The sequence below is a fragment of the Allocoprococcus similis genome (genome assembly GCF_054660775.1).
The window spans coordinates 1-115,343 of the sequence record NZ_BAAHSG010000006.1; the positions used below are offsets into that span (position 1 = coordinate 1).

At 43.1% G+C, this 115,343-nt stretch carries 98 protein-coding genes, 1 other RNA gene, 2 riboswitches and 1 other annotated feature (1 of these 102 running past the window's edge); of the genes, 80 read left to right on the forward strand and 19 right to left on the reverse strand.

The features are described from left to right. The first annotated feature begins 53 nt into the window (after window positions 1–53). The 9 genes from tnpA (at window position 54) to citG (ending at window position 9,822) form a co-directional block, all read left to right on the forward strand. A complete protein-coding gene (gene tnpA / locus ACYQ5K_RS02515) occupies window positions 54–464 on the forward strand; it encodes an IS200/IS605 family transposase (protein WP_459777248.1) in 411 nt (136 codons plus the stop codon). Between the two features lie 52 nt (window positions 465–516). Next, complete coding sequence (locus ACYQ5K_RS02520; protein ID WP_195231707.1) at window positions 517–1,773, forward strand: RNA-guided endonuclease InsQ/TnpB family protein; 1,257 nt, start codon at window positions 517–519, stop codon at window positions 1,771–1,773. Between the two features lie 278 nt (window positions 1,774–2,051). Next, entirely contained in the window at window positions 2,052–2,987 is a 936-nt protein-coding gene (locus ACYQ5K_RS02525) for a LysR family transcriptional regulator (RefSeq protein WP_173689563.1), read from the forward strand. A gap of 168 nt (window positions 2,988–3,155) precedes the next feature. Next, a complete protein-coding gene (locus ACYQ5K_RS02530; protein WP_195230557.1) occupies window positions 3,156–4,451 on the forward strand; it encodes an SLC13 family permease in 1,296 nt (431 codons plus the stop codon). Window positions 4,452–4,538: 87 nt separating this feature from the next. Continuing rightward, entirely contained in the window at window positions 4,539–5,978 is a 1,440-nt protein-coding gene (locus ACYQ5K_RS02535) for a serine hydrolase domain-containing protein (RefSeq protein WP_173689565.1), read from the forward strand. A 102-nt stretch (window positions 5,979–6,080) separates the two neighbouring features. Then, a complete protein-coding gene (gene citD / locus ACYQ5K_RS02540; RefSeq protein WP_173689566.1) occupies window positions 6,081–6,380 on the forward strand; it encodes a citrate lyase acyl carrier protein in 300 nt (99 codons plus the stop codon). Further along, window positions 6,380–7,279: an aldolase/citrate lyase family protein gene (locus ACYQ5K_RS02545; protein WP_173686733.1), complete on the forward strand. Its 900-nt coding sequence runs from the start codon at window positions 6,380–6,382 to the stop codon at window positions 7,277–7,279. The genes citD and ACYQ5K_RS02545 overlap by 1 nt, the downstream gene beginning before the upstream one ends. A gap of 1 nt (window position 7,280) precedes the next feature. After that, the gene (gene citF, locus ACYQ5K_RS02550; RefSeq protein WP_195230559.1) at window positions 7,281–8,840 is read left to right on the forward strand and encodes a citrate lyase subunit alpha; all 1,560 of its coding nucleotides are present in this window, start codon (window positions 7,281–7,283) and stop codon (window positions 8,838–8,840) included. A 55-nt stretch (window positions 8,841–8,895) separates the two neighbouring features. Then, window positions 8,896–9,822: a triphosphoribosyl-dephospho-CoA synthase CitG gene (citG, locus tag ACYQ5K_RS02555; protein WP_173689568.1), complete on the forward strand. Its 927-nt coding sequence runs from the start codon at window positions 8,896–8,898 to the stop codon at window positions 9,820–9,822. Between the two features lie 303 nt (window positions 9,823–10,125). Here citG and ACYQ5K_RS02560 read toward each other — a convergent pair whose 3' ends face one another. Then, on the reverse strand, window positions 10,126–10,812 hold the full coding sequence (locus tag ACYQ5K_RS02560) for a response regulator transcription factor (protein ID WP_173689569.1): 687 nt from the start codon (window positions 10,810–10,812) through the stop codon (window positions 10,126–10,128). A gap of 114 nt (window positions 10,813–10,926) precedes the next feature. Here ACYQ5K_RS02560 and ACYQ5K_RS02565 point away from each other — a divergent pair, with 114 nt between their 5' ends. The 3 genes from ACYQ5K_RS02565 to ACYQ5K_RS02575 all read left to right on the forward strand — a co-directional run bounded on the left by ACYQ5K_RS02565 (window position 10,927) and on the right by ACYQ5K_RS02575 (window position 15,980). Continuing rightward, entirely contained in the window at window positions 10,927–13,074 is a 2,148-nt protein-coding gene (locus ACYQ5K_RS02565; RefSeq protein WP_178025661.1) for a sensor histidine kinase, read from the forward strand. Between the two features lie 158 nt (window positions 13,075–13,232). Further along, a complete protein-coding gene (locus tag ACYQ5K_RS02570) occupies window positions 13,233–14,570 on the forward strand; it encodes a CitMHS family transporter (RefSeq protein WP_178025662.1) in 1,338 nt (445 codons plus the stop codon). Window positions 14,571–14,960: 390 nt separating this feature from the next. Then, a complete protein-coding gene (locus tag ACYQ5K_RS02575) occupies window positions 14,961–15,980 on the forward strand; it encodes an Rpn family recombination-promoting nuclease/putative transposase (RefSeq protein WP_178025663.1) in 1,020 nt (339 codons plus the stop codon). A 140-nt stretch (window positions 15,981–16,120) separates the two neighbouring features. On the opposite strand, the gene ACYQ5K_RS02580 is transcribed toward ACYQ5K_RS02575, so the two are convergent. Beyond that, window positions 16,121–16,888 (reverse strand): hypothetical protein, encoded by a 768-nt coding sequence (locus tag ACYQ5K_RS02580; RefSeq protein ID WP_178025664.1) that lies wholly within the window; start codon window positions 16,886–16,888, stop codon window positions 16,121–16,123. A 196-nt stretch (window positions 16,889–17,084) separates the two neighbouring features. Between ACYQ5K_RS02580 and ACYQ5K_RS02585 the strand changes: the two genes are divergently transcribed. Both ACYQ5K_RS02585 and ACYQ5K_RS02590 read left to right on the forward strand, forming a co-directional pair. Further along, the gene (locus ACYQ5K_RS02585; protein WP_178025665.1) at window positions 17,085–18,011 is read left to right on the forward strand and encodes an alpha/beta hydrolase; all 927 of its coding nucleotides are present in this window, start codon (window positions 17,085–17,087) and stop codon (window positions 18,009–18,011) included. 3 nt (window positions 18,012–18,014) lie between these two features. Continuing rightward, window positions 18,015–19,835, forward strand: coding sequence for a DUF6320 domain-containing protein (locus ACYQ5K_RS02590; RefSeq protein ID WP_178025666.1), 1,821 nt, complete (start codon window positions 18,015–18,017; stop codon window positions 19,833–19,835). 143 nt (window positions 19,836–19,978) lie between these two features. Here the strand turns inward: ACYQ5K_RS02590 and ACYQ5K_RS02595 are convergent, their stop codons facing one another. The 4 genes from ACYQ5K_RS02595 to ACYQ5K_RS02610 form a co-directional block, all read right to left on the reverse strand. Next, complete coding sequence (locus tag ACYQ5K_RS02595) at window positions 19,979–21,052, reverse strand: M24 family metallopeptidase (protein ID WP_178025667.1); 1,074 nt, start codon at window positions 21,050–21,052, stop codon at window positions 19,979–19,981. A 136-nt stretch (window positions 21,053–21,188) separates the two neighbouring features. Next, window positions 21,189–21,932, reverse strand: a complete 744-nt coding sequence (gene pflA, locus ACYQ5K_RS02600) for a pyruvate formate-lyase-activating protein (protein WP_178025668.1) — start codon at window positions 21,930–21,932, stop codon at window positions 21,189–21,191. Between the two features lie 181 nt (window positions 21,933–22,113). Further along, window positions 22,114–24,366 (reverse strand): formate C-acetyltransferase, encoded by a 2,253-nt coding sequence (gene pflB / locus ACYQ5K_RS02605; RefSeq protein ID WP_195230565.1) that lies wholly within the window; start codon window positions 24,364–24,366, stop codon window positions 22,114–22,116. 210 nt (window positions 24,367–24,576) lie between these two features. After that, a riboswitch (ZMP/ZTP riboswitch) is annotated at window positions 24,577–24,662 on the reverse strand. A gap of 72 nt (window positions 24,663–24,734) precedes the next feature. Then, entirely contained in the window at window positions 24,735–26,381 is a 1,647-nt protein-coding gene (locus ACYQ5K_RS02610; RefSeq protein ID WP_178025547.1) for a SulP family inorganic anion transporter, read from the reverse strand. A gap of 228 nt (window positions 26,382–26,609) precedes the next feature. Here ACYQ5K_RS02610 and ACYQ5K_RS02615 point away from each other — a divergent pair, with 228 nt between their 5' ends. Beyond that, complete coding sequence (locus tag ACYQ5K_RS02615) at window positions 26,610–27,791, forward strand: acetyl-CoA C-acetyltransferase (protein ID WP_173689593.1); 1,182 nt, start codon at window positions 26,610–26,612, stop codon at window positions 27,789–27,791. 355 nt (window positions 27,792–28,146) lie between these two features. Here the strand turns inward: ACYQ5K_RS02615 and buk are convergent, their stop codons facing one another. Then, on the reverse strand, window positions 28,147–29,217 hold the full coding sequence (buk, locus tag ACYQ5K_RS02620) for a butyrate kinase (protein WP_173688509.1): 1,071 nt from the start codon (window positions 29,215–29,217) through the stop codon (window positions 28,147–28,149). A gap of 13 nt (window positions 29,218–29,230) precedes the next feature. Further along, on the reverse strand, window positions 29,231–30,142 hold the full coding sequence (gene ptb, locus ACYQ5K_RS02625) for a phosphate butyryltransferase (protein ID WP_178025546.1): 912 nt from the start codon (window positions 30,140–30,142) through the stop codon (window positions 29,231–29,233). Window positions 30,143–30,484: 342 nt separating this feature from the next. Between ptb and ACYQ5K_RS02630 the strand changes: the two genes are divergently transcribed. The 19 genes from ACYQ5K_RS02630 (at window position 30,485) to ftsZ (ending at window position 50,815) form a co-directional block, all read left to right on the forward strand. Continuing rightward, complete coding sequence (locus ACYQ5K_RS02630; RefSeq protein ID WP_178025545.1) at window positions 30,485–31,666, forward strand: acetyl-CoA C-acetyltransferase; 1,182 nt, start codon at window positions 30,485–30,487, stop codon at window positions 31,664–31,666. A 28-nt stretch (window positions 31,667–31,694) separates the two neighbouring features. After that, the gene (locus ACYQ5K_RS02635; RefSeq protein WP_178025548.1) at window positions 31,695–32,471 is read left to right on the forward strand and encodes an enoyl-CoA hydratase-related protein; all 777 of its coding nucleotides are present in this window, start codon (window positions 31,695–31,697) and stop codon (window positions 32,469–32,471) included. 69 nt (window positions 32,472–32,540) lie between these two features. Beyond that, complete coding sequence (locus ACYQ5K_RS02640; protein WP_055246466.1) at window positions 32,541–33,413, forward strand: 3-hydroxyacyl-CoA dehydrogenase family protein; 873 nt, start codon at window positions 32,541–32,543, stop codon at window positions 33,411–33,413. Window positions 33,414–33,553: 140 nt separating this feature from the next. Further along, entirely contained in the window at window positions 33,554–34,705 is a 1,152-nt protein-coding gene (locus ACYQ5K_RS02645; protein WP_055157360.1) for an acyl-CoA dehydrogenase, read from the forward strand. 12 nt (window positions 34,706–34,717) lie between these two features. After that, complete coding sequence (locus ACYQ5K_RS02650; RefSeq protein ID WP_173688512.1) at window positions 34,718–35,500, forward strand: electron transfer flavoprotein subunit beta/FixA family protein; 783 nt, start codon at window positions 34,718–34,720, stop codon at window positions 35,498–35,500. 24 nt (window positions 35,501–35,524) lie between these two features. Further along, window positions 35,525–36,571 carry an electron transfer flavoprotein subunit alpha/FixB family protein gene (locus ACYQ5K_RS02655; RefSeq protein WP_008371912.1) on the forward strand — a complete coding sequence of 349 codons (1,047 nt, stop codon included), beginning with the start codon at window positions 35,525–35,527 and terminating at the stop codon, window positions 36,569–36,571. Between the two features lie 181 nt (window positions 36,572–36,752). Then, window positions 36,753–37,922, forward strand: a complete 1,170-nt coding sequence (locus tag ACYQ5K_RS02660) for an FtsW/RodA/SpoVE family cell cycle protein (protein WP_459777249.1) — start codon at window positions 36,753–36,755, stop codon at window positions 37,920–37,922. Window positions 37,923–38,022: 100 nt separating this feature from the next. After that, window positions 38,023–38,862 carry a DegV family protein gene (locus ACYQ5K_RS02665; protein WP_173688514.1) on the forward strand — a complete coding sequence of 280 codons (840 nt, stop codon included), beginning with the start codon at window positions 38,023–38,025 and terminating at the stop codon, window positions 38,860–38,862. Between the two features lie 67 nt (window positions 38,863–38,929). Beyond that, window positions 38,930–39,172 carry a hypothetical protein gene (locus ACYQ5K_RS02670; protein WP_173688515.1) on the forward strand — a complete coding sequence of 81 codons (243 nt, stop codon included), beginning with the start codon at window positions 38,930–38,932 and terminating at the stop codon, window positions 39,170–39,172. 286 nt (window positions 39,173–39,458) lie between these two features. Next, window positions 39,459–39,896, forward strand: coding sequence for a division/cell wall cluster transcriptional repressor MraZ (gene mraZ / locus ACYQ5K_RS02675; RefSeq protein ID WP_173688591.1), 438 nt, complete (start codon window positions 39,459–39,461; stop codon window positions 39,894–39,896). A gap of 26 nt (window positions 39,897–39,922) precedes the next feature. Further along, window positions 39,923–40,858, forward strand: coding sequence for a 16S rRNA (cytosine(1402)-N(4))-methyltransferase RsmH (rsmH, locus tag ACYQ5K_RS02680; protein ID WP_008371903.1), 936 nt, complete (start codon window positions 39,923–39,925; stop codon window positions 40,856–40,858). A 21-nt stretch (window positions 40,859–40,879) separates the two neighbouring features. After that, the gene (locus ACYQ5K_RS02685; RefSeq protein ID WP_173688516.1) at window positions 40,880–41,410 is read left to right on the forward strand and encodes a hypothetical protein; all 531 of its coding nucleotides are present in this window, start codon (window positions 40,880–40,882) and stop codon (window positions 41,408–41,410) included. 23 nt (window positions 41,411–41,433) lie between these two features. Beyond that, the gene (locus ACYQ5K_RS02690) at window positions 41,434–43,287 is read left to right on the forward strand and encodes a peptidoglycan D,D-transpeptidase FtsI family protein (protein WP_459777250.1); all 1,854 of its coding nucleotides are present in this window, start codon (window positions 41,434–41,436) and stop codon (window positions 43,285–43,287) included. Between the two features lie 64 nt (window positions 43,288–43,351). Further along, window positions 43,352–45,085, forward strand: a complete 1,734-nt coding sequence (locus ACYQ5K_RS02695) for a peptidoglycan D,D-transpeptidase FtsI family protein (protein ID WP_173688518.1) — start codon at window positions 43,352–43,354, stop codon at window positions 45,083–45,085. Between the two features lie 102 nt (window positions 45,086–45,187). Beyond that, window positions 45,188–46,144 (forward strand): phospho-N-acetylmuramoyl-pentapeptide-transferase, encoded by a 957-nt coding sequence (gene mraY / locus ACYQ5K_RS02700; protein WP_055157373.1) that lies wholly within the window; start codon window positions 45,188–45,190, stop codon window positions 46,142–46,144. A 13-nt stretch (window positions 46,145–46,157) separates the two neighbouring features. Then, window positions 46,158–47,519 (forward strand): UDP-N-acetylmuramoyl-L-alanine--D-glutamate ligase, encoded by a 1,362-nt coding sequence (gene murD / locus ACYQ5K_RS02705; RefSeq protein ID WP_173688519.1) that lies wholly within the window; start codon window positions 46,158–46,160, stop codon window positions 47,517–47,519. A gap of 76 nt (window positions 47,520–47,595) precedes the next feature. Next, window positions 47,596–48,654: an FtsW/RodA/SpoVE family cell cycle protein gene (locus ACYQ5K_RS02710; protein WP_179963130.1), complete on the forward strand. Its 1,059-nt coding sequence runs from the start codon at window positions 47,596–47,598 to the stop codon at window positions 48,652–48,654. A gap of 32 nt (window positions 48,655–48,686) precedes the next feature. Then, window positions 48,687–49,457 (forward strand): cell division protein FtsQ/DivIB, encoded by a 771-nt coding sequence (locus ACYQ5K_RS02715; RefSeq protein ID WP_459777251.1) that lies wholly within the window; start codon window positions 48,687–48,689, stop codon window positions 49,455–49,457. Between the two features lie 149 nt (window positions 49,458–49,606). Then, complete coding sequence (gene ftsZ / locus ACYQ5K_RS02720) at window positions 49,607–50,815, forward strand: cell division protein FtsZ (RefSeq protein WP_173688522.1); 1,209 nt, start codon at window positions 49,607–49,609, stop codon at window positions 50,813–50,815. A 54-nt stretch (window positions 50,816–50,869) separates the two neighbouring features. Here ftsZ and sigE read toward each other — a convergent pair whose 3' ends face one another. From sigE to ACYQ5K_RS02735, 3 genes are all read right to left on the reverse strand, one after another. Beyond that, entirely contained in the window at window positions 50,870–51,613 is a 744-nt protein-coding gene (gene sigE, locus ACYQ5K_RS02725) for an RNA polymerase sporulation sigma factor SigE (RefSeq protein ID WP_173688523.1), read from the reverse strand. A gap of 10 nt (window positions 51,614–51,623) precedes the next feature. Beyond that, window positions 51,624–52,415: a sigma-E processing peptidase SpoIIGA gene (locus tag ACYQ5K_RS02730; RefSeq protein ID WP_173688524.1), complete on the reverse strand. Its 792-nt coding sequence runs from the start codon at window positions 52,413–52,415 to the stop codon at window positions 51,624–51,626. A 222-nt stretch (window positions 52,416–52,637) separates the two neighbouring features. Then, the gene (locus ACYQ5K_RS02735; protein WP_173688525.1) at window positions 52,638–54,257 is read right to left on the reverse strand and encodes an MBL fold metallo-hydrolase RNA specificity domain-containing protein; all 1,620 of its coding nucleotides are present in this window, start codon (window positions 54,255–54,257) and stop codon (window positions 52,638–52,640) included. Between the two features lie 360 nt (window positions 54,258–54,617). On the opposite strand from ACYQ5K_RS02735, the gene sigG reads away from it, so the two are divergent. The 3 genes from sigG to ACYQ5K_RS02750 all read left to right on the forward strand — a co-directional run bounded on the left by sigG (window position 54,618) and on the right by ACYQ5K_RS02750 (window position 56,442). Continuing rightward, on the forward strand, window positions 54,618–55,400 hold the full coding sequence (gene sigG / locus ACYQ5K_RS02740) for an RNA polymerase sporulation sigma factor SigG (protein WP_195230574.1): 783 nt from the start codon (window positions 54,618–54,620) through the stop codon (window positions 55,398–55,400). Between the two features lie 78 nt (window positions 55,401–55,478). Next, the gene (locus ACYQ5K_RS02745) at window positions 55,479–56,129 is read left to right on the forward strand and encodes an HAD family hydrolase (protein ID WP_178025726.1); all 651 of its coding nucleotides are present in this window, start codon (window positions 55,479–55,481) and stop codon (window positions 56,127–56,129) included. 49 nt (window positions 56,130–56,178) lie between these two features. Then, entirely contained in the window at window positions 56,179–56,442 is a 264-nt protein-coding gene (locus ACYQ5K_RS02750; RefSeq protein ID WP_008371877.1) for a hypothetical protein, read from the forward strand. Between the two features lie 22 nt (window positions 56,443–56,464). Here ACYQ5K_RS02750 and ACYQ5K_RS02755 read toward each other — a convergent pair whose 3' ends face one another. After that, on the reverse strand, window positions 56,465–56,896 hold the full coding sequence (locus ACYQ5K_RS02755) for an FMN-binding protein (RefSeq protein WP_459777252.1): 432 nt from the start codon (window positions 56,894–56,896) through the stop codon (window positions 56,465–56,467). Window positions 56,897–57,047: 151 nt separating this feature from the next. Between ACYQ5K_RS02755 and pth the strand changes: the two genes are divergently transcribed. The 21 genes from pth (at window position 57,048) to ACYQ5K_RS02860 (ending at window position 83,243) form a co-directional block, all read left to right on the forward strand. Next, on the forward strand, window positions 57,048–57,623 hold the full coding sequence (pth, locus tag ACYQ5K_RS02760; RefSeq protein ID WP_178025728.1) for an aminoacyl-tRNA hydrolase: 576 nt from the start codon (window positions 57,048–57,050) through the stop codon (window positions 57,621–57,623). A 16-nt stretch (window positions 57,624–57,639) separates the two neighbouring features. Continuing rightward, the gene (mfd, locus tag ACYQ5K_RS02765) at window positions 57,640–60,996 is read left to right on the forward strand and encodes a transcription-repair coupling factor (RefSeq protein WP_178025729.1); all 3,357 of its coding nucleotides are present in this window, start codon (window positions 57,640–57,642) and stop codon (window positions 60,994–60,996) included. A 113-nt stretch (window positions 60,997–61,109) separates the two neighbouring features. Beyond that, window positions 61,110–62,153 (forward strand): peptidylprolyl isomerase, encoded by a 1,044-nt coding sequence (locus ACYQ5K_RS02770; RefSeq protein WP_173688554.1) that lies wholly within the window; start codon window positions 61,110–61,112, stop codon window positions 62,151–62,153. Between the two features lie 46 nt (window positions 62,154–62,199). Next, window positions 62,200–62,907 carry an ABC-2 transporter permease gene (locus ACYQ5K_RS02775; protein ID WP_173688555.1) on the forward strand — a complete coding sequence of 236 codons (708 nt, stop codon included), beginning with the start codon at window positions 62,200–62,202 and terminating at the stop codon, window positions 62,905–62,907. Between the two features lie 172 nt (window positions 62,908–63,079). Further along, entirely contained in the window at window positions 63,080–63,913 is an 834-nt protein-coding gene (locus tag ACYQ5K_RS02780) for a PHP domain-containing protein (protein WP_173688556.1), read from the forward strand. A 338-nt stretch (window positions 63,914–64,251) separates the two neighbouring features. Next, window positions 64,252–66,336, forward strand: a complete 2,085-nt coding sequence (glgX, locus tag ACYQ5K_RS02785; RefSeq protein ID WP_243259141.1) for a glycogen debranching protein GlgX — start codon at window positions 64,252–64,254, stop codon at window positions 66,334–66,336. Window positions 66,337–66,432: 96 nt separating this feature from the next. After that, window positions 66,433–68,751, forward strand: a complete 2,319-nt coding sequence (locus ACYQ5K_RS02790) for a VaFE repeat-containing surface-anchored protein (protein WP_459777253.1) — start codon at window positions 66,433–66,435, stop codon at window positions 68,749–68,751. A gap of 104 nt (window positions 68,752–68,855) precedes the next feature. After that, on the forward strand, window positions 68,856–70,346 hold the full coding sequence (gene thrC / locus ACYQ5K_RS02795; protein WP_173688559.1) for a threonine synthase: 1,491 nt from the start codon (window positions 68,856–68,858) through the stop codon (window positions 70,344–70,346). 18 nt (window positions 70,347–70,364) lie between these two features. Beyond that, window positions 70,365–70,709: a hypothetical protein gene (locus tag ACYQ5K_RS02800; RefSeq protein ID WP_173688560.1), complete on the forward strand. Its 345-nt coding sequence runs from the start codon at window positions 70,365–70,367 to the stop codon at window positions 70,707–70,709. 246 nt (window positions 70,710–70,955) lie between these two features. After that, complete coding sequence (locus tag ACYQ5K_RS02805) at window positions 70,956–71,987, forward strand: XdhC/CoxI family protein (RefSeq protein WP_178025732.1); 1,032 nt, start codon at window positions 70,956–70,958, stop codon at window positions 71,985–71,987. 18 nt (window positions 71,988–72,005) lie between these two features. Beyond that, window positions 72,006–72,980: a GTP 3',8-cyclase MoaA gene (gene moaA / locus ACYQ5K_RS02810; RefSeq protein WP_173688562.1), complete on the forward strand. Its 975-nt coding sequence runs from the start codon at window positions 72,006–72,008 to the stop codon at window positions 72,978–72,980. An 8-nt stretch (window positions 72,981–72,988) separates the two neighbouring features. Further along, window positions 72,989–73,924 (forward strand): MOSC domain-containing protein, encoded by a 936-nt coding sequence (locus tag ACYQ5K_RS02815; RefSeq protein WP_173688563.1) that lies wholly within the window; start codon window positions 72,989–72,991, stop codon window positions 73,922–73,924. 14 nt (window positions 73,925–73,938) lie between these two features. Next, window positions 73,939–74,412 carry a cyclic pyranopterin monophosphate synthase MoaC gene (gene moaC / locus ACYQ5K_RS02820; protein ID WP_243259142.1) on the forward strand — a complete coding sequence of 158 codons (474 nt, stop codon included), beginning with the start codon at window positions 73,939–73,941 and terminating at the stop codon, window positions 74,410–74,412. Between the two features lie 87 nt (window positions 74,413–74,499). Next, a non-coding RNA gene (gene ssrS / locus ACYQ5K_RS02825) (6S RNA) lies at window positions 74,500–74,680 on the forward strand. Between the two features lie 115 nt (window positions 74,681–74,795). Beyond that, window positions 74,796–75,629, forward strand: a complete 834-nt coding sequence (locus tag ACYQ5K_RS02830) for a YihY/virulence factor BrkB family protein (RefSeq protein ID WP_173688565.1) — start codon at window positions 74,796–74,798, stop codon at window positions 75,627–75,629. Window positions 75,630–75,754: 125 nt separating this feature from the next. Further along, window positions 75,755–75,976: a binding site (T-box leader), on the forward strand. A gap of 216 nt (window positions 75,977–76,192) precedes the next feature. After that, on the forward strand, window positions 76,193–77,212 hold the full coding sequence (pheS, locus tag ACYQ5K_RS02835; RefSeq protein WP_008371846.1) for a phenylalanine--tRNA ligase subunit alpha: 1,020 nt from the start codon (window positions 76,193–76,195) through the stop codon (window positions 77,210–77,212). Window positions 77,213–77,316: 104 nt separating this feature from the next. Continuing rightward, entirely contained in the window at window positions 77,317–79,737 is a 2,421-nt protein-coding gene (gene pheT, locus ACYQ5K_RS02840) for a phenylalanine--tRNA ligase subunit beta (RefSeq protein WP_173688566.1), read from the forward strand. A gap of 18 nt (window positions 79,738–79,755) precedes the next feature. Continuing rightward, window positions 79,756–80,781, forward strand: coding sequence for a tRNA preQ1(34) S-adenosylmethionine ribosyltransferase-isomerase QueA (queA, locus tag ACYQ5K_RS02845; RefSeq protein WP_173688567.1), 1,026 nt, complete (start codon window positions 79,756–79,758; stop codon window positions 80,779–80,781). A gap of 340 nt (window positions 80,782–81,121) precedes the next feature. Further along, the gene (locus ACYQ5K_RS02850; RefSeq protein ID WP_173688568.1) at window positions 81,122–81,541 is read left to right on the forward strand and encodes a PaaI family thioesterase; all 420 of its coding nucleotides are present in this window, start codon (window positions 81,122–81,124) and stop codon (window positions 81,539–81,541) included. An 88-nt stretch (window positions 81,542–81,629) separates the two neighbouring features. Beyond that, window positions 81,630–82,292, forward strand: a complete 663-nt coding sequence (locus ACYQ5K_RS02855) for a Crp/Fnr family transcriptional regulator (RefSeq protein ID WP_173688569.1) — start codon at window positions 81,630–81,632, stop codon at window positions 82,290–82,292. 114 nt (window positions 82,293–82,406) lie between these two features. Beyond that, window positions 82,407–83,243 (forward strand): Uma2 family endonuclease, encoded by an 837-nt coding sequence (locus tag ACYQ5K_RS02860; RefSeq protein WP_173688570.1) that lies wholly within the window; start codon window positions 82,407–82,409, stop codon window positions 83,241–83,243. 88 nt (window positions 83,244–83,331) lie between these two features. On the opposite strand, the gene ACYQ5K_RS02865 is transcribed toward ACYQ5K_RS02860, so the two are convergent. The 3 genes from ACYQ5K_RS02865 to ACYQ5K_RS02875 form a co-directional block, all read right to left on the reverse strand. Next, entirely contained in the window at window positions 83,332–84,678 is a 1,347-nt protein-coding gene (locus tag ACYQ5K_RS02865) for an MATE family efflux transporter (protein ID WP_173688571.1), read from the reverse strand. 176 nt (window positions 84,679–84,854) lie between these two features. Continuing rightward, the gene (locus ACYQ5K_RS02870) at window positions 84,855–85,388 is read right to left on the reverse strand and encodes a GNAT family acetyltransferase (protein ID WP_173688572.1); all 534 of its coding nucleotides are present in this window, start codon (window positions 85,386–85,388) and stop codon (window positions 84,855–84,857) included. Next, a complete protein-coding gene (locus ACYQ5K_RS02875) occupies window positions 85,385–86,503 on the reverse strand; it encodes an AAA family ATPase (RefSeq protein ID WP_173688573.1) in 1,119 nt (372 codons plus the stop codon). The genes ACYQ5K_RS02870 and ACYQ5K_RS02875 overlap by 4 nt, the downstream gene beginning before the upstream one ends. A 219-nt stretch (window positions 86,504–86,722) precedes the next feature. Between ACYQ5K_RS02875 and ACYQ5K_RS02880 the strand changes: the two genes are divergently transcribed. Both ACYQ5K_RS02880 and ACYQ5K_RS02885 read left to right on the forward strand, forming a co-directional pair. Next, complete coding sequence (locus ACYQ5K_RS02880; RefSeq protein ID WP_173688574.1) at window positions 86,723–86,974, forward strand: hypothetical protein; 252 nt, start codon at window positions 86,723–86,725, stop codon at window positions 86,972–86,974. Between the two features lie 24 nt (window positions 86,975–86,998). Beyond that, window positions 86,999–87,340 carry a hypothetical protein gene (locus ACYQ5K_RS02885; protein ID WP_173688575.1) on the forward strand — a complete coding sequence of 114 codons (342 nt, stop codon included), beginning with the start codon at window positions 86,999–87,001 and terminating at the stop codon, window positions 87,338–87,340. Between the two features lie 58 nt (window positions 87,341–87,398). Here the strand turns inward: ACYQ5K_RS02885 and ACYQ5K_RS02890 are convergent, their stop codons facing one another. From ACYQ5K_RS02890 to ACYQ5K_RS02900, 3 genes are read right to left on the reverse strand one after another with little or no spacing between them, the layout of a single operon-like run. Beyond that, the gene (locus ACYQ5K_RS02890) at window positions 87,399–88,184 is read right to left on the reverse strand and encodes an amino acid ABC transporter ATP-binding protein (protein WP_179963132.1); all 786 of its coding nucleotides are present in this window, start codon (window positions 88,182–88,184) and stop codon (window positions 87,399–87,401) included. Between the two features lie 15 nt (window positions 88,185–88,199). Next, window positions 88,200–88,886 (reverse strand): amino acid ABC transporter permease, encoded by a 687-nt coding sequence (locus tag ACYQ5K_RS02895; RefSeq protein WP_173688576.1) that lies wholly within the window; start codon window positions 88,884–88,886, stop codon window positions 88,200–88,202. A gap of 21 nt (window positions 88,887–88,907) precedes the next feature. Further along, the gene (locus tag ACYQ5K_RS02900) at window positions 88,908–89,729 is read right to left on the reverse strand and encodes a transporter substrate-binding domain-containing protein (protein WP_173688577.1); all 822 of its coding nucleotides are present in this window, start codon (window positions 89,727–89,729) and stop codon (window positions 88,908–88,910) included. 164 nt (window positions 89,730–89,893) lie between these two features. On the opposite strand from ACYQ5K_RS02900, the gene ACYQ5K_RS02905 reads away from it, so the two are divergent. The 7 genes from ACYQ5K_RS02905 (at window position 89,894) to ACYQ5K_RS02935 (ending at window position 98,403) form a co-directional block, all read left to right on the forward strand. Further along, window positions 89,894–92,131, forward strand: a complete 2,238-nt coding sequence (locus tag ACYQ5K_RS02905; protein ID WP_173688578.1) for an ATP-binding cassette domain-containing protein — start codon at window positions 89,894–89,896, stop codon at window positions 92,129–92,131. A 64-nt stretch (window positions 92,132–92,195) separates the two neighbouring features. After that, complete coding sequence (yfcE, locus tag ACYQ5K_RS02910) at window positions 92,196–92,741, forward strand: phosphodiesterase (protein WP_173688579.1); 546 nt, start codon at window positions 92,196–92,198, stop codon at window positions 92,739–92,741. A gap of 218 nt (window positions 92,742–92,959) precedes the next feature. Then, a complete protein-coding gene (pepT, locus tag ACYQ5K_RS02915) occupies window positions 92,960–94,177 on the forward strand; it encodes a peptidase T (protein ID WP_173688580.1) in 1,218 nt (405 codons plus the stop codon). Window positions 94,178–94,258: 81 nt separating this feature from the next. Beyond that, entirely contained in the window at window positions 94,259–94,540 is a 282-nt protein-coding gene (locus ACYQ5K_RS02920) for a hypothetical protein (protein ID WP_243259145.1), read from the forward strand. Between the two features lie 26 nt (window positions 94,541–94,566). Next, on the forward strand, window positions 94,567–95,883 hold the full coding sequence (locus ACYQ5K_RS02925) for a M18 family aminopeptidase (protein WP_173688581.1): 1,317 nt from the start codon (window positions 94,567–94,569) through the stop codon (window positions 95,881–95,883). A gap of 208 nt (window positions 95,884–96,091) precedes the next feature. Further along, window positions 96,092–96,781 (forward strand): GntR family transcriptional regulator, encoded by a 690-nt coding sequence (locus tag ACYQ5K_RS02930; protein ID WP_173688582.1) that lies wholly within the window; start codon window positions 96,092–96,094, stop codon window positions 96,779–96,781. 230 nt (window positions 96,782–97,011) lie between these two features. Beyond that, on the forward strand, window positions 97,012–98,403 hold the full coding sequence (locus tag ACYQ5K_RS02935) for a peptide MFS transporter (protein ID WP_459777254.1): 1,392 nt from the start codon (window positions 97,012–97,014) through the stop codon (window positions 98,401–98,403). Window positions 98,404–98,467: 64 nt separating this feature from the next. On the opposite strand, the gene ACYQ5K_RS02940 is transcribed toward ACYQ5K_RS02935, so the two are convergent. Then, complete coding sequence (locus ACYQ5K_RS02940; protein WP_173688584.1) at window positions 98,468–99,622, reverse strand: double-cubane-cluster-containing anaerobic reductase; 1,155 nt, start codon at window positions 99,620–99,622, stop codon at window positions 98,468–98,470. Window positions 99,623–99,840: 218 nt separating this feature from the next. Here ACYQ5K_RS02940 and ACYQ5K_RS02945 point away from each other — a divergent pair, with 218 nt between their 5' ends. The 13 genes from ACYQ5K_RS02945 to ACYQ5K_RS03005 form a co-directional block, all read left to right on the forward strand. Further along, window positions 99,841–100,527: an ABC transporter ATP-binding protein gene (locus ACYQ5K_RS02945; protein ID WP_274597651.1), complete on the forward strand. Its 687-nt coding sequence runs from the start codon at window positions 99,841–99,843 to the stop codon at window positions 100,525–100,527. 141 nt (window positions 100,528–100,668) lie between these two features. Continuing rightward, window positions 100,669–101,007: a cyclic-di-AMP receptor gene (locus tag ACYQ5K_RS02950; protein WP_173688585.1), complete on the forward strand. Its 339-nt coding sequence runs from the start codon at window positions 100,669–100,671 to the stop codon at window positions 101,005–101,007. Between the two features lie 5 nt (window positions 101,008–101,012). Beyond that, window positions 101,013–102,071, forward strand: a complete 1,059-nt coding sequence (locus ACYQ5K_RS02955) for a cobalt-precorrin 5A hydrolase (protein ID WP_173688586.1) — start codon at window positions 101,013–101,015, stop codon at window positions 102,069–102,071. After that, the gene (gene cobK / locus ACYQ5K_RS02960) at window positions 102,068–102,829 is read left to right on the forward strand and encodes a precorrin-6A reductase (protein WP_173688587.1); all 762 of its coding nucleotides are present in this window, start codon (window positions 102,068–102,070) and stop codon (window positions 102,827–102,829) included. The genes ACYQ5K_RS02955 and cobK overlap by 4 nt, the downstream gene beginning before the upstream one ends. Window positions 102,830–102,891: 62 nt before the next feature. Further along, window positions 102,892–103,815, forward strand: coding sequence for a LysR family transcriptional regulator (locus ACYQ5K_RS02965; RefSeq protein WP_173688588.1), 924 nt, complete (start codon window positions 102,892–102,894; stop codon window positions 103,813–103,815). A gap of 253 nt (window positions 103,816–104,068) precedes the next feature. Further along, entirely contained in the window at window positions 104,069–104,554 is a 486-nt protein-coding gene (locus tag ACYQ5K_RS02970; RefSeq protein WP_022220742.1) for a complex I 24 kDa subunit family protein, read from the forward strand. Next, complete coding sequence (locus tag ACYQ5K_RS02975) at window positions 104,544–106,412, forward strand: NADH-quinone oxidoreductase subunit NuoF (RefSeq protein ID WP_173688935.1); 1,869 nt, start codon at window positions 104,544–104,546, stop codon at window positions 106,410–106,412. Before ACYQ5K_RS02970 ends, ACYQ5K_RS02975 begins: the two co-directional genes overlap by 11 nt. A gap of 12 nt (window positions 106,413–106,424) precedes the next feature. After that, window positions 106,425–108,125 carry a [FeFe] hydrogenase, group A gene (locus tag ACYQ5K_RS02980; protein WP_173688936.1) on the forward strand — a complete coding sequence of 567 codons (1,701 nt, stop codon included), beginning with the start codon at window positions 106,425–106,427 and terminating at the stop codon, window positions 108,123–108,125. Window positions 108,126–108,424: 299 nt separating this feature from the next. Then, a riboswitch (cobalamin riboswitch) is annotated at window positions 108,425–108,619 on the forward strand. A gap of 277 nt (window positions 108,620–108,896) precedes the next feature. Then, window positions 108,897–111,764 carry a hypothetical protein gene (locus ACYQ5K_RS02985; protein WP_459777255.1) on the forward strand — a complete coding sequence of 956 codons (2,868 nt, stop codon included), beginning with the start codon at window positions 108,897–108,899 and terminating at the stop codon, window positions 111,762–111,764. An 85-nt stretch (window positions 111,765–111,849) separates the two neighbouring features. Then, window positions 111,850–113,055 carry an ABC transporter substrate-binding protein gene (locus tag ACYQ5K_RS02990; RefSeq protein WP_178025026.1) on the forward strand — a complete coding sequence of 402 codons (1,206 nt, stop codon included), beginning with the start codon at window positions 111,850–111,852 and terminating at the stop codon, window positions 113,053–113,055. Window positions 113,056–113,070: 15 nt separating this feature from the next. After that, window positions 113,071–114,108 (forward strand): FecCD family ABC transporter permease, encoded by a 1,038-nt coding sequence (locus ACYQ5K_RS02995; protein ID WP_178025029.1) that lies wholly within the window; start codon window positions 113,071–113,073, stop codon window positions 114,106–114,108. 2 nt (window positions 114,109–114,110) lie between these two features. Further along, window positions 114,111–115,217 (forward strand): ABC transporter ATP-binding protein, encoded by a 1,107-nt coding sequence (locus ACYQ5K_RS03000; RefSeq protein WP_173688940.1) that lies wholly within the window; start codon window positions 114,111–114,113, stop codon window positions 115,215–115,217. Next, window positions 115,207–115,343, forward strand: partial view of a cob(I)yrinic acid a,c-diamide adenosyltransferase gene (locus ACYQ5K_RS03005; RefSeq protein WP_173688941.1) — the start only. 391 nt of this gene lie beyond the right edge of the window; 137 of the gene's 528 nt are visible here — the first part of the coding sequence; the start codon lies at window positions 115,207–115,209; its stop codon lies off the right edge, out of view. The genes ACYQ5K_RS03000 and ACYQ5K_RS03005 overlap by 11 nt, the downstream gene beginning before the upstream one ends.

Sequence of the window (115,343 nt, forward strand, 5' to 3'; positions counted from 1 at the left end):
AATCTACAGCTGGAAATTAATTTTTCATTTAAGTCTCATGTTATACTATGTGTATGAAAGAAAAACTTATACATTATAGGACTTGCGTGTGTAATATCAATTACCATATGGTATGGTCGGTGAAATACCGGCGAAAGATATTAAAACCAGAAATCGAGGAATATCTTCAGGAACTGGTGCAGCAGATTGCTGCGGATAAGGGATTTACCGTCCATCTATTCGAATGTGGTGAAGGGGATCATGTCCACTGCTTTGTATCTGCTCCACCGAAGTTGTCCATAACAGCAATCGTTAAGTATCTGAAGGGAATCACTGGAAGAAAACTGTTCGAACGTTTTCCGGAAATAAGAAACCAGCTATGGAAAGGAGAGCTGTGGAATCATTCCTATTATGTGGAAACAATCGGATCTGTATCTGAAGAAAATATCCGCCATTATATTGAACATCAGAGCAAGTCGTATTAATTCAAGATGGAATGTAAATCTCCATCTACAAGAATGTCTAGGGGGAAGAAGAATGCTACTGTCGCACAGAACATCTATAAAAATTCGGCCGGAATATTCCAATATCATAGGACATATGTGTTATGCAGCTTCCAAACTCTGGAATATCTGCAACTATGAACGTCATCATTATAAAGAATTGGGACTGGAAAAGTATCCTGACTGGTACTATCAGAAAAAAGCACATAAAGGAAATCTGTGGTACAGACAACTTCCGTCACAGACAGCGCAGGAAACCTGTAAACAGCTGGACAAAGCATGGAAATCTTTTTATGTCCTGAAAAAGACCGGAGGAATCAAAGAACCAAATCCGCCCCGTTTTAAACAGGACAATATACCTGTTACATACATGCAGATGGGAATCCGGCATGAGAAAGGTTCAGACCAGCTGCGGCTGTCTCTGCCAAAGGATCTGAAAAGCTATATGGAAGAAACATATGGGATCCATGAAAAATTTCTATATCTTGAAAATAAGATTTTCAGGGACATGGATCATATAAAACAGCTGCGGATCTATCCACCGAAAAATGAAAAATGTGACCTTATCGTTATCTATGAGATTGAAGAACCAGAGCAGCTTTCCCAGAATGGACATTATTTATCTATTGATCTTGGTCTTCACAATTTGATGACCTGTTATGATTCAGGAAATGGAAGGACTTTTATTCTGGGAAGAAAATATCTTTCTCTGGAAAGATACTTTCATAAAGAGATAGCCAGAGTACAGTCTGTATGGTATGCGCAGCAATCGAAAAAAGGGATAAAATATCCAAAATCATCAAAACATATCCAGAGACTATATAGGAAAAAGCAGAATGCAGTAAAAGACTACTTTCACAAAGCGACCAGATGGATTGCAGAATATTGCAGAAAAGAAGATATCCACTGTGTGGTTGTGGGGGATATCCGAAATATTCGTAAAGAAAAAGATATGGGGCATAAGATCAACCAAAAGTTTCACGGACTGCCATATGACAGGCTGTACATCATGCTGGACTATAAACTGAAACTGTATGGAATACAATTGATAAAACAGGAAGAAAGTTATACAAGCCAGTGCAGCCCGTTATCACCAGAAGTATCAAAAAGATATGCAGAAGCGTCAAATCGAAAAGAGCGGGGCATGTATATAACCAATGGAGAAAGATTTAATGCAGATGCAGTAGGCGCCTTCAATATCCTGCGGAAATATCTTTCCGTATCCGGAAAGCAGAAGAAACTGTCCATAACTGGACTAAAAAATCCAGAAATAATAAAAGTAGCTGCATAGCCGAAAGGTAAGCAGTATTGGTGTCATGGACGCACCCTGAAAAAAGGCGGTATCCCGCCAGAATTCAGATGCTCTGGTAACTTAGTTGCCGAGTAGTTCACTGTAGCATATTTGAAACCGGGGTTCAAGAGAATTAAGAGCTTTTTAGTATAATCCGAATTCCAGTAGCCCATTTAGCATGCCCTGAAATCAAAGAAATTTCGATAAGTTGTACTAATCTTGCGCTTTTAAAATATAAAAGCTTACAATCTGTTTACTGAGATCACGGGAGGATAAAAATGGATGATTTAAAATCGTTTACCTATGTTTTAGCGGTTGCAGAATGCAAAAGTATTTCAAAAGCCGCTGAACTTTTATATATTTCACAACCATCACTCAGCAGATTTATATCCAGTCTGGAACAGGAACTTGGAATTTTACTTTTCGAGCGGAAATCGAATGGAATCAGTCTGACAGAGGCTGGCAAAATTTATGTTGAGTATGGAAAAGAAATCAAACGTTTAAACAGCACAATGGAACATAGACTAAAGGAACTTCAACTATCAGAAGAACAGGAAATACACATATGTATGTCTTTAAGTGCCAGCCTTTTGCTGGCAATGGAAGTTCAGGAGAAGATCAGTAAAAAATACATCGGGTGTAAAGCAACATTTTCAAATGTCATGGCTAAGGAAATCCTGACAGGCTTAAAAAACAGGACCTATGACTTGGCAATAGGGCCGGATCTGAGTGAAAAGGATTCTTCTATCGTATTTGATTTTATTGTAGAAGATTATATGTTACTTGCAGTTCCAAAGAAGTATATGATGCTTCAGAAAGCAGAAAAAAGAGAAGGTGAAAAATATCCATGGATGGATATTTCGATGATGCCGAATGAGTTTATTATCCAGGACAATTCCTGTTATGTCAGACAAGAGATCGATCAGATATTTGAAGAATATGGAAAAGAATTGAAGCCAAAGATGATCGTAAACAGTTCGATGCTTGCAATGCAGACCTTGGAGCGAGGAATGGGATTCTGTTTTATATCAGAAGTATTTCTTCCATACATAACAAATACAAAAGATATTGATTTTTTTTGCATTGGAAAAAACAAGGTAAAAAAGACGAAAACAGGTATTATTTATTTGAAAAATAAAATCCTTTCCAGACAGGAAAAGTACTGTATATCTGTTTTGAAAGAGAAAATAATAAATGGAGAAATAGGGGCATAGCATGAAACTATACCCCTATTTTCTTTTGGCATTGGTGAAAAAAGCAACAGACAATTATAATAAGATTAACGTGATGAGCCGGTAAACATCATATAAGAGAAGAATGAGAGTTTTTGGAAAAGCGCACTCCGAAAAGCTTATTGTATATGGATACGGAGGAAAAGAAAGATGAGTATGGCTACAATAGGAGCGATCCTGACATTAATAGTTTTCGTTGCAGTTCTTGCAACGCCCAAATTACCAAACTGGTTTTGTTTTTTGATCATGGCACCGATCGTTGTATTTACAGGAACAATGGATGCGGATGGTGTATATGCCGTGTTAAGCAGTTCAAGTTTTCATTTGATGGCAATTATATGTATGTTCTCAGGAATGATTGCTGCAACAGGGCTTGATATTGTAATGGGAAATGCTTTAGATAAATTAACTGGTAATGTAAGTGGAAAGAAAAAAGAAATGTTAATTTTTGCAATTCTATATCTGGCATCAGGACTGGTATCATTCGTTCTGCAGAACAGTTATGTTGCAATGGCATTTTTACCAGTGATTTTCAGTATTGCCAAGAAAAATAAGATCAGTCATTCCAAAATGATTTTATTCGTAATCTATGCAAGTACTTTAGGTGGAGCTTGTACACTGATTGGAACACCGACAAATATTTATGCAAATACGGCACTTGAAGAAGCCGGGCTTTCTCTTTTTGGCATGTTTGATTTTGCATGGGTAGGTATCCCGATTTTTATTCTGGGTGGAATCTATATGATCATGATGAACCGCTGGTGCCCGTCTTATGAGGAAACAGTGCCAAGTAATTCAGAGATAGAGGCAGCTACAGAAATTACACCTGAGATGAAAAAGAAACAGATGGTTGTAGGAATCAGTTTCCTTCTGTTTGTACTTGCTCTGATTTTGGATTCACTTACAGATATTACAGTGAATCCGAACTTTATTGGATATGCACTGATTGCGATTTCGGTTCTTACAACCGTTGTAAAACCAAAAGAAGTAATCACTTCATTTGGTGTAGATATGGTACTTTTCTGTGCAGGTATCAATTTGATCATTGCAGTTATGAAAAACAGTGGACTTGGAGAGGTGTTTGGATCCATTGTGCTGAGCATTCTTGGAGATACACATAATTTGTATCTGATTACAGCTGTACTGTTCCTTGGGTCAGCAATTGCAACACAGTTTATGAATAATATGGCAACAGCAGGAGTACTTGCCCCGATTGGAATCTCTATTGCAGAATCAATGGGAGCAAACCCACAGGCAATTGTTCTTGCAATTGCAATCGGAGCAGGATGTTCTTTCCTGACACCAATCGCATCAGGAACAAATCAGACATTAATGATTTTTACAAACTTAAAATTTACTGACTTTGCAAAATTTGGATGGCCATTGGTTATTATCAGCTTTATATGCTGTGTAGGAATTCTTCCATTGGTATTCCCGTTCTTTTAAAAGACAGAAAAGAGTTAGGTATAACAAAGGGGGACAAAATTCTGTCCCCCGTTTCCAGTTTAAAATAAAGATAGATGAGGTGACAGTATGAACACAGAATTAACCTATTCAACACCGGAAGATGAAGGTGTATCATCAGAGTATATTATTAATTTTCTGAATGAGATGGAAAAAAGAGAAGCAGAGATCCATGGAATTATGATCTTGAAAAACAATAAAGTAATATTTGAAGCATATAACGAACCGTATCGTAAAGAAATTCCGCATATTGTACATTCTTTTACAAAATGTTTTACAAATACAGCGGCAGGAATTGCTTATACAAAAGGACTTATAAAATTGGAGGATAAGGTACTTGATTATTTTCCGGAATATCGGGAGGGAGCAAATGAATATCTTCAGAAGCTTACAATACGGAATTTGCTTACGATGCGTAGTGGACAGGAAAGAAGTATAGGTGGAAATGAATGGAGACCATTAAAGACCAGCTGGCTGGATGCATATTTTAAAGTACCGTTTGTAAAGGAGCCAGGAAGTGAATTTATGTATTCAAGTGGGAATTCCTATATTACGTCAGCGATCGTACAGCGTGTTACAGGAAAAACATGCCATCAATTGATCGAAGAAGAACTGGCACCGTATATTGGTCTGGAGAAGTTTAGCTGGGGAGAAAGTCCGGAAGGAATCTGTTCAGGTGGAAATGGTGTGAGCATTACGGTAGAAGGAATTGCCCGGTTTGGGTTACTGTATCTGAGTCATGGGAAATGGGATGAAAAACAGTTGTTAAATCCTGAGTGGGTGGATCTCGCACTAGGCAAAAAAGATCCACAGCCAAGAAAAGAAGGAGAAAAAGAATATAATTTTCACTGGACGCATACAGGAGATATCTGGTGTGCAGATGGAATGTTTGGACAGACCTGTGCGATTGTTCCGGAACAAAATATGGTAATTGCTATCACTACGGCAGACAGTAATTACCTGGAGACGGAACTGATTCAAAAAGAAATTCTGAATCCGATGAAAGAAGAAAGAAATCTCTCTGAAAAGATGTGGAAAGTATTAAAAAATAAAGGACTCAGAATGTCTCTGGAAAACAAAAACAGATCCGTCAGTAACAGACTGATTTCAGGAAATCGGAAAATAGAAATGGAACCTTTTGAGAATGAAGATAAAATAGAAAAAACAGGTCTGGAATTTTCAGAAGATAAAGTAACATTCTGGATGAAAGATAACAGGGGAACACATTTTGTAGAAGCAGGACTTGACTGTTGGATCCATGGGAAAACCTCTATGACAGGTGGATATCTGCATCATCAGTATGAAATGGATGAAATGAAAATTGCCGCATGCGCTTACTGGAAATCAGAAAATGTGCTGATGATGGAATGGCGTTATCCGGAGATGGCTTTTTTTGATCATGTGTCTTTTGAATGGAAAGAAGACAGGATATATATGAAACGCTGGGTAAATATGAATTCACAGGCACTGGAAAGACCGGTTGTAACAGCAAAAATATGCGAATCTTAACAAATATTAAGAAAACTATTCACGTTCCTGTAAGGTAAGAGCCCTATGATAAACACAACGAAGCAAATACAAATGCAAAAGGATGTTAAGGAGGAAGCACGAATGGAAATCAAAAAACCTGCAATTGCAGGAACATTAGAATCCAGTGACTGCCAGGTAACAGTAGAAGCCGGAGAAGGAAAAGTTGATTTTTCACTGGAAAGCGCGGTAATCAATCAGTATGGAAATCAGATCAGAAAGGTCGCTTATGAGACACTTGATAATCTGGGAATCGATAATGTAAAGCTTACAATCGTAGATAAAGGAGCGCTTGACTGCACAATCAAGGCAAGAATCGAAGCAGCTGTTTATCGTTCAATCGGACAGATTGAAGACTTACCGTGGGGAGGTGCGATCAGATAATGAATCCGAATAAAAAAAGACTTAGAAGAACCATGATGTTTTTAAATGCACAGAAACCGGGACTGATCAAGGATCCTTATATTTACAAACCGGATTCTATCATGCTTGACCTGGAAGATGCTGTTGCAGAGAACCAGAAAGATGCAGCAAGATTTTCTCTTTATCATGCACTTAAGACCATTAACTATAGAGGATGCGAACGTGTTGTCAGAATCAACGGACTGGATACACCTTACTGGAAAGAAGATATCCGCTGTGCAGTCGCAGGTGGATGCGATGCAATCCGTATTCCAAAGACAGAGTCCGCACAGGATGTAAAAGTCGTAGAAGCTGAAGTTATCCAGGCTGAAAAAGATTTCGGACGTGAAGAAGGAAGTGTTCTGATCATGGCAGCGATCGAGTCTGCACGTGGTGTCATGCGCGCACTTGACATTTGCGAATCTTCCGAAAGACTTTTCGGTATTGCCCTTTCTGGTGGAGATTATACCAAAGACCTTCAGACACACATCACCGGAACCGGAATCGAGCTCATGGGAGCAAGACAGAACATGGTGATCGCAGCAAGAGCAGCTGGTGTACAGTGCTTTGATACCGTATACACAGACCTTGATGATATGGATGGTTTCCGTCAGGATGTTGAGAATATCCACCTGATGGGATTTGATGGAAAATCCATCATCAACCCAAGACAGATCAACATTGTACATGAGATCTTTACACCAAAACAGAAAGATATCATTTTTGCAGAAAAAGTTGTCCGCGAAATTGATACAAAGAAAGCACAGGGAATCGGTGTATTTACAGTAGATGGTAAGATGATCGATATCGCTTTCTATGACGGAGCAAAGAGAACAATCGAGCTTGCAAAAGCTTCAGGTGTGTATAAGGGGGATTTATAAGATGATTAACGCAGTAGGTAGAGATATCCCGGAAGAGATTTTAAAAGTAACAGGAAAAGAAGTATTTCAGGGTGTGCATCATTTTGACGGACATGTCTATAAAAAACACGGACCGGAAGTAGAATGTGTCATCAATTCCAACGGAAGCAAGATGGTAGACAGCATCCATGATGTCCTTGTAAAATGTGGAATCAAAGACGGTATGACAGTCAGCTTCCATCACCATTTCCGTGAAGGTGACTACGTTGTAAATATGGTAATGAAAGAAATCCATGATATGGGAATCAAAGACATTACCATTTGCGCAAGTTCCCTTGGAAAAGCACATGATCCTCTGGTAGAATATATTGAAGATGGAACGATCACCAACATCCAGTCATCCGGTGTACGTGGAAAGATCGGAGAAGCCATTTCCAATGGTAAATTAAAAGGTCTTGCGATCATGCGTTCACACGGTGGACGTGTACGTGCCCTGGTAACAGGTGAAACTCAGATCGATATCGCATTCATCGGAACTCCGACCTGTGATGAATACGGTAACTGCCGTGGTATCGGTGGAAAATCTGACTGTGGTGTACTTTCTTACGCAATGTCAGATGCATTCCATGCAAACAAAGTGGTAGCAATCACAGACTGCATGGTTCCGTTCCCGAACTTCCCGGCACATATTTCCATGACAAAAGTGGACTATGTTGTAGAAGTTGACCAGATCGGTGATCCGAAGAAGATCGCAACAGGTGCGGCAAAACCGACCACAGATATGAGAAAGCTGATGATGGCTGATTACTGTACACAGTTTGTTGTAAATACACCATATTTCAAAGACGGATTTTCTTACCAGACAGGTGTCGGCGGAGCTTCTATTGCATCCACCATTTCACTTGCAAAGGTAATGAAAGAAAGAAATATCCGTATGCGTTTTGGTGTAGGTGGTCTTACAAAGCCGATGTGTGACCTTCTGATCAATGGTCAGGTAGACGCACTTCTGGATACACAGGACTTCGACCTTGCAGCTGTAGAATCAGTAAAAGATCTGCATCACTTCCGTATCAGTGCAGGCGAGTATGCGAACCCGTTCAACAAGGGTGCAGTTGTAAATAAACTGGACTTCGTAATCCTTGCAGCTCTGGAAGTTGACGTACACTTCAACTGTAACGTTGTCGTAGATTCCAACGGTATGATCACAGGAGCACAGGGTGGACATCCGGATACAGCAGCCGGAGCAAAATGTGCCATCGTTATCGCACCACTTCTTCAGGGAAGAACACCGGCAATCTGTACAGATGTAACAACTGTTACAACACCTGGTGAAAGCGTAGATGTTGTTATCACAGATTACGGTATTGCGATCAACCCGAAGAGACAGGATCTGATCGAAGCAATGAAAGATGTCGATCTTCCGTTCAAGACTATTGAAGAGTTACGTGATATCGCTTACTCTATCGCAGGGGAACCACAGAAGGTACAGTTTGGAGACCGTGTTGTTGGTGTCATTGAAAGCCGTGACGGTACTATCATGGATGTTGTCCGTCAGATCAAGCCGTTTGAATTTGATGATTAAATTCTGATCGGAAAACTTACAGGTTATTGGTAATTGGATATAAAAGGAGAACCGTATGGGAAAGAATCAGGCAGTGGAGAGAGCAGAATACCTTGCAGAATCGATTGGCCGGATGGCGTATCAGGCACTGCTTGAGGAAGTCTATACGGTTCCAAAGCCCGGGCTTGTAGATCCATATTCCTGTGGTGCCCACACAGATATGGATGTGCAGACCTTTGAAAAAAGTGCAGAGGCATTGTATCCGTGGTTTGTGAGAATGGCATACCAGGGATACCAGCTGACCTGTACACCGGAAGATCTTTTCCGCGAAATCCGTAAGACCGGAATGCTTGCGGAGGAAGCCATGTACCGGGCAACCGGGCATGTGAATACACATAAAGGGATGATTTTTACCCTTGGAATATTCAGCGCGGCAGCGGGAAGATGTATCCGGGAAGACGGAACCGTTACTTTACAATCGATCCTTCGGATGGAGCAGAAGATGACTGCCCGGATCTTGAGAGCCGAAATCGAGATGCTGGGAAAGGAACCTGCAAAAAGTAACGGTGAAAAAAATCTCGTACAATACGGGACAACAGGGATTCGCGGGGAAGCACTTGCCGGATACCCATCTGTTTTTCATATTGCGCTTCCGGTACTGGAGGATGGACTTTTGCGGGGAATGGAGTGGAACCGGATCAAATTACAGATCCTTTTTGCACTAATGAGCCGGGTGCAGGATTCCAACATTTTATCGAGAAAGAATCCATCGGTCCTTTATCAGGTCCAGATGGAAGCGATGCAGTTTCTGGAGGAAGGCGGAGCCTACTCAGAAGATGCGTTAGACAAACTGATCCGCATGGATGCGGATTATATAAAGCGTGGTATCAGCGCGGGTGGGTGTGCCGATCTTCTTGCCACCTCACTGTTTCTTGCGATGCTGTGCAATAAAATTCCAAACGAGAACGGGACAGTCCTGAACCTCTTTCCGGTTGTAAAATAGAGCGTATAATAACTGAGAACGGGAATCAAATTTTCTGCCATGAATATGGACTGCACCAGACTGGTGAGGAATAAAAAAGATGACTTTTCACAAATGAGCGGGTGAAAAGTCATCTTTTTATTTCATAGGAAATTCCAAAGGAACTTCCTATGAAATAAAAGGCACTGCGTGCCGGAGATGCGCACTCGCACGAAGATGAAGAATGTCGCAAGCGACCGCGCTCGGCGCGAGAATGTGCCGAGGCACATTCTTTTTTATTAGGAGAAGGTTCCGAATGGAGCTTCCTCCTGATGAAAAGGTCGTTTACGGAACAAAACGGTATCCCAGTCCGCGAATCGTCAGGATATGCGCCGGATTCTGTCTGTCGTCCTCAATCTTACCACGAAGCCGGTTGATATAGACCATGATCGCATTGTCATCAACGGCAACCGTATTGCCCCAGACATGCTCATAGATCATGTCCTTGGTGAAAACCTGCTGCGGATGCTTCATAAAAAGCAGAAGAAGTGCAGACTCCTTGGAAGAAAGGATCAGCTCTTCGTCATTTTTGTAAAAACGCATGGTTGTGGTATCATAGCTGAATGGACCGCATTCCAGAGTATCGGAATTGTCGAGTACCAGATTCTTGTTGCGGCGGATCAGTGCTTTTACTTTGGCACCAAGTACAAGCGGCCGGAACGGCTTGGTGATATAATCATCCGCGCCAAGGGAAAGTCCGTACAGGGAATCATAGTCCTCGTTACGTCCGCTGACGATCATAACCGGGGTACTGATCCCCTGATTGCGAAGCCGTTTGATGACCTCAAATCCTTCCATATCTCCCAGCATAATATCCATAAGGATCAGGTCAAATGTATGATTTTTAAGGATGGACAGAGCATCCATGCCACAGTTTACTGTTGTTGTTTCCAACTCATTGCTGTGCATTACTTTTTCCAGCAGCTTACAGATTGCCGGATCATCGTCTACGATCAGTATTTTGTCAGCCATTGAGGCAACCTCCCAAAAGTAAAAATTTCAATAAAATTCTATACAACTTATAAAAAACATTATAATATTAGAAAGAGAACAAGTCAATCGATTACCAGGCAAGGATAAGGGAATATGAAAAAAAATAAAAAAACATGGATTGCCGTGATTCCGCTTTTTCTGATCGTAGTATTTGTATTAGCGGGGTTCGGAGTCTGGAAAAAATACCGCGATACACTTATGGAAAACCAGGAAGAGCAATTGCTTCTGACAACCAGGATCTTAAGTGAAAATATGTCGGTAGCCGCAAGGGAATATGAAGATAACCTGGAATTTCTGGCAGATATAACAGAAGAACGGGAAGCAGAAGATGCAGAGAACATTTATAAAGAATACATTTCCACGCAGAATAGTATGATCGCGAATCTTTATCTGGAAGATCAGGACGGAAAGATCACAAAGTATGTCAGGGATGTGGAAATGAAAAGTAGTGAACTTCTTACCCAATGTTCTGAGAAAAACAGTGTTTACATGGAAAAAGATTCTTCCGGAAAAATCTATAATGTGTATAAAAGAGATTTAAAAACAGGCGGGAAAATCTGTCTGATGATTGATGCAGAAAAATATTATCAGAAGCTGATCTCCGGCATCCGTATCGGAACGAATGGTTATATTGTTGTAAAAAATGCGGATGGCACCATTATCATGCATCCGGATAAAAAACAGTGGGGAATAAAGGTCATCGAAGGAAGAATGGAGATGTACCCGGATCTGGATTATGCAAGCCTGAAACAGATGGTGGAGGGACAAAATAGCGGGAAAGAAGGCATTTCCGACTATTATTCTTATTGGTGGACCGATCCGGAACAGCCGAGAGTGCGGAAAATAAGTGCTTATTCACCGGTAAAGATGCAGGATAGTTTCTGGAGTGTCAGCGCGGTAATTGATTATGATGATCTTTATGAGCCTATCGCAGAAGGATTTCTGAAAATGATATTCGTTTTTGTCGGAATCTTGTTATCAGCCGGTGCTTTGGTTTTCATACTCTGGCGAGTGATGAAGGATATACGAAGAGCGGTAAGAGAAATCGATGATTTGAAAGAATTAAACGAGCAGCTGGAAAAAATGCATCGCAGTGAGGAGAACATTGCACACCAGCAGAGACTGCAGATCATGGGAACCATGACCGGCGGAATAGCCCATGAATTTAACAACTTTCTAACACCGATCATGGGATATGCGGAACTTCTTATGATGGAACTTCCGGAAGGTTCGGAGGAACAGGACAGCGCGAAGGAAATATACGATGCTTCCGAAAAGGCAAAAGATGTTGTCCGGCAGATTTCATCGCTGAGCCGGAAAAATGTGGAGACGGTATATAAAAGTATTCCGATGAAAAAAATGATGACGCGTGCACTGAAAATGATCGAGTCGATCTGTACTCCACAGGTTCAGCTGGAAAGTGATATCCAGATCGAGACGGAGAGTATTTTAGGAAATACAACCCAGCTGAACCAGGTGCTGCTTAATATCTGTGTAAACGCGGTCCATGCCATCGGAAAGGAACAGGGAATGATCCTTGTGGTATGTAAAAAAGAAGCAAAATCGAAAGTAAATCTGAAGGTAGCACGAAAGCTCTCTGAAGCGTGGGAAAGCTATATCCACATTCTTGTCAAAGATAATGGATGCGGAATGGATAAAGAAACCCTCCGCCATATATTTGATCCTTTCTTCACAACAAAGAAAGGTGGGGAAGGAACCGGACTTGGCCTTGCACTTGCAGAACAGATCATCTCTTCCCACAAAGGCTATCTGTACGCGGAAAGTGAAAAGGGAAAAGGAAGTACTTTTCATATTTACCTTCCGATACTTGATATGGATCATACGCCGCAGATCGCACAGAATGTGTCCGGCAAGGAATACCATATTGTTGTGGCGGATGATAATGCGAAAGTATTGCAGCTTTTAAAAAAGAATTTTGAAAAAATCGGAATCCAGATCCGTACTTGTATGAAAAAAGAAGAACTGCAGCAGTGTCTGCGAGAACAGGAGATGGACGTTCTTGTGGTGGATGAGACACTTGAAGACTGCAGCGGTGTTGATTTTTGTATGTCACTGGCAGGAAAATATCCGGATATGATGAAATTTATCATTACAGACGGACTGAGCCGGGAGGCAGTAGAAGCAAAGCAAAAAGGAATCATCGATGGTTATGTGGAGAAACCGGTGTCTGATACTGCGATTCTTGAGGCAATCCGAAACCGGGCAAAGGATTCCATGTAAGATGTAAGACACGACAAACCCAACCTTAATACTTTTAAAGATTTACCTTAACAAAATGTAAGGAGGAATCCGTAAGAGTGTAAGGTTGGGTTTTTATAATGGAATCATCAAATAAATGGTACGAAAAAGTACCCGTACAAAAGGAAGGAGAAAAAGCCATGAGTGAAGCGATGCTTGCCTTATTGGGATTTGCAACGATCATTGTAGTGATTGCGTTGCTTTTAAGAAATGTAACGGTACCGGCACTTGCGTTTGTCAGTGTATCCACTGTAACAGGTGCGATCCTTGTAGCGACCGGAACATTTACGATCAAAGAAATGGGGGAATTTATTTCAGCCGGTGTGTCCGGAGTACATGGTACTGCGGCGTTGTTTATCTTCTCAGTACTCTTCTTTGGAATTATGACAGATGTAGGAATGTTCGATAAGATCATCAATGCATTGATGAAGAAGGTTGGAAGTAATGTAGTTGGCGTGGCAATGATGACCTGTATCATTGCGATGATCGGACATCTGGACGGAGGTGGAGCTTCCACATTCCTGATCACGATTCCGGCAATGCTCCCGGTGTACAAACGTCTGAATATGAGACCGACAACTCTGATGCTCATCTGCGTATCTGCAATGGGTGTTATGAACCTTCTGCCATGGGGCGGACCGACAATGCGTGCGGCTACTGTTCTCGGAATTGAACCGAATGCCCTGTGGAAACAGATCATTCCAATGCAGGTTGTAGGTATTTTCATTGCACTCGGAACTGCATTTATCTGGGGAAATATCGAAAAGAAGAGAGGCGCAGGCACTTCTTCAGCAGAAAAAATCGAGTATGGCGGAATTGAAGATGAAGCTGTAACAGATAGCGAAAAGAATGAACTTGCAAGACCGAAACTCTTTGTATTCAACGTGATCGTAACACTGGTAGTGATCGTAAACCTGGTTCTTGCAAAGGTACCGTCTTACTATATCTTTATGGTAGGATGTGCAGTGGCTCTTTTTGTAAACTATCCAGGTGCAAAATTGCAGGGTAAGATCATTAAATCTCATGCAGGCCCGGCACTTACCATGGCATCTACGATTCTTTGTGCAGGTGTATTCCTTGGGGTTATGCAGGAAACAGAGATCATGACGCACATGGCAAATGTACTTGCAAGTGTAGTTCCACAGTCTATGGGAAGATTTTTACCACTTATCGTAGGTCTGGTATCTGTACCACTTACACTGATGTTCGATACCGATTCCTTCTTCTTTGGAATGCTTCCGGTACTGATCGGAATCGGAAACGAATTCGGTGTGAATCCGGCACATATTGCTATTGCAATGGTTGTTTGCCGTAATTGTGCAACATTCATCAGCCCGGTTGTTCCGGCTACTTTCCTTGGAACCGGTCTTGCTGGAGTGGAGATCAAAGACCACATCAAGAACAGTTTCTTCTGGATCTGGGGCGTAAGTATTATCTGCCTGATCTCAGGAATCATCCTTGGCGTAATCAAATTCTAGTTAGATGAATAAAAAGATCCTGTATTTCATGTGATTTGTACATGGAGTATGGGATTTTTTTGAATATGTATATAAAATGGTCTGATGATTGAAATGCAACGAAAGTGCTCGAAAATGTTATGCAGGGTATAAAATTTCAGGAAAATGTGATAGAGTTATTTTACTTCGATTTAGTTCTAAAATCGAAAAAGTATCTAATTAACCATAATCAGAAGGTATCTCATTTTCGGTGCTCAATTTTCGAGTAAACTCCCGACAATGAACAAAGCAAAAGAAAATATAGAAGTATGGGAGTTTGCCTTTACAAAGGATGACAGTATGTTAAAATATTTATAGTAGAAAAGTCAGATTTTCCTTTCTATATTTTTACAATGCAGAAAGGGGAATCATATGACAGAAGAAAAGAAACAATTAACAGAAAATCAGGATAGCTTTATAATGCATCCAACGGTAGATTTCTGCTTCAAAGAATTAATGGAGAATGCAAAAGTAAGACAGGGATTGATTGCGGCAATTCTAAAGAAAGATCCAGAAGAAATTCAGAAAACAAAGTTGATGCCAACAATTTTAAGAAAAGAATATCCGGAAGATAAATACGGGATTCTGGATGTAAGAGTTCTCTTGAAAAATGGAGAGCAGATGGATTTGGAAATGCAAGTGGTGCCATTTGAATTCTGGTTTCAGAGGAGCTTTTATTATCTGTCAAAGATGGTAACGGATCAAATGAAAACAGGGGATACTTATGATAGAATTAAACCGTGCATTCATGTTGGAATTTTGGACTTTAATTTCTTTGAAAATGATATCAGATGTTATCATGCGGGAATGTTCTGTGATAAAGAGACTGGAGAAGTGCTGACGGACTTGCTGCAGATTCATATTCTGGAATTGAAAAAGTTGCCACCGGAAAGTCAGAATGAAACTGGGATCATCCAGTGGATGCGATTTATGAGCGGAAAGAACAGAAAGGATTTTGCAAAGATGGCAGAGCAAAATGAATATATTAAAGAAGCTTATGAATGTCTGGAGAAGATGAGTGCAGATGAAAGAAAAAGAAGAGAATACGAAGAAAGACAAAAAATTTTGTGGGATCATAATTCGTTTATGAAAAGTGCAAAAATAATTGGGATGCGAGAAGGTCGTGAAGAAGGACGTAAAGAAGGACGTAAAGAAGGACGTAAAGAAGGGCGTAAAGAAGGGCGTAAAGAAGGGTACAGGGAAGCATTAGTTTCAATTGTTATAAAAAAATTGCAAAAAGGGATGTCAGCAGAGGAAATTGCAGACTTTCTGGAAGAGGATGTCTTGACGATACAAAGAATCTATGATATTGCCAAAACCTATGCACCGGAATATGATATAGAAAAAATAGTACAAAAGTTGGAAAACACATCGGGAATGAAACAGAAGTAAGTAGGAAAAGAGTAAGCCAAATCAGATGGATGAGTGATTTGCCTTACTCTTTTTTTGTATGTAATTGGTTGGTGTTTAGTTATAAAGCAAAAATATCATAAGAGGATGACCTAGGCATATGCCTTAGTATGAGGAATGTTTTACTTCAAAATTTTCCGCAAAATACAAGTAATAATTCCCACCACGCAGAATGGAAAATATGCCGGGTAAAGAGAACCAAATACCAGGATGCCGCCCCGGATACCGGTAAGCAGTTCGACATCCGCAGGAATTGCATTTGCCGCAAGGCTGAACAGGTAGGAAAGAATATATACCAGAACAAAGTAGGTAAGCCCTCGTCCATTTCCGTGCCAGATACCACTTAATGTGAAAAAGAATGTTGACAGCATCCAGATCAGCATAACCCCTCCGACAGCCAGGTATGCAACCAGTGTAAGATCGGGATTGGAGCTTAGCGTCTTGACATCACCATAATCAGACATCTGGTTCCAGAACGAGAAAAAGGTAATCGCCAGGATGATGGCGGACATCAGTACCGGTGCCGGGCGAAGAATAAAATTAGTCAGCTTTTCGGCAGCAGTACTTCCGGTGCGGGCAATATTCCGAATTGGAGCAGCCAGTTCTTCGGAAGAGGAATCGGGACGTCTGCGGGAATTTCTCCGTTCTGCCCGTCTGGCGGGCCTTTGGCGGTCATAAAAATCCTCTTCTTCATAATCATCGTCATAATCAGGATCAAGCCTGTCTGTTTCATCGTAGTAGTCATCAGTTTCATAATCGTCAAGGTAGTCTGTGCCGTCATACCGGTCGTCATAATCATCCTGCCCCACAGGGATCGACGGGAGATCGCCTGTATAAGTTACTTCAAAGTTATCATCAAAATAGTCGTCTATATTTTTCTTATTATTCATAAAACAAATACACCCTCCTTGTGTATAAGTGTATGGTAACTGTTTTGACAGTCTGTGTCAAATAAATTATGAGATGATTGTGAAACCTGAAAATGGGTTAATGTAGCAAAGATGGCAAGAGAAAGAGTGGTAGGGGACACCATTCTATGGTAGAATAAATCTGTGTGAAAAAATAAATGAGGACAGAAAAAATAATATGGCGATCAATATAGCAACAAAAGCAATCTTGAAAATCCTGTCTTTTGGAGGGATTGATGTAGAAGTATCAAGGCAGCTTGCGGATCTGAAAAGACTGGATCCGATGAAAATATTTTATAAGAAAATGGATCTGCAGGTCTATAACGGGGACTACGAAGTTCCAATCCGGGTATTTTTCCCGGACGAGGAATCCTATTTGGAAAAGGATCAGATCAAGGGAAGAAAGATCATGCTTTTCCTTCATGGAGGAGGATGGTCGACTGAGCATGTGGAAAATTATGAGAGAGTATGTTCCCGGATGGCACAGGCGACAGGGCAGACTGTAGCAGCAGTAGAATACCGCCTGGCGCCGGAACACAAGTTCCCGACCGGGCTTATGGACTGCTATGCCGTGGCAAGAGCATTGTATACGCATCCAGATACAATGCCGGAGGATATTACTCTGATTGGAGACAGTGCAGGTGGCAATCTGGCGGCAGCATTGTCCATTATGGCACGGGACCGTGGCGAATTTATGCCAAAGAGACAGATTCTGATTTATCCGGCAGTCAATAATGATTATTCAGAGAAGAGTCTGTTCTCTTCCGTAAGGGAGAATGGGCAGGATTATCTTCTGACGGCAGGCAAATTAAAAGATTATATCAATCTTTATGCAGGTTCGGAAGAGGACAAGTTAAATCCATATTTTGCACCGATTCTGGAGAAAGATCTGTCAGGGCAGCCGGATACACTGATCCTGACGTCAGAATTTGATCCGCTCCGGGATGAGGGAGAAGCGTATGGAAGACGTCTTGCAGAGGCAGGTAACCGGGTGGAAGTACACCGGATCAAGGATGCACTTCACGGATATTTTGCACTGGGGATCCGGAGTCTGCATGTACAGGAAAGTTTTGAATATATCAATCATTTTCTGGAGGGGGAATAGAAAATGCCACAGGCAAATGTAAAGCACTGGAGAAGGTTGGACAATGCAGCGAAGCTTTTTCCGGCGGCGAGCAGTAAAAGGGATACCCGTGTATTCCGGTTTTACTGTGAATTGAAAGAGGATATACAGCAGGAGATCCTGCAGAAGGCGGTAGACAGGACACTGGAAAAATATCCGATTTTTCTGTCTGTGCTGCGAAAGGGATTGTTCTGGCATTATCTGGAACAGAGTAATAAAAGACCGGTTGTAAGAGAAGAGTATAAGGAGCCGTGTAGCAGCCTTTATATCCGTGATAAGAGAGATCTGCTTTTTGAAGTGACTTATTACAAAAAGAGAATCAATTTTGAGGTCTTTCATGTGCTGACAGACGGAACCGGTGCCAGTGAATTTGTACGGGAACTGGTGAAAAATTATCTGTATCTGGCACATCATGAGGATGGACTGGAGGATGTGGTTCTGTCAGAGTATTCGGAGAGCCTTTCCGATCAGGAAGCGGATGGATTTGAAAGATATTATTCCCGCCAGGCAGACCGCAAAAAGGAGAAAAAACCGGCAGCGCATCAGCTTCGCGGAAATCGGCGTGAGCTTGGAAGTCTGCAGACGACAGAGGCAGAAATTCCGGTCGAAGAACTGAAGCGTCAGGCAAAGACTTATGGTGTGTCGATGACGGTATTTCTGACTGCGGTATATCTGTGTGCGATTCACCGGACAATGACAAGACGGCAGGAAAGCAAGCCGGTTGTACTGATGGTTCCGGTTAATCTGCGTAATTTCTTTCCGACCAATACAATGCTCAATTTTTTCAACTGGATCGAACCTGGATATCATTTTCAAGGTGGAAAAGAAGAGTTCGCAGATGTTGTGCAAAAAGTAAATGCATGCTTTAAAGAAGAACTGACAGCGGAAAGGATGGAGAAGCGGATGAATGATTACTTCGCCCTGCAGGTACACCCAATCCTGAAATTTGCGCCGCTGGAACTTAAAAATGTCTGTATCAATATCGGGGCGAGGACGGCAGAAAGTGATGTGACCGCTATTTTTTCCAACATGGGAATCATCCGGATGCCGGAAAGCTATGAGCCGTATATCGGGTATTTTGGTGTATATACAAGTACGCCGAAAGTAGAGCTTTGTATGTGTTCCTTCCGGGATAAGATTTATCTGGGATTTACGTCCAGATATGACTGTGATGCAATCAAAGAAAATTTTTTCCAGATTCTGAGAGAACAGGAAGTGAAAACGGAGATCCTTAAGGTGGAATATCCGGAAAGCGTTATGACAGAAGCGAAGGGGATGCAGATATTCAAAATATTTACCTTTCTTTGTATGATCGCTATCGTAACGGCACTTGGCGTGGATTACAGCATTGATACGAATTTTCATCTGTCGCTGTTCGTGTGTGGCGGTGCCTTTAGTATGTGGCTGGCGCTTGCGGTGGGGTTCTTCAAGCGGTATAATCTGCTGAAGAATGCCATGTGGCAGCTGATCATTGTGACGGTCGGCTGTATCATCTGGGACTGGCTGACTAAGTGGCATGGCTGGTCGATCGATTTTGTACTTCCGGGAGTAAGTGGACTGATTATGGTTTCGATGCTGATCATATCGAGGGTGTATTATCGACAGGCAAAAGACTATCTGGTATATTTTGTGATGGCAGCACTTTATGGAATGATCTTACCGTTTTTCTTTCTGGTGACAGGAAAGGTAAAGATTGTATTTCCGTCTGTGATTTCGATTGGGATGGGAGTGCTGATGCTGATCGGACTGACCCTTTTTAAAGGGAAAGAAATGCGACAGGAGATAGAGAAGAACCTGCATGTATAAGAGAGAATGCCAGTGTAAGATAACTGGATAAGAGATTACAGGAACATAACATAAAAACAGTAACAATGCCCGGTTTTCAAACAGACTTTTTACATTCTGTTTGAAAACCGGGCATTAAAATGTAGTAAACAGATATCTTTTAATTAGCCGACAATACGGTATTTCTTTTCTACTTTATTCAGAATTTCATGTCCATCTTCTGTTACCAGAACGAGGTCTTCTACACGGACGCCGTACTTGCCTTCAATATAGATACCAGGCTCGATGGAGAAGATCATACCAGGTTCAGCCACATTTTTATTGATCGGGCTGACATCTCCGTATTCATGGTCTTCCTGTCCGATGAAGTGTCCAAGGCGGATCTTCCAGTATTCGCTGTAGCCTTTTTCGTCGATGTAGTCTCTTGCCTGTGCATCAATATCACAGAAACGTGCACCCGGTTTGATCGCAGCTTCTGCCTTTTCGACAGCAGTGCGGACAATATCATGAATGTCAGCCTGCTCATCATCTACGCTCTTGCAGTAGAAAGTTCTTGTCATATCTGAACAATATCCATGCCATACGCAGCCCATATCGATCAGGACGCATTCACCGGCTTTTAAGGTTCTTGTCTCACTTGGTGTATGATGCTGGTCAGCTGCATTCGCTCCGAAACATACGATGGTATCAAAGCTTACACCACTCGCACCTTCTTTGAGGTATTCTGCATCGATAAAATCAGCAATCTGCTTTTCAGTCATACCTTCTTTGATATAAGCAGCAGCTCGTTCCATAACCAGATCATTGATTTCGCTAGAATGCTTCATGATTTCAATTTCTTCGGCATTCTTTACCGCGCGGACACCATCTACACAGTCAGATCCCCATACGGTCTTCAGCTCAGGGCAGCGCTCCTGAAGCGGAATAAGAAAACGTGCCGGAAATACTTTATCGATACCGAGTACGCCTTTGGTGTCGATATGACTGGTCAGAACACCAATCTGATCGTCCATATCGCTGAACCATACTTCTTCAAAGCCTGTATTGGAAACATAATACAGATAGTTCAGGAAAATCGTATGCTTTCCGCTTGTACGAAGCAGCAGGGCATATAATCTTTCCCCAGGATTTACCGTGATGCCTGTTAAAAAGCGGATGCTGAGTGGATCAGATACAAGTAACTGATCGATTCCTTTTTTTCTCATTTTTTGCAATACGCGTTCCATTCTTTCGTTCATTGTTATATTTCTCCTCTCTTAAATACACTACACCAATCATAGCACATTACAGGCAAAATATGAAGAGAAAGCTGTCATCTATTTTTTTAAATATGTCTTATGCGTTGCTGGTCACAGGTACTGTGAACAGTAACTTTTATGAACAGTGCAGGATTTTCTTTGCATTTTCCACGCGTTCTCTCGAAGGTGGATTGATCCCTTCGAGGGGATAATCAAGTCCCAGCTCTTTCCATTTGTAGGCACCAAGTGTGTGGTAAGGCAGGATTTCCACTCTTTCTACATTATCAAGTGTCTGGATAAAATCATTTAACCGGTTTAAGTATTCATCATAGTCGCTGCGCTCCGGTACGAGCACATGGCGGATCCAGACAGGTTTTTTGGTATCGGAGAGAAAGCGGATCATATCCAGAATGTTTTTATTCGTTTTTCCGGTCAGCTCTTTGTGAGATTTTTCATCGATATGCTTGATATCAACAAGAAGAAGATCGGTATACTGCATCAGCTCCTGGAATTTGGAGAAAAATGGTTCTTCTCTGGTAAAAGGACCGCCTGCAGTATCAATCGTTGTGTGAATACCTTTTGCCTTTGCTTTTTTGAAAAGATCAAGCAGAAAATCAATCTGAAGGAGAGGTTCTCCGCCGCTTACAGTGATTCCACCACCATTTTTCCAGTAAGTGCGGTAACGCAGAGCCTGCGCAAGAAGCTCATCGGCACTGCGCCAGGTTGCGCCGTTTTTATCTGTCATATTCCAGGTGTCAGGGTTATGGCAGAACTGACATCTCAGTGGACATCCCTGAACAAATATAATAAAACGTACCCCGGGTCCGTCAACAGAACCAAAGCTTTCTGTAGAGTGAATAAGTCCTTTGATTTGAGTCATATGAAAATCTCCTTTTTCATTGTGTGATTGGAAAACTGCGGATCAGGCAGAGTCCTTTAAATGCCTTAGTATGCAGGAGAAGCTGCCGGCAGCATCTCTGTATGTGCCGAAAGTCATGCATTTTAAAATGCATGACTTCCAGCATAACGGTATGTTTGGCAAAAGAGTGTAAGTTCGGTAATTACATACGATCGTGGCAGGTTCTTGCGATTACATCGAGCTGCTGTTCGCGTGTAAGGTCGATGAACTTAACCGCATATCCTGATACACGGATCGTAAAGTTTGCGTATTCTTCTTTTTCCGGATGTTCCATAGCGTCAAGAAGTTTTTCTGTTCCGAATACGTTGACGTTCAGATGGTGAGCACCCTGTGAGAAGTATCCGTCCATAACATTTACCAGGTTGTTAATGCGCTCATCCGGAGTATGTCCGATTGCATCCGGGTTGATGGTCTGGGTGTTAGAGATTCCGTCAAGTGCCCATTCGTAAGGCAGCTTGGCAACGGAGTTCAGGGAAGCAAGAAGTCCGTTCTGTTCTGCACCGTAGCTTGGGTTTGCTCCAGGTGAAAGCGGTGCGCCTGCTTTTCTTCCGTCCGGAAGAGCACCGGTAGCTTTTCCATATACAACGTTTGAGGTAATGGTAAGGATAGAAGTTGTCGGTTCGGATTCACGGTAGGTGTGATGCTTTTTCAGTTTCTTCATAAATGTCTGAAGAAGCCATACTGCGATATCATCTGCGCGGTCATCATCATTTCCGTATTTCGGGAAATCACCGGTTGTCTCGAAGTCTACAACGAGTCCGTTTTCGTCACGGATTGTTTTCACTTTTGCATATTTGATCGCACTTAAGGAGTCAACTACATGAGAGAATCCTGCGATACCTGTTGCAAATGTACGACGTACATCGGTATCGATCAGTGCCATCTGAGATGCTTCATAGTAGTATTTGTCATGCATGTACTGGATCAGGTTCAGTACGTTTACATACAGTCCTGCGAGCCAGTCCATCATCTTGTCGTATTTAGCCATTACTTCATCATAATCAAGGTATTCAGAAGTGATCGGTGTGTAAGCCGGTCCTACCTGATCTTTTGACTTGCAGTCGATACCACCGTTGATCGCGTAAAGAAGGCATTTTGCAAGGTTTGCTCTTGCTCCGAAGAACTGCATTTCTTTACCTGTCTGTGTTGCAGATACGCAGCAGCAGATAGAATAGTCATCGCCCCATACCGGACGCATTGCATCATCATTTTCGTACTGGATAGAACTTGTTTCAATAGAAATATGTGAAGCATAGTCCTTGAAGTTCTTCGGAAGACGTTCTGTGTAAAGTACAGTCAGGTTCGGTTCCGGAGAAGGTCCCATGTTTTCCAGGGTGTGCAGGAAACGGTAGTCGGTCTTTGTTACCATAGAACGTCCGTCCTGTCCCATTCCGCCGACTTCCAGTGTAGCCCAGACCGGGTCGCCGGAGAAGAGCTGGTTATAGGATGGGATACGTGCGAACTTAACCATACGGAATTTCATTGTCATATGGTCAACTAATTCCTGAGCTTCTTCTTCTGTAAGGATGCCTGCTTCCATATCTCTCTTGATGTAGATATCAAGGAAGGTAGATACACGTCCGACACTCATGGCAGCTCCGTTCTGAGTCTTGATTGCTGCAAGGTATCCGAAGTACAGCCACTGGAATGCTTCTTTTGCATTTTTGGCTGGCTCGGAAATGTCGAATCCGTAGACAGCAGCCATTTCTTTCATACCCTTGAGGGCACGGATCTGCTCTGCGAGTTCTTCTCTCTGACGGATTACATTATCACGCATGGATCCGTATCCGCAGTTTGCGAGATCGTCCTGTTTCATAGCGATCAGAAGATCGATGCCGTAAAGAGCAACACGGCGGTAATCACCGACGATACGTCCACGTCCGTAAGTATCCGGAAGACCTGTAAGAATCTTGGCATGGCGTGCTTTCTTCATTTCCGGTGTGTAGGCATCAAATACTGCCTGGTTATGTGTTTTATGATAATCCGTGAAAATTTTGTGGAATTTCGGATTTGGTTCGTATCCGTAAGTTTTGCATGCTTCTTCTGCCATTTTGATTCCACCGAATGGCATGAATGCACGTTTCAGAGGTTTGTCAGTCTGAAGCCCCACAACCTGTTCTTTATCTTTCAGTTCTTCGCAGATATATCCTGGACCGTAAGCGGTAAGAGAAGATACAACTTCTGTTTCCATATCCAGAACGCCGCCTTTTGCACGTTCTTCTTTCTGGAGTTCCTGAAGCTTGCCCCAGAGCTGGTTTGTTGCTTCGGTCGGGTCTGCAAGGAATGAAGAATCTCCCTCGTAAGGTGTGTAGTTGTTCTGGATGAAATCACGAACGTTGATTTCTTCTTTCCAGAGTCTTCCTTCAAATCCCTGCCATTGTTCTTTCTGCATCATTTGGTTATTCCTCCTTCTTGTGGGTGAGCCATAGTAACTATGACCCGGTTATTATACACTGTGTTGCTGCGGTTTATGCCCGGAAAGTTCTGGCAAATTCCGGACATATGAAAAGGTTCAGCCAGAAGAACCGATGGATGTTTACGCTTTTATATAGCCCTGATTTATGAAAAATCTTATAAAAATGCGTAAAAAAAGCCGGCATCTGAGCTGAATCGCCCAGACGGTCGGCTAAATAATCAAATCCTCATATTCCCTTGTGGTTCATTCCACTTCCGTCAGTCATATGAGCAACTTTAATCTAACAAATTGTTATGCAAATGTCAATGACAAAATTGTTTTTTTGAAAAAACATAATGATCGCAGGATTATTTTACAAGTGCTTCCGCATAATCCAGTGCATCGACAATGTTTTCATGGAAATTTTCTTTCCCGATCAGCTCGAAGAAACCATCTTTTTTCATGACCTTCATCGGCTGTTCATTGACATGAGAGAAGATCAGATGGATATTCTTTTTTTGGGCACGTTCAGCGAGTTCGTGGAGGCATTTCATTGCACTGGCATCGATAGCCGGTACGCTTCGCATACGGATGACGACAGCTTTGGTGCGATGATCGCTGTTGATGCCGAGAAGCTGATCGGCTGCGGCAAAGAACATCGGTCCGCAGATTTCGAATACGCTGATAGAATGTGGGATCTCACGTAATTTTTCCGCTTCTCCGGGAGTAATATCCGGTGAATCGGTATATTTCCAGGCTTTGATATCGGCTGTTTCTGCCATACGTTTCATGAAAAGAAGGGCAGCAAGAACGACACCGATCTCGATTGCCACAACCAGATCAAAAAATACCGTCAGGAAAAAGGTTATAACAAGGACGATGATATCGCTTTTAGGAGCACTTTTACACAGGCGGAAGAAAGAACTCCAGTCGGCCATGTTTGCAGCAACCACAAGAAGCACTGCGGCAAGTGTGGTCATTGGGATCAAGGCAGCAAGTGGCATCAGCACCAGAAGAATGATCGTAAGAGTGATGCAGTGTGTGATACCGGCAATCGGAGTACGTCCACCATTACGCACATTGGCAGCGGTTCTTGCGATAGCTCCGGTTGCAGGGATTCCGCCGAACAGACCGGAGAAAATATTTCCAAGCCCCTGTCCGATAAGCTCTGCGTTGGATTTATGGGTATCACCGATCATACCATCAGCTACAACAGCCGAGAGGAGAGACTCAATTGCGGCAAGGACTGCGATGGTAAATGCCGGTGAGATCATCTGCTGTACCAGCTCAATGGTGATCGAAGGAACATGGAAAGCAGGAAATGCAGAATTCAGTTGTCCATATACGCTGCCGATGGTATTGACCGGAAGTTTTGCAAAGTATGCAATAGCAGTTGTAACGACGATTGCTACTAAAGATCCCGGGATCTTGTCGGTTATCTTTGTCCAGAGAAGCATGATTGCAACGGCAGCAAGTCCGATGAGTGTTGCAGTCAGATTGATGCTGTGGATGTTTTTTACATAGGCAATTATTTTTTCCAGGAATTCAGATGGGACAGATTCCATTTCCATTCCGAAGAAGTCTTTTAGCTGACCTACGAAAAGTGTGACTGCGATTCCGCAGGTAAATCCGGTCGTAATTGTGTAAGGAATGTACTTGATCAGAGAACCGAAGCGGCAGATTCCCATGATCACAAGAATGATACCTGCGAGGATGGTTGCGACGATCAGACCGTCGGTTCCGTAGTTTGCGACAATTCCGTAAATAATGACAACGAAGGCAGCAGTCGGACCTCCGATCTGTACACGGCTTCCTCCGAAGAAAGAGATAAAGAAGCCGGCAATGATCGCGGTGTAAAGTCCCTGTTCCGGTCCTACACCGGAAGCAATGGCAAGTGCAATGGAAAGTGGAAGGGCGATGATGGCAACAATGATACCGGAAATGATATCCTTGATCAGCTGCTCTTTGGAATAGCCCTTCATGATGTCAAAAAGCTTTGGTTTTAATTCGTGCATGTGAAAAAAATCCTTTCAATAAAATTATTATAAAAAATATAAAATAAATATAAACACCAAGAAAAATCTTAACATCTAGTAAGAAACCTTTCAACCGAATCGTATCATGTATCTGTAATAGAACATGAAAAAATGTTAAAAAAATATCAAACATCTATTGAATTCTGTTTTTTGGAGGATTATAATAAAAACATCAGGTGATTTACAAAATAAAGGAGGATTTTTATCATGGCAAGAAAAGTTGTTTTAGCAGGTGCATGTCGTACAGCGATCGGTGTAATGGGTGGACAGTTCGCAAACACATCAGCTGTAGAACTTGGAACGATTGTAATCAAAGAAGCTTTGAAGAGAGCAGGTGTTGCTCCGGATCAGGTTGATGAAGTGTATATGGGTAATGTTATCCAGGCAGGCAACGGACAGAATCCGGCACGTCAGGCAGCTGTATATGCAGGAATCCCGAATGAAGTACCGGCTACAACAATCAATGTACTTTGCGGTTCAGGACTTCACTGTGTCAACCTTGCAGCAAAACTGATCGCAGCAGGAGATGCTGATATTATTGTTGCAGGTGGTATGGAGAATATGACAATGGCTCCTTATATGCTGAGAAACGGACGTTACGGATATCGTATGGGTAATGCGACAATTGAAGATGCTATGATCAAGGACGGTCTGACCGATGCATTCAACAATTATCACATGGGAATCACAGCAGAGAATATCTGTGAACAGTGGGGACTTACAAGAGAAGAACTGGATGAATTTGCAGCATGGTCTCAGAACAAATGTGAAAAAGCAATGGCAGAAGGTAAATTCAAAGACGAGATCGTTCCGGTTGAAGTGAAGAAGAAAAAAGAAACGATTCTTGTAGATACAGATGAAGGCCCTCGTAAAGGAATCACAAAAGAAGGTCTTGCAAAGCTTCGTCCAGCATTTAAGAAAGACGGTATGGTTACAGCAGGTAACGCATCCGGAATCAATGACGGTGCAGCAGCACTGATCGTAATGAGTGAAGAAAAAGCAAAAGAGCTTGGTGTAACACCTATGGCAACATGGATCGGCGGAGAACTCGCAGGATGTGATCCGGCAATCATGGGAATCGGACCGGTATATTCTACACGTAAAGTTATGAAGAAACTGGGAATGGAGATCGGAGATTTCGATCTGATCGAAGCAAATGAAGCATTCGCAGCACAGTCTGTAGCAGTTGGAAAGGATCTTGGATTTGATCTTAGCAAACTGAATGTGAACGGTGGAGCCATCGCTCTTGGACATCCGGTTGGCTGCTCTGGCGCGAGAATCCTTGTAAGTCTGTTATACGAGATGCAGAAAGAAGATGTACATACAGGACTTGCAACACTTTGCGTTGGTGGCGGAATGGGTTGTTCAGCTGTAGTTAAAAGAGATTAGGGTAGAAAAAAGAGTGGATACCTTTTTTGGGGTATCCGCTCTTTTTTTTGAATGATTTAGGTTGTGTTGACAAATTCGGCAAAAGATAATGCGTCTATTCTAGTTGTGCAAACCATTCCGATGAACCTCCTAAAGCGAAAATCGTGTTCAGCAGAGGCTTCCACGATTTTTGAGTTTCATCTCCATTGCACAAAAGACGAATAGACGCATTATCTTTTGCCGAATTTGTCCCTCGAAGTTATTGACATTATTAAATAAAAGCGTAGTAACTAAAAAAGTCTGGCGAGGTGTGCCAGACTTTTTTCTACGATGAGATATATGTGGTTTGTATGTTTTAGGGCTTTGGATAATTCTTTTAATATTCCAGAGCTTTTTCTTCGCCGTTTAATACGCGGATTGCGCCCTGTGCGAGGGCGAGGAGTTCGTCTTCGCCTGGGTAGACGGTGATCGGAGCGATGAATCCGACTTTTTCTTTGATCTCGGATGTTACGTAATCGCTGTATGCGATACCGCCTGTGAGAAGGATCTGGTCTACTTTACCGTTTAGGACAGCGGCCATTGCGCCGACTTCTTTTGCAACCTGGTAGGTAAATGCGTGGAATACACCGGCTGCTTCTTCGTCACCCTTTTCGAAGGCACGTTCTGCAACATCACGCATGTTGTTGGTTCCGAGATATCCGTTGAGACCGCCCTTTCCATTGATCTTTTTATATACTTCAGCCTGTGTGTACTGACCGGAAAAACACATTTTTACGAGCGCGCCTGCCGGTACACCGCCGGAACGTTCTGGTGAGAAAGGTCCGTCTCCGTCGAGAGTATTGTTAACGTCGACAACTTTACCATTTTTATGAGCACCGACGGATACACCGCCGCCCATATGTACAACGACCAGGTTCAGGGAATCATAAGATACACCCTGTTCTTTAGCGTAGCGTTTGGCAACTGCTTTCTGGTTCAGTGCGTGGAAGATACTGATACGCGGAAGTTCCGGGATTCCGGAATATCTTGCAACAGGTTCCATCTCATCGACAACAACCGGGTCAACAATGTAAGAAGGAACTCCGATCTCATCACCGATTTCGCGGGCAAGGATGCCACCGAGGTTCGATGCATGCTGTCCCTGCACACCTGCTTTTAAGTCAGCAAGAAGTGCGTCAGATACCGGATAGGTTCCACCTGGGATCGGTTTTAAAAGTCCGCCTCGTCCGACAACAACATTCAGGGATTTGATGTCGAAGCTGTTTTTTGCGAGAATATCTACGATCAGTTCTTTACGGAAATCTTTCTGGTCAACGATGGTTGCATATTTGGCAATCTCTTCGGTGGAATGACGGAGTGTTTCTTCGAATAACAAAGTTTCGTCTTCGTACACACCAATCTTGGTAGAAGTAGATCCCGGGTTGATTACTAAAATTTTATAGCTCATGAAAAGATCCTCCTTAGTCTGTGATCGATCCTGCGATTACGGTTGCAAGAGCGATAGAATTCAGTTTTGTCTGGAAATCATCAGAACGTGATGTAAGTACAACCGGAGCGCTTGTTCCGACAAGTACGTTACCGATCTTGACCTTTGCAGTGCGGACAAGAATCTTATATGTGATATTTCCTGCATCGATATTCGGGAAGAGGAGAATATCAGCATGTCCGGCCACTGGATTTGTCACACCTTTGTGAACAGCTGCCTCAGGATCGATCGCAAGGTCCATGGAAAGTGGTCCGTAGATCTGGCATCCTTTGAAATCACCACCCTCGTACATCTTGGTGAGATTATCAGCATCGACTGTCGGCTGCATCTTTGGATTCACTGTCTCAACTGCACACAGAGGAGCAACCTTCGGGCACTCGATGCCACATGCATGAGCGACTTCTACTGCATTGTTGATGATATTGACTTTATCTGCAAGGGTTGGATATGTATTGAAAGCTACGTCTGTGAAGAACAGAAGACGGTCAATGCCTTCAATCTCAAATACACATACATGGGAAAGCATCTTTCCGGTACGAAGTCCGACTTCTTTATTCAATACGCTCTTTAAGAATGTCTTTGTTTCAAGCAGTCCTTTTAAAAGAATATCAGCTTCACCATTATGTACAAGCTCAACAGCCTTTAATGCAGCTGCTTCGGTATCCGGCTCATTGATGATCTCGAAATCTGTCAGATCCATGTCGATAGAAGCGGCGATCTCGCGGATCTTGGCTTCATCACCGACAAGGATGGCTGTTGCGATGTTCTGCTCTTTTGCAGCTTTGACAGCCTGCAGTACCGGCTCATCCTGTGCGTTGGAAACAGAGACTTTCTTTAAGGTTTTTTGATTTGCTTTTGAGATTAATTCTTCAAAACTTTTGCTCATTTTCACACCTTCTCATTCAAAATTTAATAATAGTATTCTGGTTGAATATTTTTTAACAATCTTAAGTGTAGCACCATATCTGGGAAAGGTCAATATAAAAGTGGTATGTAGGAAATGACGAATAATGTAGATACATTGTAAAAAGTGTTGGTGAAAATGTTAAAAGAAAATTAAATGATAAAAAATGATTGATAAATATTTGACAGAACGGGAAATGGGTAGTATATTAAAAAAAGAGGACAAAAAAGTCCCTTGCGAAAATCTTAAAAACGGAAAGTAAAACAGTACATATTTAAATAAGAAGTGATACTTACCATTAAGATGTAAAAGGAGGAAAAAGTGATGGCAAAGAAAATCGTGTTAGCAGGTGCGTGTCGTACAGCAATCGGAAGCATGGGAGGAGCTCTTTCAACAACTCCGGCTCCGGAATTAGGATCTATTGTTATTAAAGAAGCATTAAAAAGAGCAGGTGTTGCTCCGGAACAGGTAGATCATGTATACATGGGTTGTGTAATCCAGGCAGGTCTTGGTCAGAATGTTGCACGTCAGGCTTCCCTGAAAGCAGGACTTCCGGTTGAGACTCCGGCAGTTACAGTCAATGTAGTTTGCGGATCCGGTCTTAACTGTGTGAACATGGCAGCACAGATGATCCAGGCAGGAGATGCTGATATTGTAGTTGCAGGTGGTATGGAAAATATGTCTATGGCTCCATATGCACTGAAAAATGCACGTTATGGATACAGAATGGGAAATGCACCGATGGTTGATACCATGGTAAATGACGCACTGTGGGATGCATTTAATGACTATCACATGGGAATTACTGCTGAGAATGTAGCAGAGCAGTGGGGACTTACAAGAGAACAGCTCGATGAATTTGCAGCAACAAGCCAGCAGAAGGCATGCGCAGCAATTGAAGCAGGAAAATTCAAAGATGAGATCGTTCCTGTAGAAGTGAAGAAGAAAAAAGAAACCATCGTAGTTGATACAGATGAAGGACCGCGTCCGGGAACAACAGCAGAAGGAATCGCAAGACTTCGTCCGGCATTCAAAAAAGATGGTATCGTAACAGCAGCAAATGCTTCAAGTATCAATGACGGAGCAGCAGCAATCGTTGTTATGAGTGAAGAAAAAGCAAAAGAACTTGGTGTTACACCAATGGCAACATGGGTAGCCGGAGCACTCGGCGGAGTAGATCCTTCTATCATGGGTGTCGGACCGGTAGCAGCTACAAATAAAGTAATGGCTAAGACAGGACTTTCTGTAGACGACATGGATCTGATCGAAGCAAACGAAGCTTTCGCAGCACAGTCACTTGCAGTAGCACATGATCTGAAATTCGACATGGATAAAGTAAATGTAAACGGTGGAGCGATTGCTCTCGGACATCCGGTAGGAGCTTCAGGATGCCGTATCCTTGTTACACTTCTTCATGAGATGCAGAAACGTGATGCAAAGAAAGGTCTTGCAACACTTTGTATCGGTGGCGGAATGGGATGTGCTACAATCGTAGAACGTGATTAATAAACCAGATCAAAAGGAGATGTTGATGATGGAATTTATTACATATGAAGTAGAAGGACAGGTTGGAATTATTACGATCAATCGTCCAAAGGCTCTGAACGCACTGAACAGTGCAGTTCTTGATGAACTTGATGCAACAATCAATGGTGTTGATCTTGACGCAGTCAGATGCCTGATCCTTACAGGAGCAGGAGAAAAATCTTTTGTAGCCGGTGCAGATATCGCTGAGATGAGTACTCTTACAAAAGAAGAGGGAGAAGCTTTTGGTAAGAAAGGAAATGATATTTTCCGTAAGATCGAAACACTTCCGATCCCGGTAATCGCAGCAGTTAATGGATTCGCTCTTGGCGGCGGATGTGAAATCTCCATGAGCTGTGATATCCGTATCTGTTCAGACAATGCAGTATTCGGACAGCCGGAGGTTGGTCTTGGAATCACACCTGGATTTGGCGGAACCCAGAGACTTGCAAGACTTGTAGGACCTGGCATGGCAAAACAGATGATTTACACTGCAAGAAATATCAAAGCGGATGAGGCTTTCAGAATCGGTCTTGTAAATGCGGTTTATCCACAGGAAGAACTGATGACGGCAGCTAAGAAGATGGCAGCGGGAATCGCGAAGAATGCTCCGATTGCAGTAAGACACTGCAAACAGGCAATCAATGAAGGTCTTGAGAAGGGAATGGATGAAGCAATCGTAGTAGAAGAAAAACTCTTTGGCGGATGCTTTGAATCTTATGACCAGAAAGAAGGAATGGCAGCATTCCTTGAGAAAAGAAAAGTAGAAGCTTTCCTTAATAAATAAGTACAAATTAATATAGGGGAGAAATCACACTCCCCTGAACATTTCTTATATAAAATGGAGGTAATTTCAATGAAAGTAGGAATTATTGGCGCAGGAACAATGGGACAGGGCATTGCAAAAGCATTTGCTCAGGTAGATGGATATGAAGTAGCTCTTTGCGACATCAAACAGGAATGGGCAGAAGGCGGAAAAGCTAAAATTGCCAAAGGCTATGACAGACTTGTTCAGAAAGGAAAATTAACTCAGGAAGCAGTTGATGCAATCCTTGCTAAAATCACTCCGGGACTCAAAGAAGATCTCTGCGCAGATTGTGATCTGATCGTAGAAGCAGCATTTGAGAACATGGAAGTTAAGAAAACTACATTCGGTGAACTTGATAAGATCGCAAAACCTGAATGCATTTTCGCATCAAATACCTCCAGCCTTTCTATCACAGAAATCGGCAACGGACTTACCCGTCCAATGATCGGTATGCATTTCTTCAACCCGGCAGACCGTATGAAATTAGTAGAAGTGATCGCAGGCGTAAATACACCGGCTGAAACTGTAGATGCAATAAAGAAGATCGCAGAAGAAATCGGAAAGACACCTGTACAGGTTAATGAAGCAGCAGGTTTTGTTGTAAACCGTATCCTTGTTCCGATGATCAACGAAGCAGCTTTCATCAAAATGGAAGGTGTATCTGACATCGCAGGAATCGATGCAGCTATGAAGCTTGGAGCAAACCATCCAATGGGACCTTTAGAGCTTGGTGATTTTATCGGACTTGATATCTGCCTTGCTATCATGGATGTTCTTTACGCAGAAACAGGCGACAGCAAATATCGTGCGTGCCCGCTGCTTCGTAAGATGGTCCGTGGCGGAAACCTTGGTGTTAAGAGCGGAAAAGGATTCTATGTATACAATGCAGACCGCACAAAAACTCCGGTTGATGCACAGTAATATGATGTAAGTGTCAAAAGTATAAATTGCGTTTGTGCTTGCACGAATAAGCAATCCGATTACATCAGTGAGTGGCAAAATTTATTTTTGACACTCACATCGTAATGGATGTTCTAAATAAAGACATGGAGGAAGAATAAATGGATTTCGGATTAGATAAGAAACACGAAATGGCGAGAACTCTGTTTAAAGAATTCGCAGAAAACGAAGTAAAACCACTTGCACAGGAAGTGGATGAAACAGAAGTTTTCCCAAGAGCAACAGTTGAAAAAATGGCGAAATATGGATTCCTCGGTATTCCGGTACCGAAGGAATACGAAGGACAGGGATGCGATCCTTTAACATATGTAATGTGTGTAGAAGAACTTGCAAAGGTTTGTGCTACAACATCTGTAATTGTATCTGCACATACTTCCCTTTGTATTGACCCGATCCTGACATACGGAACACCGGAGCAGAAAGCAAAATATGTTCCGGATCTTGCATCAGGAAGAAAACTCGGAGCTTTCGGTCTTACAGAACCAGGAGCAGGTACAGATGCACAGGGACAGCAGACAAAAGCTGTACTTGACGGAGATGAATGGGTATTAAACGGATCAAAATGCTTTATCACAAACGGTAAAGAAGCAGATGTTTACATCATTATCGCGGTAACAGGTATTGTTGAAAAACGTGGCAGAAAGATGAAAGAGATTTCTGCATTCATCGTAGAAAAAGATACTCCGGGATTCACATTCGGAACCAAAGAAAAGAAGATGGGTATCCGTGGATCTTCAACATACGAGCTTATTTTTGAAGACTGCCGTATTCCGAAAGAAAATCTCCTTGGAGCACAGGGCAAGGGCTTCGGTATCGCTATGCATACTCTGGATGGCGGACGTATCGGTATTGCCGCTCAGGCTCTTGGAATCGCTGAAGGCGCACTTGACAGAACAATCGCATATGTAAAAGAAAGAAAACAGTTCGGACGCACGATTGGCCAGTTCCAGAATACACAGTTCCAGCTTGCAGATATGGCTACAAAGGTAGAGGCTGCAAGAATGATGGTATACAAAGCTGCCATGGCAAAAGCTACACAGAAAGTTTACTCTGTCGAAGCTGCACAGGCTAAGCTTTATGCAGCAGAAGTAGCGATGGAAGTTACTACAAAGGCTGTTCAGTTACATGGTGGATACGGATACATCAGAGAATACGATGTAGAACGTATGATGCGTGACGCAAAGATCACAGAAATCTACGAAGGAACTTCAGAAGTTCAGCGTATGGTTATTTCTGGAAACTTATTGAAATAGGAGGTACGAATCGTGAAGATAGTTGTTTGTGTAAAACAGGTACCGGATACAAAAGGCGGAGTTCAGTTTAATCCGGACGGTACACTTAACAGAGCTGCAATGCTTGCAATTATGAACCCGGATGACAAAGCAGGTCTTGAGGCCGCACTTAGATTAAAAGACCAGTATGGAGCAGAAGTAACTGTACTTACAATGGGACTTCCAAAAGCAGCCGATGTGCTTCGCGAAGCACTTGCAATGGGAGCTGATAAAGCAATTCTTGTAACAGACAGAGTACTTGGAGGAGCTGATACATGGGCTACATCAAGCACCATCGCAGCAGCAATCCGCAAACTCGATTATGACCTGATCATCACAGGACGTCAGGCAATCGATGGTGATACAGCACAGGTTGGACCGCAGATTTCCGAACATCTGGACATCCCGGTTATCTCTTATGCACAGGATATCAAAGTAGAAGGCGACAGCGTGATCGTACAGCGTCAGTTCGAAGACAGATATCATGTACTGAAAGCAAAAATGCCTTGCCTTATCACTGCACTTTCAGAATTAAATGAACCACGTTATATGACACCAGGCGGAATCTTCGATGCTTGTGATGCTGAGATCACAACATGGGGAAGAGCAGATCTTACTACACTGGATGATGCAAATATCGGTCTTGCAGGATCGCCTACAAAGATTGCGAAAGCATCTGACAAAGTAAGAAAAGGGGCAGGAGAAAAAGTTGCTCTTGATCCGGAAGAAGCAGTATCTTACCTGATGGGAAAATTAACAGAGAAACATATCATTTAATAAGAAGGAAAAGTGGTGAATATCATGAACTTAGAAGAATATAAGGGAGTATATGTCTTTGCTGAACAGGTAGACAACAAACTGAGCGGAATCGCATTTGAACTTCTTGGGAAAGCAAAAGACCTTGCAGCAGACTTAAACGCAGAAGTAGCAGCCGTTCTGATCGGTTCTGACGTAAAAGGACTTGCAGATGAGCTTGCAGCATACGGAGCAGATAAAGTGATCGTTGTAGATGATCCGGAACTGAAAGAGTACAGAACAGAGCCATACGCACACGCACTGGCATCTGTAATTGAAAAATACAAACCGGAGATCATGTTAGTAGGTGCAACTGCAATCGGACGTGACCTTGGTCCTAGAGTATCCGCAAGAGTACAGACAGGTCTTACAGCAGACTGTACACAGCTTGAGATCGGTGATTTCCCGATTAATCCGGTAGCCGGAAAAGAACAGAAGCACAATCAGCTTCTCATGACTCGTCCGGCATTTGGCGGAAATACAATTGCTACCATCGCTTGTCCGGATAATCGTCCGCAGATGGCAACCGTTCGTCCTGGTGTTATGCAGAAGATCGCTAAGATCGAAGGTGCAAAAGCAAATGTAGAAGAATTCAATCCTGGATTCACACCGGATAACAAATATGTTGAGATCATGGAAGTTGTCAAATCTGTATCTGAGACAGTTGATATCATGGATGCCAAGATTCTTGTATCCGGTGGACGTGGAGTCGGAAGTGCAGAAAACTTCAAGATCCTGGAAGACCTTGCAGAAGCACTTGGCGGAGAAGTAAGCTGCTCACGTGCAGTTGTAGATAACGGCTGGAAACCAAAAGATCTTCAGGTAGGACAGACAGGTAAGACTGTTCGTCCTCAGGTATATTTTGCAATCGGTATTTCCGGAGCGATCCAGCATGTAGCAGGTATGGAAGAATCTGATCTGATCATTGCAATCAATAAAGATGAGACAGCTCCGATCTTTGATGTAGCTGACTATGGTATCGTTGGAGATCTGAACAAGATCGTACCAGAACTTACCAAACAGATCAAAGAAGCAGTTGCTGCTAAAAAATAAAGAATAGCTGGTAAAACAAAGATGGTGTCGCAAAGAAGCGGCACCATTTTTGTGTATACAAATCGAGTGGAAATTAGCCTGCTCTATTTTCTTGCGGAAAGCTTGTGCGTCAGGGGGATATTATGGTATACTCTATAAGATATAGACTTTGTAGTTATAGCTTAAGTAGGAGTGTGAATAAATGGCACAAAGAATCAAAAGCAAACGAAGGAAGGCTGTAAAAAAGCAGACGGTTCATTATTTTGATTACAGTCTTCTGGCGATTATTATATTTCTGATGTGTTTTGGACTGGTGATGCTATACAGTATCAGTTCCTATGAAGCACGAACGGAATACGGAGATGGGATGTACTTTCTGAAAAGACAGGGAATCATCGGACTTGGAAGTATTGGTGTGATGATGTGGGTTTCTCGCCTGGATTATCATATGTTTTCAAAATATGCAGCAATGAGCTACTGGGGATCCATGCTTCTTCTTGCACTTGTTAAATTTACACCACTTGGAATTGAGGTAAATGGTGCACGAAGATGGTTCCGGCTTCCGGCTAATCAGTCATTCCAGCCGGCAGAGGTTATGAAGATCGCTGTGATCATATTTATCCCATACCTGATCTGTAGAATGGGAAATAAAGTACATACCCTGAAAGGATCGCTGGGAGTTGTGGCGTGGGGAGGTTTGGCAGCACTGGGAGTTTATGTGCTGACTGAGAATCTAAGCTCTGCGATCATTGTAATGGGAATTTCCTGCTGTATCCTTTTTGTCGTACATAAGAAGCAGAAGATTTTTCTGTGGATTGCAGGAGGCGGGCTGACTGTTTTTGTGGTGGGATCATATATCCTCGGAAGACTTCTTGAGAACAGTACCAGCTTCCGACTCAGACGTATCATTGCCTGGCTGAACCCGGAAAAATATGCGTCAACGATTTCTTTCCAGACGGTGCAAGGGTTATATGCGATCGGATCAGGTGGCTTTTTCGGGAAAGGACTGGGAAATGGTGTGCAAAAGACGGTAATACCGGAAGTGCAGAACGACATGATCCTGTCAGCAATCTGTGAAGAACTTGGGGTATTTGGAGTGATCATTATCCTGGTTTTGTTCGGCCTTCTGATCTACAGGCTGCTTTTTATTGCACAGAACGCACCTGATCTGTATGGAGCACTGATCATGACAGGAATTATGTCACATATCGCGATCCAGGTAATTCTTAATGTCATGGTAGTTACGAACATGATGCCGAATACCGGAATTACATTGCCGTTTATCAGTTATGGTGGTACATCCATCCTGTTCCTGATGATAGAGATGGGAATGGCACTTGGAATTTCCAGAAGAATTAAACTGGAAGGGTAAAAAAAGCTTTTTTTTCAAAGAAAAGTGTGGTATGATGTTATAAGTGGTAATGAAAACCATGTATAATGGATGCAAATGACACGTTTCGGAGGTTTGGATTATGAGTTATAAAGTGATTGTGGACAGTTGTGGAGAATTGACAGCAGAGATGAAGGCTTCAGGTCGGTTTGAGACAGCATCACTGGGACTGGAGGTTGGAGATTATCATATAATTGATGATGAATCTTTCAATCAGGCTGAATTTTTGAAGAACGTAGCTGAATGCCCGACATGTCCAAAGTCAAGTTGTCCGTCTCCGGAGACATTTATGGAAGGATATCACTGTGATGCGGAACATGTATATGCTGTTACGTTGTCTTCTGAACTGAGCGGTTCTTATAACAGTGCCGTACTGGGCAAGAATTTATATGAAGAAGAATATGGCGAGAAAGATATTTATGTGTTCAACTCAAAATCTGCATCAGTAGGACAGACACTGGTCGGGATGAAGATTGCGCAGTGTGAAGAGCGGGGCATGACATTCGAGGAAGTGGTAGCTGCTGTAGAAGCATATATTGAAGAGCAGCACACATATTTTGTTCTTGAGACGCTTGAGACGCTCCGTAAGAATGGAAGACTTACAGGATTGAAAGCAATTGCGGCGACAGTACTGAATATTAAGCCGGTGATGGGTTCTACTGCTAAGGGAGAGATTTGCCAGCTGGGTCAGGCGCGCGGAATTAAAAAAGCACTTAAGAATATGGTGGATTGTGTGATTGCAGATCTGAAAGATCCGGAGAACAAGGTACTTGCAATTTCGCATTGTAACTGCCCGCAGAGAGCACAGGATGTGAAGAAGATGCTGGAAGAACGTGTGAAATTAAAAGACATTATTATTCTGGATACCAGAGGTGTCAGTAGCATGTATGCGAATGATGGCGGAGTGATTATTGCAGTATAGCTTGTATCAATCGTAAAAGTGTGATAGAATATACTGGTTAGATTGATTGCGAAGGAGACTTACAGATATGAGTCAGAAAAAAGTAGATTATTATAAACAGGCAAAAGCGAACAGAAAGCGTGAAGAAAGAAAGAAAAACTTGCGAAAAGCTTTTGATTATACGATTCTTGGGCTGATTGCACTTGCAATCGTTGTCTGGATTGGATGGTCCGCTTATGATCTGTATGAATCAAAGCAGCCAAGAGCAGTAGCAGAAGTTGATTATTCTGCTGTAAGTGATTATATCCAGTCACTTAATACTGCGGAGTAGATGAAAAGAAGAAAGTGGAGAGATGGTTCCATTGTGGAACGGTTTCTCCACTTTTTTTATGTACTGTGTGGGGAATGGAGTATAAAACGCTCCACTTTTCACCACAAAATGAATGAAAAATGGAAAAAATACGATTTATCGGACTTTTTTCAGAATGGATAAAATCGAAAAAGTGCTTGAAAAGGGCGGAAAAGTGGGGTACAATGGATACAAGTGGTAGAAAGTGGAGCGAAGTGGAGCAAAGTGGCATGGAAAGTGGCAGACCACTTTGAAAGAAGGTGATCCTATGTTGACTGGAGAATTTAATCATAGTATTGATTCAAAAGGCAGGCTGATTATTCCTTCCAAATTACGAGAAAGTCTGGGAGAACATTTCGTAATTACGAAAGGGATGGACGGCTGCTTATTTCTGTATCCGGACAACGAATGGAAAGCCTTTGAAGAGAAGCTTAGAACCTTACCGCTTACAAACAAAAAAGCCAGAGACTTTAAGCGTTTCTTTCTTGGAAGTGCTACGGAAGGAGAACTTGACAAACAAGGGAGAGTTTTGATATCTTCTTCTCTTCGCGCTTATGCAGATCTTGAAAAAGAGGTTGTTCTAGCAGGTGTGCTGGACAAGGTCGAGATCTGGGGTAAAGAGGCGTGGGAAGCACGTACAGCTGATGTTGAGGAAAATATCGAGGACATTGCAAATGACATGGAAGATTTGGGACTTAGCATCTAAATAGATCTTTTAATTAGGAGGACACCATGGCATTTAAGCATAAATCAGTATTACTGGATGAGACAATCGAAGGACTGAACATCAAGCCGGACGGTATTTATGTTGATGGCACACTTGGAGGAGGCGGACATGCATACGAAGTATGTCGGCGTTTAAACAACAAGGGGAGTTTTATAGGAATAGACCAGGATGCGGCGGCAATTGAAGCAGCAGGCACCCGATTAAGCGACTTCGGGGAGAGAGTTACAATAATCCGGAGCAATTATTGTGATATGAAGTCGAGGCTCCATGAGAAAGGGATTGACAAGGTCGATGGAATCGTACTCGATCTGGGCGTATCATCTTATCAGTTAGATACGGCAGATCGTGGTTTTTCCTATCGCGTAGATGCGCCTTTGGATATGAGAATGGACACACGCCAGACTTTATCTGCAAAGGAGATTGTCAATGGCTACAGTGAGATGGACCTTTTTCGGATTATTCGCGACTATGGTGAGGACAAATTTGCGAAGAATATAGCAAAACATATTGTTATGGCAAGAGAGAAAGGTCCTATTGAAACAACCGGGCAGCTGGCAGAGATTATCAGACAGTCTATACCGATGAAGTTTCAGAAGATGTCGGGGCATCCGGCAAAAAGAACCTTTCAGGCAATCCGGATTGAATGTAACCGGGAACTGGAGGTACTCAGGGATTCACTTGACGATATGATCGATATTTTAAATCCGGGAGGAAGGATATGCATCATCACGTTCCATTCCCTGGAGGACAGAATTGTCAAAGGAATTTTTAAAAAGAATGAGAATCCATGCACATGTCCGAGTACTTTTCCGGTATGTGTGTGTGGAAAAGTTTCCAAAGGAAAAGTTATTACGAAAAAACCGATTCTTCCAAGTGAAGAAGAGATGGAAGTGAACAGTCGTTCTAAGAGTGCGAAGCTGCGTATCTTTGAGCGCGTATAGAATTTGAAAGGGTGGTGCTGTATGGCAAAATACAGTCAGAGAATACAGGCAGACAGACGTACAGTAACAAGCCGAGGAATGTACATATACGGAAATACAGTTCGCCAGGCAGAAGTCATGCCACAGCGACAAGAGGAACCAAGAAAAAAACATAAAAAGAAAAAACTGGACAGACAGATTTTGAAAAATCGAAGAAAAGCAATGCGGATGAATCCTGCATATGTGATGTTTCTTTCAATTGCGGCAGTGGCAGCACTTGTAGTCTGTGTATGGTATCTGCAGGTACGTGCAGAGCTTACAAGCCGGACAGAGCATATTACCGAGCTGCAGCAGGAACTGGCAGATGCAAAAGAAGAGAATACAACTAGATATAACGTAGTAATGGATTCTGTGAATCTGGAAGAAGTAAGAGACCGTGCAATCAATGATCTGGGTATGGGATATGCGACTTCGGATCAGATCGTTGAATATCAGAACCCGGTTAATGATTATGTAAAACAGTACGAAAGTATTCCGAAAAGCGGAGTGCTTGGACAGACAACAGATAAATAGGTTTATGAACAAAGGTGAATAGCATGTCAAAAAGAAGAAAAAGAAAGACTTCCGTTCTGAGGCAGAAATTCACGGTGGGAATGCAGAAAAAGCTGGTAATGCTCTTTATAGCGATATTACTGGCTTTTGTTATTCTTGTCGGAAGAATTACCTATATCAATGCCTCGTCAGGAGAAGATTATACCAAGACAGTACTGGATCAGCAGCAGTATGTGAGTCAGTCGATTCCGTTCAAGCGTGGAGATATTGTAGACACAAACGGCACAAAGCTTGCGACAAGTGAGCGTGTATACAATGTGATTCTGGATGCAAAGGTCTTACTTTCAGACGAGACAAAAAAAGCAGAAAACATAGCAGCTACGAAAAAAGCGCTGAAAAGTTATTTTCAGATCAAGGCATCGGCAGTGGATGCAATTATCGCGGACAGTCCGGACAGTCGGTACAACATTCTGAAAAAAGGAATTTCCTACGATGATGCAAAGGCATTTGAAGCGGCAGAGAAGAAAAATTCCAAGATCAAAGGAGTCTGGCTGGAAGAGGATTATGTCAGAAAATATCCATATAATACACTTGCCTGCGATGTCCTGGGATTCAGCGTATCGGGAAATGTGGGAGCAAGCGGACTGGAAGCATCCTATAATTTAACGCTGAATGGAACGGATGGACGCAGATATGGTTATCAGAATGAAGACTCGGCAATTGAAAACACGGTGAAAGAGCCGATAAATGGAAATACGATCGTAACAACGATTGATGCGAACCTGCAGTCTATCGTGGAAAAGCATCTGGAAGAGTTTAACCAGGCGCACACAGATGAAGCGCAGGAGGGGATGGGATTTAAAAACGGAGCTGTGATCATGATGAACCCGAATACCGGAGAAGTTCTGGCAATGGCTTCCTCACCTACCTATGATCTGAATAATCCGAGAGATCTATCCAAGTATTATACAGAGGAAGAATTAACCGGAATGAGCAGTGACGATAAGATCGACGCTCTGAATGAACTCTGGAGAAACTTCTGCGTGAGCGATACTTTTGAGCCGGGATCTACGATCAAACCATTTACGGTTGCAACAGGTCTGGAGATTGGTGCACTGAAAGGTGATGAGACCTATTACTGCGGTGGTTCCCTTCAGATCGATGAATGGGAGATTAAATGTATCTCTTATGATAATGGTGGACACGGGCAGCAGAATCTGACACAGGTTATGGAAAATTCATGTAACGTTGCCCTGATGCAGATTGGTCTGGCAATCGGACCGGAAGAATTCTGTAAGTACCAGAGTATTTTTGGATTCGGTCAGTATACGGGGATTGATCTTCCGGGTGAGGCGGTTGGTATTTTGCAGTCACCGGATGGAATGATCAAAACGGATCTTGCAACCAACTCTTTCGGACAGAATTTTAACGTAACTATGCTTCAACTTGCGACAGGATTCTGTTCTCTGATCAATGGTGGCGATTATTATGAACCGCATCTTGTAAAAGCCATTCAGGATGAGAACGGAAATGTGATCCAGACTATTGATCCGGTGTTGGAGAAGAAGACGATTTCTAAAGAAACTTCTGATAAGCTGAAAAGTTATATGTACAGTGTTGTTCAGAACGGTAGCGGTAGATATGCACAGGTAGAAGGTTATGATATCGGTGGTAAGACCGGTACAGCGGAAAAACTGCCCCGTGGAGAGAATAAGAACGTGGTATCCTTTATCGGATATGCACCGCAGGAGAATCCGGAAATTATGATTTATGTAGTCATCGATGAACCGAATGCTCCGGATCAGTCAGCGACCAGCAGCCTGATCTCGCAGCTCGCTTCTGATATTATGGCAGAAGCATTTCCATATTTGAATATTACAAAGGCTCCGGCTGAGTAATTTGGGTATAACCCCGGAAGACAGATAATACAGTAATAGTAAGAATCTGTTTTTCGGGGTTTTTATGCGGAATAAGACTTATAATAAAAAGAAAATGCTGGTAGTATTTTTAAGCGCGCTTCTGATGATTTTTTTTCTGATCGCAAGACTGGTGTATCTGATGATATTTGATGCTGCGTATTATCAGCAGAAGGCAAAAATGTTGCACGAAAGGGAGAGGGAGATCAAGGCGGCAAGGGGAGAGATCATTGACAGAAATGGAAAAGTCCTTGCGACAAATAAAGCGGTGTGTACCATATCTGTTATCCATAGTCAGATAACAGATCCGGAGAGAGTGATCCAGGTTCTTGCCGATGAGCTGGGAATAGAGAAAGAAATGATTCGGAAAAGAGTCGAAAAAGTTTCTTCCAGGGAAAAAATAAAGACAAATGTGGAGAAAGAGACCGGAGACCGGATTCGTGCATATGAACTGGACGGGGTGAAGGTAGATGAGGATTTTAAACGGTACTATCCATATGGCAATCTGGCTTCAAAGGTTCTTGGATTTACCGGTGGAGACAATCAGGGAATCATTGGACTGGAAGTAAAGTATGAAAATTATCTGAAAGGTGTGAACGGAATGATTCTGACAACAACTGATGCCAGAGGGATTGAGCTTGCGGATACGCTGGAAGACAGAGTAGAACCGGTCTCCGGAGACACTCTGCAGGTAAGCCTGGACTATAATATTCAGGAATATGCACAGCAGGCTGCGGAAAAAGTAATGGAAGAAAAACAGGCAGATGCAGTTGTGATTCTGATCTTGAATCCAAAAACAGGGGAAATCTATGCCTGCGTCAATATTCCGGAGTTTGATCTGAATGACCCGTTTACATTACCGGAGGGAACGGATTCTGCTTTGAATGATGAAGAAAAACAGGCAATGCTGAATCAGATGTGGCGGAACAGGAGTATCAATGATACTTATGAACCAGGATCGATCTTTAAGGTATTTACTGCTTCGGCGGCGTTGGAAGAGGGAGTGGTCAAAGAAGAAGATACTTTTTACTGTCCTGGATACAAGCTTGTGGAAGACCGCCGGATCCGGTGTGCGAGGACGACTGGACATGGAGCTGAGACTTTTGTACAGGGGGTGCAGAATTCCTGCAATCCGGTTTTTATTGAAGTAGGGATGCGGCTTGGAACAGAGAATTTTTATAAATATTTTGAAAAATTCGGATTGATGGGGAAGACAGGTGTAGATCTTCCGGGAGAGGCTGCAACGATCATGCACAAGAAGGAAAATGTAGGGCAGGTAGAGCTGGCAACGATGTCGTTTGGACAGTCTTTTCAAGTGACACCGATGCAGATGGCAACAACAGTATGCTCTCTGGTAAATGGGGGAAAAAGGATCACTCCTCATTTTGGCGTCGCCGTTTATGATGCGGAAAGTGGAGAGAAGGAAGAAACGATTTCTTATGGAAAAAGAAAACAGATTCTTTCTAAAGAAACGTCAGAAAAGATGAGAAGGATACTGGAAACGGTTGTGTCTGAGGGAGGAGGAAAAAAAGCACAGATTGAAGGATACCGGATCGGAGGAAAGACAGCGACCAGCCAGACACTGCCAAGAAGTGCGAACCGTTATATAGGATCTTTTATCGGATTTGCACCTGCAGATGATCCGCAGGTAGCAGCAATGGCAATTATTTACAACCCACAGGGTATCTATTATGGCGGGACGATAGCAGCTCCGGTTGTGCGCGATATTTTCGACAATATTCTTCCCTATCTTGGAATCGAACGGGAAGAAAACCCGTGAAGCAGTTGAAAAAACAGGGCAGATACATTATACTAAAGCGTAGAATCTGAGCCTTTAAGGTAAGGGCTGATTTTGAAAACAAAAGAAAGACAGAGGTGTATTATGGATTTTACAATGGTCATACCGGTGCTGATCGCGTTTGTTCTCAGTGTGGCAGCAGGACCGGTGGTAATTCCTGTTTTAAGAAGACTCAAGATGGATCAGACAGAGAGAGAGGACGGGGTGAAGTCGCATCTTAAAAAAGCCGGAACGCCGACGATGGGAGGCGTGATGATCTTGTTTGCGATTGCGGTCACTTCTCTGATCTATGTAAGAGAGTATCCGAAGGTGATCCCGGTACTTTTTGTAACGATTGGATTCGGACTGGTTGGATTCCTGGATGATTATCTGAAAGTTGTTCTTCACAGATCAGATGGACTGATGCCGATGCAGAAGATGGCACTCCAGATCGTGATCACAGCGATTTTTGCATTTTACATCGTGAAAGTGGCAAAGATACCGCTTACCATGCTGATACCGTTTTCCGGTGGAAAATATCTGAACATCGGCTGGTTTGCCATTCCGGTACTTTTTATTGCGGTGATCGGTACCGTCAATGGTGTGAATTTTACAGATGGACTGGACGGTCTTGCATCCAGTGTAACAGTTCTTGTGGCAACCTTCTTTACGGTTGTTGCGATCGGAACAAAGAGTGGGATTGAACCGATTACCTGTGCGGTGGTAGGTGCGCTGCTGGGATTCTTATTATTCAACGTTTATCCGGCAAGTGTATTTATGGGCGATACCGGTTCACTGGCTCTGGGAGGATTTGTTGCTTCGACAGCATACATGCTCCAGATGCCGTTATTTATTATCATCGTAGGACTGATCTATCTGGTAGAAGTTTTATCAGTTATGATCCAGGTAACATATTTTAAGAAAACAGGCGGAAAGCGTTTCTTTAAAATGGCGCCGATCCACCATCATTTCGAGCTGTGTGGATGGAGCGAGACACGGGTGGTTGCAGTATTTTCAATTGTAACTGCAATTCTGTGCCTGGTTGCACTGCTGGCATTATAGGAGGCTTATAAGAATGGATTTACAAGGAAAGAAAGTGTTGGTATTTGGTGCGGGAATCAGTGGGATCGGATCCTGCGGATTACTGGAAAAAGAAGGGGCAGAGGTAATTCTGTATGATGGAAATGATAAAAAAGATGCAGAGGCAATGAAAGCACAGCTTGGTGATGGAAGCAAAGTCCGTGTTGTCCTCGGAGCTTTTCCGGAAGAAGAGATGGAAAGTCTTGATCTGGTTGTAATGAGTCCGGGGGTGCCGACTGATCTGCCGATTGTTCTGGCTATGAAAGAAAAAGGAATTCCTGTCTGGGGCGAGATTGAGCTTGCCTATGTATGCGGAAAAGGAGATGTGCTTGGAATTACCGGAACCAATGGGAAAACGACAACAACCTCTCTTTTAGGCGAGATTATGAAAAATGCCCGTGACAGCGTTTTTGTTGTGGGAAATATCGGTACACCATATACGAATGCCGCAGCAGATACCAGAGAAGATTCTGTGATCGTGGCAGAGCTTTCAAGCTTCCAGCTGGAGAGTATTCATACCTTCCATCCAAAGGTAAGTGCAGTTCTTAATATCACACCGGATCATCTGAACCGCCATCATACGATGGAAGCATATATTCGTGCAAAGATGAATATTGCGAAGAATCAGACACCAGAAGATATCTGTGTTCTCAATTATGAAGATGAAGAGACAAGAAAGATGGCAGATGAATTTCAGGCAAGTGTTCTATTTTTCAGCAGTAAGCATAAACTGGAACAGGGTATTTATCTTGACGGAGAAGATATTGTATACAAACCGGAAAAGGAGAAAGAAGGAACGGTCATCTGCAAGACCGGCGAATTACAGATCCTTGGCGTCCACAATTATGAGAATGTTATGGCAGCGGTTGCAATGGCAGCAGCTTACGGTGTAGATCTGGATGTGATCCGTAAGTCTGTACTTGCATTTAAGGGGGTTGAGCATCGTATTGAATATGTGGCAGAGAAGAACGGGGTTGTCTATTACAATGACTCTAAAGGAACGAATCCGGATGCGGCGATCAAGGGAATCCAGGCAATGAACCGCCCGACGATCCTGATCGGTGGTGGATATGATAAACAATCCGATTTCCATGAATGGATCCAGAGCTTTGATGGAAAAGTCCGCTATCTGGTACTGATCGGTGCTACAAAAGAGCAGATTCAGAAAGAAGCAGCAGAGTGCGGATTTCATGACTGTATTTTAAAAGATACTTTCGAAGAAGCACTCGATACCTGTGTGGAGCTTGCAAGACCCGGAGATGCAGTTCTGCTGTCACCGGCATGTGCAAGCTGGGGAATGTTCCCGAACTATGAAGTGCGTGGGGAAGAATTCAAAAAATACGTAAATGCGTTATAAAAGAAATAAAATAATTTCATATAATCTGTATCAAAGGGCGTGAAACAAAGTGGAGGAAAAAGGGAAAAAGGGGCGTATGGATTACACGCTTCTGTTGATTGTTGTTCTCCTGGTTGTGATCGGACTGGTGATCTTATACAGTACCAGTGCATATAACGGTCAGGTGAAATTTCATGATTCCTTTTACTATCTGAAAAAGCAGGCGTTTGCGACGGTGCTTGGAATTGTACTGATGCTGTTCGTGGCGGGGATGGATTACCATATCTGGCAGAGACTGGCAATATTTGGTTATCTGGCAGCGGTTGCACTTTCGGTTGCGGTCATGTTGTTTGGCAGAGAAATTAACGGGTCCAAAAGATGGTTAGCTTTGGGCCCGTTTTCTTTTCAGCCATCGGAATTTGCGAAAGTTGCACTAATTCTTTTTCTGGCGGATCTTGTGACGAAGAACGTAAAAACAATTGGGAAAATGTGGACACTTTGCAGGATCATGTTCTGGATCCTTCCGATCGTGGGACTTGTGGGAGCGAGCAATTTAAGCACGGCGATCATTATTCTGGGAATCGGTGTGATCCTGATCTTTGTAGCAAGCCCGAAATATGCGCAGTTTGCCTTGATGGGACTCGCAGGCGCGTGCTTTATGGGGCTTTTTCTTGCCCTTGAAAGCTACCGGCTGGAACGGCTTGCTATCTGGAGAAATCCGGAAAAATATGAAAAAGGTTATCAGACACTGCAGGGACTTTACGCGATTGGATCCGGAGGAGTATTCGGAGTCGGGCTCGGAAACAGTGTGCAGAAGCTGGGGTTTGTACCTGAGGCACAGAATGATATGATCTTTTCAATTATTTGTGAAGAGCTTGGACTCGCAGGTGCGGGGATTATCGTTTTTCTGTTTCTGCTTCTGATCTGGCGCTTTTTCATGATTGCATCCGGAAGCAGGGATCTTTTTGGTGCGCTGATCGCGACTGGTGCAATGGCACATATGATGATCCAGGTTATTTTGAATATCGCAGTTGTGACGAATACGATTCCAAATACAGGGATCACACTTCCGTTCATCAGTTACGGAGGGACATCGGTGATGTTTCTTTTAATTGAAATGGGACTTGTGCTAAGTGTGTCACAAGTGGTAGACTAGACAGGAGATATACAAATGACGGAAGGAGGAAGATGCCTGGTGGGATGATACAGGAAGAAAGGAAAAAGAGAATCATAAAGCAGACTGCCATGAAAGCCATTCTGGTCATTATTATGGTTTGCATAGCTATGATTACGTTTCTTTTACTCTTTCAAGTGCGGAAAATCGAAGTATCAGGAAATCAGTATCTTAGCAGACAGGAGATTGCAGACTGGGTGCAGGATGATAATTGGTCTTCCAATTCGCTGTATGTGATGATCAGGAACCACCTGATGAATCACGAGCTGCTTCCGGCAATGGAAGAGGCAAATGTGACGATGAAGAATCCGTGGACTGTGAAGGTGACGATCAAAGAAAAGCGGGTGGCCGGTTATATCGTGTCAGGTGATGAATGTATCTATTTTGACAAGGATGGTATCGTACTTGCAAAGACAAAGGAGCTGTGGGATGGAATTCCGTGCATTGAAGGGCTGGAAGTAAAGAAGGTACAGCTTTACAAAGCACTTCCGGTCAGCAAGGCGAACAAAAAAGCATTTGCGAACCTTCTGGATATGACGATGACACTGAAAAAATGTGATCTCGCGCCGGATAAGATTGTTTGTTCCGGTTCAGATCTGTATCTTTTTTTCGGAAACAAATGTGTCAATGTCGGACACACGAATCTGGAAGAACGGATCATGCAGATATCGCCGATTCTTGAGAAGCTGGGAGATCAGGGAGGAACCCTGCATCTGGAAGATTTTAACACAGATAATATTACAATTACCTTCGAAAAAGATGTGATTCCGGACCTCGGAACATAATCTGTGTCAAGTGAATAAAAAAATAGGAAAATATACAAAATTCTATTGATATTTTTCGGAAAAAAATATATTATAGTCTTATGTATAAGTAAGCGCATATTGACATTTAGGGTGTATAATATAATAAGGTGACGAAGGAGGAGAAACTCTTGTTAGAAATTAAAACAAATGAATCAGAAGCAGCAGCTAAAATAATTGTAGTCGGTGTAGGTGGCGGCGGAAACAATGCAGTCAACCGCATGATCGATGAACAGATTGCAGGTGTTGAATTTATTGCAATCAATACAGATAAACAGGCTCTTCAGTTATGTAAAGCTCCGACTCTTATGCAGATCGGAGACAAGCTTACAAAGGGGCTTGGTGCAGGGGCTAAACCGGAGATCGGTGAAAAAGCAGCTGAGGAAAGTGCCGAAGAGATCCAGTCAGCACTCAAGGGAGCTGATATGGTATTTGTTACCTGTGGTATGGGTGGCGGAACAGGAACAGGAGCAACTCCTGTTGTTGCACGTATTGCCAAAGAGCAGGGAGCACTTACTGTTGGCGTTGTAACTAAACCTTTCAAATTCGAATCCAAGACAAGAATGAACAATGCTCTTGCCGGAATCGAAAAATTAAAAGAAAATGTAGATACACTTATCGTTATCCCGAATGATAAGCTTCTTGAAATTGTAGACAGAAGAACAACTATGCCGGAAGCACTTAAGAAAGCTGATGAAGTTCTTCAGCAGGGTATCCAGGGTATCACAGACCTGATCAATGTACCTTCACTGATCAACCTTGACTTTGCTGATGTACAGACAGTTATGACAGATAAAGGAATTGCTCATATCGGTATCGGACAGGGCAAAGGTGATGACAAGGCTCTTGAAGCAGTTAAGCAGGCAGTTGCCAGCCCTCTGCTTGAAACAACCATCGCAGGTGCATCTCACGTTATCATCAACATTTCAGGTGATATCACTCTTATGGATGCGAGTGATGCGGCAGAATATGTACAGGATCTTGCAGGTGAAGATGCAAATATCATCTTCGGTGCAATGTATGATGATTCCAAGTCAGATGAAGCAACTATCACAGTTATCGCAACAGGTCTTCACAATGTAGGCGGAACACAGAGCAAGCTTCAGTCAAGACTGGAACATAAAGCAGCTATGATGAACGGTGGAGCTGGAATGGGTGCAAGCAATATTTCCCGTCCACAGTTTAATCCGGGAGAATACAGCAATGTAGAAAGACCGGTATACGGAGGCAGACCGGTACAGCAGCAGACTACACAGGTACCACCGCTTCAGAGTACAAGAACTCCACAGAGCAAGGTGAAAGAGCAGTCTATCAAGATTCCGGATTTCTTCAAGAAATAAGAATGAAATAACAGGGAAACAGTAAGAAATTACTGTTTCCCTGTTTTTCATAGTTTACTGTTCATAGCGTACCATTTCGCGCCGCAGTCTCTGCATAATTTTCTTTTCAAGTCTTGATATGTAAGACTGGGAGATCCCAAGAAGATCGGCCACTTCTTTTTGCGTTTTTTCTTCCCCGTCGGGTGTCCCAAGTCCGAATCGCATCTGTACGATTACCCGTTCCCTGTTTGAAAGCCGTCCGATGGCTTTTCCAAGAAGTTTGTGTTCTGCTTCGGTTTCCATATCACGATAAATGGTATCTTCTTCAGTTCCAAGAATATCGGAGAGAAGAAGCTCATTTCCATCCCAGTCAACATTGAGCGGTTCATCGATGGAGACCTCCAGTTTGGTCTTGTTATTCCGGCGCAGATACATGAGGATCTCATTTTCAATACAACGGGAGGCATAGGTGGCAAGCTTGATATTTTTCTCTGGATTGAAGGTATTGATTGCTTTGATCAGTCCAATCGTGCCGATGGAGATCAGGTCTTCTACGCCCACACCGGTATTGTCAAATTTTTTCGCTATATATACAACCAGACGCAGGTTATGTTCAATAAGAAGCTTCTTTCCTTCTTCATCCTGCACGCCTCCGAGAAGGGAAATGGCATGCCCCTCTTCTTCACTGCTAAGTGGGAGTGGCAGGATATCTGTCCCTCCTATGTAATGGATTTCCTGCTTTTCCGGGAAGAAAACACTGCGGAAAGAGGGAATCATTTTCAATTTAAAACAATCTGAAACAGCAACTTTTATCATCATTATAATCCTCCTAACAATCTTCAGGATGCAATAGCATTTCATATTTTCCGTTTCCAAAATTCTTCTGTTCGGAAATACCGATCAGTGGAGAATGGATCCAAAATTCAGATTCTCCTGTTATTTTCATTTTCTTGACAGAAAAAACAGGAAGAATACCGGTCGTCTTCTGTATAGTCTGGTACGGGATGTACCGGAGCCTTCCAGGTGAGATCTGGGAAGAAATCTTCTGACAGGCGTTTTTGCTGATAATATGAACCGGCTTCCCGGTCAGTGGATCAGAAAGATGATTGCCACTGTCCAGAAAGGCTTTCAGATGAAAATCTTTTCCATTTACAGTTAAAATCACATCATAACTATGATCTTGTGATCTCCATAGTTTCTTTAGAAACAAAAGCCCATGATATAAAAGAAAAAAACCACAGATGCCAAGGGTGAAAAGAAAAGATGTAATCCGGAAAAATTTTCCAAAATAAAGACGGAGACAGCTCATGATACCTCCAAGGAGAAAGCTTGCAAGATAGAGCAGGATCCATGCTTTGAAAAAAACGGGAAATGTCCGGATTTTCAATCCGATCACTGTCATACAGGAATTTACCAGGAAAAACAGCAGGATATACCGGCTCCATACCGGGCATGGAAAAAATAAAATGACACAGGTCAGTAGTGAACCGGTAAAGGAACCGGCAAGAAGACTTCCATAAGTGGCAGAACATGGAAATACTTTTTTTACTGCCAGAAGAATCAGAAAATCCATCATCATATTTTCCAGAAACAATACATCCAGATATACTTCATACTGCATAGTCTTATCCTTCTTTCTCTTTAGCTGCTAAATAGATTTGGTACTTAAGCATGCTTTATTATAGAAAAGATGTGTTTCAGATTTTGTCAGAAGATGGAAAAAGCAGAATAATTTTATTCGACATGCTAAAATGCTGGATTTTTTATAAGAATTGTCGAAAAAGACAGGAAAAGACCGGCGTTCCATGTCGGAAGCCGGTCTCTGGAAAGATAAGATTGGTATTTATCTGTCGTCACGATCCCATTTGTCAGCAAGATTCTGGATCTGTGACTCGAATTTTGCAAGATCTTTGTTTGCAAGACCTTCATTTTTAAGCACAACATCCATGAGGTGTTTGGCTGCTGCAACCACGCGGTTGAATGCAGTAAGAGCACGTGCTTTGGCTGGCTTTTCAACTGCTTTTTTCGGAAGCCTGATACCTTCAGAAAGTATGGTATCGGTTGCGAGATCAACACAGCCTCCGGAGTATGGTGCAAATGCCGGAATGCCGAAACGGTCTGTGATGGTAGCAGCGAAAGAATCTGTAACCGAATCCTCTCCATGTACAACAAAGATGTGGGATGGTTTCTCTTTGATTCCATCAATCCAGTTCAGAAGACCATTCATATCGGCATGTCCGCTGATTCCTGCAAGTACTTCAATACGGGCATTAACTTCTACATTTTCGCCAAAGAGCCGGACTGATTCCGGTTTGTTTTCGACAAGCTTGCGGCCAAGAGTGCCAACTGCCTGATAGCCTACGAAGAGGATCGTGCATTCTTTTCTCCAGAGGTTGTGTTTCAGATGATGGCGGATACGGCCGGCTTCACACATTCCGGAAGCAGAGATGATTACTTTTGGTTTGTCATTGAAGTTGATCATTTTAGATTCTTCACTGGTGATCGTGGTTTTCAGTCCCTGGAAAAGAAGAGGGTTGATTCCTTTATTTATCAGAGCCATTGCATCCTCATCAAAGCAGGACTGTACATTTTTCTGGAAAACGTTGGTTGCTTCGATCGCCAGAGGACTGTCTACATAAACCTCAAAATTCTGATATTCCGGCAAAAGATTATCTTCTTTGATCTCACGGATAAAGTATAAAAGCTCCTGGGTTCTTCCTACTGCGAAAGATGGAATGACTACATTTCCACCTTTGGCAAAGGTTTCGCGCAGGATTCTGGTAAGATCCTTAATATAATCCGGTTTTACAGTAGAATGGATCCGGTTTCCGTAGGTGGATTCGATGACAAGATAATCGGCAGAGTCCACATTCTGCGGATCTTTGATGATCGGCTGATCGATATTGCCGACATCTCCGGAAAATACGATTTTTTTGCTTACACCGTCTTCCGTAATCCAGACTTCAATGCAGGAAGAACCAAGCAAGTGACCGACATCTGTGAAGCGAAGCTTGATTCCTTCACAGAGCTGAATTGTCTGGTTATAATCGATCGGCGCAAGAAGTGCAACTGCATTCATGGCGTCCTGTACAGTATAAAGTGGTTCATAAAGCGGAGCACCTGAGCGGAGTGCCTTCCGGTTCCGCCATTCTGCCTCGGATTCCTGGATATGTGCACTGTCACGGAGCATGATGCTGCACAGATCAGAGGTGGCGAATGTACAGATGATCTCGCCTTTAAATCCATTCTTTACTAGCAGAGGAATCTTGCCGGAATGGTCAATGTGCGCATGTGTTAAGAGGATATAGTCGATCATGGAAGGATTGATCGGAATTTCCTGATTCTCATACAGATCAGGTCCCTGTTCCAGTCCACAGTCTATTAGAATATGTTTTCCACACGCTTCAAGATAATGGCAGCTTCCAGTTACTTCATGGGCGGCACCGATAAAAGTAAGTTTCATATACTCAACCCCTTTGCGAATAATTTATTTTTATTTTCCAGTAAATTCCTATAGAACTTCCTGGGAAATAGCAGGCACTATGTGCCAGAGATGCGCACTCGCGCGAAGATGTAGATGTCGCAGGCGACCACGCTCGGCGCGAGAATGTGTCAGGGCACATTCTTTTTCCTTTTTTATATATTATACTATAATTTCACGTAAAATGATAGAAAATCAGACAATATTACTAAAATGTATATTCTTTCAGAAGAGTGCGAAAAAAGTCAAGGAGCGATATTTTTTATATTTCAGTGGAAATCGAATAAATAAAAATGGTTTTGAGAAAAATTTATACCAGTAAAGATTTGGAGGTTTATTGAGATGGTACTTAATAAAGTAGAAATCTGTGGTGTAAATACAGCAAAGCTTCCCCTGCTTAGCGACAGGGAAAAGGAGGTGCTTTTTGAGAAAATCAAAGCGGGGGACGAAGAGGCTAAAGAACAGTATATCAAAGGAAATCTGCGTCTGGTACTCAGTGTGATCAAACGCTTTTCGGGAAGCAGTGAAAATCCGGATGATCTGTTTCAGATCGGATGCATCGGACTGATCAAGGCGATCAATAATTTTAATCCGGCACTGGAGGTCAAATTTTCAACTTACGCAGTCCCGATGATCATCGGTGAGATCCGGAGATTTATCCGGGACAATAATTCGATCCGTGTCAGCAGATCACTCAGGGATACCGCATATAAAGCAATTTACGCGAAAGAAAATTATGTCAAAGTAAACCAGAAAGAACCTACCGTTCAGGAAATTGCAGAGGAAATCGGGATCGCAAAGGAAGAGATCGTCTATGCGCTGGATGCGATCCAGATGCCGGTCAGCTTAAATGAGCCGGTATATAATGATAATGGAGATGCTATGTATGTGATGGACCAGATCAGTGACAAAAGGAACAAAGAAGACAGATGGGTGGAGAATCTGTCTCTTCAGGCGGCAATGGATCGGCTCGGAAAAAGGGAGAAGCATATTATCAGACTTCGTTTTTTTGAAGGAAAAACGCAGATGGAGGTAGCAGAAGAAATCGGAATTTCCCAGGCACAGGTAAGCCGCCTGGAAAAGAACGCACTCAGGGCTATGCGACAATATCTGCGAAGTGAATAGAAAAATAGAGATTTCCAGTTGAAATTTGTCAAGGTTCATACTATTATAATCATAGAACAGAAGAACAGGAGAACAGCAATGTATAAAGCGTGTATTTTTGACTTGGATGGAACTTTGACAAATACGCTGGATTCGCTGACTTATTCAACGAATAAGACGTTAGAAGAAATGGGACTTGAGACGATTACCAAAGACCAGTGCCGAAGCTTCGTTGGAGATGGAGCCAGATGTCTTATGGAGCGTGCGCTTCGTGCGTCCGGAGACACAGAGCTTAAGAGGATTGAAGAAGGTATGGAAGTGTACAGCAGAATCTTTGGAGAAAATTGTATGTACCATGTCCGTCCTTATGATGGCGTTGTTCAGATGTTAGATTCACTGAAGAAGAAGGGAATAAAGATTGCAGTATTTTCCAACAAACCACATTTGCAGGCGATCGATGTAGTGGAAAGTACATTTGGAAAAGAATATTTTGACCATATTCAGGGGCAGTCGGGTGAATTTCCGAAGAAACCGGATCCGGAAGGACTTCTGTGGATACTTGATAAATTAGGGGTATCGCCGGAAGAAGGAATATACATAGGGGACTCGGATGTAGATATGAAGACAGGGAAGGCTGCCGGTATGTTTACAGTCGGAGCAGAATGGGGATTCCGGACCAAAGAACTTCTTGTGGAGACAGGAGCAGATGCGACAATTGCACATGCTGAAGAATTGCTTAACTATTTATAGTTCAGATGAGAAGATTTTTCTGTGAGAAAGATAAGGGAGGGTTGCCTGTATGTATGAGTATGATGAAGAATGTCTGCAGACATTCCTGAATATGCAGTCACAGCTTTTTGATGAGCCGGTTGCAGAGACACTGGAAGAAGCAGAAGCATTTCTGGAAGACTGTATGGCGGTTGTTGTAGATTCTATTAAGGATGTGAGAGATTATCTGGATGAAAGCGGAGCGGACATCAGTGGTATGAGTGATGAAGAGCTGGAAGAGGCTTCAGAAGTATTCGCACTTCCGAACGGACAGTATCTGATCGTAGAAGGTTAATAAAAGAAAAAGAGCTGCGGCATCAGTTGTTTGCCGCAGCTTTTTTGAGCGCATCACGGATGGCGTTGACAAGAAGCTGAGAAGTATAGGGACTGTCGGTTGAAATAGTCAGGTTATCAAGAGACTGGGACTTGCAGATCTGATCAGCCAGATCATCGAGAGATGGCTGAAGGAGTGGGTACATGGCAGTTACAGTTTCGTTCAGATTGGAAATGCGGATGGAATCGATCGAAGCGTCTGAGACAGAAACTTCCAGTTCCAGATTTTCGTTTCCAAGTGTGAAAGAAGAGGTATAAACGCCGGGTGTATATTTTTTATCTGATACAGAGGAATGCCGGCTTCCGGAGAACATAAAGAATAAAAGACAGAGGATGATAATACCTAAAGTGGCAAAAATAACGGTATAGATAATTTCTTTCATGTGAAGTACGATAATTTTTGTTTTGGAACTCATAAAGAACCTCCTTAGGCAGTATGGAATTTCGGCATGTAATGCCGCTTAATAAACTATATGAAAAGAAAGAACCGTTTATGCATGAGAAATGCGTGACAAAAGAGAAAGGATTTAGTAGAATCAGGAAAGAGAAAAAGCAGAGGTGAATAGAATGTTTGTAATTGCAGGACTTGGAAACCCGGATGAAAAGTATCAGGGGACAAGACATAATGTTGGATTTGATGTAGTGGACCGTTTGGCGGAGAAATATCAGATAGCAGTCGATACAAAAAAACACCGTGCCCTTATCGGGAAGGGTGTGGTCGAGGGACAGAAGGTAATTCTTGTAAAGCCACAGACTTACATGAATCTGAGTGGGGAGAGTCTCCGCAGTCTGGTGGAATATTACAAGATCGATCCGGAGGAAGAGCTTCTGGTGATCTACGATGATATCAGTCTGGAAGTCGGACAGCTCAGGATCCGCAGAAAAGGAAGTGCCGGTGGGCATAATGGAATCAAAAATATTATTGCCAATCTTGGAACCAGTGTGTTCCCGCGAATCAAGGTAGGTGTGGGAGAAAAACCGAAAGGATATGATCTTGCAGATTATGTTCTCGGAAAATTTTCCAAAGAGGACCGTGTACTTATGGAAGAAGGATATGATCTTGCCTGCGAAGCTTCTGTGCTGATCATGCAGGGAGCGATTGACCGGGCAATGAACGAATACAACCAGAAAAAGAAAGAATAAGAGGAGGCAAAAAGCGATGCATGCACTTACGGCTCCCTTATCTGAACTGGCAGAGATTGAAGAAATCTATGAAGAGCGGGGACGGGAACCGGGAATGCTGCTCCTTTCCGGGTGTGTGACATCACAGAAAACCCATCTGATGTATGCGCTTGGGAAAGGTTATGCACGTACACTGATCGTTCTTTCCAGTGAAGATAAGGCAAAAAAATTATATGAAGAATATCGTTTCTTAAATGAAAATACCAGCTATTATCCGGCAAAGGATCTTCTGTTTTACCAGGCAGATATCCATGGAAAACAGCTGGTCAAACAGCGGATGGAAACTCTGCAGATGATGATGGAGGCAGAAGCAGAAAGCCAGGTCACAGTCATCACAACGATTGATGGATTCATGGATGAACTGCTGCCGGAAGCAGAAGTGAAAGGGGATATCCTGACTATTTCAAATGGTGAAGCAGTGGAATTTGAATCCCTCAAGGAGAAGATCGTAAAACTTGGTTATGACAGGGAAGCCCAGGTGGATGGACCGGGACAGTTTGCTGTTCGTGGTGGAATCATTGATATTTACCCGCTTACCGAGGAATTGCCGATCCGTATTGAATTCTGGGGAGATGAAGTGGATTCGATCCGTATTTTTGATGTGGACAGCCAGAGATCGGTAGAAAATCTGGAGCAGATCGTTATTTACCCGGCGGATGACAGACTGGGAAGTGACAGAAAAGTTTCTTTTATCAATTACTTTGATCCGAAGGACACGCTGGTGTTCCTGGATGAACCGGCCAGGCTTCTGGAAAAAGGACGTCTGGCAGAAAACGAAGTAGAAAAGGCGAGAGAAAATCGTGCAGAAGAAATGGCAAGAACCGGGGAGATGGAAGAAGCCCCGGAGTTTTTTGCGACCGATGAAATCGTAAAATTTCTGAACCGGTTCTGCATGATCGGGATGTGCGCGCTGGAAATGAAATGCAAGCCGTTTTTTGTGAGAAAGCGGTTTGGAATTCAGGCAAAAAGCGTCAACCCGTATAACAGCAGCTTTGAGATGCTGACACAGGATCTCAAAAGACTGAAAAGGAACGGATACCGGGCGGTTCTGATTTCGGGATCCAGGACAAGAGCAAAGCGCCTGGCGGAGGATCTGCGGGATTATGATCTGAGTAGTTTTTACAGCGAGGATCAGGAACGTGAAGTGAAACCAGGGGAGATCATGGTATGCTACGGGCATATAGAAGTCGGATATGAGTATCCGATGATCAAATTTATTGTTATTTCCGAGTCGGATATTTTTGGCAAGACAAAGAAGAAAAAGAAACGGAAAAGTTACGATGGACAAAAAATAAGCAGCTTTTCGGATCTGAAACCGGGGGATTATGTGGTACACGAGAATCATGGACTTGGAATTTACCGGGGAATCGAAAAGATTGAAGTTGATAAGGTGACAAAGGATTATATGAAGATTTCGTATGCTGATGGTGGAAATCTTTATATTCTTGCCACACAGCTTGACCAGATCCAGAAGTATGCCAGTGCAGATGCTAAAAAGCCGAAACTTAACAAACTTGGAGGACAGGAATGGCATCGCACGAAGAGCAAGGTAAAGACAGCAGTCTGGCAGATAGCCAAAGATCTGGTGGAACTCTATGCAGTACGGCAGTCCAAAGAAGGATTTGTCTATGAAAAGGACACGGTCTGGCAGAAGGAATTTGAAGAAATGTTTCCATTTGAGGAAACGGAGGATCAACAGCTTGCAATCGAGGCAACAAAACGGGATATGGAAAGTCCAAAGATCATGGACCGTCTGATCTGTGGGGATGTGGGATTTGGAAAGACAGAGATTGCAATCCGGGCAGCATTTAAAGCAGTGCAGGAGAACAAGCAGGTTGTCTATCTGGTCCCTACTACGATTCTTGCACAGCAGCATTACAACACTTTTGTGCAGCGGATGAAAGAATTTCCAGTAAGGGTGGATCTGTTATGCCGTTTCCGTACACCTGCGCAGCAGAAAAAGACGATTGAAGACCTGAAAAAAGGACAGGTTGACATCATTATCGGAACCCACCGGGTACTGAGTAAGGATGTGTCATTTAAAGATCTGGGACTTTTGATCATTGATGAGGAACAGCGCTTTGGGGTACAACATAAAGAAAAGATCAAAAAACTGAAAGAGAATATTGATGTTCTGACACTTACGGCAACACCGATTCCACGAACACTTCATATGAGTCTGATCGGGATTCGTGATATGAGTGTGCTGGAAGAAGCTCCGATCGACCGTATGCCGATCCAGACCTATGTGATGGAGGAGAATGATGAGATGGTCCGGGAGGCAATCGAAAGAGAAATTTCCCGCCAGGGACAGGTGTACTATGTCTATAACCGTGTCCAGGATATAGCTGAAATGGCAGCGAAGATCCAGAAACTTGTGCCGGATGCAAATGTGGCATATGCACACGGGCAGATGCGGGAGCACAAACTGGAAGACATCATGTATGATTTCATCAATGGAGAAATTGATGTTCTGGTATCGACGACGATCATCGAGACCGGACTTGACATTTCCAATGCCAATACCATGATCATCCATGACGCGGACCGGATGGGTCTCTCCCAGCTTTACCAGCTCCGGGGAAGGGTTGGCAGATCGAACCGTATGGCATACGCATTTCTCCTATATAGAAGAGACAAAATGCTCCGGGAGGTTGCAGAAAAACGACTTTCCGCAATTCGTGAGTTTACCGACCTTGGCTCCGGCGTAAAAATTGCCATGCGGGATCTGGAAATCCGTGGGGCAGGGAACCTGCTCGGTGAAGAACAGCATGGTCACATGGATGCAGTGGGATATGACCTTTACTGCAAGATGTTAAGTGAGGCAGTCCGTCATCTGAAAGGAGAGATTCCGGAAGAAACCTATGCGACAACAGTGGATCTGAATATTGATGCCTATATCCCTGCATCTTATATTCCGAATGAGTATCAGAAACTGGATATCTATAAACGGATCGCAGCAATCGAGACAGAAGAAGAGCAGGATGACATGTTAGAAGAACTGATCGACCGTTTTGGTGATCCTCCGCGCAAGGTACAGCAGCTTCTGATGATCGCACAGCTGAAAGCAAAAGCACATGCAGCTTATATTATTGCGGTAGAGCAAAAAGGGGATGAGTACAAATTTACCATGTATGAGAAAGCAAAGGTAAATGTAGCAAAGATTCCGGATCTGCTTGCAAAATATAAAGGAGAACTGACCTTTAAGGCAGATACGGAGAATCCATATTTTATTTACTGCAAACGCAGAAAAAATAAAAAGGAAAAAGCAGAACAGATTCTCGAAAATACAGGGAAAATTGTTGAAGATATACGGGAACTTGTCGAAGAATAATGTGTATTTTTTATGAAAAAGATTGCCAGTAGTGGAAAAAAACGATATACTATACGAGTGCACGATGAAGAATCATGCACGATGGAGAGAAGATCAAGGAGGAAATTTTATAAATGAAAAAAAGAGTGGTTGCCTGTATACTGGCAGTTGCCTGCATTGCATCTTTAAGTGGATGCGGCAGTAAGTTCAACGGGCAGAATACAGTAGCGGAAGTTGGAGATGAAAAAGTTACTGCGGATGTAGCGAACTTTTTTGCAAGATATCAACAGGCACAGTTTGAGACAACATATGGAAGTTATCTGGGAGATGATTTCTGGGATAAGGAAGTTTCAGATGGAAAGACTTATGAACAGAATTATAAGGATTCAATCATTGATACCCTGGAAGAATTGTATATCCTGGATGAACACAAGGATGATTATAAGGTTTCATTAAGCGATGATGATACGAAAAATATCGAGGATGCTGCGAAAAAATTTGCTGACAGTAATGACAGTGATACAAAAGAGGCAGTATCGGGCGATGAAGAGACAGTAAAAAAAGTACTGGAGCTTCTGACAATCCAAAATAAGATGGAAACAGCTATGACCGCGGAGGTAGATACAAATGTATCTGATGAGGAAGCTGCACAGAAGAAAATGCAGTATGTGCTGTTCTCTACAAAGACAACGGACAGTGATGGAAATTCGACAGATATGTCAGATGACGAAAAAGCAGAAGTGAAAAAGAAAGCAGAAGATTTCCAGAAAGATGCGGCTTCGGCAGAAGATTTTTCTGTATTTGCAACAGCAGCAGGAGTTTCCGCAACTGATCTGACATTTGATTCTGATACAACTTCACCAAACGAAGATCTGATCAAAGCAGCAGACAAGTTAAAAGAAGGCGAAGTGACAGATGTGATCGAAGCAGACAATGGTTACTATGTTGCAAAGCTGGTCAGCCTTCTTGACCGTGATGCAACGGATACCAAGAAAGAGTCCATTGTATCGCAGAGAAAGAGTGACGAGTATCAGTCGATTTATAAGAAATGGAAAAAGAAAACTGATATTAAAGTACATAAAAAAGTATGGAATACAATCAGTTTTGCTGATCAGGGCGTAACGGTTAAGAGCACGACCGAAGATACAGGCACATCTTCAGACTCTTCATCAAAATAAGCGTCTGACTTAACAACAGGGAAGTACGACAGGAGGAGAGATTAGGATGGAATCAATAGGTATAGTATTGAAGGATATCATGGGAAATAGTGCGGTGTTTATAGCCGGAAAAGAAGCCGTGATTATTTCAGCTGTTTCAATTGTTATATCAGTTCTCATTGGAATTTTAGGTTTGAAGCTGATCCGTGTCTGGAATGCACTGACTGGATTTATTGCAGGGGCACTGCTTGGATTTGCTGTGACATATCTGCTGGGACTGGAAGCTGTTCCGGTACTGATCGCAGCCGGAGTTGCAGGTCTGATCCTTGCAATACTGAACGGTGTATTCAAGAAGTTCGGAGCTTTCTGGGTATGCTTTCTGGGAGCGGCAGGTATAGTACTTGCGATTACAAATGCAGGGAATTGGATCATGCTGGCAGTCTGTGGAGCAGTCGGACTGATTTTCGCAATCCTTGCGATGATCTGGTTTGAACCATTCGTGATCATTGCGACTGCATTAACAGGTGGTTTTGGAGCAGGAATGACGATCTATGATCTGGCAGGTCTGAAAAATGTGATTTTCATGTGGATCATTTCGATTGTGATTACATTTATCGGAATCGTGATCCAGTTTATTATGAAGTCAAGTGAGATTAACAAGAAGCAGGTTCGAAGAGCAAATGCGATCAAGAAAGAGACTTCAAAGGAAGAAGAAATAGAGATGGCAAGAACCATGCTGATCGATCTTGATGAGGATGAAGATGATGACGAATAACTAAGAGTGATGGGAGGATGTATCGGAAAAAGATACATCCTCTTTTGCATATGAGACCAGTAACGATTCTGGTGAGTGCAGGCAATAGAAGAAACTGGTATTTCTTGCAGCGTTGTAAAAAAAGGGGTATAATAAAAATAGTTTCAACGATTTAAGATCTGGAGATGAAAATATGAAGATAGATATGCATTGTCATGTAAGAGAAGGATCAATTGACAGCAAAGTGCCGATTGAAGAATTTATTAAAAAGCTGCAGTCTAAAGGCATTGACGGAATGCTGGTTACAGATCATGACACCTATAATGGATATCGGCACTGGAAGAATACGATCAAAGGGAGAAAATACAAAGATTTTGTCGTATTGAAAGGAATAGAGTATGATACACTGGATGCGGGACACATTCTGATCATTATGCCACAGGGGGTAAAGATGCGTCTTCTGGAGCTGAGAGGGCTTCCGCTTTCGCTTCTGATTGATTTTGTGCATCATAATGGCGGGATCTGTGGACCGGCACATCCATGCGGAGAAAAGTATCTGAGCTTTACCAACACGAAAAGATGGCAGAAAACTCCGGAGCTGATTGAAAAATTTGATTTCATAGAGACGTTCAATGCCTGTGAACCACCGCAGTCTAATGAAGGGGCGAAGTATCTTGCTGAGAAATACGGGAAACCGGGAACCGGAGGAAGTGATGCACATAAGCTGGATTGCGTCGGTATGGGGTATACGGAATTTCCGGTGCGGATTGAGACAGAGCTGGATTTGATCCGGCAGATCAGGGAAAAAGAAGAAATCCGGTCCGGTGGAGAGTATTATACAAAGACGACAAAAGATAAGATTGGAAAACTCAATAAGCTACTGATCTTTTCTTTCTGGTTTTATAACCGGGGTGGTGCACTTCTGAAAAAGCATACGCGTAAAAAGAAGATCAATAAAGAACAGCCACTTGATGCGATCGATCCGATTGAGATCCCGTATCTGGACAAGATTAAGAGAAAGCATTGAAATTAGAATGCTTAAGGATAAAAGAAAATCCATCTTATTCCTTTCATTTGATGAAAGGAACCGGATGGATTTTTTATGGCTTATTTCTTTCAGTTTGTTTCTCGGATCTTTAAAGGATGCTCTTTAAAAGCGGAGAAAGCAACTTCTGTACACCAGCTTAAAAAGGCATATATAAAGAAGCACTGAAATAAATAATATAGATGCTGTGCAGTGATAAAAAAGCCTCATTGAGTCTGCTGAAAAAAATGTGTAATCCTTTTTACTATATACAGAAAGGAAAGGTGTGTAAACGAAAAAATGTGCTATACTGAAAACATGACATGGAAGGAGCTGGTAAGATGCTGGAAGAAATGATGCCAAGATGGGTTCCGACAGAAACAGTAAACGGATTTGAAATCTGTCCCGGACTGTACCGGGATGAGGGGGCGACTGCATTTCAGTCGGCAGTTAATTTTACAGTACATTCAAAGGGAGCTGTGACTTGTGAACTTCTTTTATTTCATAGGAAGGAACAGGAGCCGTATGCAGTGATTCCATTTCCGGAAAATTGTCGGATCGGGGATGTATTTTCCATGATGGTATTTGGGCTGGATATTGAAGAATTTGAATATGCGTACAGGCTGGATGGACCGTGGAAACCGGAGGAAGGTCTGCTGTTTGATAAAAAGCATATTTTGCTGGATCCTTATGCAAAGGCGGTTACCGGGCAGAGTATATGGGGGAAAGCACTGAATACCGGAGGATACCGCGCCAGAGTAGTCCGGAATAATTTCTTCTGGGGCAGTGAAAAGCCCGATAAGATCCCGATGGAAAAACTGATCATCTATGAGATGCATGTCCGGGGATTTACGAAGATGGACAAAAGCGTCCGTTATCCGGGAACCTTTGCCGGAATTAAGGAAAAGATCCCTTATCTGAAAGAGTTGGGGATCAATGCGGTGGAATTGATGCCGATCTTTGAATTTGATGAGCTGCAGGGAAGCAGGGAGGTTGACGGAAAGAAACTGATCGATTACTGGGGCTACAATACGGTTAGCTTTTTTGCACCGAATACGAGCTATGCGGCATCAACGGAATACAACCGGGAAGGGGTAGAATTAAAAGAACTGATCCGGGAACTACATAATAATCAGATTGAGGTGATTCTGGATGTGGTGTTCAACCATACGGCAGAAGGAAATGAATGCGGACCTTTTATCTCATTTAAAGGATTTGACAATCAGATCTATTATATGCTGACACCAGATGGAAAATATTATAATTTCAGCGGCTGTGGCAATACTGTGAACTGCAATCATCCGGTGGTGATCAAAATGATCCAGGACTGCCTGTGGTACTGGGTGGCTGAGTACCGGGTGGACGGATTCCGGTTCGATCTTGCCTCGATCCTGGGAAGAAATGAGGACGGATCACCAATGGAAAATCCACCGCTTGTGAAAAATCTTGCCTATGATTCTCTGCTTGCGGATACAAAACTGATCGCAGAGGCATGGGATGCCGGCGGACTTTACCAGGTCGGAAGTTTTCCGGCATTTCGCAGATGGTCGGAGTGGAATGGGAGATACCGGGACGATGTGCGGGAATATTTAAAAGGAGGCTTATGGGCAGCAGGGGCGGCGCTTCAGAGGATTGCCGGTTCTCCGGATATTTATGATACCAGGATCCGCGGAAAACATGCTTCTGTGAATTTTCTGACCTGTCACGATGGATTTACCATGTATGATCTTTATTCGTATAATCAGAAGCATAATGAGGCAAATGGATGGGGAAATCTGGATGGAAGTGATGACAACCGGAGCTGGAACTGTGGGGCAGAGGGGGAGACCGATCAGGTGATGGTTGTTGAACTGCGCCACCGGATGATGAAAAATGCTTTTGCGGTCCTGCTTTGCAGCAGAGGGACACCGATGTTCCTTGCAGGAGATGAGTTTGGTAATACCCAGTTCGGGAATAACAATGCTTACTGTCAGGATAACGAGATTTCCTGGCTGGACTGGACAAGAAAAGAAAAGTTCCAGGATGTATTTGATTTCTGTGCTTATATGACGGCATTCCGGAAACGCCATCCATCGATCACAGGAGATGCAGGGGCAAGCAGTCTCGGATTTCCGGAAATCAGTTTTCATGGGGAAGTACCGTGGGAGATGGATCTTTCCGGACAGGAGATCCGAACGGCAGCTGTCATGTTTGCGGGATACGATGACAAAAAGGCAAAAGAGGATTGTGTGTATCTTCTGATGAATCCATACTGGGAAGGTGTCTGGGTAGAACTGCCGCAGCTTCCGAGCGGATACAGCTGGCATGTAGCGGCAAATACCGGGGATAAAAAGCAGGAAATTTATCAGAAGCCGGTACGGATTTCGGAGGAAAAAATTCTTGCGGGACCGAGAAGTGTGATCGTTCTGGAGGCAGATCAACAATAAAATGCTATTGACAAGCGGGTACTCTTCCTTTATAGTAAGGGTACTCGTCTTTTATATTCTCTTTTCTGACCTGAAAAGGCAGAAGGAGAAATTTTTATGAAGCATATGAAGAATCATTTTGCCGGAATACTGAGTGTGATTCTGGCGGTAGTATCATTGTCAGGCACCCGTATGCCTGTCGTATCTGCAAATTCAGCAGAGAACGTCACAAAAAAAGAAACAATTGTAAAACTTGATGAAAAATTAGGAGCAGAGCCGGGAAAGGTACTGCAGGAATTAAAGGCGCACGAAAAGGATGGATATTATCTGGGAACGCCTTACAGCGGATCGCCTCTTACAGCAGAGAATTGTATGCGTCCGAATGGTGCGCATGGCGGAAATGGGGCAATGAACTGTACCGGATTTGTCGCATATGTTCTGGAAAAATGCGGGGCAGATCTTTCGGGGATTGCAAAAGGCAGTCTCCGTGGCGGAAAGGTCAATGCAAGTAACTGGTTCCATTGGATGACGGACAATGCGGTGGAATCTTACCATTATAATACCATTGAAGAGTTGCTTGCAGGTGGAAAGGCACAAAAAGGGGACGTGATCTATTTTGAGCCGGTTTCCTGGGCTGAACCGGATGCAGACTGCCATATCGGATTTTTCTGGGGAGATCATAGCAGTGATAACCGGTTCTGGCATTCGGCCTCCATACCGTCAAGCGGCAATCAGATTTCACAGCTTGTGGCGAAGTCAAGATCTACGGTGTATCTGTTTAAGACAACTCATAATGGCAGTCTGGAGCTTAAAAAAAGTTCTGCCGAGCCGGAGACCACAGCAGATAATCAGCTCTATTCACTTGAAGGGGCAGAGTATACTGTTTATAAAAGTGGTACATCCGAGGCGGTCTGCGTGATCCGGACAGATGAGAAGGGGTATGGAAAGGCAGAGGATCTTCCGGAGGGAACCTATGATATTAAGGAAACGAAAGCACCAAAGGGCTATGTACTGGATACAAAACTGCGTCAGATTACGGTAAATGCCGGACAGACAGCGACCTATGAGTGTCAGGATGTGCCAGAAAAGACAAAGGTGGAAATCCTGATCCGGAAGAAGGATGCAGAAATAGGAAAAAACCAGGCACAGGCAGGACTTTCCCTTGAAGGAGCAGAGTTTTATGTGGGATTTTTTGGCAGTTTCTTTGGTGATCAAAATGAAATCGGAGTAAAGATGCCAATCAGAAGCTGGAAATTGAAGTCAGATGCGGATGGAGTGGTCCGGATGGATGCAGAGCATCTGATCAGCGGGGATCCGTTTTTTGAAAATAATGAGCTTCCGCTTGGCACTGTCACTGTATGGGAAACCAAAGCACCGGAAGGTTATCTGGTAGATACGATTACACATTGTATACAGACCGGAAAAGAGGAAAATGGAGTCTGTAAGCCTCTGGAAATATGGAATCCGGTAGAAATAAAAGAAAAGATCATCCGCGGAGATTTAAAGCTGGTGAAAGCAGCGGATAAGACACTTAAGAGACTGTCAGATATTCCGTTTCAGATCACATCCAAGGCGACAGGGGAAAGCCATGTGATCCTGACGGACAAAAACGGGGAGGCTTCGACGGGAGCATACTGGAATCCACATACCGTCAACACGAATGAGGGGAAGACAAGTGAAGATGGGATCTGGTTCGGGGAAGGAACTCCGGATAATACAAGAGGAGCGCTTCCTTATGGAACGTATCTGGTGGAAGAACTGTCTTGTAAAAATAATGAAGACCGGATGCTGATTCCTGCGTTTGAGGTGGAAGTAACAAAGGAAATGCGAGTAATTGATCTGGGGACACTGACAAATGATGAACATCCCGTACCGGAGATCGGGACAAGAGCATCTGACCGGGAAACGGGAACGCATAACGGGAAACGGACGGATCACGTAACTGTGATCGACCAGGTGAAATGGAAGAATCTGGAGATTGGAAAGGAATATGTGATCAGAGGCATACTGATGGATAAAGCAACAGAAGAACCGGTTATGCAGGATGGAAAAGAAGTGACTGCGGAGAAAAAACTGGTTCCGGATACCGGATCCGGAGAGATTCAGATGGAGTTCACGTTTGATGCGACAGGACTTCAGGGAGAGCAGATTGTTGTATTTGAGGAGGTCTATCTGGAAGAAAAGCTGGTTGTAGCACATGCAGATCTGGAGGATGAAAGACAGAGTGTAACCTATAAAAAAGAAAAAACGCAAAAGAAAGAAGAACCGGAAACTCCCGAGAAACCCAAGGAAACAGCAAAAGCCAAAACCGTTGCGACCGGGGATGGTGCTTATGGAAAAATTCTGGTATTTCTGGCAGCGGTACTTCTGACAGGTTCGCTTATCCTTCGTTTTCTTCTGACACGGATGTGGGGACGAAAGTGGAAACATAGATAGGATGGCATTGCGCTTGACAAATTCTTATGATATAATCGCTAAATAAACAGATACTTTAGCAGATTGCTGAAGTGAATCAGAAAGAATAAGAAGGGTGGAGAACCATGAATTTACTTTATAAGAGTACAAGAGATGCAGAAAAGACAGTAACAGCCTCCCAGGCAATCTTAAAAGGGCTTGCAGATGACGGTGGATTATTTGTACCGGTTTCGATTCCGAAGCTTCCGGTGTCGTTAGGAGAACTCAAAGAGATGACCTATCAGGAAACCGCTTATACAGTCATGAAAGAATTCCTGACAGATTTTACAGAGGAAGAACTGAAGAGCTGTATTGCAAAGGCTTACGACAGTAAGTTTGATACCGAAGAGATCGCGCCGCTTGCAAAAGTGGAGGATGCTTATTATCTGGAACTGTTCCACGGGGCAACGATCGCATTCAAAGACATGGCACTTTCCATTCTTCCACATCTTCTGACCACTTCTGCAAAGAAGAACCAGGTAAAGAATGAAATTGTCATTCTGACAGCAACATCCGGGGATACAGGAAAAGCTGCACTTGCAGGATTTGCAGATGTAGAAGGAACAAAGATTATTGTATTCTATCCGAAGAATGGGGTAAGCCGGGTACAGGAACTTCAGATGGTGACACAGAAAGGGGACAACACTTCGGTTGTTGCAATCCACGGCAATTTTGATAATGCACAGAGCGGTGTGAAAGCAATGTTCGAGAACAAAGAGCTGGAAAAAGAATTAAATGAGGCGGGCTATCAGTTCTCATCTGCCAACTCGATCAACATCGGACGTCTGGTGCCGCAGGTTGTATATTATGTATATGCTTATGCAAAGCTTCTTCAGAATGAAGAGATCGCAGAGGATGAAGAGATCAATGTGGTTGTACCGACAGGTAACTTTGGAAATATTCTGGCTGCATATTATGCAAAGAATATGGGAATCCCGATCGCAAAGCTGATCTGTGCTTCCAATGAGAACAAGGTTCTCTATGATTTCTTCCAGACAGGAACCTATGACCGTAACCGTGAATTCGTTCTTACCACCTCTCCGTCAATGGATATCCTGATCTCCAGCAACTTAGAGCGTCTGATCTACAAGATTTCCGGAGAAGATGCAAGAAAAGATACGGATCTTATGACTGAGCTGAAGACAAAGGGAAGTTACGCGATTACAGGTGAGATGAAAGCAAACCTGGCCGATTTTGCGGCAGGATATGCGACAGAAGAGCAGGTCGCAAAGACAATCCATGATATATATGAAGATACCGGTTATGTAATGGATACCCACACGGCGGTAGCTGCAACGGTGTATAAAGCTTACAGAGAAGACAGTAAAGATGACAGAAAGACAGTAATCGCATCCACAGCAAGTCCATATAAATTTGCAGGAAGCGTTATGTCAGCGATCGATCCGAAGTATAAAGGACAGGATGATTTCAAACTGATCGAGGAGCTTCAGAAAGTATCCGGTACAGAGATTCCGAATGCCATCAAAGAGATCATGAATGCCGAGATCCGTCACAATACAGAATGTGATGTTGATCAGATGGAGCAGACCGTTAAGAATATTCTTGGCGTAAAATAAACAGGAGAAGGCAAAAGAATGAACGGAATGGAAGGAATTTTCGGGATCATTGGTATTGGGGCGGGATTGTATAGCCTGTATGCATGGTTTCAACTTAAATTCAAAGGAATCATCAATACATCAATTCTTGTACCAAAAGATACGAATATAAAGAAGTGTAAGGATAAGGAAGCATACAGGACAGCAGCAGGGCCGAAGCTTCTTGTGCTTGCGGTTGTGCTGATCCTGTATGGCGCAGAAGATCTGTATAATACTTACGTACAGAGTACAGGAAAATTATTCTGGGTGATGTTAGTACTGGTACTTGCAGTACTGGTATGGTTTGCATGGACAGTCAAAAAGCTGAATGCAAAATATTTTTAAAATCAGATCATAAAATAAAGGAAAAGGGAAGGTGCAGACAAAAAGAGCTGCACCTTCTTATTTCATTTGACGGAAAAATTTGTTACAATAAAAGTATTGCATGGCAAAGAAAATGTGACGGGGATAAAAGAAAATGTTATGCGAGAGATGAAATGCCGGAAGATTCCGATCCGTTTCAGGATGGAACCGAATTAAAAGAAGCATTTGACAGACTGAATAAATATGTAGTAGGGTAGATGAGATTTGATGGAAAATGTATTTGAGATATTAAAAGATTTACCAAAGCAGGGGGATTACGTTCTTCTGACAGTGGCAAAAGGATCCGCAGCCGGAGAAAAAGCAATTTTATCGGAGAAAAAAATAATCTGGGAAAGTAAAGAAAATGGTTTCTTTTCAGAACATTTTTCAGAAGCAGGAGACTTGAAAAAATGTGGACTTTATGAAATCAGAGAGCAGCAGGTGTTCTGTGATATAATTGGAGGACAGGAGCATCTGGTCATTTGTGGCGGTGGTCACGTATCAATGCCGGTGATCAAGATCGGGATCATGCTTGGATGGAAGGTCACGGTTCTTGAGGATCGTCCGCAGTTTGCCGACCATGCCAGAAATGCGGGCGCAACGGAAGTAATCTGCCAGCCGTTTGAAGACGCCCTGGATCAGATTGAAGGAGATAAGGATACGTATTTTGTTGTACTGACCAGGGGGCACAGATATGATCAGGTTTGTCTGGAGAAGATCGTTGGGAAGGAACATGCTTATATCGGAATGATCGGAAGCCGGCGAAGAAGTGCGATGGTAAAGCAGGATCTGATTGAAAAAGGCTGCAGCCAGGAAGTGATCGGCGAGATAAAAAGTCCGATTGGTCTGAACATCGGTGCTGAGACACCGGAGGAGATTGGTGTGGCGATCATGGCAGAGATCATTGAAGTGAAGAATCAGAACAAGAGAGTCTGCGGTTATCCGGAAGACTTGCTGGAAGCAATCCTGGATACCGTTCATACGGGAAAGAAGATGCTTGCAACGATCATTACAAGAAAGGGTTCTGCACCAAGAAATGTGGGATCCAAGATGCTGATCCTGGAAGACGGCAGCTGTGTGGGAACCATCGGAGGCGGCTGTATGGAGGCAGAGGTCTTAAGAAAAGCGAGAGTCATGATGCATGAAAATAATACAGAACTAAAGACAGAATATGTGGATATGACCGGAGATGATGCGGAGGAAGAAGGCATGGTCTGCGGCGGTACGATCGAGGTGTTACTGGAACCACTCTGGAATTAAGAAAGGATGGAAAAGGCTGTGAGAGATTCTTATGGACGAACAATTGAATATATGAGAATTTCGATCACAGACCGCTGTAATCTGCGATGCAGGTACTGCATGCCGGATGGCGCAAAGTGGATTCCAATGTCAGAAATCCTGACTTATGAGGAGATTGAACGAATCTGCAGGGAGGCTGTCCGGATCGGGATTACCAGGTTTAAGATTACCGGAGGGGAGCCTCTGGTCAGAAAAGGATGCGCAGATCTGATCCGGATGATCCGGCAGATTCCGGGCACAGAAGAAGTAACAATGACGACAAATGGGGTTCTTCTGGGTGAGAATCTGGAAGATCTTCTTGCAGCGGGGCTGGATGCGGTGAATATCAGTCTGGATACACTGATTCCGGAAAAATATCAGGAGATTACCGGATCAGATGAACTGGAAAGAGTCAGGAAATCCATTTTCATGGCAGAAAAAAGCGGGATCCGGGTAAAGATCAACACGGTCCTGCAAAAAGGAGTCAATGATGAGGAATGGAAAAGTCTGGCAGAGCTAGCAAAAAAGAACAAGCTGGATGTCCGGTTTATTGAATTGATGCCGATTGGACAGGGAAGAGCAGAGGATGGCATTTCCGGTGCCTGGGTGCTTGGAAAACTGAAAGAAGCTTATGGAATAGAAGGAGAGCTTTATCCGTTAGAGGGACGGTTTGGAAACGGACCTGCAGTATATTATCAACTGCCGGGCTTTCAGGGGAAAATCGGTCTGATCAGTGCAGTGCATGGAAAATTCTGTGACAGATGTAACCGGATCCGTATGACATCAACCGGAAAGTTAAAAGCGTGTCTGTGCTATGCAGATACGATCTCCGTTTTTGAGGCAGCAAGAAACGGATCGGAAGAAGAAATCCGGAAATGTCTGGAACAGGCGATCCGTGGAAAACCGAAGATGCATCATTTTGAGGAACAGAATTTTATTACAGAACAGAAAAATATGTCACAGATCGGAGGATAAACATAAAAATGGGAAGACTGAAGGGAATCTGCATCAGTGAAAAGAGAGGAACCGAAAAACATGAGGTTCGTGAAGCCATGGTCAAAGTGGACTGGGGGATTGAAGGAGATGCGCACGGTGGAAAATGGCATCGTCAGATCAGTCTGCTTTCCGATGAAAAGATTCAGGAATTTCGTGCAAAAGGGGCAGAAGTTGCGTATGGTGCATTTGGTGAAAATCTGATCGTGGAGGGATTTGATTTTCGCGCGCTTCCGGTTGGAACAAGATTTCATATCGGAGATGTGGTACTTGAGATGACACAGATTGGGAAAGAATGTCACAGTCACTGTCAGATTTATAAGAGAATGGGTGACTGCATTATGCCAAGAGAGGGTGTTTTTGCAGAAGTCATCACCGGAGGTCATATCAAGGTAGGAGATGAAGTTGTCATGGAACAGGTGAAAAGTGACCGTCCATTTTCAGCGGCAGTTATTACTTTAAGTGATAAAGGGGCTGCCGGAGAACGGGAAGACAAAAGCGGACCTAAGATTGCCGAAATGTTGAAAGATGCCGGATATGATATCAAAGAAACGATTTTGTTACCGGATGAGCAGAAAAAACTGGAAAAAGAGCTGATCAGACTGGCTGATCAGAGGCAGCTTAATGCAATCTTCACCACCGGAGGAACCGGATTCTCGGAGCGGGACCGGACACCGGAGGCGACGGTAAATGTCTGTGACCGGATGGCAAACGGAATTGCAGAGGCAATCCGGAATTATTCGATGATGATCACAAAGCGTGCTATGTTCAGCAGAGCTGTATCAGGTATCCGGAAAAAAACGCTGATCATCAATCTTCCGGGAAGTCCCAAAGCAGTACAGGAAGCACTGGAATTTCTGCTTCCGGAGCTTGAACACGGACTTGGAATCCTCCGGGGAACAGAAGGCGAATGTGCCAGAAAATAAAGAGGTTAAAAAGCATGAGTGAATTTACACATTTTAACGAAAATGGCAATGCAGTGATGGTAGATGTGGGGGCAAAGGCTGAGACAAAAAGAGAAGCACTTGCATCCGGGGTGATCCGTATGTCGGAAGAATGCTTTCAGAAAGTAAAGGAAGGCAGCATGAAAAAAGGAGATGTTCTTGGCGTGGCAAGAATTGCCGGGATCATGGGTGCAAAAAAGACAGCAGAACTGATTCCGCTGTGTCATCTGTTAAACCTTACCAAAGTCGAGATTGATTTTGAATATCTGGAGGAAGAGCATGGAATCCGGGCAATCTGCCACACGGCTTGTACCGGCAGGACCGGTGTGGAAATGGAAGCACTGACCGGGGTAAATACCGCTCTTCTTACAATCTATGATATGTGCAAGGCGATTGACCGGGGAATGGAGATCGGAGAAATCCATCTGCTTGAAAAGTCCGGTGGAAAAAGCGGGAAATGGGTACGTTAAACGCATTTTAATTTCTGGTAAAAAAAGTAAATATCATCAACGATTAACAGTTGAAAAAACACGGCTGATAGTCTATAATAGGCTTTAGAAAACCTGGAATGTTCGAGACTTCCGTATTTTTGAACCTACAATACTTTAAACGGGATTCTTATATCTCTGTAATATGTCAGGCCCTCATTGCGCAGGGGAAGGCAGAAAAGCAGATGCGGTCGCCCACCTAGCGGAGTGCTAGGAGTCAAAAAACGGAAAACGGCATTTCGGGGGACTACAAAAGATAAAGGACAGTTGCGAGAGCAACTGTTTTTTTGGGTTTTCAAAGAAGTGAAAATGTGATAAACTATTTTGAAAAATGAAACTGCCGATAAGATAAATGGAGTTATTATATGATGAAAACGATAAACAAGATTCGGGAAATTACAGGGCAGGTGTCACAAAAGCATGTGGGAGCATACGCGGCTCAGTCTGCTTATTTTTTTGTGCTGAGTATGATCCCGATTATTTTGCTGCTTCTTGCAATCATACAATATACTCCGGTGACAAAAGCAGATGTTATGACTGCAGTGGTAAATTTGTTTCCGGAGACAAATATGCAGGATTTTATGGTTGGCATTGTAAATGAAGTATATAACCAGTCGAAGACGGTCATTCCGATCACTGCGATTGTAGCACTGTGGTCAGCAGGTAAAGGAGTACTTGCGGTTAGTACCGGACTGAACTGTGCATATGAGCTTCGTGAGACACGAAATTATGTATTTTTAAGAATCCGGGCATCCATCTATACGATCCTGTTCATTGCAGCGATCGTGATGGCTCTGGTACTTTCTGTGTTTGGTAATAATATCAGTATTTTTATATATCACAAGATTCCGTTTCTTGCGGAGACGACGGATATGATCATGCGTTTGAGAACGGTGATTTCATTTGTTGTTATGACTGGAATTTCGCTTCTGGTATATCACTTTTTGCCGAACCGGAAGCTTCCGTTCAGGGATCTGATTCTGGGATCTATTTTCTGCTCTCTGGGATGGCTGCTGATCTCATTTGTTTTTTCGATGTATCTGACAATCTTCAAAGGATTTTCCGGTCTGTATGGAAGTATGACGGCGATCATTCTTGTGATGTTGTGGCTGTATTTCTGTATGTATGTGATGCTGTTGGGAGGACTTATTAACTGTATCTGGGTAGATGTAAAGAGGGATATCCTGGAAAAGGATTAGTTCTGCAAAAAGCGGCATCCGGGTTCCGGAATATGATTTTTGCGTAGATAAACGGTGAATCTATCAGATAAAACCGCTTGACATAAAAAAATCATATGTTACAATAATTAAGTATATGACATAACGTAAAAGCAATGACCGTGTAAGTAGTGAACTGTTTTCCGACAGAGAAGGAGAATCCCCGGCTGTAAGTTCTCCCCGGTTCAGGCAGGAAACGAATTTCCCACGTGAGCTGCGTTTTTGAAAATAAAGTAGAAAACGACGTCCCTGCACGTTACGCAGTCCGAGTGCCTGTTATTTCAAATAGCAGGAAACAGGGTGGTACCGCGATTTATCTCGTCCCTTTTCAGGGGCGATTTTTTTATATATTTAGGAAAGTGTTCTTTCCTAATATATAAAAACGCTACGCGAGGATGCGTACTGCGGCGTATAAGGAAGATGTCACAAGCGACCGCCGCAGGTGCCAGAATGTGCCAAGGCACATTCTTTTTTCTGCCACAGGAAATTTTATTTCCTGTTATAGTTGCAAATGAATAGCCAAAACAAGTTTTAAGGAGGATATCATGAAAGAAAGACTTGAGAGCATCAAACAGGAAGCCATTAAGCAGATCCAGGCTTCTGATGTACCGGAGAAATTAAATGATGTACGTGTCAAATTCCTTGGTAAAAAAGGAGAACTGACAGCCGTATTAAAAGGAATGAAAGATGTAGCTCCGGAAGAACGTCCGAAAGTAGGACAGCTTGTAAATGAGACAAGAGCTGCCATCGAAGAACTTCTTGATGAGACAAAGAAGAAAATGGATGCTGCAATCCGTGAAGAAAAATTAAAACAGGAAGTTATTGACGTAACACTTCCTTCCAAGAAAAATACAGTAGGTCATCGTCATCCGAATACAATCGCTCTGGAAGAAGTAGAGCGTATCTTCATCGGTATGGGATATGAAGTTGTGGAAGGACCGGAAGTAGAATATGACCTTTACAACTTTGAAAAACTGAACATTCCAGCAGATCATCCGGCAAAGGATGAACAGGATACATTCTATATCAACAAAGACATCGTGCTTCGTACCCAGACATCACCGGTTCAGGCACGTGTAATGGAACAGGGCAAGCTCCCGATCCGTATGATCGCACCGGGACGAGTATTCCGTTCTGACGAAGTGGATGCAACCCATTCACCATCCTTCCACCAGATCGAAGGACTTGTAATCGACAAAAATATTTCCTTTGCTGACTTAAAGGGAACTCTGGAAGTATTTGCAAAAGAACTTTTCGGACCGGATACCAAGACAAAATTCCGTCCGCATCATTTCCCATTCACAGAGCCAAGTGCAGAAGTAGACGTGTCATGCTTCAAGTGTGGCGGAAAAGGCTGCCGTTTCTGTAAAGGATCAGGATGGATTGAAATCCTCGGTTGTGGTATGGTTCACCCACACGTACTCGAAATGTGCGGAATCGATCCGGAAGAATACACTGGATTTGCATTCGGAGTAGGACTTGAAAGGATCGCCCTTCTCAAATACGAGATCGACGACATGCGCCTCCTCTACGAGAACGATATTCGTTTCCTGAAACAGTTCTAGTGAGCACACAAAGGAAGGAAGCACGAGCGAAGCGAGTATTTACTTCCGTGTGCGAACGGCACGACAAATGTATAAATATAAAGTAAATCAGAAGGAGATATAAAATGGATACTTCATTATCATGGATTAAAGCGTATGTTCCGGATCTTGACGTAACAGCGCAGGAATATACAGACGCAATGACTCTTTCCGGAACAAAGGTAGAAGGTTTTACAAAGCTGGATGCCGATCTGGATAAGATCGTAGTAGGACAGATTGAGAAAATTGAAAAACATCCGGATGCAGATAAACTGATCATCTGCCAGGTAAATGTAGGAACAGAGACCGTACAGATTGTTACAGGTGCTCCGAATGTAAAAGAAGGAGATAAAGTACCGGTTGTTCTGGATGGTGGACGTGTCGCAGGCGGACATGAGCCTGGACAGAGAGTAGAAGGCGGAATCAAGATCAAAAAAGGAAAACTCCGTGGAGTCGACAGCTACGGAATGATGTGTTCCATTGAAGAACTTGGTTCAGACAGAAACATGTACCCGGAAGCACCGGAATATGGAATCTACATTTTTGATGATGACGCGGTTGTCGGAGAAAGTGCAATCAAGGCACTCGGACTGGATGATGTCGTATTTGAATACGAGATCACTTCCAACCGTGTAGACTGCTTCAGCGTGGTTGGCATCGCAAGAGAAGTTGCAGCTACATTCCGCAAAGAATTTAAGCCACCGGTTGTAACACCAACCGGAAATGACGAAGATGTCAATGATTACATCAAAGTAAAAGTAGAAAACACAGACCTTTGCCCACGTTACTGTGCAAGAGTCGTTAAAAATATCAAAATCGGACCTTCACCGAAATGGATGCAGAGAAGACTTTCTTCTGTAGGAATCCGTCCGATCAACAACCTGGTTGATATCACAAACTATGTGATGGAAGAATATGGACAGCCAATGCATGCTTACGATCTGGATACTATTGCAGGCCATCAGATCATCGTCCGCAATGCTGAAAAAGGAGAAAAATTCGTAACACTGGATGGTCAGGAAAGAGAAATGGATGATTCTGTTCTGATGATCTGTGACGGAGAAAAAGCGGTAGGTATTGCCGGAATCATGGGTGGCGAAAATTCCATGATCACTGACAATGTACAGACCATGTTATTTGAAGCGGCATGCTTTGATGGAACCAACATCCGTAAATCCAGCAAGAAAGTCGGACTTCGTACCGATGCATCCGGTAAATTTGAAAAGGGACTGGATCCGAATAATGCAGAGGATGCAATCAACCGTGCCTGCCAGCTGATCGAAGAAATGGGAGCCGGTGAAGTTGTCGGAGGAATGGTTGATGTATACAGCAAGAAAAAAGAGCCTGTACGTGTACCATTTGATGCCGACAAGATCAATGCACTTCTCGGAACCGATATTCCGGAAGAAGATATGATCAAATATTTTGAAAAGATCGACCTGGAATATGATGCAGAAGCAAAAGAAGTGATCGCACCAACCTTCCGTCATGACTTATTCCGTATTGCCGATCTTGCAGAAGAAGTAGCAAGATTCTACGGATATGACAATATCCCGACTACACTGCCTACAGGAGAAGCTACAACCGGTAAACTCTCTTTCAAGCTCCGTGTGGAAGAAGTGGCAAGAAATATTGCAGAATTCTGTGGATTCAGCCAGGGAATGACTTACTCATTCGAAAGCCCGAAGGTATTCGACAAGCTCCTTCTCGACAAGGATGATCCGATGCGTCAGGCAATCCAGATCATGAACCCGCTCGGAGAAGATTACAGCGTTATGCGTACAACATCCCTGAATGGTATGCTGACTTCTCTTGCAACAAACTACAACAGAAGAAATAAAAATGTCCGTCTGTACGAGCTTGGAAATATTTACCTTCCAAAGGCACTTCCACTGACAGAACTGCCGGACGAAAGAATGCAGTTTACACTTGGAATGTACGGAGACGGAGACTTCTTCAGCATGAAGGGTGTTGTAGAAGAGTTCTTTGAAAAAGTCGGACTTCATAAGAAAGAAACTTATGATCCAAATGCAGGAAAGAACTTCCTTCATCCGGGACGTCAGGCAAATATCATTTATGATGGAAAAGTTGTCGGATACATGGGTGAAGTTCATCCGGAAGTTGCAGATATCTATGGAATCGGAGAAAGAGCATACATTGCAGTCATCGATATGCCACAGATCACAGAGCTTGCAACATTTGACAGAAAATACGAAGGAATTGCAAAATACCCGGCAGTCAGCCGTGATATCAGTATGGTAATGCCAAAATCCATCCTGGTAGGACAGGTTGAAGAAGTGATCGAGAACAAGGGTGGCGCTTATCTGGAAAGCTACAAGCTGTTTGATATCTATGAAGGCGCTCAGATCAAAGCCGGATTTAAGTCTGTTGCTTACTCTATCACATTCCGTGCAAAAGATAAGACTCTGGAAGAAGCTGATGTTTCAGCAGCTATGAACCGGATCTTAAAGGCACTGGAAGAAATGGGTATCGAGCTTCGTAAGTAGCGAAAAGAGGTCAAAAGAATGAAACGACAGGATTTTTATTTTGATTTACCGGAAGAGCTGATCGCGCAGGATCCGCTTGAAGACAGATCCAGTTCCAGACTGCTTATTCTTGATAAAAAAACCGGTGCGACCAGTCATCATATTTTCCGTGAGATTAAAGATTACCTCAAACCGGGAGACTGCCTTGTGATCAATGATACCAAGGTCATCCCGGCGAGACTGATCGGTGAAAAAGAAGGAACCGGCGGAAAAGTCGAAGTTCTTCTTTTAAAACGAAAAGAAAATGATGTCTGGGAAACACTTGTAAAACCAGGAAAGAAGATGAAACCCGGAGCAAGAGTCAGCTTCGGGGACGGTCTTCTGAAAGGAGAAGTTCTGGAGGTCGTAGAGGAAGGAAACCGTCTGATCCATTTTGAATACGAAGGAATCTTTGAAGAGATCCTGGACCAGCTTGGACAGATGCCGCTTCCGCCTTATATTACCCACCAGCTGGAGGACAAGAACCGTTACCAGACCGTGTATGCAAAGCATTCCGGATCTGCGGCTGCTCCGACGGCAGGACTTCATTTTACACCGGAGCTTCTGGAAGAAATCAAGGCAGAAGGAGTGGAGATCGCACATGTAACACTTCATGTCGGGCTTGGAACCTTCCGCCCGGTAAAGGCAGACGACATTCTGGATCACCATATGCATTCTGAATTTTACCGGATCGAGGCATCTGAGGCAGAGAAGATCAACCGCGCAAAAGAGAGCGGACACCGGGTAATCTGCGTCGGAACGACAAGCTGCAGAACGGTAGAATCCGCAGCAGATGAAAATGGAAAGCTTAAAGAATGCAGCGGATGGACAGAAATCTTCATCTATCCGGGCTATAAATTCAAGGTACTGGACTGCCTGATCACAAACTTCCATTTACCGGAGTCAACGCTGATCATGCTGGTAAGTGCACTTGCCGGAAGAGAGCATGTGCTTGCGGCATATGAAGAAGCAGTCAGAGAGCGATATCGGTTCTTCAGTTTTGGTGATGCGATGTTTATACAATAGACTCAGAATCCGACAAATGTGAGGTTATGTCAGGGAACAGGAAATAATAAGATATTAACCGGAGAACGGGATTTTTCAGGTCGTGTACGACTTTGAAAAAGCCTGTTCTCCGGTTTTGTATAGGTTGGAAACGATTGAGATTAAAAATTTTATTGAAGGAATGTCCATGGAAAATGCTGTTTTATCCGGCAGAGATAAACGGAACAGATTTGCCGATTCTGCAAAAATATAGTAAGATGATGTATGTGTCAAACGTATAAATTGCATAGCAATGAAGCAATCGGGGCACATACTAAGATGAAAAAGGCTATAAAAACAAGAGCACAAAAGGAGACAGAAGATGGACTACGCAGAATATATCAGAGAACGAAACGAAAAAAATAACTTTGCAAGACTGATTGACCTGAAATTAGATGAAGTGACGGAGCATGGTGCAATTGCAAGCATGCCAATTACAACAAAGCATTTGAATCCGTTCGGTGCGGTACACGGTGGATGTCTCTATACGATCGCAGATGTGGTTGCCGGAAGTGCAGCGAATGCACATGGAAAACCGGCGGTAACACTGGATTCGGATTTTCATTTTCTGCGCGCAGGGATTGGAACCACGAAGTTGGTCGGAATGTCAAAGGAACTGAAATGTGGGAAAAAAGTTCTGGTATATTATGTGGAGATCGCGGATCAGAATGAAAAGGTTCTGGCTGAAGGAACCTTTACTTATATGGTGATCGATAAGAAGCAGGATGAGCTTGGAAAATAAAGTCAGGTGGATATTCGTAGTTTGTTTTGCTGTTTGATTTGGTTAAAAAGCGGACAGAAATTCATTGATAATTGAGGAGAAGCAGAAAATGAGCATATTTGAGGATGCAGCAATTTTCCGTGGTGTCACAAAGGAGGATGCCAGGCAGATGCTGAACTGTCTGAATCCGGTAGAAAAAACCTATAAAAAAGATGAGATCATCTATTATGCAGGAGATGAGGTCACTTCGATGGGGGTGGTCCTTTCCGGCAGTGTGTTTATTGAAAATGATGATATCTGGGGGAATCACAGTATTCTGGACCGGGCTGGCAGAGGCGAGATTTTTGCAGAAACTTATGCCGCGATTCCGGGACAGAAGCTGATGGTCAATGTCGTTGCGGCAGAAGAAGCAAGGATTTTATTTCTTGATGTGGGAAGGATCCTGAAAGTCTGCTCCAATTCCTGTGTATTTCACCATACACTGATTGAAAATCTGCTGAAGCTTTCCGCAGAGAAGAATCTCCGTCTGTCGAAACGGATTTTCCATATTTCATCAAAATCAATCCGGGGAAGACTGCTGTCGTATCTGTCCTATCAGGCTATGGAAAATGGGAAGAAAGAATTTGATATCCCGTTCAACCGGCAGCAGCTTGCAGATTATCTGAATGTAGACCGATCCGCGATGTCAAATGAGCTTGGGAAGATGCAAAGGGATGGACTTATAGAAGTGGATAGGAAACATTTCCGTATTATTGGCGAAACGGATATATAATCGATATGAAAAATGGAAAAATAACGGAAATAAAATGGATAGATAGTTGAAAAACGTATACTAATATGATAGAGTATAATTAAATAAACAGATGACAGAGAAGGGGAAATACGGATGACGGTAGATGAGATGAAAGAAAAGAAGAGGCAGCTCGGATACAGCAGTGAGAAACTTGCAGAGTTGTCCGGTGTTCCACTTGGAACGGTTCAGAAGATATTCGGTGGATTTACGAAAGCACCGCGATATAAGACTTTACAGTCACTTGAGAAAGTCTTTGCAGAGGCAGAGCAAAAGGAAGATTTGAGTACCGGAGCTTATGTTCCAGGAAAGCAGAATGTGATGATGGTACATGAACCAGCGGCGGCATATCATACCGACGGGAGGAAAGATCAGGGAGGATATACGACGAAAGATTATTTTGCACTTCCGGAAGATGCAAGGACGGAGTTGATTGATGGTGTGTTTTATGACATGGTTTCGCCAAGTGTCATTCATCAGTTGATTGCCGGACAGATTTTCGTACAGCTGAACGTTTTTTTGAGAAAGAAAAAAGCGTCCTGTGTGCCATGCATTGCGCCGGTGGACGTACAGCTGGACTGTGATGACCGGACGATGGTACAGCCGGATGTACTTGTTGTCTGTGACAGGGAGAAGATTAGGAAATCTGGGATATTCGGGGCGCCGGATTTTGTAGCAGAGATTTTATCAAAGGCAACCAGACGAAAAGATATGGTGGTCAAGCTTGCCAAGTACGCACAGGCAGGTGTCAGAGAATACTGGTTGATCGATCCGGATAAGCAGAACGTACTGGTATACGATCTGAAGAATATGGAATTCCCATCCATTTACGGATTTGATGCGGAGATACCAGTTACGATCTTTGGCGGTGAGTGTAAGGTCAATATGCGCGATATCCAGGAATACATGGAGAATGTATGTGGGTTAGGATAAAAGAAAACCATTGCAGGAGAGATGTGATTTCATCAGATCCTGTAATGGTTTTTGCGTATACGATGAGTAAAGTGCAGATTTGTGGAATTTATCTTTCCAGTCCGTGTATCCAGTCTGACTTTAGGAAATAAATCAGAAAAGCGATGGAACTGAGCGCCCAGGTTATCGGGTAAGCCCAGAAGATCATCTGAATGGACGGGATGAATTTTAAAATAATTACGATATAGGAAACTCGGATCAGACACCAGCATACCAGCATGACATACATCGGGACTGTGGATTTACCGGCTCCGCGCATGATTCCTGCCATACAGTGTGAAAAAGCAAGCAGGAAGTAGAAAAAGGTGTCCGTGTGTGCCTGCATGGTCCCGTAGTGGATAACTTCTGCGGTGGAACTGAAAGCAGACAGAAGCTGTGGAGCGGTAAAATGCACGCAGATACCGATCAGCTCAGAGATCGTAAGGGAACAGATCACACCGAATACAGCGCCCTTTTTAGCACGGTCATATTCTTTTGCGCCCAGATTCTGACTGATAAAAGTAGTAAGTGCCAGTGCAAAACAGGTGATCGGAAGGAATCCAAATCCCTGGATTTTCATATAAGAACCACATCCGGCAACCGCCATTTCCCCAAACTGGTTGATATTTGCCTGGACGAATACATTTGCCAGGGAAATGATCGAGTTCTGGAGTCCTGCTGGCAGACCATAAGAAATGATCTGGCGGAGCATATAGGAATCCAGATTGATCCGGTTCAGATGAAGCCGAAACTCCTCCGGACTGCGAAGCAGCTGTACCATACAGAGAATAGCACTTAAAAACTGTGAAATGACAGTTGCAAAAGCGGCAGCACCTACACCAAATCCAAGACCTGCGATCAGTACAAGGTCAAGAATGATATTCGTTACCGAAGAAACGATTAAGTAGATCAGAGGATGGGTACTGTCACCGACGGACTGCAGAATACCGACAAAGAAGTTGTACATGACGAAGGCAAGTGAGCCGGTAAAGTAGATCCGGAAATAAGTAATCGAGTTTGGAAGTACCGCCTCCGGTGTTCCCATAAGCACCAGGATCTGTGGTGCGGCAATGATACCGACAATGGTAAGGATCACGCCGCAGATCAGTCCGAAGCCAACGGTTGTATGGATGGATTTCTGCAGATTCGGAATGTCTCTGGCACCGTAATATTTGGCAACGATGACACCGGATCCGATGGCGATTCCATTAAAAAAACCGACCATAAGAAAGATCAGATTACCGGAAGAGCTGACAGCGGCAAGCGCAGAGCTTCCAAGAAAATTTCCAACGATCAGAGAGTCGGCGGTGTTATATAGCTGCTGAAAAAGGTTTCCCCAGAAAAGCGGGATCGCAAAAGCAACGATACGCTTCCAGATGGAGCCTTCTGTCATCAGTTTTGCAGAAGATTTTGACATAGAATATTTCCCCCGTTTCTTAAGTCATTACTTTTTAGTATAGAATGTGGCAGGGAGAAAGTCAATGAAAATGGGGGAGGGATGTGAAGTCTATAGAGAATAGAATTTTTATAGCCACCAACCACGTTTTGGTGGCTGGTGATATTCATTATAGATAGTTTGTTTGTATTATATTTTTATTTTAACAATTCAGCCAGATAATGTTCATCTTTTCCGTGAGATCCATTATATTTTTTATAGTCATTGATACATCGAACCAGTAAAGCCGGATTGTTACCAAAATATTCTGTATAAAATGCAGTACTGTTATCATATTTTTTCTTACCCAATTTGATGTTAGCCTTTGCAAAATCTTTGGGTTTCATTCCGGACTTTACTTTTTCATAAGCGCCGGTCAGCTGTTCTGCAATGATGAATAGCATTTCTAATTCAGGTTTTGTACAATATTTTTCAACGCTTATAATTTTGGATTTATACTCTGCCGGTATTTTCAGTTTATCGCTTTGTTTATCGCCTATGCGATATATTTTTACTTCGCCTGGATACAAGTTTAATTCTGTTCTTACCTGAGCGGAGGAGTGGATCTGTCTTGCGTGATAGGGAGTCAATCCAAGTAAATCGTCTTCTGTAAATTTCAGGCAGTTATTTTGCAAAAGGATATTTATAATTTCTTTTTCGTTTGGTCCCTCACACATAATCAATAATTTCATTTCTTTAATTCCTTTTTTAAAGCCATGAGTTCTTCGTAATTAACAGCTGTTTGAAAAACATTATTGTAAAACTGTCTGCTTTTCAATAATTCCGGTCTTACGGCATAACCACGATACATATTGGTAAGGTAGACCTTTTCATTTGATTTTGCGATAAAAATATTATCCTGCCGATTAAATAAATCCAGTAGTTCGCAATAATGAGTTGTAAATATTAAGGTTGCCTGATGTCTGTTTACAGATTTATCTTTGTATAAACTAATCATGTTTTCAACCAAAGTCTTATGAAAATGGTTTTCTATTTCGTCTACGATCAGATCAAATCCATTTTGCAATGATGCGACAACTAAAATATATAATAACATACCTTTGGTTGTTCCGCTGGAAAGAAGATACAAAAGTTCTTTATCAGATACCACTTTTTCCTGACTACAAAATAAGATTCTGTAATTATGGTCATCTAACTTTTGTAAATCAGAAATATTTTCATCGAAAATGTTAATTACATTGCTTAAAATATCTGTTGAAATATGAAAATCCTTTAGTGAAGCGAAGAGCAGTCGATAGGTATCTATTCCTTTTCCAAAACTATCAAAGTAAATGGCTCTTGTTGCTTTCTTTTTCAGGATAAAAAATATTTTGGAAGTATCTTCGGGAAGTTCGCCTGCGATTTCTACATCTTCAAAGCTATTGTCAGCATAGATTTCTTTTACTTTACTTTTAAAGTATTTTTTTCTGCGAATTTTCTGATTTGTGAAAATAGCTTTACTTCCAATAGAGTCAGCATTTTTGAGAATGGTTTCATAACGATAAATATATTCATCGTAATAAAAATCCATTAACAATTCAACACCATCAAAACTGTATGATTTAGATTCTAAACGAAAGTCTTCCAAAATTGAAAAACATGCATCCAGAAGCTCTACTGCTGTTGTTTTTCCAGAAGCATTTTTTCCTACAAATGCAACTGTGTTGTACGTGTATAATCCTTCTGTAATCTTTTGTAATTCATATTCTTTATCTTCGGCTGTTTTTTTTGATTTTGCTACAAAATCAATTTCAAAATTTTCCGAACAGTTTTTGAAATGCTTCGCTTTTACATGTAATAATTTCATTGTTTTTCACCTCATTTCTATATAAGTATACCATTTTACGCAAATTTAAACAATGATTTTGTTTAAAAATAATTCTGTAATTATAACTATAGCTTGTGGTATAGGATGGACTATAGTCAATAGTGTGCCCTTTTATTTGAAAAAGAATTATGCTATAGGATTAAATTTATTACGATTTGATGGTATAATAATTTCAAAATCAGAGAGGTATTAAAAGGAATGGAAAAGGACAAAAAGATCATAAACAGATGTAGTGAATGCGGTCTTTATAAGACACCTCAAACAGACATTTGTCCAGAATGTGGAGGTATAATGGATCTGGCGATTAAAGGGGAAGATTTATCCTGGAGTTGCAGACAATGCAGTTATAGTCTTGCGACAACAGCTCAAAAACCATGCTATTGGGATAACAAAAAGTTTGCGAAAGAATGCTATCCACAAATGGAAAAATGTCCTTATGCGGAAAAATAATTTATGGTTAAGGAGAGACTAAAATTGACACTGGAAGAAGTATTTTATAACTTATCTGATGAATATGGAGAAAAATTTAATTGGCGTTTGATTCCATTAACCCAATCAGGAAGAGGTATTTTTATTGACGAATTAAAAAAAGAAATTGGTAAAAACCATTTTTTATACAATAAAAGAGTCTGGGCGGTTGCAAAATGTGAATCAGGCAATAAGGTTTTATATCTGACAGGAAATGAAAAAGGAGAAGACACCTATTATGTTTTTAATTTAACATATTTAGAGCACAATACCGGAAAATTTCCAGACTATGAAGAGCTAGGAGACCTTCATGCAGTGAAAGAATATATGGAAAAATGTAATAGATAAAATTTCAAGAGGACTTGTAAGACCAAAACCTTACAAGTCCTCTTCTTCATCTAACAGCTTATCCTTCATGAAACCGCGAAAGAAACTGTTTTGTTCTCTCTTCACTTGGATTTTCAAACACCTGACGTGGATCACCCTGTTCGACAATGCGTCCGTCGTCCATAAAGATCACATGATCGGCGACGTCACGGGCAAATGCCATCTCATGGGTTACGATGATCATCGTCGTATTCTGGTCAGCAAGCTCGCGGATAACTTTTAATACTTCTCCGGTCAGCTCCGGGTCCAGTGCAGAAGTCGGTTCGTCAAAGCAGAGGATATCCGGCTGCAGGGCAAGTGCCCTTGCAATAGCAACTCTCTGACACTGCCCACCGGAAAGCTGATGCGGATAATTGTCCATCCGGTTATCCAGTCCCATCTGTGTCAGAAGAACCTTTGCCTGTACCTCGATGGCGGTCAGGATTTCACGTTTTCTTTCTTTAAAGTCTGGCTGCTCTGCGGCGAGAAGCTTTTTAGCAAGCATTACATTTTCCAGAGCGGTATACTGCGGAAACAGATTAAAGTTCTGAAACACCAGACCAAAATGTAGTCGTTTTTTACGGATCACAGATTCCTGTGTGGTTGCCGGGACAGAGGCGTCAAAAAGTGTCTCGCCATTTACCCGGATGATTCCGTTATCCGGACGTTCCAGAAAGTTCAGGCAGCGGAGAAGCGTTGTCTTTCCACTTCCGGAAGATCCGATGATGGAAACAGCCTGTCCTTTTTCCAGGTTAAATCCAACGTCTTTTAAGACAGGAGTCTTATTAAAAGATTTACTGATATGTTCTACTTCTAAGATTGGCATAAATATGAATTCTCCTTATCTGAAATATTCCAGTTTCTTTTCAAGGCGTCCGAGAAGAACGGTCAGGATACCGTTGAAAATAAGATAATAAACAGCGGTAAAGAACAGCGGCCAGATGGCACCGGAGATGCCATGTGAGCCTTTCATAAATGCCTGTCCTGCCCAGATAATCTCCTGCAGCGCGATAATACGTGCAAGAGAAGTATCTTTTACCAGGGTGATGATCTCATTTGACATCGGTGGTACGATGCGTTTGATCATCTGAAGAAGTGTGATCTTGAAAAAGATCTGATGCTTTGTCATGCCAAGTACAAGACCGGCTTCTTTCTGACCTTCCGGAACACCCTGGATTCCACCGCGGTAGATTTCTGAAAAATAGCAGGCGTAATTGATGATAAAAGATACGGCTGCTGCAAGGAATCGTCCTGCTTCACCACCACCCCAGATCGGGTTATGTAAGACCAGCCCGGGGAAATAGTAGATGATCAGAAGCTGGATCATCAGCGGGGTACCGCGGATCACCCAGACGATCAGTCTCGCAAGCCAGCTAAGAGGCTTGAAATGAGACATGGAGCCAAAGGCAATGACCAGTCCGAGAGGAAGGGCGCCGATCAGCGTCACAATAAATAATTTTAAAGTTTGTAAAAAGCCGACATTCAGTGCGGACACTACGACCGGCATTTGTTTCATAATCAGATCCATAAAAAGTTCCTGCCTTAAATATTATTTCTGCTCAATGATGGCATCCTGAACCCCATAGGTTTCAGCGCATTTCTTCATAGAACCATCATTGTAGCTTGTCTTGAAGAATTCGTTCAGTTTGTCTGCAAGATCGGAACCTTTGCGGAATCCAACACCATATTTTTCGGTAGTAAGTTCAACGGTGTGAGTCAGATTTTCGTATCCGGTACCTTTTCCGACCATGGCACCGGCCATCAGAAGGTCGATGACTGCAGCATCAGAGGTTCCGGCTGCAACTTCCATCAGGGCATCAGACTGTGAAGAAACCGCAGTGTAGTCATATCCTTCTCCGCTTACAGCTTCTTCTCCGGCACTTCCGGATTCAACTGCAAAAGAAAGATCCTTCAGACTGTCTTTGTCCTGATATTTGTCTGCTTTATCAGAAGGAACAACCACTACCTGCGCATTGTTACAGTAAGCGGATGTGCATGCCATTGCGCTGGTTACTTCATCAGTAAGTGTCATACCGTTCCATACACAGTCGATTGTCTTTCCGTCAAGTTCCATGACTTTATTGTCCCAGTCAATCTCTACAAATTCAGCATCAACGCCAAGACTTTTTGCAAATGCTTTTGCCATATCAGCATCAAAACCGATCCATTCATCGTTATCATCTTTGTAATCCATTGGTTCAAAATCAGTGATTCCAACTACCAGGGTTCCTTTGTCCTGAACGTATTCTACATCGCTTTTGGATGCTTTTTTTGAATCATCTGAAGTTTTTGTATCGGAAGATGAACCTCCGCATGCTGCAAGGGATAATACCATTGCTGAAGTAAGTGCAAGTGCTGTTATTTTTTTCATAATAATCTCTCCTCATATACTTTCAAAAAATGTCACGTCACTATATTATCAATCTACCATACTAAAGTCAACCAAAACTTGCTATTTACTTTCTTTTTTGATAAAGATACAATAAGAAATACAGGAATTACTGTAGAAAGAGTAAAACAGAGGAATATAAATATATGGAAACAAATGAGATTATTGTTCACCATGCGACGGAGAATAACCTGAAAAATGTATCCATCCGGATACCAAAGCATCAGATCACAGTATTTACCGGAGTATCAGGTTCCGGGAAATCTTCGCTGGTTCTGGATACTCTTGCGGCGCAGTCACGCAGGGAATTAAATGATACTTTTCCAAGCTTTGTACAACAGTATCTTCCCAAATACGGAAGACCGCATGTGGAACGGATCGAGAATCTGCCGGCAGCAATTGTGATCAATCAGAAAAAGCCGGCTCCGAATCAGCGGTCAACAGTTGGGACCTATACGGATACCTACACACTTCTAAGACTTTTATTTTCAAGAGTAGGACAGCCTTTTGTCGGTTATTCGGACAGTTTTTCTTTCAATCATCCACAGGGGTGCTGTCCAAGATGCAACGGACTTGGGGAAGTGACAGATCTGGATGTACACAAGCTGGTAGATTTTGATAAATGTCTGAATGATGCCGAAGTGATCCATTATGTGGCATTTGAGCCGGGGCAGTGGAGATGGATCCGTTATGCAAACAGCGGATTGTTTGATCTGAATAAGAAGATTAAAGACTATTCCGAAGAAGAACTGGAACTGTTTTTATATTCACCGCAGATACGTCTTAAGAACCCACCGGAAGGCTGGCCGAAAACTGCGAAATATGAAGGGCTTGTGCATCGGATGTACCGCAGTGTCTTAAATTCAGAAGAAGGAAAGCTTCACAGGGAGCTATTGGATCCGATCACCAGTCATGGAGTTTGTCCGGAGTGTAATGGGGCAAGATTGAATCAGAAGGTGTTGTCCTGCAAAATTGACGGGAAAAATATTGCTGATGTAATAAAACTTCCATTATCCGAGCTATGTGCGTGGATTGACCAAATAGAAGATCCGCTTGCAAAAGATATTCAGGATACACTGCATACCAAACTGTCTGCACTTATAGATATCGGACTGGGATATCTGTCTCTGGACAGAGGGTTATCTACTTTATCTGGTGGAGAAATCCAGAGATGCAAGATTGCAAAATGCCTAAATTCCTCGCTTTCTGATTTGTTGTATATTTTGGATGAACCGAGTGCAGGGCTTCATAATCATGATATTGAGCGGATGCGCCGTGCACTGGAAAAATTGAGAGATGGTGGAAATACGGTTGTTCTGGTGGAGCATCACCGGAAAATGATTGAGATGGCCGATCACATTGTGGAAATGGGTCCGGAACCGGGAATGGCCGGTGGAAGAGTTTTATTTGAAGGCAGTTATAAGGAACTCTTAAAGAGTGATACGCCGACCGGAGAAGAGATGCGGCTTACTACTTCTCTGAAAGCAAAGGCAAGGGAAGCGAAAGGAATATGGCGGATGGAGCATATCCATCTTCACAATCTGAAGGACATTACCATCGAATTTCCAATAGGAAATCTGGTTGTGATCGCAGGTGTTGCCGGATCCGGAAAAAGTTCTTTGATGGAAAGCTTTTACCGCAGTATGGGAGAGGATGTGGTGTTTGTAAGCCAGCGCGCTGCAGGTGCAAGTCTCAGATCCACTCCGGCGACCTATCTGGGAGTCGCAGATGAAATCCGGAAAATATTTGCAAAGCGGTGCGGTCAGAAGGCATCTTTGTTCTCTTTTAACGGTGCAGGAAAGTGTCCGGCATGTAAGGGAAAAGGAGTGATCGTATCGGATATGGCATTTATGGATGACATCGAGACGACCTGTGATGTGTGTAAAGGACTTCGGTATTCAAAAGAAGTTCTGCAATACGAAGTAGAAGGAAAGAACATTGCGGAAGTGATGGATCTGACTGTTGCACAGGCAAGGGAATTCTTCCGGGGGACAAAGATCAGTGAAGCGCTGGAGCCTCTGGAAAAAGTAGGACTTTCCTATCTGCACCTGAATCAGGCACTTTCTACTTTATCAGGCGGAGAGTTGCAGCGAATGAAGTTTGCTTCCTATCTCGGAAGTAAAGGTCGTATTTTCATTCTTGATGAGCCGACAAACGGACTGCATATCAAGAATGTTAGGAGTCTGTTAAAGCTTTTGAACCAGATGGTGGATGAGGGAAATTCCATTTTTGTTATCGAACATAACATAGAATTTATCAAATCCGCTGATTATGTGGTAGAATTAGGACCAGAAGGCGGAGATGCAGGAGGAAGACTGCTGTTTGCCGGTACACCGTCTGAGATGAAAATGTGTGAGAAATCTGTCACGGCAGAATATTTATAATTGTGAAAGATTTGCAGAAACAGAAATATTTACCAAATAGATAAAAGAGAAGGAGACGAAAGCTATGAAACTAATGATTGCATCAGATATCCACGGATCCGCATATTATTGTCTGGAAATGCTGGATGCGATGAAAAAAGAATGCCCGGACAGACTGTTACTTCTGGGTGACATCCTGTATCATGGACCAAGAAATGATCTTCCGCTGGAATACGAACCAAAAAAGGTAATCAAAATGTTAAATGAAGTCAAAGAGAAATTATTCTGTGTACGCGGAAACTGTGATACAGAGGTAGACCAGATGGTACTGGATTTTCCGATCATGGCAGACTATGCAGTGATCCCGTGCGGAAGCCGCCTCATCTACGCCACCCACGGTCATCATCACAACGTCATGACCCCGATCCCAATGCAGCCAGGCGATATCCTCCTCCACGGACACACCCATGTACCAGCCTGGGAACCATTCGGAAACGAGAACCTCTACCTCAACCCAGGCTCCGTCTCCATCCCAAAAGAAAACAGCGCCCACAGCTACATGATCCTGGAAGACGGTATCGCCAAATGGAAAAACCTTTATGGTGAAACCTATCACGAAATGATGCTATAGCTATTGTGCTAAAGAACAAGAAAGTATAGAATTTCATTAACAAATGAAAACATACACTCCCTGAAAAAGTGGAAAACTTTTATCTTTGCGAAGAAGAGCCAGAACCTGAAAAATATTGAACAAAATAAAACCCCACAAATTGTCGACATTCGCCAATATACATCCTCCGAATTTTGTAATAAAATGAAACTAAGAAAAGCAAAGGAGAACCTAACAACATGAGAGCTTACGAAAGATTTTTAAACTACGTTCCGGTATGGACAACCAGTGATGAGACAAGCGATACTGTCCCGTCAGCAGACAGAGAGCTGGTACTGGCAAGAATGCTTGTAGAAGAGATGAAAGGTCTTGGAATCGCAGATGCAAGAGTGGACGACAAGGGATATGTATATGGACACATTCCTGCAACTCCTGGATGCGAAGACAAGCCGTCGCTTGGTCTGGTTGCGCATATGGACACTGTGGCAGATGCATCAGGGGAAAATATAAAGCCACAGATCATTGAGAATTATGACGGGAAGGACGTTGTCCTGAAAGGTTCCGGAGATATTCTGAAAGTAGAGGAGTTTCCGTATCTTGCAGAATTAAAGGGCAGAACTCTGATCACAACTGACGGAACCACACTTCTTGGAGCAGATGACAAGGCGGGAATCGCTGAGATTCTTACCGTGGCAGAAGAGATCATCAAAGAAGGACTTCCGCATGGAAAGATCTGCATCGGATTTACACCGGATGAAGAGATTGCAAGAGGAGCAAAGCATTTTGATGTAGAAGGTTTTGGTGCTGACTATGCTTACACTTTGGACGGTGATGAGGAAGGCGAGATTCAGTTCGAGAACTTCAATGCATCGACTGCATTTATCACTATTCACGGTGTCAGCGTACATACGGGATCGGCAAAAGACGTGATGGTTAATTCACAGACCATTGCAACCGAAATCCACCAGATGCTTCCGGTAAATGAAAGACCGGAGACAACCGAAGGATATGAAGGATTCTATCATCTGGTCAGTGTGCAGGGAAATGTGACAACGACTAAGATGAAATATTTTATCCGTGATTTTGATCGCAGATCTTTTGACGCAAGAGCACAGAAACTTCGTGATATCGCAGAAGAGATGAATAAAAAGTACGGCGAAGGAAAAGTAGAAGTTGAGATTGTAGAATCTTATTACAACATGCGCGAAAAGATTGAACCGTGCATGCAGCTGATCGATTACGCAAAAGCAGCGATCGAGCATGCTGGTATTACACCGATCGTGTCACCGGTACGTGGGGGAACAGACGGTGCAAGACTCAGCTTCAAAGGACTTCCGTGTCCAAATCTTGGAACAGGCGGACATGCATTCCATGGCGTATTTGAGCATATCACGGTAGAAGGAATGGATAAAGCAGTCCTTATTGTAAAAGATATCATTAGACAGTTTGCAGAATAAAGGGGAATTCAATAGAATTAAAGGAAAGGTATTGAGCATACAGCGGTTCTTCAGCAGCTTACCTGGCTGAATTCCGTATGTATGCCGCTTCGTTATGCCTGGGTATTTGTGGCTTACATTGCGCTTCGTAAGGCATATGACCGGATCCCGGCAGAATACCGTTTTGTGAAAAATCAGAAGATCGCATACTTTTTCGGCGGATGGTGTTTATTTGTGACACTGATCTGTTGTATAATGGGAATGTATAACAAAGATCCATTTACCTTTGCAATGAATGTAATCACACCGGTAGTGCTGACTGCACTTGGAATTATCATGCCGAAGTTTGCCGAGCGTGAACGTGCAAAAGAATCTGGAAAATAAAGGGCTGAAATGCCAGGAGGAACATCATGGAGAACCAGACAATTAAAGAACTCACATCATTTATAAAGAACTCGCCGACTGCTTTTCATGCAGTAAAATCAATCCGGGATATTCTTACAAAAGAAGGATTTCAGGAGCTGAAAGAGTCGGAAAAATGGAAAATAGAAAAAGGCGGAAAATATTATGTGACCCGCAACCATTCCAGCATTCTTGCATTTAAAGTCGGAAACCAACTGGATGAGTACAGCTTTCATGTAACTGCGTCCCACAGTGACTCACCGACCTTTAAGATCAAAGAGAATGCAGAGATTGAGGTGAAGAAAAAATACACCGTTCTGAATACAGAAGGCTATGGCGGAATGATCTGCTCTACCTGGTTTGACCGTCCGTTATCGGTAGCAGGGCGCGTGATTGTAAAGACGGACAGTGGAATGGAGACCAGACTGGTCAAGGTAGAAAGAGATCTTCTGATGATTCCAAGTCTTGCAATCCATATGGACCGCGCAGTCAATGAAGGCCGTGCGATCAACAAACAGGTAGACATGCTTCCGGTTTTTGCCGGATCGGCAAAAGAACCAGGTGAGATGAAAAAACTGATCGCAGAAGAACTTGGCGTAGAAGAAGAGAAGATTTATGGTATGGATCTGTTCCTGTATAATCGGATGAAGCCATCTGTATGGGGAAGAGAGAAGGAATTTTTATCCTGCCCACAGCTGGATGATCTGCAGTGTGCGTTTGCGTCACTGAATGGTTTCCTTGCAGGAGAAAATGCAAAGAATATCAATGTATTTGCCTGCTTTGACAATGAAGAGGTTGGATCAGGAACCAAGCAGGGAGCAGCATCGACATTGTTGTCGGATGTGCTTTGGCGGATCAATAAGGCACTGGGAAAGGATGAGGAAGATTTCTATCGTGCAGTTGCCGGAAGTTTTATGCTGAGCTGTGATAATGCACATGCAGTACATCCGAATTATCAGCAGAAGACGGATGTAAATAACTGTAACTATATGAACGAAGGAATCGTGATCAAATCTCATGCCGGTCAGAAATATACCAGTGATGCAGTAAGTATTGCGATTTTCAAGGCAATCTGCGAAAAGGCAGGTGTACCGGTGCAGTTTTTTGCCAACCGCTCGGATGCGGCAGGCGGAAGTACACTGGGAAATATTGCGATGGCGCAGGTATCCATGAATACCGTGGATATCGGACTTCCGCAGCTCGCAATGCATTCGGCTTATGAGACCTCCGGTGTAAAGGATACCGGTTATCTGATCGAGGCATCCAAAGAATTTTACAGCTGTCATATCAAGACAGCAGGTGATGGTGTGTTTGAAATTGTATAAAGAAGTATTTGCAGGGAGTTCAGGAAGAACTCTCTGCAAGTTTTTCCGAATCTGGAAGAAGGCATATTTCGCAAGGAACGATAGAAAAGTAAAATTCAGAGTGCATTCTAATTTTTTTATAGACAGGAAAGAAACTGTCCTGTTATAATAATTATGGTGTCAGATTATCGAAATGGCAGAGAATGAGTAACAAGGTTGGGTAAAAGGAATGGCAGAATTAACATATCGAACACTAAGGGAAAATATTGCAGATATTATCCGGAAGAGGATCATTTATCAGGAGCTGGAGCCGGGACAGAAGATTGTGGAACAGGATCTGGCAAAGGAATTTAAGACAAGCAGGGCTCCGATTCGTGAGGCACTTAGACAGCTGGAGAATGAAGGGCTTATAGAATATGTAAGAAATGCAGGATGCTCTGTAAAAGAAATTACACTGGAAGAATCATTTGAAATTTACCTTATGCGGGCGAATTACGAAACCATGGCAGTGAAGCTGATGGGCGGAAACGTTCCGGAGGATACCATTTGCCGGATGGAAGAAGTGCTGGAAAAAATGAAAAAACTGGATGAAGAGCAGTTTGACCATGTTTTTGTCTATGATAACCAGATGCATGGACTGCTTGTAGAGATGACTGGTATGACAAGGCTCTATAAAGCATGGAAAGAGCTGAATTATGGAAATATTGTTACGGGTTTCAGCCTGAGCACGGATAAAAAGCGTGTGTTAGAAAGACAGTATCCGATTCATAAAGAACTGGTGGATGCCTGCAGGGAAAAGAACAAGGAGAAGATCTGTCACGTTCTTTCCGAACATTACATGAGAACGATCCGAAGGCTTTTGAAAGAGCAGGGATTGTCGGAAGAGGATTCAGGATTTTCATTTGATTTTCTTGTCTAGGATACAGAGAGAGGTTACAGGATTTACATAGTAGTAAATGGATAAATATTAATAATGAAGAGATGTGGATAGTAATATTCCACATCTTTTTTTGCTGTGTTTTGTTGAATTATAACAAAAAAAGAGTGTAAGAAATGAGCTGTATTGAAAAAGTGGTGATGTTATGCTATATTACTTATAAGAAATGGCGATTGTCGACAGTCGCCAAAACAGAAAGGAAATAAAAAGTAATGGGAAAAGCACAGACTAATGAAAAACATCCAAAAGGCTTTTATGCCTGTTGTATCACATTTATGTTTGAACGCCTGGCATTTTACGGAGCAAAGCCAATCTTGCTTCTATTCCTGATCACTGCAACTTTACAGGGTGGTCTTGGTATTGAGCGAACAGATGCGGCAGTAATGGCAGCGAATCTGACAGCGTATACCTACATGGCACCGCTGATCGGAGGAATTATCTCTGACAGATGGCTGGGAGCGAGATATGCGATCTCTCTGGGATATATTATCATGGCAATCGGATATCTGGTAGGCTGGAAGGCAACAGGTCCGGGAATGGTCAATCTGATGATCATTCTTGTATCGATTGGAACCGGTCTTTTTAAAGGAAACTTAAACGCTCTGATCGGAAGACAATATCAGAACAAAGAGCTTCTGGATGCTGCATTTTCCATTCAGTATTCTTATGTAAATGTTGGGGCTTTCGTAGGTTCACTGCTTACCGGATTTTTGTATCTCCACTTGTTCAAAAAAGGCGATGTACTTGGATTCCGTCAGTGCTTCTTTGTGGCATCGATCTGGTGCATCGTTGGTCTGGTATGGTTTGTGCTGAACTGGAAAAACCTTCAGGGACAGGGTGTGAAACCATTCAAGTATCTTACGGATGAGAATGGAAATGTGATCGGGTCTACCGAAAAGAAAGAAGATGGAAAGAACGACAAGCAGCCACTTACAAAATTGGAAAGAAACCGTACGATAGCGATCATCCTTGTATCGGCACTCTCCGTTATCTTCTGGCTGTTCTACTATCAGCAGGATCTTGCGCTTGTCATTTATATGACCGATTATGTGAAGATGAGTATTGGCTCTTTTGACATTCCGCCGTCATGGGTTACTACTACATGGAACGGACTTTTGTGTGTCGTTCTTGGTGGTGTGATGGCAGCTATCTGGAAGAAACTTGCAGAGCGTCCGCAGGGCGATATGAATATGTTTAAGAAAGTAGCACTTGGCTTCCTTTTTGTAGGACTTTCGTTTGGAGTAATGGTTGTATGTGAACTGGTTCGCGGAGTTGGCGCAGATGCTTCTGTAAAAGCAAGCGTTTTCTGGCCATTCCTGTTTGTAACGGTTATTACAATCGGAGAGATGTGTTTCTCACCGCTGCGTAATGCATTTGTAAGTAAGTATGCGCCGAAGAAATATCTCTCACTTCTGATGGGAGTTATCGCAATTTCTACATTTGGGGCAAACAAGTTAAGCCCGTTTGTACAGGCATTTATTGAAAAATTTGATGTGTTCCCTGTATTTGTTGGAATCACAGTCATTATGTTAGTATTTACAGCACTTATCTTCCTGGCTAACAAGAAACTGAACAGCCTTGTTGAAGGGAAAGAAGAAGCTTAAATGGTTCTGTCAAAAAGAGAAAAAAGAAGTCCGGTGATCAAAGGAAAGATCACCGGATTTTCTTTTAACCGAGCATTTCGATAAATGCCCCGAGTCTTGTATTGATCTGTGCCTGGTCACCGGAAGAATAGTCTGTATTGATCGCAATATACGGAAGTCCTTTTTCTTTGGTGACAAAGGTGCGGATCGCATCGGATTCAATGGCAAAGGTATGACATGCCTGCAGAAGAACCTCAACGACACCATCTACCTGATATTCGTCAATCTGGGTATCAAGTGCCTCGAGACGTCCCGGGTTCGGACTCATGACCGAACAGTTTACACGAAGATATTTTTCGGCGATTGCAGTGATTGGATCCTTTGTCTCATCAATCGGATCTTTTTTCTCACGTGGACCGCAACAGTTCTCAAAGCCGACAACATCTGCTCCGAGTTCTTCAATCTGGCGTACAATTTTGTCGATCACGCCGGTAGTCGGACATCCGGTAATGAGAACCCTCGGACGGGATGGTTTGCCTTTATATTCCTTTTCATAAAGCTCTTTAAGCTCGGCGGTACGGTGTTCCAGGTATTTGATTTTTTCTTCCAGATCAACCGTGAATTCGTTCGAGGAAATAACCGTGTTGATCTCATAACCGGTAATCGGAGTCGGCTTTAAGCGTCCGATCTCAAAGAAGTCAAGGACGGCCTTGCGTTCCCGGTTGCGAAGATGGATCGCTTTGCGGATCTGTTCATCTGTGATCTTTATGTGATAGAAATCCTCCAGATCTTCTTTGACGCTGATTACCTCCTGTTTCCAGAATTCCAGCGCACCGCGGCCTGTTTTTCCTGGCGGAAGCTGCATAATATGGCAGTGCTTAAGCTCAGACATCAGTTCATACATTTTCTTTTTGCCATCACAGGTTGTCTCTGCGAGTACCATGTCCGAAAAATAGAAGAATGGACAGCGGTCAGCGAGAGCAGCACCATAGCTTGCCTTGATCAGAGGACAAAGGTTCTGTGGCAGTCTGGTCTCTGCGATCGGGATATTGTCATCTCCGATTCCGCAAAGTACAACTGCAGCTGCGTCTGCAGCTTCAATCAGTTCCCATGGGGTGTAGGTACAGAAAACTCCGACAATTCTGCGCCCGGACTCTTTCAGTTCTTTCATTTTCAGAAAAGCATTCTTTCTTGCTTCCGGATAGGTTTCAAAATCTTCCGGTAATTTTAAATTGGTCATTTTCAAATCTCCTTTTTTATAACTGATAGTTTTATCATAAGTGTTTTTAAACGAGATGTATAATTGATAATTTTTATAAAGAAGGAAATTTAAAGATGTTTTCAATGGAAATTCTTAAGAATTCATGATGCCAGGAGGATAGCATTGTGATTGGATTCAAAATAAGGTATATTGAAAACAGGAACATAAAGTAGAGCGAAAAGAAAAGGAGAACATTTATGGGGGCATTGATTCATATAGAAAATATGAAGAAAATCTACAATCCGGGTGAGAATGAAGTCCGTGCGCTTGACGGGATCGATCTGGATATCGAAAGAGGAGACCTGGTTGCGATTGTGGGACATTCAGGTTCGGGGAAATCAACGCTGATGAATATGCTCGGCTGTCTGGATACACCGACTTCCGGCAAGTATGTTCTGGACGGGCAGGATGTGGCGAGTATGACAGATAATCAGCTTGCAGATGTGCGGAATAAAGAGATCGGTTTCATTTTCCAGGGATTCAACCTGATCAGTAATCTGGATGCAGTTGGAAACGTAGAGCTTCCGCTGGTATACCGCGGGGTGTCAAAAAATGAGAGAAAGCAGCTTGCGATGGAAGCCCTGAAAAGTGTCGGACTGGAAGACCGGATGAAGCATAAGCCGAATGAAATGTCCGGAGGACAGCAGCAGAGAGTTGCGGTGGCAAGAGCGGTTGCCGCAAAACCGCCGATCATTCTTGCCGATGAGCCGACCGGCAATCTGGATACGAAGTCAACACAGGAGATCTTGGAAATCCTGAAAGAACTGCACAGGTCAGGCAGAACGGTTATTATCATCACACATGATGAAGAGATCGCCAGTCAGGCACACCGGGTGATCCGGATACTTGATGGCAGGATTGAAGAAGATTATTGTAACAGTTAATGCACAAAGTTAAAGTTTATTTTAGATTTCAACTAATCTTTTAAAATGCAACATTTTCGTTTACCTTTCCAGCTAAATGCGGTAAAATAAAAGAAAAAGGGATCTGGCATCAAAAGCCAGATGAGACAGGAGGGTTTTTGTATGAAGATGATTATGGCAATCCTGCATAAGGATGATGAACTGGAAACGATAGAGGAACTGAATATTGCCGGATACATGGTAACAAAGCTGGCTACAACCGGTGGATTTCTGAAGAAAAAGAATACCACGATCATGGTCGTAGTGGATGATGAGAAGGTAGAAGAAGCACTTAAGATCATCAAGAAGAATTCTGGCGAAAGAAAGACGATCACTTATGCAAACCCGGCATTGATCTCAGGACAGAGCAGCATGAGCGCAGCACCATCCGTTCCGATCAATGTGCAGGTAGGCGGAAGTACGATTTTTGTACTGAACGTGGAGCAGATGGAGAAATACTAAAGTTTATGGAAATTGTAATCTTGAGTTTTACAGATGCAGGCTGTCAGATGGCCTGCAAAGTCAGAGAGAATTTCATACAAAGCGGATACCGTGTCGAAGTGTATACTTTGACACGGTTTTGCAGATTATACGGATTTCATGCTTTTCCGGAAGATAAGAAAAGCTGGATAGGCAGCCTCTGGGGAGAGAAGGCTTTGCTTTTTATCGGGGCAGCAGGAATCGCAGTGCGGATGATCGCCTCTCACGTGAAGGACAAATTTACCGATTCGCCGGTTCTGGTGCTGGATGAAAAAGGAAGCTATGTGATTCCGCTTCTGTCGGGACATGTGGGCGGAGCTGTAGAGCTTGCAAAGGAAATCTCGGAGCAAATAAATGCGCAGGCAGTACTTACTACAGCAACGGATGTGGAACAAAAGTTTGCGGTAGATGTATTTGCAAAAAGCAATGATCTGGTACTGACAGACCGGAAAAAGGCAAAGGAGATCTCAGCTGTGGTTCTGGATGGGAAAAAGATTGGATTTTATAGTGTATTTCCAGTAGAAGGAAAGCTTCCGGAGGAATTAAAGCTATGTGAAACAGAAGAGTTTCTTAGAAACTATCCATATGGAATCCGGATTGCAGGAAGAAGTGGCGAAAGACGGGAAGAAGAGACGATTCTGGACCTTCCGCCGAAGAACCTGGTGCTGGGAATCGGATGTCGCAAAGGGATTTCCGAAGAAGAGATCCAAAGTGCGGTCAATGAGGCAAAAAAGATCCTTGGATTTACAGAAAAGGAAGTTATTGAGATCGACAGTATTGATCTGAAAAAAGAAGAAGAGGGATTACTTTCTTATGCGGCAAAGTGGAAGCTTCCATTTTACACGTTTTCAGCAGAAGAGTTGGGAAAGGTTAAATGTGTCAGCTCTCATTCGGAGTTTGTCCGGAAGGTCACAGGTGTGGACAATGTCTGTGAGCGGGCGGCGATCCTTGCGGCCGGAGAGGATGGCAGGCTTCTGATGCCGAAGCAGTGCATGAACCGGGTGACAATAGCAGTGGCAGAAAAGAAGGTAAGGATCAGAATATGAAGCGGATTTTAATATTTTCAGGGACAACAGAGGGAAGGCGGATTACGGAATTTCTGGATGGAAGAAATGTAAAAGTTTATGTCAGTGCCGCAACCGAATATGGAAAAGAATGTACCGGAGAGCATGAGAATGCGGAAGTCTTTTTTGGACGTATGGATCAGAAGCAGATGGCAGAGATGATAAAGGAAAAGCAGATCGATCTGGTGATCGATGCAACCCATCCTTTTGCACAGCTTGTGACTGGAGAGATAAGAAGGGCCTGCGAAATCTCAGGTGTGAAGTATCTGCGTTGCCTGCGGGAGGAGATGGAAGCAGTGCCGGATGAAGCGGATAGGGTGATCTGGGCGCAGTCGGTTGAAGATGCGGTGGAATATCTGCAAAATACAGAAGGAAAGATCCTGATTACCACCGGAAGCAAGGAACTGATAAAATATACAAAGCTTACGGATTATAAAGAGCGTTGCTTTGCGAGAGTCCTCTCTACGGAGCAGGCGGTTATGGAGTCGGTCGCGCTTGGCTTTGAAGGAAAGCATCTCATTGCAATGCAGGGACCATTTTCAAAGGAGATGAACGTGGCTACGATCCATCAGACAGGTGCGAAATATTTTGTGACCAAAGAATCGGGAAAAGCCGGAGGCTTTGGAGAAAAGGTACAGGCAGCAAAGGAAACCGGGGCAGTTCTTGTTGCGGTAGGAAGACCAAAAGAAACAGGCAGAACATTTTCAGAAGTTTGTAAATGGCTGGAAAAGAATCTGTAATAAAAGTTCAGAAAATAGTTATGGGGAGATAAAGTCAGAGATCAGAAAGGCAGATGGGGAAGATGAATCTGACAGATTTGCATTATGTAGTTGAAATCGAAAAGAGTGGGTCAATCTCAAAGGCGGCGAAGGAACTTTATGTGGCGCAGCCAAATCTTAGTAAGGCGATCAAGCATCTGGAGCGGGAATTTGGAATTTCTATCTTTGAGCGGTCCTCAAAAGGGGTTAAGGCGACAAGAGAAGGACAGAAATTTCTGGAGTATGCCAAAAGGATCATTTACGAGATAGAGGAAATGAAAAGGGACTGCAGTGATCTGGGGAAAGAAAATCTCTCATTTAAGATTACTGTTCCGAGGGCAAGTTACATTTCCAGTACATTTGCAGAGTTTATTGGAATGCAGAGCAAGGAAACGGCGATCAAAGCAGAATTTCAGGAAAATAGTTCTATGCATGCCATTGAAAATGTGTTGCAGAACGGGTATTCTATGGGGATCATCCGGTATCTGTGCGAGAATGAATCTTATTTTCAGTCGCTTCTTGATCTGAAAGGACTGAATGCAGAACTTTTAGCAGAGCTTCCGTATGTGATCCTAACTTCTGCGGATGGTGATCTTGCAAAGAGGGAGTTAAAGACAAGAGAAGAACTGGAAGATGGTGTGGAAATCCTGCATGGGGACTGGAAACTTCCGACCGGAGAATACACTGAGCTGAGTGAGAATGGAGAGTCGCTTCATCCACACAATAAAATTTATATTTTTGAAAGGGGAAGTCAGTTTGATATTTTACGGGAAGTAAAAAACAGTTATATGTGGGTATCGCCAGTACCGGAAAAAATAAGGAAAAAGTACAATCTGGTGCAGAAGCATGCCGGATTTTCCGGACAGATGATCCGGGATGTGCTGATCTACAAAAAGGGTTATCAGAAAAAATTGTATGAAAGAGAATTTATTGAGCATTTAAAAGAAACAATTCGTGAAATGATGTAAATGAGAGCAGAATGATATATCGAACCAAGATATATCTATTCTGCTTTTTTTGTGCATTTGAGGAGCTGGGTACACATTTATCCGTCTATTCATAAATACTAATACTTTTTACTCTTATATTATCATATATTGGAAAATATATAGCTATCATATATGAAACGTATAAACGAAAACTATAGATGTATGTTATAATGTCATAAAAATAATAGAATAATAAGAAGAAAATGTACAATATGACGAAGGAGGAAATGGAATGTTAGATGCATCTTATTATCAGAAAACGGATGAGATCATTGCCATGCATACAAGGGAGGAACGCTCACTGATACCGATCATTCAGGATATTCAGGAGGAATACCGTTATCTTCCACCGGAACTGCTTACCTATGTTGCAAAACAGATCGGGATTACAGAGGCAAAAGCGTACAGTGTGGCAAGTTTTTATGAGAATTTTTCATTTGAACCGAAAGGAAAGTATGTGATCAAGGTCTGTGACGGAACAGCCTGTCATGTGCGTAAATCCATTCCGATTCTGGAAGCGCTGTATAAAGAGCTGGGGTTAAATGAGCACAAGCATACATCAGACGATATGCTTTTTACGGTAGAGACTGTATCCTGCCTTGGTGCCTGTGGACTTGCACCTGCGATCACGGTTAATGATGAAGTACATCCGAAGATGTCACCGGAGAAGGTAATCAAACTTCTTGAAGAACTGAGAGGTGAAGAAAATGAAAATTGAAAACAGAACGGAACTGAAGGAATATCGTATTGAATGTCAGAAGAAACAATCGGCTGACTGCAGAGTACTGGTTTGCGGGGGAACCGGATGTCTGGCAAGTGGATCAGGCAAGATTTATGAAAAGTTAAAAGAACTGACAAAAGATCATACAGGGGTAGAAGTAAAGATCGGGGAAGAAATCGCACATACAAAGGTTATGAAGAGTGGATGTCATGGCTTCTGTGAGATGGGACCTCTGGTAAGAATTGAGCCATATAATTATTTATATATTAAAGTAAAACTGGAAGACTGCGAAGAGATTTATAACGAAACAATCCTGGGTGGCAGACCGGTAGAAAGACTTCTCTACAAGATGGATGGAGTGACTTATCCGTCACAGGAAGAGATTCCGTTCTACGCAAAGCAGACCAGACTGGTACTGAAGAACTGCGGACATATCGATGCAGAGCATATTGAGGGTGCAATGGCGGTCGGTGCTTATGCCGGAATCGAAAAGGCACTCTTTGAGATGACACCGGAAGCAGTGATCCAGACAATCTATGATTCGAATCTGCGTGGACGTGGAGGTGCCGGATTCCGTACCGGTAGAAAATGGCAGCAGGTTGCTTCTCAGAAAGAAAAGCTCCGCTATGTGGTCTGCAATGGTGATGAAGGTGACCCGGGTGCATTTATGGATCGAAGCATTATGGAAGGCGATCCACACCGTATGATTGAAGGTATGATGATCGCGGCATATGCAGTACAGGCACAGGAAGGATATATCTATGTACGTGCAGAATACCCGCTTGCGATTGAAAGACTGAAGACAGCGATCAGCCAGGCAGAGGCAATCGGACTTTTAGGAGACAACATTCTAGGAACCAATTTCAGTTTTCATTTACATATCAACCGTGGTGCAGGTGCATTTGTCTGTGGAGAAGGCAGTGCACTGACTGCGTCTATTGAAGGAAAACGTGGAATGCCGAGAGTAAAACCGCCACGTACAGTAGAGCAGGGACTCTGGGCAAAACCAACTGTTCTTAATAACGTAGAAACTTATGCCAATGTTCCGATGATCGTTATAAATGGTGCAGACTGGTTCAAAGGAATCGGTACACCGGAGAGTCCCGGAACGAAAGCATTTGCACTGACCGGTAATGTAAGAAATACGGGACTGATCGAAGTACCAATGGGAATTACATTGCGCGAAGTTATTTATGACATCGGCGGTGGAATCCAGAATGACAAGAAATTCAAAGCAGTACAGATCGGAGGTCCGTCCGGTGGATGTCTGACCGAAGATCAGCTGGACAGTAAGATGGACTTTGATTCACTGGCGAAGATCGGGGCAATGATCGGTTCGGGCGGTCTGGTTATCATGGACGAGGATACCTGTATGGTAGAGGTTGCCAGGTTCTTCATGAGTTTTACACAGAGAGAAAGCTGTGGAAAATGTGTTCCTTGCCGTGAAGGTACAAAGAGAATGCTTGAAATCCTGGAGCGTATTGTGGCAGGAAATGGAAAACCATCCGATATGGACGAGCTTCGTGAACTGGCAGATATGATTGAAAGTACGGCACTTTGCGGACTTGGAAAGAGCGCACCGAAGCCGGTTATCAGTACCATGAATGCATTTGAAGAGGAATATCTGGAACATATCAACGAGAAACGCTGCCGGACAGGAGTCTGTTCAAATCTGCGTAAATTCCAGATCGATCCGGAGATATGTAAGGGCTGCTCAAAGTGTGCAAGAAACTGTCCGGCAGGCGCAATTGAAGGCGTGCTGAAATCTCCTTATCATATCAATCAGGAGAAATGTATCAAGTGCGGAGCCTGCATGGAACAGTGTCCGTTTAAAGCAATTCATATCGAGAAATAGGAGGAATGAGTCATGGGATATATGACAATAGATGGAAGGAAGGTAGAATTTACAGATGAGCCGAATGTACTTTCTGTCATCCGTAATGCAGATATAGATATACCGACGCTCTGCTACCATTCAGAACTGTCTGTGTATGGAGCCTGTCGTTTGTGTACCGTAGAAGATGAGAGAGGAAAGACGTTTGCATCCTGTTCAGAACCGCCAAGAGATGGGATGGTCATTTACACAAATACTCCGCGTCTTATGAAATATCGTAAGATGATCCTGGAGCTTTTACTTGCTGCACATTGCAGAGACTGTACAACCTGTATCAAGAGTGGAGAATGTCAGCTTCAGTCGCTGGCACACCGTATGGGTGTTACAACCGTCCGATTTGAAAATACAAAAGAACAGTATCCACTGGATTTCAGTTCACCGTCAATTGTGCGTGACCCGAATAAATGTATTCTCTGTGGTGACTGTGTCCGTATGTGCGACAACGTACAATCTGTTAATGCGATTGATTTTGCATACCGGGGAACGAAGGCTCTGGTAACGCCGGCATTTAACAAAAAGATTGCAGAGACAGACTGCGTAAACTGTGGACAGTGCAGGGTTGTCTGTCCGACGGGTGCGATCAGTATCAATACCAATATCGAAGTGATCTGGGATCTTCTTGCAGATAAGAATACAAAGGTGATCGCACAGATCGCACCGGCAGTCCGGGTTGCAGTCGGCGATCAGTTCGGTCTTCCGAGAGGGGAAAATGTGATGGGAAAACTCGTCAATGTGTTGCACCGCCTAGGATTTGATGAAGTTTATGATACTTCTTATGGTGCAGACCTTACGGTGATCGAGGAATCTGAAGAGCTTCTTGAACGACTTGCATCCGGAGAAAACCTTCCATTATTTACATCCTGCTGTCCGGCATGGGTAAAATTCTGTGAGAACCGTTATCCGGATCTGGCAAAAAATCTGTCAACCTGTCGTTCACCGCAGCAGATGTTTGGTTCTGTGATACGTGAATACTATAAGGATCCGGAAAAGAATGGTGGAAAGAGAATTGTCTCTGTATCGATCATGCCGTGTACTGCAAAAAAAGAAGAGATTTTAAGACCGGAATCTTCTACGAATGGAAAACAGGATATTGATTATGTACTGACTACAACAGAACTGATCACAATGATCCGGAAATCCGGTATCCGCTTTGAAAATCTGGAGATCGAAGCATCCGATATGCCGTTTGGTATCGGATCTGGTGCAGGTGTGATCTTCGGAGTAACCGGTGGTGTGACAGAAGCCGTATTGAGGCGCCTTCGTGAAGGACATAACCGTGTGGAAATGGATAAGATCAAATTCAGTGGAGTTCGTGGAGAAGAAGGGCTGAAAGAAGTAGAGTTTGATTACAACGGACGTACTATCCATGCAGCTGTTGTCAGTGGACTTGGAAATGCAGATGCGCTGATGAAGAAGATCCAGAAGGGCGAAGTACATTATGATTTTGTTGAGGTTATGGCATGCAGGCGCGGATGTATCATGGGCGGCGGACAGCCAGTCCCGGCAGGTCCGAGAAGCAGGGTAGCCAGAAGCAAAGGTCTGTATGATACCGATATCAATACGCAGATCAAGAAGTCGAACGAGAATCCGCTGATTCTGTCATTATATGATGGACTTTTGAAAGGTAAAACCCACGAATTACTTCATCGTAATTTTGAGGCAGCGAAAAAATAAAATTGTATGAAAAAGAGCATAAGACAATGCAGTCGTCGATCTGGCGGCTGCATTGTTTCATTTTAGAGAATTTCCATACATTCACTGGTACTTTTTTGCTTATTTCGATACCCTTCGCTTTCTATATATAAATATGTAAAAGAGCGGTATGAAATTATTATAAACATATAGTCATTAAGGTGCCGATTTTGAAACAAAAACTTCCGGGATTTTTAATGGGGTTCGGAAAAAACAGGGGAAAAAACCAGGAAAGATGACTCTTGTCAAGAAGAAACATATCTGTTATAGTGAGTAAGAAAAAATAAAGGTACTTTTTCAGTGCCCGACAGAAAAATTTCTGGTCGGCTTAAAAGGGAATCAGGTGAAAGTCCTGAGCGATCCGGTCACTGTAAATGAGGAGCAAAGCGGCGGCATGCCATTGCATAAAAATGTGAGAAGGTGCAGCTTTGTTAAGATCCATAAGCCAGGAGACCTGCTGAAAGAGAGTAAATTGCTTCCGATGAAAGCGCGTTTACATACACAAAGAAATGATATCTTGCTTCATACAGAGTATGAAAGCAGGATTTTTGTGCTGCCATATATACGGAGAATAGTTCCGGTGGCAGAGGGTGTAGGTGAAGTCTGCTTTCAGGAAAAAGGAAGCAGATTTTTTTGTGCATACGATGAGTCAAGTGCATATTTGTGCTTGCACAAGGAGCTGAATTTGGCGAATGTACATCATCGAGCCGTCAAGCGACAGAAGATCAGGACATCAGGAGGAAGAGTTAGATTATGAAGAGAGATTCAAAACAGTTTCTTGCACTTTTCATGGCAGTTGCAATGTCGGTTACACCGGTTTCTTATGCTTACGCTGAGGACAGTGCAGTAGCAGGAGTAGAAAATACAGAATCAGGTCAGCAGACCGTAGAAGTAACGGACGGGGAAATTGGTGCGGCAGATGCTACAGGGCAGCCGGCTGAAGAAGTGACTGGACAGGAAGAAGAAACGACTGCCGGGCAGGGAACGGACGAGAATCAGAAGAGTCAGGAAGAGCCGAAAGCAGGAGAAAATGCGACAACAGGGAATGTAACCGAGGCAGAGAAGAAAGAAGCGGGCGAAGACGGAAAAAGCGAAGAGAAGGCTGCAGAGGAGCAGAAGGTTAAGTCGAAAGAAACAGCGGGAAATGCCGGGGAAGTGAAGGCGCAGGAAGCGAAAAATGTTACCAGTGATTTTGCAATGTTTAAGGTTGGACTGTCTTCTGTTGTAAAAGAAAATGATCACCTGAAAGTTTCGATAAAAACAGAGAATACAACTTACAATAAAATTTATATTGGAAGTAAAGCTGATACAGTTGAACGGAAAGACGAAAAGGCGATAGTTGGAACGGGAACAAGCAAAGGGTATTTATTTACGTTTGAACTTCCATTGTCAGCAGATGGAACGGATGTTGCCTTTGTACCACATAGCCAAGAGAGAGGTTGGGTGAGTAGGAAAGCAGACGGAGATTACACGCTTCATATCTCATCGTCAGCAGAAAATAAAAAAGACGACACAGAAAATCCTGAACAGGGAGGCAATTCAGGAGAGAGCAAACCGGGAACCGGAAGCGGCGAAAACCAGAAACCGGGAAATGAGGACAAGAATGTACTGGATACTGGAAAATATGTGGTGGATGTTGATGCAGTTTCAGATAGTGGAATGTTTCGTGTAGTGAACTGCGTACTGACTTCTGTTGGTGGTAAAATGCAGGCAGATATTACACTTAGTGGAACCGGATACGATAAGTTATATATGGGAAGTAAGGAAGCTGCGGCAAGTGCTTCGGAAGATCAACTGATTGGGTATTCTGTAAACGCAGAAGGAAAATATGTATTTACAGTGCCAGTGGAGAGCATGAATACTGGGATTCAGATTGCAGCGCATGGGGAAAAAAGTGGTAACTGGTATGATCGTACATTAACATTCAAGACAGAAGGAATGAGTAAATATGTTCAGGTAAGTGATGGAACTTATAAAGTAAATGTAGACACGAAAACACTTAAGGGAGAACAGGTTATGTTCAAAGTAACAGACTGTACTCTTACATCCAAAAACGGAGAGATGGTTGCAGAACTTACTTTAAGTGGAACAGGATATACGCAAGTATATATGGGAAACTCTGCAGAAGCAATGCTTGCTGATCCGTCAAAGAGGATATCTTGTGGAGAAAAGAATGGGGTTCATACTTTTACAGTTCCAGTTTCTTTATTAGATACAGGAATTCAGATCGCGGCATATGGCAAAAAAGGAAAGAAATGGTATGATTATGTTATTACATTCGCCTCAGCAGGCATGAAAAATCTGGACAGCAATGGCTCAGCAAATGGAAATACCAATAATAATGGCAACACTAACCAGGGAAATAACACCAGCCAGAACACCAACTCCGGAACCGGCACCATTTCCGGCAATACAGGAACAAACCAGATCCCGGACAAAGAATCCAAATACGAGGCAGATTTAAATGGTGGAACTGCCCGTGTAAACAGTGCAACAACACTTGCAGACGGTGTCTATACACCGGATAAATTCTCCTGGTCAGGCGGAACCGGAAAGGTCAGCATCAGTTGTACCAAGATTACCGTGACAGGCGGTCAGGCATATGCTACCATTGTATTTAGCAGTGGTTCTTATGGCTATGTAAAGGCGAATGGAAATACCTATTATCCGACAGCAACCGGCAGTACGTCTACATTTGTTATTCCGGTAGAATTAAATAAAAATAATACGATCATCGGTATGACAACCAAGATGTCAACAGCGCATGAAATCAGCTATTCGATTTTCATTTACTTAAGTGCTGCAGCAAAAGCAGACGGAACTACAGTAAGTGGAGAGACCAATTTAAGTGCAGATACACTGGATGAGAAAGCGCCGGAGATCATGGGACTTTCTTATCAGTCTGAGACAAAGGTAGAGCATGCAGAGTACTTCAAGATCTATCATTATGATCAGGGCATTACCCTTCTTGAAATCGACCAGAAACAGAAGGATGCAAAAGAAGACAGCAAGAGCAAGGAAAGTACGGATAAAGAAGACACTGCAGATTCCGGACTGACACCGGCACAGGAAGAACAGCTTGCGCTTTACAAAGCAAAGATCGTCCGTTATCTGATCGTCCCGGAAGATGCAGAGATTCCGGCAGGTCTGGACAAAGAAATGATCGTGATCCAGAAGCCAAAGAAGTCTGCATATGTAGGTTCTGAGGAAGTACTGGAAATCCTGGATAAGCTGAATGCAACAGACCAGATTACATCAGTAGGTGTAAAACAGAAGAACTGTAAGGTAGAAGGCATTGCAAAAGCAATGAAAGCCAAGAAGATCATCTATGCAGGAACCTATAAGAAACCGGAAAACAAAAAGCTGATGAAGAGCAAATGTGATCTTGCGATTCTTTCAAATAAAATTCTTCCGGACGAAAAGAACGAGAAGAAAATGTCTGTAGAGGATCAGCAGAAGAGATACGAAGAGCTGGCAGAAAAATTTGTTCTTCTGGATGTTCCGATGATCGTTGACCGGTCAGCAGATGAGGAAAAGGATGATGCAAAAGCAGAGTGGAGCAAGGTTTACGAGGCAGTGTTTGGCCTGACAGACAGTGCGGATTCTGCTACAGAGAACTAGATACATGATTTTAAAGGAAAATCAGACGGAATTTCCGGCAGATAAAGAGATCATGTACCATATTTGTTACATACAGAGGTAGAAAATGAAAAAGAGAACGATGCGTCTGGGGTGTATTCTTTTAAGTACAGTGCTGCTTGGGACGGCAGCACTGACCGGATGCGGGCAGACGAAAAAGAATACAACAGATACAAAAAAAACAGAAAGCAGCAGTACGAAAGAAAGTGCCAAAGAAAAAAAAGGTCCGGAGATTGACGGACTCACCTATGAATCCACGATGGATCTGGAATACGCCGAAGGTTTTCAGGTATATTACTACAAAGACGGCTATAAGATGATCGATATCAAAGACGATGCAAAATTTCTGGTCGTCCCGGAGGACCAGGATGTGCCGGATGGAGCTGATGAGGATTACGTGATCCTTCAGCAGCCGCTGGATCATATTTATCTTGCGGCGACATCTGCGATGGCACTTTTTAATGCGATAGATTCTCTGGATAATATCACAATGACAGGTACCCAGGCTTCCGGATGGTACATTGAGAATGCGGTCAAAGCGATGGAAGACGGGAAAATGAAATTTGCCGGGAAATACAGTGAACCGGATTATGAGATGCTGGTAGATGAGGACTGTGATCTTGCCATCGAATCGACCATGATCCTTCACACACCGAAGGTACAGGAGATGATCGAATCTCTGGATATCCCGGTGATGATCGACCGGTCCAGCTATGAATCGCATCCTCTTGGAAGAACGGAATGGATCAAACTTTATGCAGCAATGCTGAATAAAGAAGATGCAGCGGATGCATTTTTTGAAAAGCAGGTGGAAAATGTCGATGCGCTCAAAGATTTTAAGAATACCGAGAAGACGGTTGCATTTTTCTATGTAAGCAGTGACGGAACGGTGGTAGTAAGAAGAAGTGATGATTATATTCCGAAAATGATCGAACTTGCCGGTGGAAGATATGTATTCGATGATCTGACCGGCGATGACAGTAATACTTCAGCAGTAAAACTTACAATGGAAGAGTTTTACGCACAGGCGGCGGATGCAGATTATCTGATTTATAATTCAAGTATTGATAATCCAATCAACAGTGTAAAGGATCTGGAAGAAAAAGATGCACTTTTTTCTGATTTCAAAGCAGTCAAAGAAGGAAATGTATGGTGTACCGGTAAATATCTGTATCAGGCAACCGATATCGTCGGGGAACTGATCACGGATATGAATCTGATGCTGACAGGCGGCGATGAAAGCAAGATGACATTTTTATACCATGTAAAATAGAAAACGGAGAAGAAAATGGGACAGGCAGGAATGAAAAATAACTGGAAAAGGAATACAAGATATTTGGGAGTATTTGCGGTGCTGGCAGCAGCTTTTTGCATGATCGTAGTGCTGAACATCAATACCGGAAATGTACAGATCTCGGTTCCTGAGATTTTACGGATCCTGTTTCTGAAAAAAGGAACACAGGTGCAGATGAACATTATCTGGAAAATCCGTCTTCCGCGTGTTCTGATGGCAGCGATTCTGGGAGGGGCGCTTGCCCTTTCCGGATTTTTATTGCAGACATTTTTTTCCAACCCGATCGCAGGTCCTTATGTACTGGGGATTTCTTCGGGGGCAAAGATGATGGTCGCTCTGGCGATGATCATCTTTTTAAAATATTATACCTCTGTATCATCCTATGTACTGATTGTTGCAGCATTTACCGGATCCATGCTTTCTATCGGATTTATCCTGCTTCTTGCAAGGAAGATACGGAATATGGCAACCCTTCTGGTTGGCGGAATCATGATCGGTTATATCTGCTCGGCAGTAACTGATTTTGTTGTGACTTTTGCGGAGGATTCAGATATCGTGAATCTGCACGGCTGGTCACAGGGAAGCTTTTCCGGTATGAGCTGGAGCAATGTAAAGGTAGCAGCGCTTATGGTAGGAATCACACTGATCCTTACCTTTTTTCTGTCAAAGCCGATCGGAGCGTATCAGCTTGGGGAAATGTATGCGCAGAGCATGGGTGTCAATATCCGTGTGTTCCGGGTGCTTCTGATCCTGCTCTCAAGTGTATTTTCCGCATGTGTGACCGCATTTGCAGGGCCGATCTCATTCGTTGGAATCGCAGTTCCGTACCTGATCAAGCATCTTCTCGGGACGGCAAAACCGCTGGTTGTAATACCGGCAACATTCCTTGGCGGGGCGGTATTCTGTATGGGATGTGATCTGATCGCGCGTATGGCATTTGCACCACTGGAGCTGAATATCAGTACCGTGACTTCGATCTTTGGTGCACCGATCGTAATTTTCATGATGATAAAAGGAAGAAAAGGGAAATAAATATGAGTGACAGCTATTTTCAGATGAAAGATCTTTCTGTCGGATATCATGGAAATGTACTGATCCATGATATCTGTACAGAGATTAAAAAAGGTGAGATATTGACACTGATCGGACCAAACGGTTCTGGGAAATCTACGATTTTAAGAAGTATTACCAAGCAGCTTACGCTCATTGGAGGTAAGGTAACGATCGGTGAAAAGAATCTGAAAGACTTATCTTACAAAGAGCTTGCAACCAGGATGGCAGTGGTGCTGACACAGCGGGCAAAGCCGGAGCTGATGACCTGCTATGAGGTCGTAGCAGCAGGACGGTATCCTTACACGGGACGGCTCGGGATATTAACCCGTGAAGATGAAAAGAAGACACGGGAAGCACTGAAAATTGTCCATGCAACAGAATACGCAGAAAAAAGTTTTGAGGCGATCAGTGACGGGCAGAGACAGCGGATCCTTCTGGCCAGGGCGATCTGTCAGGAACCGGAGGTCCTGATCCTGGATGAACCCACTTCTTTTCTGGATATCCGTTATAAGCTGGAGCTGCTTACTATTTTGAAAAATATGGCGAAAGAAAAGCAGATCACGGTCATTATGTCACTTCATGAGATCGATCTGGCACAGAAGATCTCGGACAAGATCCTTTGCGTTAAAGGAGATACGATTTTCGGTTATGGAGAGCCGGAGGCGATTTTTAAAGAAGATTTTATCCAGAAACTTTATGAGATCGACAACGGGCATTTTGATCCGGTGTTCGGAAGTGTGGAGCTTGCAAAGGCAGAAGGAGAGGCTGAAGTATTTGTGATCTCTTGCGGAGGCTGTGGAATCCCTGTTTACCGAAACCTTCAGAAAGCAAAGATTCCATTTTCGGCAGGAATCCTGTATACTAATGATATCGACTATCATCTGGCAAAACATCTGGCGGTCAGCGTAATCGAAGAAGAGCCATTTGAGCCGGTAAGTGACCGTGCATTTGAACGGGCAAAGCAGATGATCAGGCAGTGTAAAAAGGTGATAAATGCAGGAATTGTGATTGGGACAACCAACCGGAAGATGAAAGAACTGCTTGTATTTGCAGAAGAAATGGGAAAGCTGGAATCATATGAAAAATAGACTTTTGCACATTTACTGTGGAGATGGAAAAGGAAAGACGACGGCGGCAACGGGGCTTGCAGTTCGCGCAGCTGGAAGCGGTATGCGGGTTCTGTTTGCCCGTTTTTTAAAAAATGAATTTTCAGG

Excerpts from the sequence above, each read along its gene's own strand:
- murD (WP_173688519.1), top strand. The coding sequence starts at position 46,158 with ATGGATTTACAAGGAAAGAAAGTGTTGGTATTTGGTGCGGGAATCAGT.
- moaC (WP_243259142.1), top strand. The coding sequence starts at position 73,939 with ATGAGTGAATTTACACATTTTAACGAAAATGGCAATGCAGTGATGGTA.
- ACYQ5K_RS02710 (WP_179963130.1), top strand. The coding sequence starts at position 47,596 with ATGGATTACACGCTTCTGTTGATTGTTGTTCTCCTGGTTGTGATCGGA.
- ACYQ5K_RS02935 (WP_459777254.1), top strand. The coding sequence starts at position 97,012 with ATGGGAAAAGCACAGACTAATGAAAAACATCCAAAAGGCTTTTATGCC.
- tnpA (WP_459777248.1), top strand. The coding sequence starts at position 54 with ATGAAAGAAAAACTTATACATTATAGGACTTGCGTGTGTAATATCAAT.
- ACYQ5K_RS02790 (WP_459777253.1), top strand. The coding sequence starts at position 66,433 with ATGAAGCATATGAAGAATCATTTTGCCGGAATACTGAGTGTGATTCTG.
- ACYQ5K_RS02655 (WP_008371912.1), top strand. The coding sequence starts at position 35,525 with ATGAACTTAGAAGAATATAAGGGAGTATATGTCTTTGCTGAACAGGTA.
- ACYQ5K_RS02570 (WP_178025662.1), top strand. The coding sequence starts at position 13,233 with ATGAGTGAAGCGATGCTTGCCTTATTGGGATTTGCAACGATCATTGTA.
- ACYQ5K_RS02525 (WP_173689563.1), top strand. The coding sequence starts at position 2,052 with ATGGATGATTTAAAATCGTTTACCTATGTTTTAGCGGTTGCAGAATGC.
- ACYQ5K_RS02750 (WP_008371877.1), top strand. The coding sequence starts at position 56,179 with ATGTATGAGTATGATGAAGAATGTCTGCAGACATTCCTGAATATGCAG.
- ACYQ5K_RS02805 (WP_178025732.1), top strand. The coding sequence starts at position 70,956 with ATGGAAAATGTATTTGAGATATTAAAAGATTTACCAAAGCAGGGGGAT.
- ACYQ5K_RS02940 (WP_173688584.1), bottom strand. The coding sequence starts at position 99,622 with ATGACCAATTTAAAATTACCGGAAGATTTTGAAACCTATCCGGAAGCA.
- yfcE (WP_173688579.1), top strand. The coding sequence starts at position 92,196 with ATGAAACTAATGATTGCATCAGATATCCACGGATCCGCATATTATTGT.
- ACYQ5K_RS02590 (WP_178025666.1), top strand. The coding sequence starts at position 18,015 with ATGCCACAGGCAAATGTAAAGCACTGGAGAAGGTTGGACAATGCAGCG.
- citD (WP_173689566.1), top strand. The coding sequence starts at position 6,081 with ATGGAAATCAAAAAACCTGCAATTGCAGGAACATTAGAATCCAGTGAC.
- ACYQ5K_RS02965 (WP_173688588.1), top strand. The coding sequence starts at position 102,892 with ATGAATCTGACAGATTTGCATTATGTAGTTGAAATCGAAAAGAGTGGG.
- ACYQ5K_RS02665 (WP_173688514.1), top strand. The coding sequence starts at position 38,023 with ATGAGTTATAAAGTGATTGTGGACAGTTGTGGAGAATTGACAGCAGAG.
- ACYQ5K_RS02920 (WP_243259145.1), top strand. The coding sequence starts at position 94,259 with ATGCCGCTTCGTTATGCCTGGGTATTTGTGGCTTACATTGCGCTTCGT.
- ACYQ5K_RS02715 (WP_459777251.1), top strand. The coding sequence starts at position 48,687 with ATGCCTGGTGGGATGATACAGGAAGAAAGGAAAAAGAGAATCATAAAG.
- ACYQ5K_RS02755 (WP_459777252.1), bottom strand. The coding sequence starts at position 56,896 with ATGAGTTCCAAAACAAAAATTATCGTACTTCACATGAAAGAAATTATC.
- ACYQ5K_RS02730 (WP_173688524.1), bottom strand. The coding sequence starts at position 52,415 with ATGCAGTATGAAGTATATCTGGATGTATTGTTTCTGGAAAATATGATG.
- pflB (WP_195230565.1), bottom strand. The coding sequence starts at position 24,366 with ATGATGCAGAAAGAACAATGGCAGGGATTTGAAGGAAGACTCTGGAAA.
- ACYQ5K_RS02855 (WP_173688569.1), top strand. The coding sequence starts at position 81,630 with ATGAGCATATTTGAGGATGCAGCAATTTTCCGTGGTGTCACAAAGGAG.
- mfd (WP_178025729.1), top strand. The coding sequence starts at position 57,640 with ATGCATGCACTTACGGCTCCCTTATCTGAACTGGCAGAGATTGAAGAA.
- ACYQ5K_RS02850 (WP_173688568.1), top strand. The coding sequence starts at position 81,122 with ATGGACTACGCAGAATATATCAGAGAACGAAACGAAAAAAATAACTTT.
- ACYQ5K_RS02970 (WP_022220742.1), top strand. The coding sequence starts at position 104,069 with ATGTTAGATGCATCTTATTATCAGAAAACGGATGAGATCATTGCCATG.
- ACYQ5K_RS02685 (WP_173688516.1), top strand. The coding sequence starts at position 40,880 with ATGGCAAAATACAGTCAGAGAATACAGGCAGACAGACGTACAGTAACA.
- ACYQ5K_RS02735 (WP_173688525.1), bottom strand. The coding sequence starts at position 54,257 with ATGAAACTTACTTTTATCGGTGCCGCCCATGAAGTAACTGGAAGCTGC.
- ACYQ5K_RS02990 (WP_178025026.1), top strand. The coding sequence starts at position 111,850 with ATGAAAAAGAGAACGATGCGTCTGGGGTGTATTCTTTTAAGTACAGTG.
- ACYQ5K_RS02955 (WP_173688586.1), top strand. The coding sequence starts at position 101,013 with ATGGAAATTGTAATCTTGAGTTTTACAGATGCAGGCTGTCAGATGGCC.
- ACYQ5K_RS03000 (WP_173688940.1), top strand. The coding sequence starts at position 114,111 with ATGAGTGACAGCTATTTTCAGATGAAAGATCTTTCTGTCGGATATCAT.
- ACYQ5K_RS02860 (WP_173688570.1), top strand. The coding sequence starts at position 82,407 with ATGACGGTAGATGAGATGAAAGAAAAGAAGAGGCAGCTCGGATACAGC.
- pepT (WP_173688580.1), top strand. The coding sequence starts at position 92,960 with ATGAGAGCTTACGAAAGATTTTTAAACTACGTTCCGGTATGGACAACC.
- ACYQ5K_RS02975 (WP_173688935.1), top strand. The coding sequence starts at position 104,544 with ATGAAAATTGAAAACAGAACGGAACTGAAGGAATATCGTATTGAATGT.
- ACYQ5K_RS02770 (WP_173688554.1), top strand. The coding sequence starts at position 61,110 with ATGAAAAAAAGAGTGGTTGCCTGTATACTGGCAGTTGCCTGCATTGCA.
- ACYQ5K_RS02930 (WP_173688582.1), top strand. The coding sequence starts at position 96,092 with ATGGCAGAATTAACATATCGAACACTAAGGGAAAATATTGCAGATATT.
- ACYQ5K_RS02875 (WP_173688573.1), bottom strand. The coding sequence starts at position 86,503 with ATGAAATTATTACATGTAAAAGCGAAGCATTTCAAAAACTGTTCGGAA.
- sigG (WP_195230574.1), top strand. The coding sequence starts at position 54,618 with ATGGTACTTAATAAAGTAGAAATCTGTGGTGTAAATACAGCAAAGCTT.
- ACYQ5K_RS02830 (WP_173688565.1), top strand. The coding sequence starts at position 74,796 with ATGATGAAAACGATAAACAAGATTCGGGAAATTACAGGGCAGGTGTCA.
- ACYQ5K_RS02950 (WP_173688585.1), top strand. The coding sequence starts at position 100,669 with ATGAAGATGATTATGGCAATCCTGCATAAGGATGATGAACTGGAAACG.
- ACYQ5K_RS02880 (WP_173688574.1), top strand. The coding sequence starts at position 86,723 with ATGGAAAAGGACAAAAAGATCATAAACAGATGTAGTGAATGCGGTCTT.
- ACYQ5K_RS02520 (WP_195231707.1), top strand. The coding sequence starts at position 517 with ATGCTACTGTCGCACAGAACATCTATAAAAATTCGGCCGGAATATTCC.
- ACYQ5K_RS02865 (WP_173688571.1), bottom strand. The coding sequence starts at position 84,678 with ATGTCAAAATCTTCTGCAAAACTGATGACAGAAGGCTCCATCTGGAAG.
- thrC (WP_173688559.1), top strand. The coding sequence starts at position 68,856 with ATGAATTTACTTTATAAGAGTACAAGAGATGCAGAAAAGACAGTAACA.
- ACYQ5K_RS02890 (WP_179963132.1), bottom strand. The coding sequence starts at position 88,184 with ATGCCAATCTTAGAAGTAGAACATATCAGTAAATCTTTTAATAAGACT.
- pth (WP_178025728.1), top strand. The coding sequence starts at position 57,048 with ATGTTTGTAATTGCAGGACTTGGAAACCCGGATGAAAAGTATCAGGGG.
- ACYQ5K_RS02535 (WP_173689565.1), top strand. The coding sequence starts at position 4,539 with ATGAACACAGAATTAACCTATTCAACACCGGAAGATGAAGGTGTATCA.
- ACYQ5K_RS02780 (WP_173688556.1), top strand. The coding sequence starts at position 63,080 with ATGAAGATAGATATGCATTGTCATGTAAGAGAAGGATCAATTGACAGC.
- cobK (WP_173688587.1), top strand. The coding sequence starts at position 102,068 with ATGAAGCGGATTTTAATATTTTCAGGGACAACAGAGGGAAGGCGGATT.
- ACYQ5K_RS02695 (WP_173688518.1), top strand. The coding sequence starts at position 43,352 with ATGCGGAATAAGACTTATAATAAAAAGAAAATGCTGGTAGTATTTTTA.
- rsmH (WP_008371903.1), top strand. The coding sequence starts at position 39,923 with ATGGCATTTAAGCATAAATCAGTATTACTGGATGAGACAATCGAAGGA.
- ACYQ5K_RS02585 (WP_178025665.1), top strand. The coding sequence starts at position 17,085 with ATGGCGATCAATATAGCAACAAAAGCAATCTTGAAAATCCTGTCTTTT.
- ACYQ5K_RS02640 (WP_055246466.1), top strand. The coding sequence starts at position 32,541 with ATGAAAGTAGGAATTATTGGCGCAGGAACAATGGGACAGGGCATTGCA.
- ACYQ5K_RS02985 (WP_459777255.1), top strand. The coding sequence starts at position 108,897 with ATGAAGAGAGATTCAAAACAGTTTCTTGCACTTTTCATGGCAGTTGCA.
- ACYQ5K_RS02630 (WP_178025545.1), top strand. The coding sequence starts at position 30,485 with ATGGCAAAGAAAATCGTGTTAGCAGGTGCGTGTCGTACAGCAATCGGA.
- ACYQ5K_RS02980 (WP_173688936.1), top strand. The coding sequence starts at position 106,425 with ATGGGATATATGACAATAGATGGAAGGAAGGTAGAATTTACAGATGAG.
- ACYQ5K_RS02560 (WP_173689569.1), bottom strand. The coding sequence starts at position 10,812 with ATGGCTGACAAAATACTGATCGTAGACGATGATCCGGCAATCTGTAAG.
- ACYQ5K_RS02895 (WP_173688576.1), bottom strand. The coding sequence starts at position 88,886 with ATGGATCTGATTATGAAACAAATGCCGGTCGTAGTGTCCGCACTGAAT.
- pflA (WP_178025668.1), bottom strand. The coding sequence starts at position 21,932 with ATGACTCAAATCAAAGGACTTATTCACTCTACAGAAAGCTTTGGTTCT.
- ACYQ5K_RS02870 (WP_173688572.1), bottom strand. The coding sequence starts at position 85,388 with ATGAAATTATTGATTATGTGTGAGGGACCAAACGAAAAAGAAATTATA.
- queA (WP_173688567.1), top strand. The coding sequence starts at position 79,756 with ATGAAACGACAGGATTTTTATTTTGATTTACCGGAAGAGCTGATCGCG.
- ACYQ5K_RS02900 (WP_173688577.1), bottom strand. The coding sequence starts at position 89,729 with ATGAAAAAAATAACAGCACTTGCACTTACTTCAGCAATGGTATTATCC.
- ACYQ5K_RS02905 (WP_173688578.1), top strand. The coding sequence starts at position 89,894 with ATGGAAACAAATGAGATTATTGTTCACCATGCGACGGAGAATAACCTG.
- ACYQ5K_RS02645 (WP_055157360.1), top strand. The coding sequence starts at position 33,554 with ATGGATTTCGGATTAGATAAGAAACACGAAATGGCGAGAACTCTGTTT.
- ACYQ5K_RS02660 (WP_459777249.1), top strand. The coding sequence starts at position 36,753 with ATGGCACAAAGAATCAAAAGCAAACGAAGGAAGGCTGTAAAAAAGCAG.
- ACYQ5K_RS02815 (WP_173688563.1), top strand. The coding sequence starts at position 72,989 with ATGGGAAGACTGAAGGGAATCTGCATCAGTGAAAAGAGAGGAACCGAA.
- buk (WP_173688509.1), bottom strand. The coding sequence starts at position 29,217 with ATGAGCTATAAAATTTTAGTAATCAACCCGGGATCTACTTCTACCAAG.
- ACYQ5K_RS02545 (WP_173686733.1), top strand. The coding sequence starts at position 6,380 with ATGAATCCGAATAAAAAAAGACTTAGAAGAACCATGATGTTTTTAAAT.
- sigE (WP_173688523.1), bottom strand. The coding sequence starts at position 51,613 with ATGATGATAAAAGTTGCTGTTTCAGATTGTTTTAAATTGAAAATGATT.
- ptb (WP_178025546.1), bottom strand. The coding sequence starts at position 30,142 with ATGAGCAAAAGTTTTGAAGAATTAATCTCAAAAGCAAATCAAAAAACC.
- ACYQ5K_RS02775 (WP_173688555.1), top strand. The coding sequence starts at position 62,200 with ATGGAATCAATAGGTATAGTATTGAAGGATATCATGGGAAATAGTGCG.
- citG (WP_173689568.1), top strand. The coding sequence starts at position 8,896 with ATGGGAAAGAATCAGGCAGTGGAGAGAGCAGAATACCTTGCAGAATCG.
- citF (WP_195230559.1), top strand. The coding sequence starts at position 7,281 with ATGATTAACGCAGTAGGTAGAGATATCCCGGAAGAGATTTTAAAAGTA.
- ACYQ5K_RS02945 (WP_274597651.1), top strand. The coding sequence starts at position 99,841 with ATGGGGGCATTGATTCATATAGAAAATATGAAGAAAATCTACAATCCG.
- mraZ (WP_173688591.1), top strand. The coding sequence starts at position 39,459 with ATGTTGACTGGAGAATTTAATCATAGTATTGATTCAAAAGGCAGGCTG.
- ACYQ5K_RS02995 (WP_178025029.1), top strand. The coding sequence starts at position 113,071 with ATGGGACAGGCAGGAATGAAAAATAACTGGAAAAGGAATACAAGATAT.
- ACYQ5K_RS02595 (WP_178025667.1), bottom strand. The coding sequence starts at position 21,052 with ATGAACGAAAGAATGGAACGCGTATTGCAAAAAATGAGAAAAAAAGGA.
- ACYQ5K_RS02565 (WP_178025661.1), top strand. The coding sequence starts at position 10,927 with ATGAAAAAAAATAAAAAAACATGGATTGCCGTGATTCCGCTTTTTCTG.
- ACYQ5K_RS02635 (WP_178025548.1), top strand. The coding sequence starts at position 31,695 with ATGGAATTTATTACATATGAAGTAGAAGGACAGGTTGGAATTATTACG.
- ACYQ5K_RS02615 (WP_173689593.1), top strand. The coding sequence starts at position 26,610 with ATGGCAAGAAAAGTTGTTTTAGCAGGTGCATGTCGTACAGCGATCGGT.
- ACYQ5K_RS02800 (WP_173688560.1), top strand. The coding sequence starts at position 70,365 with ATGAACGGAATGGAAGGAATTTTCGGGATCATTGGTATTGGGGCGGGA.
- pheT (WP_173688566.1), top strand. The coding sequence starts at position 77,317 with ATGGATACTTCATTATCATGGATTAAAGCGTATGTTCCGGATCTTGAC.
- pheS (WP_008371846.1), top strand. The coding sequence starts at position 76,193 with ATGAAAGAAAGACTTGAGAGCATCAAACAGGAAGCCATTAAGCAGATC.
- glgX (WP_243259141.1), top strand. The coding sequence starts at position 64,252 with ATGCTGGAAGAAATGATGCCAAGATGGGTTCCGACAGAAACAGTAAAC.
- ACYQ5K_RS02610 (WP_178025547.1), bottom strand. The coding sequence starts at position 26,381 with ATGCACGAATTAAAACCAAAGCTTTTTGACATCATGAAGGGCTATTCC.
- ACYQ5K_RS02925 (WP_173688581.1), top strand. The coding sequence starts at position 94,567 with ATGGAGAACCAGACAATTAAAGAACTCACATCATTTATAAAGAACTCG.
- ACYQ5K_RS02745 (WP_178025726.1), top strand. The coding sequence starts at position 55,479 with ATGTATAAAGCGTGTATTTTTGACTTGGATGGAACTTTGACAAATACG.
- ACYQ5K_RS02690 (WP_459777250.1), top strand. The coding sequence starts at position 41,434 with ATGTCAAAAAGAAGAAAAAGAAAGACTTCCGTTCTGAGGCAGAAATTC.
- ACYQ5K_RS02575 (WP_178025663.1), top strand. The coding sequence starts at position 14,961 with ATGACAGAAGAAAAGAAACAATTAACAGAAAATCAGGATAGCTTTATA.
- mraY (WP_055157373.1), top strand. The coding sequence starts at position 45,188 with ATGGATTTTACAATGGTCATACCGGTGCTGATCGCGTTTGTTCTCAGT.
- ACYQ5K_RS02580 (WP_178025664.1), bottom strand. The coding sequence starts at position 16,888 with ATGAATAATAAGAAAAATATAGACGACTATTTTGATGATAACTTTGAA.
- ACYQ5K_RS02670 (WP_173688515.1), top strand. The coding sequence starts at position 38,930 with ATGAGTCAGAAAAAAGTAGATTATTATAAACAGGCAAAAGCGAACAGA.
- ACYQ5K_RS02530 (WP_195230557.1), top strand. The coding sequence starts at position 3,156 with ATGAGTATGGCTACAATAGGAGCGATCCTGACATTAATAGTTTTCGTT.